The 87,544-nt window shown below is 63.1% G+C and carries 90 protein-coding genes and 3 pseudogenes; 49 read left to right on the plus strand and 44 right to left on the minus strand.

Annotated features, from left to right (window positions below):
- Positions 1 to 416: 416 nt before the first annotated feature.
- The gene (locus X756_RS141525; protein WP_023697559.1) at positions 417 to 914 is read right to left on the minus strand and encodes a GFA family protein; all 498 of its coding nucleotides are present in this window, start codon (positions 912 to 914) and stop codon (positions 417 to 419) included.
- Positions 915 to 997: 83 nt separating this feature from the next.
- Between X756_RS141525 and X756_RS141520 the strand changes: the two genes are divergently transcribed.
- Complete coding sequence (locus X756_RS141520) at positions 998 to 1,321, plus strand: TfoX/Sxy family protein (protein WP_023669120.1); 324 nt, start codon at positions 998 to 1,000, stop codon at positions 1,319 to 1,321.
- 203 nt (positions 1,322 to 1,524) lie between these two features.
- On the opposite strand, the gene X756_RS141515 is transcribed toward X756_RS141520, so the two are convergent.
- Positions 1,525 to 2,442: a pseudouridine-5'-phosphate glycosidase gene (locus tag X756_RS141515; protein ID WP_031239309.1), complete on the minus strand. Its 918-nt coding sequence runs from the start codon at positions 2,440 to 2,442 to the stop codon at positions 1,525 to 1,527.
- Between the two features lie 70 nt (positions 2,443 to 2,512).
- On the minus strand, positions 2,513 to 3,457 hold the full coding sequence (locus X756_RS141510; protein ID WP_023734523.1) for a carbohydrate kinase family protein: 945 nt from the start codon (positions 3,455 to 3,457) through the stop codon (positions 2,513 to 2,515).
- A 282-nt stretch (positions 3,458 to 3,739) separates the two neighbouring features.
- On the opposite strand from X756_RS141510, the gene recA reads away from it, so the two are divergent.
- The gene (gene recA / locus X756_RS141505; RefSeq protein ID WP_023669117.1) at positions 3,740 to 4,843 is read left to right on the plus strand and encodes a recombinase RecA; all 1,104 of its coding nucleotides are present in this window, start codon (positions 3,740 to 3,742) and stop codon (positions 4,841 to 4,843) included.
- Positions 4,844 to 7,876: 3,033 nt separating this feature from the next.
- On the opposite strand, the gene X756_RS141500 is transcribed toward recA, so the two are convergent.
- Genes X756_RS141500 through X756_RS141490 form a run of 3 tightly spaced genes read right to left on the minus strand, consistent with a single transcriptional unit; the run spans position 7,877 to position 10,330 of the window.
- Positions 7,877 to 8,479, minus strand: coding sequence for a demethoxyubiquinone hydroxylase family protein (locus tag X756_RS141500; RefSeq protein ID WP_023731153.1), 603 nt, complete (start codon positions 8,477 to 8,479; stop codon positions 7,877 to 7,879).
- 14 nt (positions 8,480 to 8,493) lie between these two features.
- Positions 8,494 to 9,108: a glutathione S-transferase family protein gene (locus X756_RS141495; protein WP_023669115.1), complete on the minus strand. Its 615-nt coding sequence runs from the start codon at positions 9,106 to 9,108 to the stop codon at positions 8,494 to 8,496.
- 10 nt (positions 9,109 to 9,118) lie between these two features.
- Entirely contained in the window at positions 9,119 to 10,330 is a 1,212-nt protein-coding gene (locus X756_RS141490) for an NADP-dependent isocitrate dehydrogenase (RefSeq protein WP_023731154.1), read from the minus strand.
- 217 nt (positions 10,331 to 10,547) lie between these two features.
- Between X756_RS141490 and X756_RS141485 the strand changes: the two genes are divergently transcribed.
- The 3 genes from X756_RS141485 to murI all read left to right on the plus strand — a co-directional run bounded on the left by X756_RS141485 (position 10,548) and on the right by murI (position 13,021).
- Entirely contained in the window at positions 10,548 to 11,396 is an 849-nt protein-coding gene (locus tag X756_RS141485) for an RNA methyltransferase (protein WP_031239313.1), read from the plus strand.
- A gap of 105 nt (positions 11,397 to 11,501) precedes the next feature.
- Positions 11,502 to 12,086, plus strand: a complete 585-nt coding sequence (locus X756_RS141480; protein WP_155923883.1) for a hypothetical protein — start codon at positions 11,502 to 11,504, stop codon at positions 12,084 to 12,086.
- Positions 12,087 to 12,232: 146 nt separating this feature from the next.
- A complete protein-coding gene (gene murI / locus X756_RS141475; protein WP_023684874.1) occupies positions 12,233 to 13,021 on the plus strand; it encodes a glutamate racemase in 789 nt (262 codons plus the stop codon).
- Between the two features lie 83 nt (positions 13,022 to 13,104).
- Here murI and X756_RS141470 read toward each other — a convergent pair whose 3' ends face one another.
- Positions 13,105 to 14,487, minus strand: coding sequence for an RNB domain-containing ribonuclease (locus tag X756_RS141470; protein ID WP_031239315.1), 1,383 nt, complete (start codon positions 14,485 to 14,487; stop codon positions 13,105 to 13,107).
- A 156-nt stretch (positions 14,488 to 14,643) separates the two neighbouring features.
- Between X756_RS141470 and X756_RS141465 the strand changes: the two genes are divergently transcribed.
- Entirely contained in the window at positions 14,644 to 14,832 is a 189-nt protein-coding gene (locus X756_RS141465) for a DUF3008 family protein (protein WP_023684876.1), read from the plus strand.
- A gap of 83 nt (positions 14,833 to 14,915) precedes the next feature.
- Here the strand turns inward: X756_RS141465 and X756_RS141460 are convergent, their stop codons facing one another.
- Positions 14,916 to 15,095 (minus strand): hypothetical protein, encoded by a 180-nt coding sequence (locus tag X756_RS141460; RefSeq protein ID WP_023731159.1) that lies wholly within the window; start codon positions 15,093 to 15,095, stop codon positions 14,916 to 14,918.
- A 405-nt stretch (positions 15,096 to 15,500) separates the two neighbouring features.
- On the opposite strand from X756_RS141460, the gene rpsD reads away from it, so the two are divergent.
- The 4 genes from rpsD (at position 15,501) to X756_RS141440 (ending at position 18,426) form a co-directional block, all read left to right on the plus strand.
- Positions 15,501 to 16,118, plus strand: a complete 618-nt coding sequence (gene rpsD, locus X756_RS141455; RefSeq protein ID WP_023669107.1) for a 30S ribosomal protein S4 — start codon at positions 15,501 to 15,503, stop codon at positions 16,116 to 16,118.
- A gap of 107 nt (positions 16,119 to 16,225) precedes the next feature.
- Positions 16,226 to 17,113 carry a tRNA 2-thiocytidine(32) synthetase TtcA gene (gene ttcA, locus X756_RS141450; protein ID WP_023731160.1) on the plus strand — a complete coding sequence of 296 codons (888 nt, stop codon included), beginning with the start codon at positions 16,226 to 16,228 and terminating at the stop codon, positions 17,111 to 17,113.
- Positions 17,103 to 17,930 carry an inositol monophosphatase family protein gene (locus X756_RS141445; RefSeq protein ID WP_023684879.1) on the plus strand — a complete coding sequence of 276 codons (828 nt, stop codon included), beginning with the start codon at positions 17,103 to 17,105 and terminating at the stop codon, positions 17,928 to 17,930. The genes ttcA and X756_RS141445 overlap by 11 nt, the downstream gene beginning before the upstream one ends.
- Positions 17,931 to 18,015: 85 nt before the next feature.
- Positions 18,016 to 18,426 carry a hypothetical protein gene (locus X756_RS141440; protein WP_023669104.1) on the plus strand — a complete coding sequence of 137 codons (411 nt, stop codon included), beginning with the start codon at positions 18,016 to 18,018 and terminating at the stop codon, positions 18,424 to 18,426.
- A 63-nt stretch (positions 18,427 to 18,489) separates the two neighbouring features.
- On the opposite strand, the gene X756_RS141435 is transcribed toward X756_RS141440, so the two are convergent.
- Both X756_RS141435 and grxD read right to left on the minus strand, forming a co-directional pair.
- Positions 18,490 to 19,758 carry a multidrug effflux MFS transporter gene (locus tag X756_RS141435; RefSeq protein WP_023684881.1) on the minus strand — a complete coding sequence of 423 codons (1,269 nt, stop codon included), beginning with the start codon at positions 19,756 to 19,758 and terminating at the stop codon, positions 18,490 to 18,492.
- Positions 19,759 to 19,876: 118 nt separating this feature from the next.
- On the minus strand, positions 19,877 to 20,212 hold the full coding sequence (gene grxD, locus X756_RS141430) for a Grx4 family monothiol glutaredoxin (RefSeq protein ID WP_023669102.1): 336 nt from the start codon (positions 20,210 to 20,212) through the stop codon (positions 19,877 to 19,879).
- A 160-nt stretch (positions 20,213 to 20,372) separates the two neighbouring features.
- Between grxD and X756_RS141425 the strand changes: the two genes are divergently transcribed.
- Complete coding sequence (locus tag X756_RS141425; protein ID WP_032999616.1) at positions 20,373 to 21,209, plus strand: phosphodiester glycosidase family protein; 837 nt, start codon at positions 20,373 to 20,375, stop codon at positions 21,207 to 21,209.
- 12 nt (positions 21,210 to 21,221) lie between these two features.
- Here the strand turns inward: X756_RS141425 and X756_RS141420 are convergent, their stop codons facing one another.
- The 3 genes from X756_RS141420 to purL form a co-directional block, all read right to left on the minus strand.
- Entirely contained in the window at positions 21,222 to 21,455 is a 234-nt protein-coding gene (locus X756_RS141420; RefSeq protein ID WP_010909092.1) for a BolA family transcriptional regulator, read from the minus strand.
- 99 nt (positions 21,456 to 21,554) lie between these two features.
- Positions 21,555 to 22,079, minus strand: a complete 525-nt coding sequence (locus X756_RS141415; RefSeq protein WP_023669100.1) for a hypothetical protein — start codon at positions 22,077 to 22,079, stop codon at positions 21,555 to 21,557.
- On the minus strand, positions 22,076 to 24,307 hold the full coding sequence (purL, locus tag X756_RS141410) for a phosphoribosylformylglycinamidine synthase subunit PurL (RefSeq protein ID WP_023731162.1): 2,232 nt from the start codon (positions 24,305 to 24,307) through the stop codon (positions 22,076 to 22,078). Before purL ends, X756_RS141415 begins: the two co-directional genes overlap by 4 nt.
- A 187-nt stretch (positions 24,308 to 24,494) precedes the next feature.
- Between purL and X756_RS1000000169505 the strand changes: the two genes are divergently transcribed.
- Positions 24,495 to 24,659, plus strand: a complete 165-nt coding sequence (locus X756_RS1000000169505) for a hypothetical protein (protein WP_023731163.1) — start codon at positions 24,495 to 24,497, stop codon at positions 24,657 to 24,659.
- 30 nt (positions 24,660 to 24,689) lie between these two features.
- Here X756_RS1000000169505 and X756_RS141405 read toward each other — a convergent pair whose 3' ends face one another.
- Positions 24,690 to 26,099, minus strand: coding sequence for a PLP-dependent aminotransferase family protein (locus X756_RS141405; protein WP_023697572.1), 1,410 nt, complete (start codon positions 26,097 to 26,099; stop codon positions 24,690 to 24,692).
- Positions 26,100 to 26,192: 93 nt separating this feature from the next.
- On the opposite strand from X756_RS141405, the gene X756_RS141400 reads away from it, so the two are divergent.
- Positions 26,193 to 26,438: a DUF1127 domain-containing protein gene (locus X756_RS141400; RefSeq protein WP_023700852.1), complete on the plus strand. Its 246-nt coding sequence runs from the start codon at positions 26,193 to 26,195 to the stop codon at positions 26,436 to 26,438.
- 12 nt (positions 26,439 to 26,450) lie between these two features.
- On the opposite strand, the gene X756_RS141395 is transcribed toward X756_RS141400, so the two are convergent.
- From X756_RS141395 to X756_RS1000000170445, 6 genes are all read right to left on the minus strand, one after another.
- Positions 26,451 to 27,095, minus strand: a complete 645-nt coding sequence (locus tag X756_RS141395; protein WP_023731164.1) for a Pr6Pr family membrane protein — start codon at positions 27,093 to 27,095, stop codon at positions 26,451 to 26,453.
- Between the two features lie 4 nt (positions 27,096 to 27,099).
- Positions 27,100 to 27,510, minus strand: coding sequence for a hypothetical protein (locus X756_RS141390; protein ID WP_023669094.1), 411 nt, complete (start codon positions 27,508 to 27,510; stop codon positions 27,100 to 27,102).
- Between the two features lie 40 nt (positions 27,511 to 27,550).
- On the minus strand, positions 27,551 to 28,219 hold the full coding sequence (purQ, locus tag X756_RS141385) for a phosphoribosylformylglycinamidine synthase subunit PurQ (RefSeq protein ID WP_023711489.1): 669 nt from the start codon (positions 28,217 to 28,219) through the stop codon (positions 27,551 to 27,553).
- Position 28,220: 1 nt separating this feature from the next.
- Positions 28,221 to 28,463, minus strand: a complete 243-nt coding sequence (purS, locus tag X756_RS141380; RefSeq protein WP_023669092.1) for a phosphoribosylformylglycinamidine synthase subunit PurS — start codon at positions 28,461 to 28,463, stop codon at positions 28,221 to 28,223.
- A gap of 88 nt (positions 28,464 to 28,551) precedes the next feature.
- Complete coding sequence (purC, locus tag X756_RS141375; RefSeq protein ID WP_023731165.1) at positions 28,552 to 29,346, minus strand: phosphoribosylaminoimidazolesuccinocarboxamide synthase; 795 nt, start codon at positions 29,344 to 29,346, stop codon at positions 28,552 to 28,554.
- A gap of 105 nt (positions 29,347 to 29,451) precedes the next feature.
- A complete protein-coding gene (locus X756_RS1000000170445) occupies positions 29,452 to 29,574 on the minus strand; it encodes a hypothetical protein (protein ID WP_280790911.1) in 123 nt (40 codons plus the stop codon).
- A gap of 47 nt (positions 29,575 to 29,621) precedes the next feature.
- On the opposite strand from X756_RS1000000170445, the gene X756_RS141370 reads away from it, so the two are divergent.
- Both X756_RS141370 and X756_RS141365 read left to right on the plus strand, forming a co-directional pair.
- Positions 29,622 to 29,942, plus strand: a complete 321-nt coding sequence (locus X756_RS141370) for a DUF1476 domain-containing protein (protein ID WP_023669091.1) — start codon at positions 29,622 to 29,624, stop codon at positions 29,940 to 29,942.
- A 184-nt stretch (positions 29,943 to 30,126) separates the two neighbouring features.
- Positions 30,127 to 30,900 carry an HpcH/HpaI aldolase/citrate lyase family protein gene (locus X756_RS141365; protein WP_023731166.1) on the plus strand — a complete coding sequence of 258 codons (774 nt, stop codon included), beginning with the start codon at positions 30,127 to 30,129 and terminating at the stop codon, positions 30,898 to 30,900.
- 19 nt (positions 30,901 to 30,919) lie between these two features.
- Here X756_RS141365 and X756_RS141360 read toward each other — a convergent pair whose 3' ends face one another.
- Positions 30,920 to 31,474, minus strand: a complete 555-nt coding sequence (locus tag X756_RS141360; RefSeq protein WP_023731167.1) for an alpha/beta hydrolase — start codon at positions 31,472 to 31,474, stop codon at positions 30,920 to 30,922.
- A gap of 194 nt (positions 31,475 to 31,668) precedes the next feature.
- On the opposite strand from X756_RS141360, the gene X756_RS141355 reads away from it, so the two are divergent.
- The gene (locus X756_RS141355; protein ID WP_023669088.1) at positions 31,669 to 32,484 is read left to right on the plus strand and encodes a VOC family protein; all 816 of its coding nucleotides are present in this window, start codon (positions 31,669 to 31,671) and stop codon (positions 32,482 to 32,484) included.
- Positions 32,485 to 32,499: 15 nt separating this feature from the next.
- Here X756_RS141355 and X756_RS141350 read toward each other — a convergent pair whose 3' ends face one another.
- From X756_RS141350 to X756_RS141340, 4 genes are all read right to left on the minus strand, one after another.
- Entirely contained in the window at positions 32,500 to 33,228 is a 729-nt protein-coding gene (locus tag X756_RS141350) for a metallophosphoesterase family protein (RefSeq protein ID WP_023731168.1), read from the minus strand.
- 8 nt (positions 33,229 to 33,236) lie between these two features.
- The gene (gene purB, locus X756_RS141345) at positions 33,237 to 34,538 is read right to left on the minus strand and encodes an adenylosuccinate lyase (protein WP_023731169.1); all 1,302 of its coding nucleotides are present in this window, start codon (positions 34,536 to 34,538) and stop codon (positions 33,237 to 33,239) included.
- Positions 34,539 to 34,597: 59 nt separating this feature from the next.
- Positions 34,598 to 35,017: a hypothetical protein gene (locus X756_RS01000000165955; RefSeq protein WP_245261354.1), complete on the minus strand. Its 420-nt coding sequence runs from the start codon at positions 35,015 to 35,017 to the stop codon at positions 34,598 to 34,600.
- A gap of 101 nt (positions 35,018 to 35,118) precedes the next feature.
- Complete coding sequence (locus X756_RS141340; protein ID WP_023731170.1) at positions 35,119 to 35,844, minus strand: DUF2259 domain-containing protein; 726 nt, start codon at positions 35,842 to 35,844, stop codon at positions 35,119 to 35,121.
- Between the two features lie 137 nt (positions 35,845 to 35,981).
- Here X756_RS141340 and X756_RS141335 point away from each other — a divergent pair, with 137 nt between their 5' ends.
- Positions 35,982 to 36,236: a DUF2171 domain-containing protein gene (locus X756_RS141335; protein WP_023669083.1), complete on the plus strand. Its 255-nt coding sequence runs from the start codon at positions 35,982 to 35,984 to the stop codon at positions 36,234 to 36,236.
- Between the two features lie 7 nt (positions 36,237 to 36,243).
- Here X756_RS141335 and X756_RS141330 read toward each other — a convergent pair whose 3' ends face one another.
- Together X756_RS141330 and X756_RS141325 are read right to left on the minus strand one after the other, a co-directional pair.
- Positions 36,244 to 37,263 carry a P1 family peptidase gene (locus X756_RS141330; RefSeq protein ID WP_023731171.1) on the minus strand — a complete coding sequence of 340 codons (1,020 nt, stop codon included), beginning with the start codon at positions 37,261 to 37,263 and terminating at the stop codon, positions 36,244 to 36,246.
- Entirely contained in the window at positions 37,263 to 38,333 is a 1,071-nt protein-coding gene (locus X756_RS141325) for a branched-chain amino acid ABC transporter substrate-binding protein (RefSeq protein WP_023731172.1), read from the minus strand. The genes X756_RS141330 and X756_RS141325 overlap by 1 nt, the downstream gene beginning before the upstream one ends.
- A 179-nt stretch (positions 38,334 to 38,512) precedes the next feature.
- Between X756_RS141325 and X756_RS141320 the strand changes: the two genes are divergently transcribed.
- The 8 genes and pseudogenes from X756_RS141320 (at position 38,513) to X756_RS141290 (ending at position 46,395) form a co-directional block, all read left to right on the plus strand.
- Positions 38,513 to 39,040: a flavin reductase gene (locus X756_RS141320; RefSeq protein ID WP_031239320.1), complete on the plus strand. Its 528-nt coding sequence runs from the start codon at positions 38,513 to 38,515 to the stop codon at positions 39,038 to 39,040.
- Positions 39,037 to 39,966, plus strand: a complete 930-nt coding sequence (locus tag X756_RS141315) for a MoxR family ATPase (protein ID WP_023731174.1) — start codon at positions 39,037 to 39,039, stop codon at positions 39,964 to 39,966. The genes X756_RS141320 and X756_RS141315 overlap by 4 nt, the downstream gene beginning before the upstream one ends.
- A gap of 4 nt (positions 39,967 to 39,970) precedes the next feature.
- Positions 39,971 to 41,312, plus strand: a pseudogene (locus tag X756_RS01000000165960) (VWA domain-containing protein).
- A 59-nt stretch (positions 41,313 to 41,371) separates the two neighbouring features.
- A complete protein-coding gene (locus tag X756_RS141310) occupies positions 41,372 to 41,710 on the plus strand; it encodes an XdhC family protein (protein WP_023669077.1) in 339 nt (112 codons plus the stop codon).
- Between the two features lie 2 nt (positions 41,711 to 41,712).
- Positions 41,713 to 42,417 (plus strand): XdhC family protein, encoded by a 705-nt coding sequence (locus X756_RS141305; protein ID WP_023731175.1) that lies wholly within the window; start codon positions 41,713 to 41,715, stop codon positions 42,415 to 42,417.
- Positions 42,414 to 44,018, plus strand: coding sequence for a molybdopterin-binding/glycosyltransferase family 2 protein (locus X756_RS141300; protein ID WP_023731176.1), 1,605 nt, complete (start codon positions 42,414 to 42,416; stop codon positions 44,016 to 44,018). Before X756_RS141305 ends, X756_RS141300 begins: the two co-directional genes overlap by 4 nt.
- A 185-nt stretch (positions 44,019 to 44,203) precedes the next feature.
- Positions 44,204 to 45,115 carry a phospholipase gene (locus X756_RS141295; protein ID WP_023731177.1) on the plus strand — a complete coding sequence of 304 codons (912 nt, stop codon included), beginning with the start codon at positions 44,204 to 44,206 and terminating at the stop codon, positions 45,113 to 45,115.
- A 101-nt stretch (positions 45,116 to 45,216) separates the two neighbouring features.
- The gene (locus X756_RS141290) at positions 45,217 to 46,395 is read left to right on the plus strand and encodes an epoxide hydrolase family protein (protein WP_023731178.1); all 1,179 of its coding nucleotides are present in this window, start codon (positions 45,217 to 45,219) and stop codon (positions 46,393 to 46,395) included.
- A 36-nt stretch (positions 46,396 to 46,431) separates the two neighbouring features.
- Here X756_RS141290 and X756_RS141285 read toward each other — a convergent pair whose 3' ends face one another.
- Positions 46,432 to 47,490 carry a DUF1176 domain-containing protein gene (locus tag X756_RS141285; protein WP_023731179.1) on the minus strand — a complete coding sequence of 353 codons (1,059 nt, stop codon included), beginning with the start codon at positions 47,488 to 47,490 and terminating at the stop codon, positions 46,432 to 46,434.
- A gap of 124 nt (positions 47,491 to 47,614) precedes the next feature.
- On the opposite strand from X756_RS141285, the gene X756_RS141280 reads away from it, so the two are divergent.
- Complete coding sequence (locus X756_RS141280) at positions 47,615 to 48,121, plus strand: DUF1993 family protein (RefSeq protein ID WP_023739373.1); 507 nt, start codon at positions 47,615 to 47,617, stop codon at positions 48,119 to 48,121.
- 75 nt (positions 48,122 to 48,196) lie between these two features.
- On the opposite strand, the gene X756_RS1000000168070 is transcribed toward X756_RS141280, so the two are convergent.
- Positions 48,197 to 48,361, minus strand: coding sequence for a hypothetical protein (locus tag X756_RS1000000168070; RefSeq protein ID WP_023731181.1), 165 nt, complete (start codon positions 48,359 to 48,361; stop codon positions 48,197 to 48,199).
- Between the two features lie 330 nt (positions 48,362 to 48,691).
- Between X756_RS1000000168070 and X756_RS141275 the strand changes: the two genes are divergently transcribed.
- From X756_RS141275 to X756_RS141265, 3 genes are all read left to right on the plus strand, one after another.
- Positions 48,692 to 49,234, plus strand: a complete 543-nt coding sequence (locus X756_RS141275; RefSeq protein WP_023731182.1) for a hypothetical protein — start codon at positions 48,692 to 48,694, stop codon at positions 49,232 to 49,234.
- 118 nt (positions 49,235 to 49,352) lie between these two features.
- A complete protein-coding gene (locus tag X756_RS141270) occupies positions 49,353 to 50,420 on the plus strand; it encodes an aldo/keto reductase (RefSeq protein WP_023731183.1) in 1,068 nt (355 codons plus the stop codon).
- A 52-nt stretch (positions 50,421 to 50,472) separates the two neighbouring features.
- Positions 50,473 to 51,768 carry a cysteine desulfurase-like protein gene (locus X756_RS141265; protein ID WP_023731184.1) on the plus strand — a complete coding sequence of 432 codons (1,296 nt, stop codon included), beginning with the start codon at positions 50,473 to 50,475 and terminating at the stop codon, positions 51,766 to 51,768.
- Here X756_RS141265 and X756_RS141260 read toward each other — a convergent pair.
- The 5 genes and pseudogenes from X756_RS141260 to X756_RS141245 all read right to left on the minus strand — a co-directional run bounded on the left by X756_RS141260 (position 51,740) and on the right by X756_RS141245 (position 57,438).
- A complete protein-coding gene (locus tag X756_RS141260) occupies positions 51,740 to 52,768 on the minus strand; it encodes a histone deacetylase family protein (protein ID WP_023731185.1) in 1,029 nt (342 codons plus the stop codon). The genes X756_RS141265 and X756_RS141260 overlap by 29 nt on opposite strands.
- Positions 52,765 to 53,268 (minus strand): GNAT family N-acetyltransferase, encoded by a 504-nt coding sequence (locus tag X756_RS141255; protein WP_027049504.1) that lies wholly within the window; start codon positions 53,266 to 53,268, stop codon positions 52,765 to 52,767. Before X756_RS141255 ends, X756_RS141260 begins: the two co-directional genes overlap by 4 nt.
- Before the next feature lie 209 nt (positions 53,269 to 53,477).
- Positions 53,478 to 54,415 (minus strand): annotated as a pseudogene (locus X756_RS01000000165965) (3-keto-5-aminohexanoate cleavage protein).
- 10 nt (positions 54,416 to 54,425) lie between these two features.
- Complete coding sequence (locus X756_RS141250) at positions 54,426 to 55,799, minus strand: aspartate aminotransferase family protein (RefSeq protein WP_023690163.1); 1,374 nt, start codon at positions 55,797 to 55,799, stop codon at positions 54,426 to 54,428.
- 1 nt (position 55,800) lies between these two features.
- On the minus strand, positions 55,801 to 57,438 hold the full coding sequence (locus X756_RS141245) for a N,N-dimethylformamidase beta subunit family domain-containing protein (RefSeq protein WP_023690162.1): 1,638 nt from the start codon (positions 57,436 to 57,438) through the stop codon (positions 55,801 to 55,803).
- Positions 57,439 to 57,607: 169 nt separating this feature from the next.
- On the opposite strand from X756_RS141245, the gene X756_RS1000000170620 reads away from it, so the two are divergent.
- The 6 genes and pseudogenes from X756_RS1000000170620 to X756_RS141225 all read left to right on the plus strand — a co-directional run bounded on the left by X756_RS1000000170620 (position 57,608) and on the right by X756_RS141225 (position 61,779).
- The gene (locus X756_RS1000000170620; RefSeq protein WP_023669061.1) at positions 57,608 to 57,856 is read left to right on the plus strand and encodes a ParB N-terminal domain-containing protein; all 249 of its coding nucleotides are present in this window, start codon (positions 57,608 to 57,610) and stop codon (positions 57,854 to 57,856) included.
- A gap of 115 nt (positions 57,857 to 57,971) precedes the next feature.
- Positions 57,972 to 59,004: pseudogene (locus X756_RS01000000165970) on the plus strand (alpha/beta hydrolase).
- A gap of 186 nt (positions 59,005 to 59,190) precedes the next feature.
- Positions 59,191 to 59,589, plus strand: a complete 399-nt coding sequence (locus X756_RS141240; protein ID WP_031239323.1) for a GFA family protein — start codon at positions 59,191 to 59,193, stop codon at positions 59,587 to 59,589.
- Between the two features lie 116 nt (positions 59,590 to 59,705).
- Positions 59,706 to 59,897, plus strand: a complete 192-nt coding sequence (locus X756_RS141235) for a hypothetical protein (RefSeq protein ID WP_023669058.1) — start codon at positions 59,706 to 59,708, stop codon at positions 59,895 to 59,897.
- 156 nt (positions 59,898 to 60,053) lie between these two features.
- Positions 60,054 to 61,118: a GH25 family lysozyme gene (locus X756_RS141230; RefSeq protein ID WP_023825095.1), complete on the plus strand. Its 1,065-nt coding sequence runs from the start codon at positions 60,054 to 60,056 to the stop codon at positions 61,116 to 61,118.
- A gap of 154 nt (positions 61,119 to 61,272) precedes the next feature.
- Positions 61,273 to 61,779: a DUF2314 domain-containing protein gene (locus tag X756_RS141225; protein WP_023700830.1), complete on the plus strand. Its 507-nt coding sequence runs from the start codon at positions 61,273 to 61,275 to the stop codon at positions 61,777 to 61,779.
- Positions 61,780 to 61,800: 21 nt separating this feature from the next.
- Here X756_RS141225 and X756_RS141220 read toward each other — a convergent pair whose 3' ends face one another.
- Positions 61,801 to 62,727: a LysR family transcriptional regulator gene (locus tag X756_RS141220; RefSeq protein WP_023731194.1), complete on the minus strand. Its 927-nt coding sequence runs from the start codon at positions 62,725 to 62,727 to the stop codon at positions 61,801 to 61,803.
- Positions 62,728 to 62,831: 104 nt separating this feature from the next.
- Between X756_RS141220 and X756_RS05045 the strand changes: the two genes are divergently transcribed.
- From X756_RS05045 to X756_RS141210, 3 genes are read left to right on the plus strand one after another with little or no spacing between them, the layout of a single operon-like run.
- Entirely contained in the window at positions 62,832 to 63,005 is a 174-nt protein-coding gene (locus X756_RS05045) for a hypothetical protein (protein ID WP_196813891.1), read from the plus strand.
- A 28-nt stretch (positions 63,006 to 63,033) separates the two neighbouring features.
- Positions 63,034 to 63,642, plus strand: a complete 609-nt coding sequence (locus tag X756_RS141215) for a class I SAM-dependent methyltransferase (protein WP_023694158.1) — start codon at positions 63,034 to 63,036, stop codon at positions 63,640 to 63,642.
- The gene (locus X756_RS141210; RefSeq protein ID WP_023697600.1) at positions 63,639 to 64,523 is read left to right on the plus strand and encodes a DMT family transporter; all 885 of its coding nucleotides are present in this window, start codon (positions 63,639 to 63,641) and stop codon (positions 64,521 to 64,523) included. Before X756_RS141215 ends, X756_RS141210 begins: the two co-directional genes overlap by 4 nt.
- 20 nt (positions 64,524 to 64,543) lie before the next feature.
- Here X756_RS141210 and X756_RS141205 read toward each other — a convergent pair whose 3' ends face one another.
- Positions 64,544 to 65,485 (minus strand): phosphoribosylaminoimidazolesuccinocarboxamide synthase, encoded by a 942-nt coding sequence (locus X756_RS141205; protein WP_031239324.1) that lies wholly within the window; start codon positions 65,483 to 65,485, stop codon positions 64,544 to 64,546.
- A 163-nt stretch (positions 65,486 to 65,648) separates the two neighbouring features.
- Between X756_RS141205 and X756_RS141200 the strand changes: the two genes are divergently transcribed.
- The 3 genes from X756_RS141200 to X756_RS141190 are packed head-to-tail and all read left to right on the plus strand — an operon-like array spanning position 65,649 to position 67,779.
- The gene (locus tag X756_RS141200) at positions 65,649 to 66,620 is read left to right on the plus strand and encodes a DUF3592 domain-containing protein (RefSeq protein ID WP_031239325.1); all 972 of its coding nucleotides are present in this window, start codon (positions 65,649 to 65,651) and stop codon (positions 66,618 to 66,620) included.
- Between the two features lie 12 nt (positions 66,621 to 66,632).
- On the plus strand, positions 66,633 to 67,169 hold the full coding sequence (locus X756_RS141195; protein ID WP_245264039.1) for a hypothetical protein: 537 nt from the start codon (positions 66,633 to 66,635) through the stop codon (positions 67,167 to 67,169).
- A 4-nt stretch (positions 67,170 to 67,173) separates the two neighbouring features.
- Complete coding sequence (locus X756_RS141190) at positions 67,174 to 67,779, plus strand: hypothetical protein (RefSeq protein ID WP_023731198.1); 606 nt, start codon at positions 67,174 to 67,176, stop codon at positions 67,777 to 67,779.
- A 24-nt stretch (positions 67,780 to 67,803) separates the two neighbouring features.
- On the opposite strand, the gene X756_RS141185 is transcribed toward X756_RS141190, so the two are convergent.
- The 3 genes from X756_RS141185 to X756_RS141175 are packed head-to-tail and all read right to left on the minus strand — an operon-like array spanning position 67,804 to position 71,986.
- Positions 67,804 to 68,010, minus strand: coding sequence for a type II toxin-antitoxin system HicB family antitoxin (locus X756_RS141185; protein WP_023669048.1), 207 nt, complete (start codon positions 68,008 to 68,010; stop codon positions 67,804 to 67,806).
- Positions 68,011 to 68,014: 4 nt separating this feature from the next.
- Complete coding sequence (locus X756_RS141180; RefSeq protein ID WP_023669047.1) at positions 68,015 to 68,215, minus strand: type II toxin-antitoxin system HicA family toxin; 201 nt, start codon at positions 68,213 to 68,215, stop codon at positions 68,015 to 68,017.
- Positions 68,216 to 68,221: 6 nt separating this feature from the next.
- Positions 68,222 to 71,986 carry a vitamin B12-dependent ribonucleotide reductase gene (locus X756_RS141175; protein WP_023731199.1) on the minus strand — a complete coding sequence of 1,255 codons (3,765 nt, stop codon included), beginning with the start codon at positions 71,984 to 71,986 and terminating at the stop codon, positions 68,222 to 68,224.
- A 732-nt stretch (positions 71,987 to 72,718) separates the two neighbouring features.
- On the opposite strand from X756_RS141175, the gene gltX reads away from it, so the two are divergent.
- Entirely contained in the window at positions 72,719 to 74,092 is a 1,374-nt protein-coding gene (gene gltX, locus X756_RS141170; protein WP_023731200.1) for a glutamate--tRNA ligase, read from the plus strand.
- Here the strand turns inward: gltX and X756_RS141165 are convergent.
- Complete coding sequence (locus X756_RS141165) at positions 74,010 to 75,206, minus strand: DUF2865 domain-containing protein (RefSeq protein WP_023731201.1); 1,197 nt, start codon at positions 75,204 to 75,206, stop codon at positions 74,010 to 74,012. The two genes, gltX and X756_RS141165, sit on opposite strands and share 83 nt — an antisense overlap.
- 203 nt (positions 75,207 to 75,409) lie before the next feature.
- Between X756_RS141165 and X756_RS141160 the strand changes: the two genes are divergently transcribed.
- Positions 75,410 to 76,030, plus strand: coding sequence for a DUF1287 domain-containing protein (locus X756_RS141160; protein WP_023711449.1), 621 nt, complete (start codon positions 75,410 to 75,412; stop codon positions 76,028 to 76,030).
- Positions 76,031 to 76,035: 5 nt separating this feature from the next.
- Here X756_RS141160 and X756_RS141155 read toward each other — a convergent pair whose 3' ends face one another.
- Together X756_RS141155 and X756_RS141150 are read right to left on the minus strand one after the other, a co-directional pair.
- Positions 76,036 to 78,360, minus strand: a complete 2,325-nt coding sequence (locus X756_RS141155; protein WP_023731202.1) for an NADP-dependent malic enzyme — start codon at positions 78,358 to 78,360, stop codon at positions 76,036 to 76,038.
- 159 nt (positions 78,361 to 78,519) lie between these two features.
- Positions 78,520 to 79,299, minus strand: coding sequence for an SDR family oxidoreductase (locus X756_RS141150; protein ID WP_023706506.1), 780 nt, complete (start codon positions 79,297 to 79,299; stop codon positions 78,520 to 78,522).
- Positions 79,300 to 79,419: 120 nt separating this feature from the next.
- Between X756_RS141150 and X756_RS141145 the strand changes: the two genes are divergently transcribed.
- Together X756_RS141145 and X756_RS141140 are read left to right on the plus strand one after the other, a co-directional pair.
- Positions 79,420 to 80,235 carry a UDP-2,3-diacylglucosamine diphosphatase gene (locus X756_RS141145; RefSeq protein WP_031239329.1) on the plus strand — a complete coding sequence of 272 codons (816 nt, stop codon included), beginning with the start codon at positions 79,420 to 79,422 and terminating at the stop codon, positions 80,233 to 80,235.
- 104 nt (positions 80,236 to 80,339) lie between these two features.
- Positions 80,340 to 81,554 (plus strand): MFS transporter, encoded by a 1,215-nt coding sequence (locus X756_RS141140; RefSeq protein WP_023694172.1) that lies wholly within the window; start codon positions 80,340 to 80,342, stop codon positions 81,552 to 81,554.
- Here X756_RS141140 and dgcA read toward each other — a convergent pair.
- Complete coding sequence (gene dgcA / locus X756_RS141135; protein ID WP_023731204.1) at positions 81,525 to 82,508, minus strand: N-acetyl-D-Glu racemase DgcA; 984 nt, start codon at positions 82,506 to 82,508, stop codon at positions 81,525 to 81,527. The genes X756_RS141140 and dgcA overlap by 30 nt on opposite strands.
- 78 nt (positions 82,509 to 82,586) lie before the next feature.
- Here dgcA and X756_RS141130 point away from each other — a divergent pair, with 78 nt between their 5' ends.
- Genes X756_RS141130 through X756_RS141115 form a run of 4 tightly spaced genes read left to right on the plus strand, consistent with a single transcriptional unit; the run spans position 82,587 to position 86,661 of the window.
- Positions 82,587 to 83,774: an ABC transporter permease gene (locus tag X756_RS141130; RefSeq protein WP_023731205.1), complete on the plus strand. Its 1,188-nt coding sequence runs from the start codon at positions 82,587 to 82,589 to the stop codon at positions 83,772 to 83,774.
- A 4-nt stretch (positions 83,775 to 83,778) separates the two neighbouring features.
- Positions 83,779 to 84,594 (plus strand): ABC transporter ATP-binding protein, encoded by an 816-nt coding sequence (locus X756_RS141125; RefSeq protein WP_196813641.1) that lies wholly within the window; start codon positions 83,779 to 83,781, stop codon positions 84,592 to 84,594.
- A gap of 14 nt (positions 84,595 to 84,608) precedes the next feature.
- A complete protein-coding gene (locus X756_RS141120; protein ID WP_023731207.1) occupies positions 84,609 to 85,982 on the plus strand; it encodes an MlaD family protein in 1,374 nt (457 codons plus the stop codon).
- Positions 85,963 to 86,661: an ABC-type transport auxiliary lipoprotein family protein gene (locus X756_RS141115; protein ID WP_023684946.1), complete on the plus strand. Its 699-nt coding sequence runs from the start codon at positions 85,963 to 85,965 to the stop codon at positions 86,659 to 86,661. The genes X756_RS141120 and X756_RS141115 overlap by 20 nt, the downstream gene beginning before the upstream one ends.
- A 309-nt stretch (positions 86,662 to 86,970) precedes the next feature.
- On the opposite strand, the gene X756_RS0135280 is transcribed toward X756_RS141115, so the two are convergent.
- On the minus strand, positions 86,971 to 87,544 hold a 574-nt coding region (locus X756_RS0135280; RefSeq protein ID WP_031239330.1), incomplete at its 5' end, for a hypothetical protein.

An 87,544-nucleotide genomic window follows, 5' to 3' on the forward strand; every position in this document is an offset into this window, starting at 1 on the left:
CGATCCGCTCGGCCTGCAGATAGGCGCGGTCACCGATGCGGATCTCGCCCGGCACCACCGGCACGCGGTCGATCAACTCGGCCTCGCTCTGGTCGGTGATCTCGAGGAAGTCGAACTGCTCGCGCTCAAGCTCGAAGGCGCAGTGCATGCGCCAAAGACCATTGTTCTTCTTCTCATACGCACCGGCCTTGGCAACCGCTGTCGCATCGAGGATGCGNTGTCATCGCAGTGTAGAATCACACCCGATTCCGCAGGGCAATACCTATCTTAGCGCCTATGCCGTTCACGGGGAGGTGTGGAATGGTCCGCGCAGCGGGCGAAAAGCCAATTGCTTGGCTTTTCGAATGACGAACGGCCCGAAGGGCCGGATGAGGGGCAGCGCTGACCATCGGAAGTCGCGCTCCGCGCCTCCCTGCTTACTTCACCCACATCTTCGTCCGCTTGTGCCAGTCGGCGATCGATTCCTCGGGATAGACGTCGAAGACCTTGTCCTTTTTGCCGATCACCGGCTCGACCCAACTCGCCTTGTATTTCAACATCAGATGCACCTTCTCCGGCGGTTTCGGCAACTCGCTGTCGATTGCCGAGGCGAAGGGGTGGACCAGGTCCGGCCATGTCGGATCGTAGAGCCAGAGCGCCGAACCGCACTTCTTGCAGAAATTGCGCTCGCCCGTCGAAATCTCACACTTTGGATGCTCGTCGTCCGCGATCTCGGCCTGGTAGACGCCGAGATTGCGCTTGCCCTTGATTTTCAGCGTCTTGTAATCGGCGCCGAGATTGATGGCGAAGCCGCCGCCGCCCTGCTGCTTGCGGCAGATCGAGCAGTAGCACAGCATGAACGGCACCGGCGTGTTGCTCTCCACCTCGAAATGGACGGCATCGCAGCGGCAGGATCCCTTGAGCAGCAGCGGCATGACAGAACTCCGACGGATGGCTCTCAACTTGCCAGCATGGTTTTTGGTTGCAGCCATGGCAAGCCCGGTGACATGATTGCGGCATGGACAATGAACGCATCGAAGAGCTGTTCGAAGGCCTCGGCCCGGTCAGTATCCGAAAACTGTTCGGCGGCAAGGGTATCTATTTCGACGGCGTCATCGTCGCTATCGTGCTGCGCGGCGAATTGCTGCTCAAGGCTGACGAGCAAAGCGCGCCCGACTTCGAAGCCGCCGGCTGCAAGCAATGGACCTATACCGGCACCCGCCACGGCAAGCTGGTCGCGATGCCGTACTGGAGCATTCCCGACGACGCGTTTGATGATCCTGACGAGATGAGGGTGTGGGCGCGCCGGGCGTATGAGGCGGGACGAAGGGCGGGGAAGTGAACCGGGACCGCCGCGTTTCTTCCCACCCCCCTCTGTCCTGCCGGACATCTCCCCCGCAAGGGGGGAGGTCAGTTGTCACATTGGCCTTCGCCAATCACCAACGTTGAAAATGGGAGCCTGCGGCTAAGCTGTTAATCTCCCTCCTTGCGGGGGAGATGGCCGGCAGGCCAGAGGGGGGTGCTGTCCCGCCGACGTAGGCGATCCTACAGCGCCGTCGCAATCCTCGCCGCCAACCGCGCATTGTTCTCGACCAGCGCGATGTTGGTCTTCAAGCTCCGGCCGCCGGTCAGTTCGAGGATTTTGCCCAACAGGAACGGCGTCACCGCCTTTCCGGTCACATTCTGCGCTTCCGCCGCCTTCTGCGCGGCCTCGATATAGCCGGCCATCTCGTCGGCCGGGATTTCATCGTCCTGCGGCACCGGGTTGGCGATCAGCATGCCGCCGACCAGGCCAAGTGCCGCCCTGGTCTTGTAGAAATGCGCGATCTCTTCCGGTCTGTGCAGGGTCAGCGGCGCGCGGAACGGCGAATGCCGCGACCAGAAGGCCGGCATCGTCTCGCAGCCATGGCCAATCACCGGCACGCCGCGCGTCTCCAGCACTTCCAGCGTCTTTTCGATGTCGAGGATCGCCTTGGCGCCGGCCGAGACGACGATGACCGGCGTACGCGCCAACTCGTCGAGATCGGCCGAGATGTCGAAGCTCTTTTCCGCGCCCTTGTGGACGCCGCCAATGCCGCCGGTGGCGAACACCTTTATCCCGACCATGTCAGCGGCGATCATGGTGGCGGCGACCGTGGTGCCGCCGGTGCGGCCTTGCGCCACCGCAAAGCCGAGATCGGCGCGCGACAGCTTCATGGCATCGCCGGTCATGGCCAGCGACTCGCGCTCGCCGTCGGACAGTCCGATCTTGATGCGGCCGGCGACCACGGCGATCGTCGCCGGCACCGCGCCATTGTCCAGGATTATCTTTTCGACATTGGCGGCCATGGCGCCATTGTCGGGGTAAGGCATGCCATGGGTGATGATGGTGCTCTCCAGCGCCACGACCGGGCGGCCAGCGGCGAGCGCCTCAGCCACGGGCGCGTGGATGTCGATCAAGGGGCGGGCGCTTTGCGGTGTCATGATGGTCTCCGATCCGGAGATCCGCGCGTCCGCTTGGACGTCGCGCTCCGGCAATGGCAATTGGCCGCCCTCATGCCATTTCCTGCGCGTCGGGCACAAGAGCCAGTGCCTCAGTGAAGGTCGCAATCGTGAAGGCCGGAACCGCGTCGGCGCTTTCAATGGCCAGCGTGGCGGCGGCAACGCCCTCGCGCAATGCCTGGCGCAGGGGCAGGCCGCGCAGCAGGGCAGCGATGGTGGCGCCGGCCAGCGCGTCGCCGGCGCCGGTGACGTCGGCGACTTTTCTCGGCGCCGGCGGCAGGATAGAGAAGGCGCCGGCTTCGTCGAATCCCAGCACCGGGCCATCGCCCGCCGTCACCACGCCACTGGTGAGGCCGCTGCAGCGCAGTCCGTCGATGGTCTCGCGCTCGGTGGCATTGGCATCGACGCCGGCCAGCACCATGGCCTCGCGCCGGTTCATGAAGACCTGCGCGAGCTCCTTCAGCACCGGTATCATCCGCACCACCTTGGCCGGCGAAATGGCAATGGCGAACACCGGCTTGCCGGCGGCGAGCCCCACCAGCCGCTCCAGCGCCGTTGATGGCAGATTGGCGTCGCAGAGCACCGCATCGGCCTCGGCGACCACCTCGCGCACCTTGGAGCGGCGGATCTGCTTGGGGAACGCCAAATCGTAGAGCGCCATGTCGGCAAAGCCGGTGATCAGCTCACCGTCGCGATCGATCAGCGCCGTGTAGCTCGGCGTCGTGCGGTCGAGGAAAACCGCCGACAGGTCGGCAATGCCGGAGTCGGCGATGGCGCGCGCAACCGTCTCGGCCGAGGCATCGCCGCCGCGCACCGACAAAAGCGAGGCCGAGACGCCGCGCCGCACCAGGCTGCGCAGCGCGTTGAATACGCCGCCGCCGACATCCTCGCGCATCGTGCCGGGGTTGGACGCCGCGGGCACGTACGTGCCCGACACCTGGCCGCGGCGATCGATATGGGCGCCGCCCACCGCCAGTATCTTTGCTGATTTCACCATGCCGGCGATATGACCTTTGTTATTCGAGCCGCACAAGCGCTACGCTGTGCGGCGGAGCTTCGCAGGCAAGCCGGCGATTCGGCCGATCGAAACAGCCGGCGCGTCTGGCCCAATGGTGGATACATCCGGAAACGAAACCATGAGACAAAAAAAGAACAAATCCGGATAAAGATTGCTTTTCAGATATTTGACCCCTCTTGCCAAACGAGAACAAAAGTAGTACAAAATGGGCAGGGATTACGGATTGTCCGGCCTTCATTGACGACCAAGGGGTGATGTATCATGGCTCAGAATTCTTTGCGGCTTGTAGAGGACAAAGCGGTGGACAAATCAAAGGCTCTGGACGCGGCGCTGTCGCAAATCGAGCGCGCCTTCGGCAAGGGCTCGATCATGCGGCTTGGCGCCAACGAGCAGGTCGTCGAGATCGAAACCGTGCCGACCGGATCGCTGGGCCTCGACATCGCGCTTGGCGTCGGCGGCCTGCCGCGCGGCCGCATCGTCGAGATCTACGGGCCGGAAAGCTCGGGCAAGACGACATTGGCGCTGCACACAGTTGCCGAAGCCCAGAAGAAAGGCGGTATCTGCGCCTTCGTCGATGCCGAGCACGCACTCGATCCGGTCTATGCCCGCAAGCTCGGCGTCGATCTGGAAAACCTCTTGATCTCGCAGCCGGACACCGGCGAGCAGGCGCTGGAAATATGCGACACGCTGGTGCGTTCAGGCGCCATCGACGTGCTGGTCGTCGATTCGGTGGCGGCGCTGACGCCGCGCGCCGAAATCGAAGGCGAGATGGGCGATTCTCTGCCCGGTCTCCAGGCGCGTCTGATGAGCCAGGCGCTGCGCAAGCTGACCGCCTCGATCTCGCGCTCCAACACCATGGTCATCTTCATCAACCAGATCCGCATGAAGATCGGCGTCATGTTCGGTTCGCCCGAAACCACGACCGGCGGCAACGCGCTGAAATTCTACGCTTCGGTGCGCCTCGACATCCGCCGCATCGGCTCGGTCAAGGACCGCGACGAGGTCGTCGGCAACCAGACCCGGGTCAAGGTGGTCAAGAACAAGCTGGCGCCGCCCTTCAAGGTGGTCGAGTTCGACATCATGTATGGCGAGGGCGTCTCCAAGACCGGCGAACTGGTCGACCTCGGCGTCAAGGCCGGCGTGGTCGAGAAGTCGGGCGCCTGGTTCTCCTACAATTCGCAGCGTCTCGGCCAAGGTCGCGAAAACGCCAAACTGTTCCTGCGCGACAATCCCGACACGGCGCGTGAGATCGAACTGGCACTCAGGCAGAATGCCGGGCTGATCGCCGAGAAGTTTCTCGAAAATGGCGGCCCCGAGCGCGGTGAAAGCGACGACGGCTTCGAGGAAGAATCCGGCGCCATGTAGGGTACGGCCAGAGTTCGGCCATAAATCCGGTCTATTATCCGATGCTTAAGTAACCGAGTTCTTTAGTATTGCGTTTCAAACCGCCGGCCTTCGCGCCGGCGGTTTTCGTTTTTGGGCAGCGTGAAGCCGGCTTGGCAGTTGCCGGATTGGCCCAATTCCGTGTTTCTGGACAGGGTGGGGCGTGCCCGCTAAAAGGCCAAGTCGATTTTCTAAAAAGCAGAGACCAGTGTCCGCCGGCCGTGCCGGCGGTTTTCGCGAAAAGGCAGCAGTCATGAGTGGCGTGAACGAGATCCGGTCGACATTCCTCGACTATTTCCGCAAGGAGGGCCACGAGGTCGTGGCCTCGAGCCCGCTGGTGCCGCGCAACGACCCGACGCTGATGTTCACCAATGCCGGCATGGTGCAGTTCAAGAACGTCTTCACCGGCCTGGAGAAGCGGTCCTATTCGCGCGCCACCACCGCGCAGAAAAGCGTGCGCGCCGGCGGCAAGCACAACGACCTCGACAATGTCGGCTACACCGCGCGCCATCTGACCTTCTTCGAAATGCTCGGCAATTTCTCCTTCGGCGACTATTTCAAGGAGCGCGCCATCGAACTGGCCTGGAACCTGATCACCAAGGAGTTCGGGCTGAACAAGGACAAGCTGCTGGTCACCGTCTATCACACCGATGACGAGGCGGCCGGCTTCTGGAAGAAGATCGCCGGTTTCTCCGATGACCGCATCATCCGCATCCCGACCTCCGACAATTTCTGGGCTATGGGCGACACCGGACCGTGCGGGCCGTGCTCGGAAATCTTCATCGACCGTGGCGAGCACATCTGGGGCGGCCCTCCCGGCAGCCCGGAGGAGGACGGCGACCGCTTCCTTGAATTCTGGAACCTGGTGTTCATGCAGTATGAGCAGGTCACCAAGGATGAGCGCATCGACCTGCCGCGGCCGTCGATCGACACCGGCATGGGCCTCGAGCGCATGGCCTCCATCCTGCAAGGGGTGGAGAGCGTCTTCGAGACCGACCTGTTCCGTCATCTGATCGATGCGGCCTCGTCAGCGCTCGGGCAGGCCCCGGACAAGGAGACGGTCGCCTCCTTCCGCGTCATTGCCGATCATCTGCGCTCGTCCTCCTTCCTGGTTGCCGACGGCGTGCTGCCGTCGAACGAAGGCCGCGGCTATGTGCTGCGCCGCATCATGCGCCGCGCCATGCGCCATGCGCAGTTGCTCGGCGCCAAGGAGCCGTTGATGTGGAAGCTGGTGCCGGCGCTAGTGCGTGAGATGGGCCAGGCCTATCCCGAACTGCTGCGCGGAGAACAGCTGATTACCGAGACGCTGAAGCTCGAGGAGACCAGGTTCCGCAAGACGCTGGTGCGCGGCCTCGGCCTGCTCTCGGAGGCGACGGATACGCTGCACGCCGGCGATATGCTGGATGGCGAGACGGCGTTCAAGCTCTATGACACGTACGGCTTCCCGCTCGATCTGACGCAGGACGCACTGCGCCAGCGCAACATCTCGGTCGACCTTGCCGGCTTCACCCATGCGATGGAGCAGCAGAAGGCCGAAGCGCGCAAGCATTGGGCTGGCTCCGGCGACGCGGCCACCGAGACCATCTGGTTTTCTGTACGCGAGAAGGCCGGCGCCACCNTTCCCTACACGACGCTCTTCCGATCTCATCCAGGCCCTGGTCAAGGACGGCAAGACAGTCGATAGCGCCGGCAAGGGCGACGCGGTGGCGGTGGTCGTCAACCAGACGCCGTTCTATGGCGAGTCGGGCGGCCAGATGGGCGACACCGGCATCATCTCCGGCGAAGGTTTCTCGATCGAGGTTTCCGACACGCAGAAAAAGGCCGACGGCCTGTTCGTGCATCTGGGCAAGGTGACGAACGGCACGGTCAAGCCAGGTGCAGCCGTCGAGCTGAAGGTTGACCATGCGCGCCGCACCCGGCTGCGTGCCAACCATTCGGCAACGCATCTGATCCATGAGGCGCTGCGCGAGGTGCTGGGCACCCATGTCGCGCAGAAAGGTTCGCTGGTCGCGCCCGAGCGCCTGCGCTTCGACATCTCGCACAACAAGCCGATCTCGGCCGAAGATCTCGAAGAGGTCGAGCGCATGGCCAACGAAATCGTCGTCCAGAACAGCCCGGTGACGACGCGCCTGATGTCGGTCGATGACGCCATTGCCGAGGGCGCCATGGCGCTGTTCGGCGAGAAATATGGTGACGAGGTGCGTGTCGTCTCGATGGGCACCGGCGTGCATGGCGCCAAGGCCAATAGACCCTATTCCGTCGAACTTTGTGGCGGCACCCATGTCCGGGCGACCGGCGATATCGGCCTGGTCCGTGTCGTCTCCGACAGCGCGGTCGCCGCCGGAGTGCGCCGCATCGAGGCGCTGACCGGCGAAGCCGCGCGCAAACATCTCGATGAGCAGGACAGGCGCCTGAAGGCAACTGCGGCCGTGCTGAAGATCTCGCCGGCCGACGTGCCGGCGCGTGTCGAGACGCTGCTCGAGGAGCGCAAGAAGCTCGAGAAGGAGCTGAGCGAAGCGCGCAAGAAACTCGCGCTGGGCGGTGGTGCCGCGGCCGATGCTCCGGCCACCACCGAAACCGTCGCCGGTANCCGGTATCGGCTTCCTCGGCAAAGCGGTTTCCGGCGTGTCGCCGAAGGATTTGAAGCCGCTGGCCGATGCCGGCAAGACTTCGCTCGGCTCAGGCGTCGTCGTCTTCGTCGGTGCGGGCGAAGACAACAAGGCAAGTGTCGTGGTCGCAGTGACGGACGATCTCGTCGGCCGCTTCAGCGCTGTCGATCTTGTGCGCGTTGCCTCGGCCGCATTGGGCGGGCAGGGCGGTGGCGGACGGCCCGACATGGCGCAAGCCGGCGGCCCGGACGCCTCGAAGGCCAATGATGCGATCGCCGCGGTGAGGGCGGCGCTGGAGGCAGCCTGAAAGCCACCCTATGTCGTATCTGGTTCGTGTGCGGCTTTCCGGCCTTCGCCGCCGTGCTTGCCATTCTGTGGCTGATAGTGGCAAGCCGGCAATCAGCTCTTAGACGGTCCGTCTAGCTAGTCTAGTTCTTTTCGCCGCCTTCAGGGCGCGCGTCATTCTGCTGGAATCGCCCCAGGTGGACAGCCAGATCAGCACGTCCGTGGCGATCGAAATCAGCGACCGTAAAAAGTTCAGCGCCGGGCCGGGCGATTTCAGCTGCTCTTCGGCGTGATGGAGATGGGCGAGCTCTTCCTCGCGGATCGCCAGGATGATGCCGTGCAAGTCGTGGTCGCGATTGGCGAGGAAAAACAGCTGATCGTCCAGATGGCGATGCACCGCCGCTTCAACCGCCGCCGTGCAGGCCCAGATGCCTTGCGGACCGAGCAGGGCGGTGACAAAACCCAGCAGCCAGCCACCCCAGCTCCAGAATTGCATCACCCGGCACGGTCGCGCCTTCCGCGCCGGCATGGCGGCACGGAAGGCGGCGCAATGCGTGCGCTCGTGCCCGAGCATCTCCGACAAGGATGGCACGCAATCCGGCCATAAGCGCCTGGCGACAAGAATCTGCGCCGAATAGATCCTGATCGCACCAAACTCACCGGCGTGGTTGACCCTGACAATTCTGGCGATGGTGAGCGCGTCCTGGCGAGATGGGTCAGCCATGGCCCGAACCCATATCAGCCCGCCGCCAGGCTCGGACGTTTTGCGATGCCCTCCCACCAGGCCTGGATGTCGGCGAACGCCGCAAGCAGCTTTTGCCCGTCGGCGACCTTGACGAAATAGGCGATGATGGATGCTGCATGCAGGTCGGCCAGCGTCAGCTGGTCCCCGAGCAGCCACGGCCCGGGAGGCTTGAGTGCGGTGAGCACCCGCAGCACCGTTTCCGCCTGGCGCAGCCCGTTAGCGACCAGTGCCTCGTCTGGCGCTTCCTTCTCAAGCCGCTCGACGGCGACGTCCCAGACCATCGATCTGTAGGCATAGGCGTCGAGCATGCCGATGATCTGGTTCATCGTTGCGCGGGTGCGGGCGTCTTTTGGCTGCAGTGCCGGGCCGTCGAACGCCTCGTCGACATAGCGGGCGATTGCGCTGGTTTCGAACAGGCGAAACCCGCCGTGCTCGAAGGCCGGAATGCGGCCGAAAGGGTGATGCTCGAAGTACCAGGCGGGAGTGCCCTCGGCGGCAAAGACATCGACCGGCACAAGGTCGTAGTCGATGCCTTTTTCCGCCAACACGAGGCGGACGATGCGCACATAGACGCTGTAGTCCGCCCCGTAGACGACCGGCTTGGCCATGGCTGCCGGCTTACGCCATCGCCTTCTGCAAATTCTCGTCGATCTTGTCGAGGAAGCCGGTGGTCGACAGCCATGGTTGGTCGGGACCGATCAAGAGCGACAGGTCCTTGGTCATGAAGCCGCTCTCAACCGTCTGGATGCAGACCTTCTCCAGCGTGTCGGCAAATCGCTTCAACTCGGCATTGTCGTCGAGCTTGGCGCGGTGGGCGAGGCCGCGCGTCCAGGCGAAGATCGAGGCGATCGAATTGGTCGAGGTTTCCTCGCCCTTCTGGTGCTGGCGATAGTGGCGCGTCACGGTGCCGTGCGCGGCCTCCGCTTCCACCGTCTTGCCGTCCGGCGTCATCAGCACGGAGGTCATCAGGCCAAGCGAGCCAAAACCTTGCGCCACCGTGTCGGACTGGACGTCGCCGTCATAATTCTTGCAGGCCCAGACGTAGCCGCCAGACCATTTCAGGGCGGAGGCCACCATGTCGTCGATCAGCCGGTGCTCGTACCACAGCTTCTTCGCCTTGAACTCGGCCTCGAATTCAGCCTCGTAGACCTCCTGGAAAATGTCCTTGAAGCGGCCATCATAGGCTTTGAGGATGGTGTTCTTGGTCGAGAGATAAACCGGATAGTTGCGCAGCAGGCCGTAATTCAGCGAGGCGCGGGCGAATTCCCGGATGGAGTCGTCGAGATTGTACATCGCCACGGCAACGCCGGCGCCGGGTGCGTCGTACACGTCATGCTCGATCACCTTGCCGTCCTCGCCGACGAACTTGATGGTCAGCTTGCCCTTGCCGGGGAAGCGGAAGTCGGTGGCGCGATACTGGTCGCCGAAAGCATGACGGCCGACGATGATGGGCTTGGTCCATCCCGGCACCAGACGCGGCACGTTCTTCATGATGATCGGTTCGCGGAAAATGGTGCCGCCGAGAATGTTACGGATGGTGCCGTTCGGCGACTTCCACATCTTCTTCAGCTTGAATTCCTCGACGCGCTGCTCGTCGGGCGTGATCGTCGCGCATTTCACGCCAACGCCCCATTTCTTGATGGCATTGGCCGAATCGATGGTCACCTGGTCGTTGGTGGCGTCGCGGTGCTCGACGCCGAGGTCGTAATATTCGAGCTTCAGGTCGAGATAAGGGTGGATCAGCTTGTCCTTGATGAACTGCCAGATGATGCGGGTCATCTCGTCGCCGTCGAGCTCGACGACCGGGTTCGCCACCTTGATCTTCGCCATGAAAAGAATGCCTCGCTTTTGGGGAACTAAACGGCCTTGCCCGCATGGCTTCGGCCGGGGATGCGGAGCGTATATCAAAGCCTATTTGGCCGCGCAAACGCCGATCCGTGCAGAATGGGTCGTCTGTGCCGCGACCGGTGTTTTGCAAAAGCTTCATTTTGCCGAGCGGATGTGGCAGGGAACGCTGAAATGCCGCAAACAGCAGTTCATTGAGATCATGTCCGCCGTCGATCATCCTGAAAACGCATCCGCCGCCGGGCCGGCGATCATCCTGGTCGAGCCGCAGCTCGGCGAGAATATCGGCATGGTTGCGCGCGCCATGGCCAATTTCGGCCTTGCCGAACTGAGACTGGTCAACCCGCGTGACGGCTGGCCGAGCGAGAAGGCGCGCGCCGCCGCCAGCCGCGCCGACCATGTCATCGATTCCGTAACAGTGTTCGGCGATCTGGCGTCCGCCGTCGCCGACCTCAACTTCGTCTTCGCCACCACGGCGCGGGAGCGCGACGGCTTCAAACCCGTGCGTGGTCCGGTCGAGGCGGGCAGGGCGCTGAGGGCGCGTCAGATGGCCGGCCTGCGCACCGGCATCTTGTTCGGCCGCGAGCGTTTTGGGCTCTACAATGACGAGGTCGGGCTGGCCGACGAGATCGTCACCTTTCCGGTCGATCCCGGCTTTTCGTCGCTCAACATCGCCCAGGCCGTGCTGTTGATGTCCTATGAATGGATGAAATCCGGCCTGGAGGACGAGACGGCGACTAATTTCTCCAGTCCTGAAATGAAGCCGGCGAGCAAGGAAGAGTTGCACGGCCTGTTTGCCTATCTCGAAGGCGCGCTCGAAGCGCGCGGTTATTTCCGCCCGGCGCCCAAGAAACCCAAGATGGTCGACAATCTGCGCGCCGTCTTGACGCGCGCCGGTTTCGCCGAGCCGGAACTGAAAGTGCTGCGCGGCATCATCTCGTCGCTCGACCGGTTTTCGCCGGCCATGCCGCGCGGTGACGGCTCGCCGGGAGACGATCCAAGGCGTTTGCCGGCCGCTGCGCGAAAACCCCAGGCAGATAAAGAAGATTAGAAATCGCTAAGCTTCGAACGGCTGAAGTAACCGAATTTTATTTGCTTATCATCCATTGTTGTCAAAACGGTGGGGTGGCAGATGTTCACGTCCAAAATCGGCCGTATGCGCTTCTTCTTCTATTCCCTCGGCGTAGCCCTGCTCGAGGCCGTTCTTGCCGTGCTGTGCATCGTTGGCACGATCGGCTTTGAGGGGCTGGTCAACTCGGCGCCCGGTCCATCGCGGCAAGGGATGGCAGGCGCGGTTCTGATCGTTTCCCTCCTGGCTGTGGTCATGCGTGCCAACATCGCCTGGCGACGCAGCCGCGACGCCAACGGCAAAGCCTGGATCCTGTGGTCCTACATCGTGTTCTGCGCCATCTACGCCTTTCTGCAGGCAGGCACGCTGCTGGTCATCGATTTCAACAATCCGGAAAGCACGTCCAGCGGTTTGAACCTGCTTGCGCTGTCGATCTTTGGCCTTTGGTGCACGATTCTGGTGGCTAAGCCGGTGGCGGGCATCAATATCGACGAACTGACATCGGTTTTCGATTTCGATGGCGATACGCCCATGCCTGCGGCATCCAGCCGGATGGCCAGCAGCGCGGCACAGTCTTCTATGCGCAACGCCACACCGGCCACGCGCTCGGTGCCGTCCGCCCAGCCTCTGGGCCGTCCGCGGCCCGCCGGCTTCGGCAAGCGCGGGCTCTAGAGCAGCCGAGGCAAGGTCGTCTTCGCCGGCTTTGCGTGGAAGTTGCTAACATTCGCCACTTCAAGGCCATGATGGTTGCAGATAGAACGGCATTGGCCAATGACCGCCAAGCCTTCTGATCCAGCCTCTTTCATGGTCCGATATCAATGAGCCACCGTCCGATACTGATGTTCGATTCCGGCGTTGGCGGATTGACCGTGCTGCGCGAAGCGCGCGTGCTGATGCCCGACCGGCGCTTCGTCTACGTCGCCGATGACAAGGCCTTTCCCTACGGCGCCTGGGAAGAGCCGGCGCTGCAGGCCCATATAGTCGAGCTCTTCGCCAAGCTGCTCGACCGTTTTGATCCGGAAATTTCGGTCGTCGCCTGCAATACCGCTTCGACGCTGGTGATCGATGCGTTGCGGGAAAAATTCCCTGGCCATCCCTTTGTCGGCACGGTGCCGGCAATCAAGCCGGCTGCCGAGCGCACCCGGTCCGGGCTGGTCTCGGTGCTGGCGACGCCGGGCACGGTGAAGCGCCAGTACACGCGCGACCTGATCGGCAAATGGGCGCAGAAATGCCATGTCCGGCTGGTCGGCAGCAACAATCTGGCCGGACTGGCCGAGGCCTACATGCGCGAGGGCTTTGTCGACGAGGAGGCCGTGCGTGCCGAGATCGCACCGTGTTTCGTCCAGCATGACGATTTGCGCACGGACATCGTCGTGCTCGCCTGCACGCACTATCCGTTCCTGGCCAATCGCATGCGCAAGACCGCGCCCTGGCCGGTCGACTGGATCGACCCGGCCGAGGCGATTGCGCGGCGTGCTCTGTCGCTGCTTCCGGCTGTCGACGGGCCATTGCCGCAAAGCGAGCCCGACATCGCCGTCTTTACCTCGGGAAAGGCGGATTTCGCCATCAGCCGGCTGATGCAGGGTTTTGGATTGAGCGCGCGCTAATGCATGTCGCCCAAAAGTGCGCAGCGGTTTTGGGACAACGACATGCAAAAAACAAAAAAGCCAAAGCGCGTCGCCGACGCGCTTTAGACAGGTTCGAAGACAATGACGCGCCGATCCGGATCGGCCGAAACAAGCCTTAGCGTCAGGCCATCGCCCTGCCTGAACCCTGAGGCCTTCACATTCGCAACGACAGGCATGTCCGAGAGCTGAACGCGCGCACGCTGATCACCGACGTCGGTGACGACGGCCTTGAATGTTTCACCCACGCGCCCCCTCAGCATCACCGCCTCGGCAAGGTCGATGGCCGCGTGGTTGATCTGCGAGGCGCGGGCGCCTGCGCGGCCCATCACCTTTGGCAGTCCGGAAAACGCCTCGGTAACGGCTTGCGGCACCGGCTGGCCGTTGACGATGGCCAGCACGCAGCGCACGACATAGCGATCGGCCAGCCGCCTCAGGGGTGCGGTGGCGTGGGCATAGGTCGCGGCCATCGCCTCGTGCCAGGGGACAACGCCTTCTTCATAGGGTTGGTAGGACGCACCGGAGCCGGCGCGGCGGATTTCCAGCATCAGCGCTGCCTGTTGCATGTTGGTCGGATCGAGGGTTCGCTGATAGTCGGACAGGCTGGTCGAAGGAGGCCAGGACAGGCCTAAGGCCCGTGCCGCGCTGCGCAGTCTTTGTACTTTGGAAGCATCGGGCGGCGCCATCACCCGGAACAACCCGGTCCGGTGTGCCAGCATGGCGTCGGCAATCGCCATGTTGGCGGCCAGCGAAAGTGCTGCGTTGTCTTGCTCGGATTGCAGCAGCGGTCTGAACGCAAGCTGGAATGTGCCATCGGCAAGCTGTTCCACCTCCTGCTCGGGCGGGTCGACGCGCGAAGCGCCGCGACGATCTTCGGCCGCCGCCATGCGCCGCGCGATTTCGGCGAAGCCGACTGGGACGTCGGCGGCCTGCACGCTGTCATAGGCGAGCTTGGCGCGGCTTTGAATGATTGCCCGCTCCGCGCCATCCAGCCTTACCGCTCCGTCGTCGGCGATCCGGACCGTGAAGATGACAGCCGGACGCGGACCGCCGGGCAGCAAGCTCGCGGCGCCCTCGGCAATGACCCGGGGATAGAGCCCGGCCTTCCCGTCCGGCAAATACAGGGTTTCGCCCCGCGCCCAGGCTTCGCGATCCACCGCGTCGCCGTCTGCGACGAACCAGGCTACGTCGGCAATGGCATAGTGCAACAGAAGGTCGCTACCGCTCGCTTCGATCGAAAACGCTTGGTCAAGATCGGTGGAAGCCGCGGGGTCGAGCGTCACGAAGGGCATCGCCGTGCGGTCGGCATGCTGGTCGGGCACGCGCCTGGCCGCCGTCTGTGCCATGGCCATTACATCAGGGGGAAATCCCTCCGGCACATGGAACTCGGTGCGGATTTTCGCGAGGCCGGTAGCGAGTGCCTGCGAGGGATCGTTCAACGATTTCATGGCGCCGTCCTACACCGGCGTTGCGGGCACGGGAAGGTGGTTTGCCGGCAGTGCCGGCCGACCATGGGCTGGCATGAGCGCGGAACGGAAGTGCCAGCGCTGGAACCGTAGCCGGAGCGCAACGTTTCTTCCCTTGGCAGCAAAGGAGGAGCCGATATGCCTGCAACCTCAAAAGCACAGCAAAAGGCCGCTGGCGCAGCCCTGTCGGCCAAGCGCGGCGAGACCAGGAAGAGCGAGCTTCAAGGCGCGTCGAAGTCGATGTACAATTCGATGAGCGAAAAACAGCTCGAGGAATTCGCAGAGACCAAGCGCAAAGGCCTGCCGGAGAAGAAATCGGCAGACTGAAACCTTGAACCGAGTTGATAAACAAAGCCCGTGGCCGAAACCACGGGCTTCTTCGATTCAGGCCAAGCCCGAAACTCCTGACGTCACCAGCAGCGCTTCACCTTGTAGCGGATGACCTTCTTGTGGCCATGCCGCCAGATGACCTTCTTCTTCACCACGACATGGCAGGTCTGACGATGCTTGTGGCCCTGCCAATGCTTGGCCATCGCTGGCTCGGGCACGGCGATCGACATCGTCCCGGCCAGGACGGCTGCACCGACCAACGAGAGGAAACTTCTTCATGCGACTTCGGGCTCCTTTGGCTCCAGTCCCTTCCTAAATGCCGTCGGCGCAACAACCTCCCGCCGCATCCGGCACGGCACTCAACGCCAAAGACGTGATATGGTTGCCGGGCCCAGCGCCAGCGACGCGCTTGACTCTGCTCAAATCTCCGTTTATCGAGCGCACCAACACCGGGCCGCAATGCCCGGTTGTTTCTTTTGCATGGCAAGCCCGGGAAAGCAGGTTTATCGTTTCCTGGGTTTTGTCTAGACTGACGTGTCCCGTGGGTTTTCCGCCGCGTTGCGTGGGAAAACCCTGTCAGGCCTCGAAAACGGAGGCCAGAGGAGGGCGCGTTTCCTTCACCCGGACCATGAGGTTCCGGGTGGTTTGTTTTGAAAGGGAATGCGATGAGCAAGCGCGAATCCGCGAAGTACAAGATCGACCGCCGTCTCGGCGAAAACATCTGGGGCCGCCCGAAGTCCCCGGTCAACAAGCGTGAATACGGCCCCGGCCAGCACGGCCAGCGCCGCAAGGGCAAGCTTTCCGATTTCGGCCTGCAGCTGCGCGCCAAGCAGAAGCTGAAGGGTCACTATGGTGATGTCTCCGAAAAGCAGTTCCGCAAAGTCTATGAAGAGGCTGATCGCCGCAAGGGCGACACCTCCGAGAACCTGATCGGCCTGCTCGAGTCGCGTCTCGACGCGGTCGTCTACCGCTCCAAGTTCGTGCCGACCATTTTCGCGGCTCGCCAGTTCGTCAACCACGGCCACGTCAACGTCAACGGCAAGCGCGTCAACATCGGCTCGTACCGTTGCAAGCCGGGCGACGTCGTCGAAGTGCGCGAAAAGTCGAAGCAGCTGGTCATCGTGCTGGAAGCGGTCGGCCTCGCCGAGCGCGACGTGCCGGACTATATCGAAGTCGATCACAACAAGATGGTCGCGACCTTCTCGCGCATCCCCGGCCTGGCCGACGTTCCGTTCGCCGTGCAGATGGAGCCGAACCTGGTCGTCGAATTCTATTCGCGCTGATCGATCGCTTTTCTGCGATACCGGAAAGGGCCGCCCGTCGAGGCGGCCTTTTCTTTGTCGGCCATGTCCGCTAATCCGGCACTCTCGGCTATGGAAAGCGACAATCCATGAATATGCTGGCAGACATCGAAAAAGTTGAACCGATTGCTGAAGGCGGCTTCCATCCGCTGTTTGCCGACGTGCCGTCATCGGTCGAGTTCAACAAACTGCGTAAGCGGCTGTTGCGGTTAACCCGTCAGGCGGTCGAGGATTTCGCCATGGCGAGGCCCGGCGACCGCTGGCTGGTGGCCTTGTCCGGCGGCAAAGATTCCTACGGCCTGCTCGCCGTGCTGCTCGATCTCAAATGGCGCGGCCTTTTGCCGGTCGAGCTGCTCGCCTGCAATCTCGACCAGGGCCAGCCGAACTTTCCGAAGCACATTTTGCCCGATTACCTCAATGCGCATGGCATCGCCCATCGCATCGAGTATCAGGACACCTATTCGGTGGTCACCGACAAGCTGCCTCAGGGCAGCACCTATTGTTCGCTGTGCTCGCGGCTGCGGCGCGGCCATCTCTATCGCATCGCGCGCGAGGAGGGCTGTTCGGCGCTGGTGCTCGGCCACCACCGCGAGGACATTCTCGAAACCTTCTTCATGAATCTAATCCATGGCGGCCGCCTTGCCGCCATGCCGCCAAAGCTGCTCAATGACGACGGTGACGTCATGGTGCTGCGGCCGCTGAGCTACTGCGCCGAGGTCGATCTGGAGAAATTCGCCGCCGCGATGAAATTCCCGATCATTCCCTGCGATCTCTGCGGCAGCCAGGAAGGCCTGCAGCGCAACGCCATGAAGGCGATGCTGGACGATATGGAAAAGCGCATACCGGGCCGCAAGGATACGATGCTGCGCGCGCTGTCCAACACCAGGCCCTCGCATCTGCTCGACAGAAAGCTGTTCGACTTTGCCGCCCTCAATGGCAGCCTCAGCACAGGACAAGACATTTCCGATGATATTTGACGACCAAGCGATCGACTGGCTGGCCGAGCTTCTCGCCGATGCAGCCAGGGCCGAAATCATGCCGCGCTTCCGCCGGCTGGGCGAGGGCGACATCAGACAGAAGACCTCGGCTGCCGACCTGGTGACCGAGGCCGACATCAACGCCGAGCGGCTGATCACGGCCAGGCTGCGCGAGCGCTATCCCACGGCGATGATCGTCGGCGAGGAAGCCTGTTCCGACAATCCGGCGCTGCTTCAGGGGCTCGGCGATGCCGACCTCGCCTTCGTCGTCGACCCGGTCGACGGCACCTTCAACTTCGCCTCCGGCGTGCCGCTCTTCGGCGTCATGCTGAGCGTCGTCGTCAAGGGCGAAACCGTCGCCGGTATCATCCATGACCCCGTAGGCCGGGACTGGCTGATCGGCGCCAAGGGCGCCGGCAGCCATATCCGCCATGCGCATGGCGCGCTGGAGACGGTGCACGTCGCCGATGCCGTGCCGATCTCGCAGATGACCGGCTCCGTCTCCTGGCAATATCTGGCGGAACCGCAACGCTCGCTCCTGGCGCGCAACCAGACCAAGACCCTGTCGCAGTTCGGCTATCGCTGCGCGGCACATGAATACCGTCTTCTGGCCAGCGGCCATGCCCATTTCGTCGTCTACAACAAACTGATGCCGTGGGACCATCTGGTCGGTGTGCTGATCCACGCCGAGGCCGGCGGCTACACCGCGCGGATCGACGGCAGCGCCTATCTGCCCTCGCATATCGACGGCGGCATTCTTGTCGCCCCGGACAAGGAAAGCTGGCAGGAGTTGCGCAGGGAACTCTGGGCGCAATAATCGGTCCAACTGCTGGTAGAGGCTTTCGTCAAGTATATTGGCTCTGTTATAGTGTCCAATCTCTCGCGAAGTCGGAAGCTGCGAAATGAAACATCGGTCCGCAATTGTTGCAACGGCGCTTGCACTTGCCTTGGCCGCCGCTGGCGCCACTGAGGCAAGATCGCAGGAACGCGCGTGCGGCAGTCGCGATCCCGTCGATACCATAGACGAGATGTTTTCCGCGATCTTTGCCTGTTGGCAGCCGCCGCCTGGAAGTGCTGGCATGACCCTGACGCTGAGTTTCTCAATTCGCAAAAACGGCACGCTGATGGGCAAACCGCGCGCCACTTTCTCCCATATGGGAGATGATGCCTCGCTCAACCGGGTCTTTGTGTCATCCGTGCTCGAAGCTCTCGACAAGGCTCTGCCGATGCCTCTTTCGGACAGCATGGGTGGCGCCATCGCAGGGCGCCCGCTGTTCCCTCGTTTCACGGCAGTGATTGGCGGCGCATCCTGAAACGCGTCGCTTGAAGGTGGCTGCGGTCTGAGACAAATAAAACTCGTAGCGCAGAACAGTTGCTCAATGCAGGTCGGTGACGTGCCCTGAAATGGGTGGGTTGTGCGGCTGGAACATCTTGCCGCGCTCGGCGATCAGGATCATCAGCAGGGCCGCGACCGAGACGCTGCAGAAGCCGGCGGCAAGCGGCGTCACCGTGCCGTTGAAGGCCTGGCCGATCAGCGTGCCGAGGATGCCGCCGAGAAAAGTCTGCATGAAGCCCAGGATGGACGACGCGGTGCCCGCCAGTTGGCCGAGCGGCTCCATCGCGAGCGCGTTGAAATTGGCGCCGAGCGCGCCGAACGGGAGCATCGCGCTGGCGAAGAAGGTGATGAACAGCCAGAGTGGCATCTTCATTTGAAGCGAAACGGTGAGCCAGGCAAGGCTGATCACCAGGAACAACAGCAGTGCGCTCTGCGACAGGCGGCGCATGCCGATGCGGCCGACCAGGCGCGAGTTGAGGTAGTTCGAAAAAGCGAGAACGCCGGCGACACCCGCGAAGATGACAGGAAACAATTCGCCGACATGAAAAATGTCGACATAGATCTGCTGTGCGGAGGCGATGAAGCCGAACATGGCGGCGAAAATGAAGGTGCTGGCAAAGGCGTAGCAAAGCGCCATGCGGTTGGTGAGCACGATGCGGAAACCACCGACGACGGATGAGACTGTCAGCGGCCGGCGGTACTCCGGATGCAGCGTCTCCGGCAGCCGCAGCAGCGACCACGCCGACACGATCAGCGCTCCGACGGCCATGGTGACGAAGATCCAGTGCCATGTTGCGAACAGCATGATGAACTGGCCGATCCCAGGCGCGATCACCGGGATGGCCATGAACACCATGAAGATCAGAGACATCACCTCGGCCATGCGCCGACCGTCGAACGTGTCGCGCACGATCGAGACGGCGATGACGCGGGTCGCCGCCGCACCGATGCCTTGCACCAGCCGGCACAGCAGTAGGACGGCGAATGACGGGGCGATGGCGGCTGCTGCCGCCGCCACGACATAAATCGCCAGCCCGGCAACGAGCGGCGCGCGGCGCCCGAACCGGTCCGAGATCGGTCCGAAGAAAAGCTGTCCGCCACCGAAGCCCAATATATAGGCGGTGATCACATACTGGCGGTGGTTTTCATTCTCAACGCCAAGCGTGGCGCCGATTTGCTGCAGTGCCGGCAGCATGATGTCGATGGCCAGCGAGTTCAACGCCATCAGTGCCGCGCACAGCGCGATGAATTCCCAGCGCGGAATAGGCAATTTGCGTGCCTGTTGCGGCGCTTTTGCTGGCTGGTCCACGGCGGGTCCGATCTTCAAAACGAATATGCGCCGGCATGCCGGCGCATAAGTTCGTCCTCACTCCGATAGGGGGAGGTAACATTTTGCCGGGGCGGGGCTGCCCCGTCTCAACTCAGAATCAGGCTGTCGCTTTGACGCTGACGCCCTTGTCGACGAGCAACGTCTGCAGCTCGCCCGCCTGGAACATTTCGCGGATGATGTCGCAGCCGCCGACGAATTCGCCCTTGACGTAAAGCTGCGGGATCGTCGGCCAGTTCGAATATTCCTTGATGCCCTGGCGCAGTTCGGCCGAGGTCAGCACGTCGACGCCCTTGTAGTCGGCGCCGATGTAATCGAGGATCTGGACGACCTGGCCGGAAAAGCCGCACTGCGGAAAACCGGGCGTGCCCTTCATGAAAAGGACGACGTCGTTGCCCTTCACTTCGCTGTCGATGTAGTCGTTGATGCCGCTCATGAGATATCCTTTCACGCCTGTGGGAGTCAGGCTCGAAGCATAGCCATCAAATAAACCCATAGATGGGCCGAAACAAGATGTTTGCGCCGCCGTCGCGGAAATGGCGCAAAGGATCGCCTGTCTTGGGCCAAGCATCCGACCCGATTGCAGCCTTCGGAACATGATGAAAAGACGATATGGCGCCGCCCTTCCGATCGCCATCCTGCTGGCGGCGATTGCCGTTGTCTGGTGGCCGAGACGCCCGGAGCCGCCGCCGCTGGTCATTGGCGGTGACCTGCCCGCGACTTGCCGGAATGTCGCCTTCGAGGCGGTGACCTATGTCGTTTGCGAGATCGATCTTCGCGCCGACAGCATCGGTGTTTTCCACGCCGGCGCCGATGGCAAGCCTTTTGGTTCGCTCGAAGCCTTCGAAAAGGCGGTTGCGGGCGAGGGGAGGCCGGTGCTGCTCGCCATGAATGGCGGCATGTATCACGAGGATTTGTCGCCGGTCGGGCTCCTGGTCGAGGACGGCAGCGAAAAGTCACGGCTCAATCTTGCCCACGGCGAAGGCAATTTCTTCCTGAAACCGAACGGCGTTTTTCTGGTGGGCAAGGACGGCAAGGCGGCTGTCATGGAAAGCAACGCCTATGCGGTCACCAAACGCGATGTTGCCTTCGCCACGCAGTCCGGCCCGATGCTGGTGATCGATGGCAAGATTCACCCACGCTTCGAGCCGAACGGAACCTCGCGCTACATCCGCAACGGCGTCGGCGTGCGCGATGAAAACACCGTTTTGCTGGTGATCTCGCGGTCTGAGGTCAGTTTCGGCAGCTTTGCGCGGCTGTTTCGCGACGCGCTACAATGCCGCAACGCGCTGTTCCTCGACGGCGCGGTCTCCGCGCTGTCGGATGGGAAAAGAATGATCGTCGGCGGAAAATACCCGGCGGGCCCGATCATCTCAGTGTCGGCGAAGCCGATCACGTCAGTGTCGGCGAAGCAGCCGCCGCAGAAACAGTAGGCCAGTCTGGCTTCAGTCCGGCACGCTGGTCTGCAGGGCCAGCGCGTGCAGCACGCCGCCCATATTGCCCTTCAGCGCATCATAGACCATTTGGTGCTGCTGGACGCGGCTCTTTCCGCGGAAGCTTTCGGCCACCACTTCGGCTGCATAGTGATCGCCGTCACCGGCGAGGTCGCGGATCGTCACCTTGGCGTCCGGAATGCCGTCCTTGATCAGTTTTTCGATGTCGTGGGCATCCATTGCCATGGCAAAATCCTGTTCTGGGCGGCTAGGCACGAGTGACTCGGACGGCAGCTTAAAGCCTTTCTGGTCCGGGTTGAAGCCGTTCTGTCGGCGACGCAGTGTCTAAGGGCCATCCTGCCGCGGGTGAACCACACCATCTTCGGTAATGTCGTCGCGGGTCGAGAACCCCCGGCCAAGGCTGAACACCAGGACATAGAGCGGGATGTTGAGCGCCAGGTTGATAATCGGGAGATAGCTGGTCATCTGCCACAAGGGCGAAAAGAATGGTTGGCCATAGCCGTCGCAGATCAGCGATGACCCGTATTCCCACAGCGCGCCGGTAATGACCGCAATGGCAAAGAGCTTGATGCAGGTGGCGACATGCCTTGCGCGCGCCGGGTTCGGCAAAAGGCGGCTCCACAGCACCAGGCAGACGATGGGGATCGCATAGATCAGACTTTGCAAGGCCAGCATCTGCAGTGTGCCATTGGCCGCCTCAATGAACTGGTCACGCCTTTCCAGCAGCGGACAGACCTCGCTCGAGGTCGTCGACAGCAGGAAAAAGACGAACGGCCCGAGGAACCAGAAGAAGAACAGCGACGGCCAGAAGACGACTGCGATCAGCGTCCGGGCTGCCAGGCTGGTCAAATGGACTTGTCCATGAAGTTCGGGAACCAGCCTTCGTGGGCGGCGGTCAATTCGCTGACCGGGATCGCCCTGGCATCGCCGAGCTTCAGTTCGTTTCCACCGGTCGAGCCGATCCATGGCGCAAAGATGCCGAGCTTGCTCTGTTCCTCGCGGATGGCGTCCCATTCCTTGCTCTGCGGATCGACGGACAGCGTCAGCAGGTAGCGGCCCTGGTCTTCGCCGAACCAGACCGGGATCGGGTCGGTGCCGGCGAGCCCCGGAATGGTGGCGCCGATGCCGGACGCCATCGCCATTTCGGCCAGGGCTATCGCCAAGCCGCCATCGGAAAGGTCATGCGCCGCGGTCACGACGCCCGACGCGATCAGCGCGCGCACATGGTCGCCGACGCGCTTTTCGTGCGCGAGGTCGACGTGTGGCGGCGGCCCGTCGGTCCGACCGTGAATGTCTCTGAAATAGGCGGACTGGCCAAGATGGCTGCCCCAGCTTGCGGGTGCGCCGACCAGCAGGATCATCTGGCCCTCGGTGGCGAAGCCGATACGGGTCATCTTCGACCAGTCGGCGATCAGCCCGACGCCGCCGATGGTCGGCGTCGGCAGGATGCCTTGGCCATTGGTTTCATTGTAGAGCGAGACATTGCCCGACACGATCGGGAACCCGAGCGCCCGGCAGGCATCGCCAATGCCTTTCACCGCGCCGACCAGTTGGCCCATGATCTCGGGCCGTTCCGGATTGCCGAAATTGAGGTTGTCGGTGGCCGCCAGCGGCAGCGCGCCGGTGGCGGTCAGGTTGCGCCAGCATTCGGCCACCGCCTGCTTGCCGCCTTCGTACGGGTCCGCCTCGCAATAGCGCGGCGTCACGTCGGAGGAGAAGGCGAGCGCCTTGGTCGGATGGCCTTCGACGCGCACCACGCCGGCGTCGCCGCCGGGAAGCTGCAGCGAATTGCCCTGGATCAGCGTGTCGTATTGCTCCCATACCCATCGCCGCGACGACAGGTCCGGCCCGCCGAGCAGTTTCAGCAGCGCGTCGGCGACATCGGCCTTCGGCGCATCGCCGGCGGCAAGCGCCGCAGGTTTCTTCGGCTCGACCCAGGGGCGGTCATATTCCGGCGCCTTGTCGCCAAGGTCCTTGATCGGCAGGTTGGCGACCTCGTCACCCTGGTGAATGACGCGGAAGCGCAGATCGTCGGTGGTCTTGCCGACAATGGCGAAGTCGAGCCCCCATTTGTGGAAGATCGCCTCGGCTTCCTTTTCCTTCTCGGGGCGCAGCACCATCAGCATGCGCTCCTGGCTCTCCGACAGCATCATCTCATAGGCGCTCATGCGCTCTTCGCGCACCGGCACCTGGTCGAGGTGAAGCTCGATGCCGAGGTCGCCCTTGGCACCCATCTCGACCGCCGAACAGGTGAGGCCGGCCGCACCCATGTCCTGGATGGCGATGACGGCGCCGGACGCCATCAGCTCAAGGCAGGCTTCGAGCAGGCATTTTTCGGTGAAGGGATCGCCGACCTGCACGGTCGGGCGCTTCTCGTCGATCTTGTCGTCGAACTCGGCCGAGGCCATCGTGGCGCCGCCGACACCGTCGCGGCCGGTCTTGGCGCCGAGATAGACGACCGGCAGGCCGACGCCCTTGGCTTCCGACAGGAAGATCGCATCGGTCTTGGCAAGGCCCGCGGCAAAGGCGTTGACCAGGATGTTGCCATTGTAGCGGGCGTCGAAATTGACCTCGCCGCCGACCGTCGGCACGCCGAACGCATTGCCGTAGCCGCCGACGCCGGAAACCACGCCGCTGACAAGGTGCCTGGTCTTGGGATGGTCGGGTGCGCCGAAGCGCAGCGCATTCATCGCCGCAATCGGCCGCGCGCCCATGGTGAAGACATCGCGCAATATGCCGCCGACGCCGGTCGCCGCACCCTGGTAGGGCTCGATGTAGGAGGGATGGTTGTGGCTCTCCATCTTGAAGACGACGCAGTCGCCATCGCCGATATCGACCACGCCGGCATTCTCGCCCGGACCCTGGATGACCTGCGGCCCGGTGGTCGGCAGCGTGCGCAGCCATTTCTTCGAGGATTTGTAGGAGCAGTGCTCATTCCACATCGCCGAGAAGATGCCGAGTTCGGTAAAGCTCGGTTCGCGCCCGACCAGATCGAGGATGCGCTGGTATTCGTCGGGCTTCAGCCCATGCGCGGCTATGAGTTCCGGGGTGATCGGCACGGAATTGGAAATGGTCATGGGCGGCGATTGGTGTCCATGGGAGAGGGGAATTTGAGTCCCCTCATATCGCAAGCTTTGGCGTGATACACCCCATCGGATGACGAAAAACGCCGGAAAACACAAGGCGACGATGGTAGCGGGGCGCCGTTGGGGAACGCTATGGCATCCCGGCCGTTAGGCCTCAAACCAATCAGGAGATTTCGACATGGCCACCAAGCAAGGCAAGAAAGACAATCGCCTCTCCGACAAAGAGGCCATGCATATTGCCGAGACCACCGACGTTTCGCCCAAGCAGGCCAAGGACCTGGCCGCGAAGCACGGCAAGGACAAGGGCGCAAAGGAAGCCAAAAACTTCAAGGCAGAGGGCTGAACCCGAAGATCGGGATACAGGAGGACCCAGTCAGGACGAACTGTCGTAGCCGGCGCGGCCTTCCTCCAGCAGCCGCCGGATCACCGCGACGCCGCCGGTGATGTCCTCGCGCCGCCTTGGCTGCGAGACGCCGAAACGCACGCCGTGAAAAACCTGCTCGGAACGCCCCGCCTTGAACTCGTCCTCGTCGTCGAGGAGCACGCCATTTTCGAGGCATGCGCTCCTGAACGTGCCGGACAGCCAGGGATCGGGCAGCGTCAGCCAGACGAAGGGCACGCTGCCGTGTGACTTGAAGGCGAAACCCGCCAGTGTCTCGCGCACGATGGCGATGCGGGCGGCAATTTCGGCAATGCTGCGTTTGCGGATATCGCCAGCCTGCCCAGACAGCACCAGCCGCGCATTCACCTCCGCCAGCAGGAACGGCATCCCGCCGGTCATCATCTTGTGGGCGACGCGGATGCGATGGCGATAGGCGGGCGGGCAGGAGAGCCAGCCGCCGCGAACACCTGCCGCGACCGATTTCGACAGACCGCCGGCGACAATGGTGCGCTCGGGCGCATATTCGGCAATGAGCGGCGTCGGATCTTCGGTCAGGCCGCCATAGAGATCGTCCTCGATGACGATGACATTGTACGCGCGCGCGACGCGGGCGATCGCCTCGCGGCGCGAAACCGACAGGATCGCCAGCGTCGGGTTCTGCACCGTCGGCATCAGGAAGATCATCTTCGGGTGCTTTTGCGCGCAGACGCGTTCGAAATCCTCGGGATCGAGGCCTTCTTCGTCCGATGCCACCAGTGCTATGCGCCGCCCTATCAGCCCGGCGCTGCGGGCGATCTGCGAATAGGTGAGGTGCTCGAAGACGACATAGTCGCCCGGCGTGGTCAGCGCCGCGATCGCCGCCATCACCGCGGCATGGGTGCCCAGCGTGGGAACGATGGTTTCAGCAGCCGGACGGAACGAATCGCGCGACAGCCAGCGGGCGCCGGCCTCGAACCAGCGCTCCGGAAAATCCCTGGTGTAGCTCGAAATCTCGTGCGGGTGATCCTGCACCGTGCGCGAGAGCATGTCGGCGACAATGGCGCCCTGGCCGATGTCGGGCGCGGCAGTGCTGTCGAAACGCAGCTTGCCGGGCGGCGCATCGACATAGCGCGTGCCTTGCACGGCAGGCTCGGCGAATTCGGGTGACGCTTCCGATTGCTGCGCCAGCACATAGGTCCCGCGTCCGACTTCGCCGCTCACCAGGCCGCGCTCGCGCAGCAGCTGATAGGCTCGGCCGATCGTGCCGACCGTCGTGCCGATATCATAGGCGAGATCGCGCTGCGGCGGCAATTTTGCCCCGGCATCGATGACGCCCTTGTCGATGTCCGACTCGATGCTGTCGGCAAGGCGCTGGTAAAGCGGGCCGGAACCGATGGTGAGGTCAGGGAGCCAATTTGTCATGGTGACAATTCTGTATATTGCACCAGATCGGGTGTCAATGCATATCAGAACCGTACCAAGATGGGTACAATTTGCAAGGTTGGCAGTAAGACAATGGATACAATCGAGACAATCCGCTGCGCGGGCATTGAATTGGTCGGGCCGCGCCCGTCCAGCCGGCGAGGCTTTGTCGGCCGGATCGTGCATGTGGTCAGATCGCTGGCGCGATGGATCGACGTGCTGATCGAGCGCCGTCGCGGCCGCCTGGCTTTGCTCGAAATGACCGACGAGCAGCTCAGGGACATCGGTGTGTCGCGTGACGACGCTCACCGCGAAGGCATCAGGCGATTCTGGGACTGACCCGGAGCCCGGTCAGCGGCGCGCGCCGGATGTTCTTATGCGTGAGACGCCCTTATCGGCAAGCACGGCGAGGATGCACAGCACCAGGAAAACACCGGTGACGGCCAGCGCCGCAAGGGCGACGTTGGCCGCGCCGTTTTTCGCAACGTCGAGGAACGGGTAGGGCACTTCGCCTGCGATCGGTGCGCGCGCCAGCGCATAGGCGAGATAGGCGATCGGATAGGCCATCCACCACGAAATGTCGCTCCAGCGTGTCCTGCCGTCAGCGCCTGCAACAAGCCACCACAGCACGAACAGCACCGGCGTCACATAGTGCAGCAGCACGTCACAGAGCAGGAACAGCCCCTGCGGCTGCCAGAGCTGCGCCAGAACTGTCGCGTAGACGATGAAGACCAGGGCGATGGAAGCCGCCACGCCCGCCCGCATCCGCGGCCCGGCAAAGGCCGGCAGCCAGGCGTAGCCCGAAGGCGACAGCAGCGAGACATGGACCAGCACCGCACCGATGTTGGTCAGGATGGTGAAGAAGCTGAACAGAAAGACGATGGAGCCGAGAAAACTGCGGCCGGCTTCCATCGATGCCGGGATGGTGATGCACGCTTGCAGGACAAGCCCGGCCAGACCGATGATCAATCCCGCAAACTGCAGGAAGCGGCCCATGGCGTCAGGCGGCCGCGTTGCAGGAGGGGTTGCCCGTTTGCCAGCGCGCAATGTCGGATCCGATGCGCGCGCCGAGCGGATCATCCATCAGCGGACCGAACACGTCGACGCGGCTGGAATTGCCTTGCGCCTGGACGACCAGCAGCGGCTTGCCGCCATAATGCTTGGCCGGCACCAGCAGGAAGCGGGGCGTGCCGCTGAACGAATTCAGCTCATTGGCCATCTGATAGGATTTGAAGGCGGGATCCTTGCTGGCGATCCAGCATTTGTGGGCCGATATCGCCACCTGCTCCATGGCCAGCAGCGAAGCGCTCTTGCCCGTGGGGACCGGCGCGCTCTTCGGGCTGGACTGGCAGGACGCCAACGCCAAGCCGGCAGCAGCCAGGGGACCTAGGCGAACAATCGTCAGTCTCATGGTCAACCGCCCCCGCGTTTTTGAAAGTAATTTTGAGATATCAGGCGGCGATGCCGAGCGCGCCTTCGAACAGAGCGCGGCCGTCGCTTCCGCCATGCGCTGCCTCGATCAGGTTTTCGGGATGCGGCATCAGGCCGAGCACATTGCCCTTCTCGCTGACGATACCGGCAATGTCGTTCATCGAGCCATTGGGATTGCTGCCTTCGGCATAGCGAAACACCACCTGTCCTTCGCCTTCGAGACGGGCAAGCGTGTCGGCGTCGGCGAAATAGTTGCCGTCGTGATGAGCCACCGGCGTGCGGATGATCTGACCCGGCTGGTAGCGGCGGGTGAACATGGTGTTGGCGTTCGCGATTTCGAGCTTCACCTCCCGGCAGACGAATTTCAGCGAGGCATTGCGCATCAGCGCGCCGGGCAAAAGGCCAGCCTCGACCAGAATCTGGAACCCGTTGCAGACGCCGATGACCATGACGCCCTTGGCCGCCTTTTCCGCCACCGCCCGCATGACCGGCATGCGCGCCGCAATGGCGCCGCAACGCAGATAGTCGCCGAACGAGAAGCCGCCGGGAATGGCGATCAGGTCCACATCAGGGATTTCGGTGTCGGTCTGCCAGACGGTCGCCGGCGCCTGCCCGGAGATCTTGGTCAGCGCCGCAATCATGTCGCGGTCGCGGTTGAGGCCGGGGAGAAGAACGACAGCTGATTTCATATCAAGCGATCTCCACCGCGTAATTCTCGATCACCGTATTCGCCAGCAGCTTGTCGCACATGGCTTTCAGATCGGCTTCAGCCTTGGCCTTGTCGGTCTCCGAGAGCTCGAGGTCGAAGACCTTGCCCTGCCGCACCTGGCCGACGCCGCCGAACCCCAGTCCGGACAGAGCGTGCTCTATGGCTTTTCCCTGCGGGTCGAGCACGCCGTTCTTGAGGGTGACGGTGATGCGGGCCTTGATCATGCTGGACAGGTTCCTGTTCGAAGACTTAGCAATTCCAGGAAAAGTCTGAAGCGGTTTTTCGTCCGGAATTGCGTCAAGAAATGAAGACTTAGTGCGGCTTGCCTTTGAGGCCATCGGTCGAGGCGACGAGCACCGGGCCGGTCGGGCGCGGCGGCTCGTTCTCGTTCATGATGCCAAGGCGGCGGGCAACTTCCTGATAGGCTTCGACGAGGCCGCCCATATCGCGGCGGAAACGGTCCTTGTCGAGCTTGTCCTGCGTTGCCACGTCCCACAGCCGGCACGAATCCGGCGATATCTCGTCGGCAACGACGATGCGCATCATGTCGCCCTCGAACAGGCGGCCGCATTCGATCTTGAAATCCACGAGTTGGATGCCGACACCCATGAACAGGCCGGAGAGGAAGTCGTTGACGCGGATGGCCAGCGCCATGACGTCGTCGATCTCCTGCGGGCTTGCCCAGCCGAAAGCGGTGATGTGCTCTTCCGACACCATCGGATCGTCGAGCGCATCGGCCTTATAATAGAATTCGATGATCGAGCGCGGCAGAACGGTGCCTTCCTCGATGCCGAGGCGCTTGGACAGCGAGCCGGCGGCGACATTGCGCACCACCACTTTGAGCGGAATGATCTCGACTTCCTTGATCAACTGCTCGCGCATGTTGAGCCGGCGGATGAAGTGGGTCGGAATGCCCATGCGGTTCAGATGGTTGAAGATGTACTCGGAAATGCGGTTGTTGAGCACACCCTTGCCGTCGATGACCTCATGTTTCTTCTTGTTGAATGCGGTCGCATCATCCTTGAAGAACTGGATAAGTGTGCCCGGTTCCGGTCCCTCATAGAGGATCTTGGCCTTGCCTTCATAAATGCGGCGGCGATTTTTCATCTGATTTTTCTCTGGATTTGCGGGCAGGCGGCAAGCGACCAGTTCCTGTCCGTCTGCCTAAATTGGTGCGGCGACGGGTGGGGTTCAATGCCGGGTCTATCCCAATCACAGCGTTTGCTCAATCGGCAAATCCTTTCCATCGACTGCTTTCAGGAATGAAATGCCGCAGCGCAGCAAGTGATGTAGCATATTGACCGGCCCGCGCCCTTTTGGTTTGTGCTGCGGCAACACACATATCCATCGCCAACGCGAATCGATTTCATCGGAGGGAAGCCATGAGCAGCATGAAAGACCGCGAAGAGGGTTTTGAGCGCAAATTCGCCTTCGACGAAGAACTTCGCTTCAAGGCTTCGGCACGCCGCAACAAGGCGCTTGGCCTGTGGGCAGCCGAAAAGCTGGGCAAGTCCGGCACTGACGCCGACGCCTATGCCAAGGAAGTTGTGGTTTCCGACATCGAGGAAGCCGGCGATCACGACGTATTCCGCAAGATCCGCAAGGATTTCGACGCCGCCGGCGTCGACCAGTCGGATCACCAGATCCGCCGCACCATGGACGAACTGATGGCGCAGGCGATCGAGCAGATCAAGAACACCTGATCGGACCGAAACAGGTTCCGCAAAAGCGTTCTGCGATTTGTGACAGAACCTGCGACAAACCTGGAATGACTGGACCAATCGACCGCCCGGCTCAGCCGGGCGGTTTTTCTTTGCCTTTCAGCCTTTTCCGGCTGAAACTGTGCGTAGGCCTGTTACAAGGCTCTACCCAACGAGGAAAGCACCCATGTCCCTGAAGTCACGCCTGGCGGCGGATGAAACGCTGTTCACCGCCTGGTCCGGCGTTCCGGACGGTTTGACGGTCGAAATCATCGCCAAGCAGGGTTTTGACGCCGTCACCCTCGATATGCAGCATGGCGGACACCACGAAGCCTCGGTCTTGCGCGGCCTGGTGCCGGTGCTGGCCGCCAACAAGCCGGCGCTGGTGCGCATTCCGGTCGGCCGCTTCGACATGGCCAGCCGCGCCCTCGATTTCGGTGCCGAGGCGGTGATTGCACCGATGGTGAATTCGGTGGCCGATGCAAAACTCTTTGCCGCGGCGATGAAATATCCGCCGATGGGCGAGCGCTCCTGGGGCCCGACCTATGCTTTTCCGCGCCATGGCAAAGGCGACCACGCCGAATGGCTGCGCGACACCAATCAACGCACCATGGCCTTTGCCATGGTCGAAACGCGCGCCGCACTCGATGCGCTGGACGGCATCCTCGACACGCCGGGCATTGACGGCATCTTCCTCGGCCCATCGGATTTCTCCATCGCCTGGTCGAATGGCGCCACCGTCAATTCGACGCTGGAAAGCATGATGGAAACCGTCGCCTCCATCGCCGAGCGGACGCGCAAGGCGGGCAAGCATGCGGCGATCTACGTCGTTGAGCCGGCGATTGCCGGCCGCGTCGTGGCGATGGGCTACCGGCTGCTGGCGATGGGCTCGGACCATACGCTGATTTCGCTCGGCGCAAAGACACTCATCAAAAGCATGAACGATTCGATCAAGGGCTGAGGCGTGGTGCCTTGCCCGGTCAGGCCTTGAGGTCGGTCAGGAACTTCGCGAAGGTCATCGACCCCTCCGGCCACGGGCCGAAGCCGGCATCCTCATTGAGGTGACCGGTTTCGCCGGCATCGATGAACAGCGAACCCCAGGCAGCGGCAATGTCCTCGGCAACCTCGAAGGCGCAGAACGGATCGTTGCGGCTGGCGATGACGATGGACGGGAAGGGCAGCGGTTCGCGTGCATAGGGGCCAAAGGTCATCAGGTGACGCGGCCTTATCTCCGGGTTGGCGACGTCGGGCGGCGCGACAAAGAACGCACCGGCGACCGGCTTCCTGAACTGCGGAATGGCCTGCACCGCGGCCGCCACACCGAGCGAATGGGCAACGATCACCACCGGCCGCTCGGCCTGGTTGACGGCGTTCGCCACGCTCGTCGTCCAGTCCTCGCGCACCGGCTTCGACCACTCCGCCTGCTCGACCCGACGCGCTGTCGACAGTTTCGACTGCCAGCGTGTCTGCCAGTGTTCAGGGCCGGAATTGGTGTAGCCCGGCACGATCAGAATATCTGCGTCTTTGACTTTCATGGCGCTGAGATAGCGAGCGGCCGTGTCTCGTGCAACCCGCGCTGACGCATGCGGTGCATCACAATTGTGAACAACCTGTTCGATTCTTTCCATCTTGTGTGAACGATCAGGATCGACGATTTGAGGCAGGAAGAGATGGACGACAGAATAGACTGGTGGCGCGGCCTGGGATAATGCGCTGAACGGAGAGTTTTATGAGCGAACTGCCTTTTGCCGCGACGACCCCCGTCAGCGTGTCACGCGTGGGCCTGAAGGCGCGCGACGCCGAAGGACTTGCCGATTACTACCGGGCTGTTGTCGGCCTGCAGGAATTGAGCCGCGCCGATGGCGCCATCACGCTGGGCGCTGCCGAGCGCCCGCTGCTGGTCATCGAGCCTGACGCAGCGGCCAAGCCCGACGATCCGCGCAGCGCCGGCCTTTTCCACACCGCTTTCCTTCTGCCCAGCCGCGCCGATCTCGGCCGTTGGATAAACCATGCCGCCGCCAACAAGATCCGCATCGAGGGCGCCTCCGACCATCTGGTCAGCGAGGCTTTGTACCTGACCGACCCCGAAGGCAACGGCATTGAAATCTATAGGGACCGTCTGCCGCAGGAGTGGAAGTGGAACGGCGACAAGATCGCCATGGCGACCGAGCGGCTGAATCTGGCCGCCGTGGTTGGCAGCGTGCCGGCCGGTGACGCCGGCTGGCAGGGCGCGCCGCAAAACAGCATTATCGGCCATGTCCATCTGCGCGTCGGCCGGCCGGAAGATGCCGAGGCCTGGTGGCACGACGAATTTGGCTTCGACACGGTCGCTAAGTATGGAGGGCAGGCGGTGTTCCTGTCGTCGGGAGGCTACCACCATCATATCGGTGGCAATTCGTGGCACAGCGCCGGCGCCGGGCGCCGCGATCCGTCCCGCTCAGGGCTGGCCTGGGTCGAGATGCGCTCGGACAAGACAACCGCTGAAACCACGCGGGAAGATCCGTGGGGCACGGTGATCCGCACCGTGCCGGGCGCCGCCGGCTGAGCGCCCGCTCGGTTCTTACAAGGAATTGGGGGCGTAGCCCGTCAGCAGCCCATGCGCCCAGTTGTCGAATCCGGTCGCCGTGGCGCGGCCGGATGCTTCGGTCCAGTCATAATTGACCACGTGATGGCTGAACGACCATTGTCCGTCCTTGCGCGTCGCGATGGCGTAGCGGGCATGCGGACTGCCGGTCACGGTCAGGCCGGGGAATGCCTGGACGCCGACGCTGCCCGGATTGAGGATTGTCCGGTTGTCCGACAAGCGCACAACGCGTGGCGTATGTGTATGGCCGCACAAGGTCAGCCCGGCGCCGGCGCTGCCGAGCTTGTGCCTGATCTGCTTTTCATTGGACGGGTGGAAGTGGCTGCCTCCATCTTCCTCGAGCAGGAACACGTTGTCGTCACTCGGGCTGCCGTGGCAAAGCAGGATGTCCGGGGCAGGCGACAGGGCGACCGGCAATGCCGAGAGCCAGGTCAATGACGCCTGGGACAGGCGTTGGTGAGTGAAAGCATCGACGTCTTCCAACCCGGAAGCAGGCAGCTCGACCAGCACACGGTCGTGATTGCCGCGCACGGTCGGCCAATTCTGCGCCATCAGATATTGCGCGGTTTCTTCCGGCCATAGCGGCCCGGAAAGACAATCGCCCAGATTGACGATTATGTCGGGAGAAGCGTCTTTGATCTGCGCATGAACCGCCTCAAGCGCGCGCAGATTCCCATGGATGTCGGAAAGGACAGCCAGCCGCATGGAAGATCCTATCCGAAAACCCGCTTGAAGATCGTATCGACATGCTTGGTGTGATAGCCCAGGTCGAATTTCTCGCGGATCTCGGCTTCGGGCAGCGCTGCGGTGACTTCCTTGTCGGCCAACAATTCGTCAAGGAAATCAGCGCCATGTTCCCATACCTTCATGGCGTTGCGCTGCACCAGGCGGTAGGCGTCCTCGCGGCTGACGCCGGCTTGCGTCAGCGCCAAAAGCACGCGCTGCGAATGCACAAGGCCACGGAACTTGTTCATGTTCTTCAGCATGTTGTCGGGATAGACCAGCAATTTGTCGATGACGCCGGTCAACCGCGACAGCGCGAAATCGAGTGTTATCGTGGCGTCCGGGCCGATCATGCGCTCGACCGAGGAATGCGAAATGTCGCGCTCGTGCCAGAGCGCGACATTCTCCATCGCCGGCAAGGCCATGGAGCGCACCATGCGGGCAAGGCCGGTGAGGTTTTCGGTCAGCACCGGGTTGCGCTTGTGCGGCATTGCCGACGAGCCCTTCTGGCCCGGCGAAAAATACTCTTCCGCTTCCAGCACCTCGGTGCGCTGCAGATGGCGGATCTCGGTCGCCAGCCGCTCGACCGACGAGGCGATGACGCCGAGCGTGGCAAAGAACATGGCATGGCGGTCGCGAGGGATGACCTGCGTCGACACCGGCTCCGGCTTCAGCCCAAGCTTTTTCGCCACATGTTCTTCGACATAGGGATCGATGTTGGCGAAGGTGCCGATCGCGCCCGATATGGCGCAGGTGGCAATATCCTCCCGTGCGTGCACCAGCCGCTCGCGGCAGCGTGAGAACTCGGCATAGGCCTGCGCCAGCTTGACGCCGAACGTGGTCGGCTCGGCATGAATGCCGTGGCTGCGGCCGATGGTGACGGTGTCCTTGTGCTCGAAGGCCCGGCGCTTCAGCGCGGCGAGCAGGCCGTCGAGGTCGGCCAGCAAAATATCGCTGGCGCGGCTGAGCTGCACCGCAAGGCAGGTGTCGAGAACATCCGATGAGGTCATGCCCTGGTGGATGAAACGCGCATCCGGCCCGACGAATTCGGCGAGATGGGTGAGGAAGGCGATGACGTCGTGCTTGGTGACGGCCTCGATCTCGTCGATCTTGCCGACGTCGAATTGGGCGGCGCCGCCTTTTTCCCAGATGGTCTTGGCGGCTTCTCTGGGGATGACGCCGAGCTCGGCCAGCGCATCGCAGGCATGGGCCTCGATCTCGAACCAGATGCGGAAGCGGGTTTCCGGCGACCAGATGGCGACCATTTCCGGCCGGGAATAGCGAGGGATCATCCGTCAGTCCTGATATGTCGGTGGTTAAGTGCGCCTCCTATCAGAGGCGGACCGAATGCTCAACGCTGCTGGCGTGCAAACCACACGCTGGCGGCGGCAAGCGCGATGAATCCGAGCGGAAAATAGAGCCTGATACCCAGCACCACGAACTGGTAGAGCGCCGTCAGCGAGGTGAAGACCAGTTCGAACGCCCACCGGGCGGTGAAGGCCTCCGCGTGCCATTCGGCATAATAGGAGCGGTATTGCAGCGCAAACAACCCGCCGGTGAAGGCGAGCGTCGTGGCAAGCAGGCAGACGAAGGCGGCGGCGAACGCCACCTCCCAATGCCGGTCGAGCGAGACCAGCCGCGCCGCGAACAACCCGACGGGAAAGGCCAATGCCGCGCCGGTCGCAAACAGCAGGGCGACGAAGCGGATCTTTTCCGGGGTCTCCCAATTGTCGAGCCAAAGACCGGTCAGCGCGCTGGCGCCCATGGCCATCGCCCACAGCAAGGCGCCGACAAGCGCCGTGCCCGTCGATGGTACGGCGCGGCTGACGCGATTTCCGGCGCGCTTGCGCCAACTGGATTGATCGAGCGATGTCACAGGCGTCCGGTCACGGCGATCCAGCGAAAATCCGGCCCTTCGAAGCCGTATTGGCGCACCGCGATCAGCACCGCATAGGCGCTGATGCCGTCCATCGAAAATGTCTGCACCGCGCCGATCCTGTAGCCGTTCGGGCAGCCACGGCTTTTCGGGATCGATTTATCCTCATGCAGCAGATGGGTCTGGCCGCCATCCCTGGCCTCGATCCGCAGCAGGCGAAAACCGTTGACCTCGCCCTGGCTCTGGCAGCTTTCGGTGTCATTCATGCCGATCTCGTCCAGCCGGAATTCCAGCGGCGGGTCGACCGGCGAAAAGATCGGCCGTGGGTTCACCACCATGCGGATCGGGTCGGCCGACAATTCGGTCACCGGGTTGAAGCCGGCGGTGATGCCGCGGTTTGCGGTGAGTTCGGCCTGCACAACGACGGCTTCCCCCTTCTGCCTGGTCTGCTGACGGGCCGCCTCGAGCGAGGCGGTCTCATCCTCAAGCCGGACCCGGATTGGCGTGCCCTTCAGGAACGTGTCGTCGGCGGTGTTGATGTAGTAGCGATTGGCATAGGGAAAGCCCGAACCGTCTGCCACACCATATTCCTCGAAGGCGAAGACGCTGCCATCCTTGCTGAAGCCGAGGATTTCAAGCTCGGCGACATCGCCCGCTCGGGCGGCCATGGCGGATGCCAGATGGACCAGCAGGCAAACGCCAATCAGGACGAGATTTCGCATCGGGGTTCCGCTCCGCCTGCCGTGGTTCGATCGTTCCCTATCACGAGACAGTCAAAACATCGTGCTATTCAAAAGGCGATGCATCCAATTTCGCCTCTGTTTGTTATCGTCGATCGTTTTCAAAAGGAGAACACCCCATGACTGAGGCCAGCAAGATTCGCGAGCATATGGAAGTGGTCGGCGCCGACGGCGTTCACATCGGCACCGTCGACAGGGTCGATGGCGAGCGGATCAAGTTGACCAAGGCCGACAGCGGCGAGGGCGCCCATCAGGGGCATCACCACTACATTCCCTTGAGCCTGCTTGCCGAGGTCGAGGGCCAGAAAGTCTGGCTGTCGGCGAATTCGGATGTCGCGGTCAGCTTCGAGGAAGAGGAGTCCGACCCGACCTGACTGAAAGTCAGCGCGACGACCACACCGGAAACAGATCGCCATCGGCCGGCGTCGCGGCATGGATGCCGCGGCTGATGGCGCGCGCCATGGTGGCGCCGGCGGCGGCAAAGAAATCGACGGCATCGTCGGCGCTGAGTTCTATGCCGCTCTTCCCCGTCGCCAGCGCGAACACCAGATCGCCGTCGGCCGGCGTGTGCACCGGCCAGATGGCGCGCACGAAGCCGTCATGCGCTGAAATGGCCAGCCGCTTGGCTGCCGCCTTGGTCAGCACAGCATCGGTGGCGATGACGGCGATGGTGGTGTTGCCACCGGCCTCGGCTTGTCCACCGACACGCTTGTCGCGGTGTTTCAATAGGATCCGCCTGGCGTCGTCCGGCATCGGCGAGGGATAGCCGAGGCCTCCGAATTCATCGCCGATCTCGAAGGGTGCTGCCCAGAAATAGCGGGTCCGCGCGATCGTTACCGAGCCGGTCGGGTTGGCGGCGGCGAGTGCGCCGATGGTGACGCCGCTGTCGAGCACAGTCGAGGCAGAGCCAAGGCCGCCCTTCAGCCCGGAACTCAGCGCCCCGGTGCCGGCGCCGATTGTGCCGAGCGGAATGTCGACTGTTGCCGCCTGAGCTGCTTCGTAGCCGAGGTCGCGGTAGGGAGGATAACGGCCCCAATCCTTGTCGCCGCCATTGCGCAGGTCAAACAGGATCGCCGCCGGCACGATCGGCACGCGAAAGCCGCCGACATCGATGCCAACGCCTTTTTCACGCAACGCCGCCTGCACGCCCGATGCGGCGTCGAGGCCGAAGGCCGAGCCGCCCGAAAGCACGACGGCGTGAACCGCCTCGATGGAATTGTGCGGTTCGAGCAAATCGGTCTCGCGCGTGCCCGGCGCGCCGCCGAGGATCTGCACGCCACCGACCGCCGGTTCGTCGCACAATACGGTGGTGACGCCCGATTTCAGCTTGGCGTCCGACGCGTTGCCGACGCGCAGGCCGGCGACATCGGTGATCAGATTGCGCGGCCCGGTGCGAAACATCAGTTCGTCTCCGCCGGCACGAAACGCGTCCCGTCGAAGCGGAAGGCGCGATAGACGTTTTGGCTCAGATCGCCTTTGTCGTCGAACCGCAGCGGGCCGATCGCGGTGGTGAAATCGTGCCCGGTTAGCGCCTCGGCCAGCCCCTTGCCGGAGCCCTCGGACACCGCCGAGGCCGTCTTGGCGATCTCCACCGCCGCATAGGCAGGCAAGGAATAGCCATCAGGCGCGATGTTTTTGGCCGTAAACGCCGCCAGCACCTTGGGATCGGCGACATCGGCCCATTCCGGCGGCGCGATCATCAGCGTGCCGACGGCGTAAGGCACATCGCCGGGTGGCGTGCGCAAATTCTCGCCGCCGGCAAAGACAATGCCGGCCTCGAGCTGGCCGGCGTCGCGGCCCATAATGGCGATGTCGTCGCCGTCGCCACCGGCAAAGACATGCGTGGCGCCCGCCTTCTTCAGCCGGCCGATCAGCCCGATCTGGTTGTCGAGCTGGGGCCGGAACGTGTCTGTGAAGACCGGCTTCAGCGCCGCCTGTTCGGCCGCGGCGCGCAGCGTCTCGGCGATTTCGCGGCCATAGATGGTGCCGTCATCGACGATGGCGAACAATTCGCTCTGCCACAGCCGGGTCAGGATGGCGGCCACCGCATTGCGCTCGTCATCGCCGCGCGGCCCCAGCCGATAGACCGGCCAGCCGGTTTTGGCGCGGCGATCGGTCAGGCTTTCGGTGCGCACGCCAACGGTGATGACCGGTATGTCAGCGTCCTTGAGGATCGGCAGCGCCGCCTGGATCGCCTCGGTGCAGAGGAAGCCGACGACGACCTTGACCTTCGCCGCCGCGAACTCCCTCGCGGCGGCGGCGCCGCCATCGGCTGTGCAGGCATCGTCGACCGTCCTGATCTCGGCGCCGTTGGCTTCTGCTGCCAGGGCAGCACCCGCCTCAATCTGCTTGCCCAGGATCGCCGACGGACCGGACAGGGGTGCGGCGACGCCGACAAGCAAAGTCTGCGCGCCGGCGCTTGCCGGCAGCAGCCAGAGCAGTGCCGCTATTACAGCTGTTAGGGGTCGCATTCTGACGACGAATTCCTCCGTGCCGGTCGCATGCTTCCAGCGTCTCTTCCGCAAGACCTAAAGGCTGCCCGCCCCAGGCGCAACACGGGAATTTGCGGATTGGCGTCAAGCACTTCGCTTGTGGCCTATTGTGTGCCGCCATATATAACGCTTGGATTCCCGCTTATGGAAAATCATCGGTGTTGAAGTTGAACGACATAGGGCCCCAGGCCTATCGCGACGCGATGGCGCATTTTGCCGGCCATGTCCATGTGGTGACCACCGAAGGGGCCGCCGGCAAACGCGGCACGACGGTGATTGCCGCCTGTTCGGTGTCGGACACGCCGCCGACGGTTCTCGTCTGTCTCAACCGCGAGAATGCCAAGAACGAGCTGTTCATGCAAAACGGCCGGTTTGCGCTGAACACGCTGGCTTCGCACCAGCAGCCCCTATCGGTGGCGTTTTCAGGCCTGACCGGGCTGTCGGCCGATGAGCGTTTCGCGCTTGGCGAGTGGGATGTCATATCGACGGGCGCGCCTACCCTGAAGGGCGCTCTTGCGGTTTTCGACTGCGAATTGATCGACACCAAGGATCTCGCCACCCATCGTGTGCTTTTTGGCAAGGTGACAGGCCTGCGCATGGGCGATAATTTGCGGCCGCTGATCTACCACGCCCGCGACTACCACGTGCTGCAGAGCGGAGCAGAGGCGGCAACGGAGAAAGAATGACCGAGCTGAAACCGCGCCCCGAGCCGCGGACGATCGACGAAACGCTCGATCTCCTGACCGGCGCGGACTACGTCGCGGACCGCTCGCTGGCAACGGTGCTGTTCCTGTCCCTGCGCATGCAGCGGCCGCTGTTCCTTGAAGGGGAGGCCGGCGTCGGCAAGACCGAGATCGCCAAGGTGCTGGCGCAGGCACTCGGCCGCCGGCTGATCCGCCTGCAATGCTATGAAGGGCTCGACGTCTCGTCCGCTGTCTATGAGTGGAATTACGCCGCGCAGATGATAGAGATCCGCATGGAGGAGGCGGCAGGCTCGGTCGACCGCTCCGACATGGAGCGCAATGTCTTTTCCGAAAAATACCTGATCCGCCGCCCGGTGCTCGATGCGCTGACCGGCAAGGCGGGTGCGGCCCCGGTGTTCCTGATCGATGAGCTCGACCGCACCGACGAGGCTTTCGAAGCATTCCTGCTCGAAATCCTGTCCGACTTCCAGGTGACGGTGCCTGAGCTCGGCACCATCAAGGCGGAGGAGCCGCCGATCGTCATCATCACCACCAACCGCACCCGCGAAATCCACGACGCGCTGAAGCGGCGCTGCCTCTATCACTGGGTCGACTATCCCAATGCCGAGCGCGAGCTGGAGATCGTGCGCCGCAAGGTGCCGCAGGCCAACAGCCGACTTTCCGCGGAAGTGGTGTCGTTCATCCAGAAGCTGCGCCGGGTCGAGCTGTTCAAGGCGCCGGGTGTCGCCGAAACCATCGACTGGGCCGGCGCGCTGACCGAACTCGACAAGGTGGCGCTCGATCCCGAAACCGTCTCCGACACGATCGGCGTTTTGTTGAAATACCAGGACGACATTGCCCGCATCGGCGCGGGCGAGGGCCGGCGCATCCTCGATGAGGTCAAGGCCGAACTGGCGGCGGCGGAGTAGGGCAGTGAAGGCGCCGGGTGCTTACCCCAAAGAGACCGACCCCAGAGAGGCGACGGAAGACGGGCGCATCGCCGACAACATCGTCTATTTCGCCCGCACCTTGCGCAAATCCGGCATGCGGGTCGGGCCGGCTTCGGTCAAGGATGGGATCGAGGCGGTGCTGGCAGCCGGCATCGGTTCGCGCGACGATTTCTACTGGACGCTGCATGCCGTGCTGGTGTCGCGGCACGAGGATCACCCTGTTTTCGACGAAGCCTTCCGGCTGTTCTGGAAATCGCGCGAGCTGATCGAGAAACTTCTGGCGATGTTCTCGCCTGTGGCGCCCGACACCAAGGAGAAGCAAAAGCCGCGCGCGGCAGAAAACCGCGTCAGCCAGGCCATGTTCGAAGGCCACGAGAAGAATCGGCCGGTCAGGGAAATCCCGGAGATCGAGGTCGACGCCCGGCTAACCTTCTCCGGGAATGAAGTGCTGCGCGGCAAGGACTTTGCCCAGATGAATGCCGACGAGATGGCAGACGCCAAGAAGGCGATTGCCCGGCTGCGGCTGCCGTTCGACATGGTCCGTACCCGACGCTTCAAGGCAGACCTGCATGGCCGCCGTATCGATCCACGCGCCATGATGCGCTCGGCCGCGCGCACCGGCGGCGAACTGANAGGCAGACCTGCATGGCCGCCGTATCGATCCACGCGCCATGATGCGCTCGGCCGCGCGCACCGGCGGCGAACTGATCCTGCCGAAATTCCGCTCAGCCCGCGAAGTGCATCCGCCGCTGGTGGTTCTCGCCGATATCTCCGGTTCGATGAGCCAGTACACGCGCATCTTCCTGCACTTTCTGCATGCGCTGACCGAAAAACGGCGGCGCGTGCACACCTTCGTCTTCGGCACGCGACTGACCAATCTCACGCGGCAGATGCGCCATCGCGACCCCGATGCCGCCCTTGCCGACTGCTCGGCGGCGGTGAAGGACTGGTCGGGCGGCACCCGCATCGGCGATACGCTGGCGGAGTTCAACAAGCACTGGTCACGCCGCGTGCTCGGGCAGGGCGCGGTGGTGCTGCTGATCACCGACGGGCTGGAGCGCGACGATGTCGCCGGCCTGTCGGAGGAGATGGATCGCCTGCACAAATCCTGCCGGCGGCTGATCTGGCTGAATCCCCTATTGCGCTTCGACGGTTTCGAGGCCCGCGCCCGCGGCGTCAGAGCGATGCTGCCTCATGTCGACGAGTTCCGCTCGGTACACAATCTCGATGCGCTGGCCGACCTCTGCGCCTCGCTGGACAAGAAATCGGCCGCTTCGGTCGATCCGCGTCGCTGGCTGGACGCTGGTGTCAGGCGCGCCGCATAGCCATATTGGATTCCGAAAAACAGGCTCCCAGAGAAAAACAGACTTTGAGGCAAGCGATCATGGACAACAGCATCTATCTCGATGAGGCCCGCGACCCCTTGATCATCGCGGAAGGCTGGATGAAGGACGGCAAGGATGTCGCCATCGCCACTGTGGTCGAGACCTGGGGTTCGGCGCCGAGGCCGGCCGGCAGTCATCTGGTCATTGACGCCGAAGGCAATTTTCACGGCTCGGTCTCGGGCGGCTGCGTTGAGGGTACCGTGGTGAGCGAGGCGATGGACGTCATCGACTCGGGGAAAGCGAAGATGCTGGAGTTCGGCGTTGCCGACGAAACCGCCTGGCAGGTCGGCCTGTCCTGCGGCGGCCGCATCAAAGTCTATGTGGAGCGGCTCGGTTAGGCATGGATCCCTACGCTCTCAAAGCCCTCAATGCCGAACGCCGTGCCCGCCGTGCGGCGATCCTGGTGACCGATCTCGGCGACGGCCGCGACCGCATCGTGCGAGAAGGCGACCAGGTTGCCGGCGATCTCGGGCAAGCGATCGCCAAGGCTTTCCGCACCGGCAATTCGGGTTCGGTCGAGGCTGAAGGGCGCACCTTCTTCCTCAACGCGCATTTGCCGCAGCCGCGCCTGGTGGTAGTCGGCGCCGTCCATATCAGTCAGGCGCTGGCGCCGATGGCCAGGATCGCCGGCTATCCCCTGGAGATCGTCGATCCGCGCACCGCCTTCGCCACCCCGGACCGTTTTCCCGATGTAGCCCTGCATGCCGAATGGCCGGAGGATGTGCTGAAACGCCAGCCGCTCGACAGCTATACGGCGCTCGCCGCCGTCACCCATGATCCGAAGATCGACGATTTCGCACTGAAGGCCGCGCTCGACGCCAACTGTTTCTATGTCGGCGCACTCGGCAGCCGCAAAACACACGCCAGGCGCGTCGAGCGCCTGCTGGCGCTCGGCGCCAGCGCCGACCAGATCGCCCGCATCCACGCACCGATCGGTATCGACATTGGCGCGGCGAGCCCGGCCGAGATCGCCGTCGCCATCATGGCGCAGACGATCCACGCCTTTCGCTCGCGCGGGCTGGAATCGAAAGGCGCTGCGGCGTGAGATTCGGTCCGGTTCCAATCGACCAGGCGCAAGGCGCGGTGCTGGCGCATGCCACGACGGCGGGCGAGCGGCGTTTCCGCAAGGCGCACAGGCTGAGCACGCAGGACGTGGCGGTGCTGACGGCGGCCGGCATTACCGAGATCGTCGTGGCGGTGCTTGCCGCCGATGACCTCAGCGAGGATGCGGCGGCCGAAAAGATTGCTGCCAGCATGGCCCACCGCAACATCGAGGCAAAACCTGCCGCGACCGGCCGCGTCAACCTCCATGCCAAGGCCGCCGGTCTCTTCACCGTCGATGCCGCCATGATCGACGCTATCAACACGGTCGACCCGACCATCACCATTGCCACGCTGGCGCAGCACGCACCTGTCGAGAAGGGACAGATGGTCGCGACGGTCAAGATCATCCCGTTCGCCGTTGCCTCGGCCCTTGTCGATGCGGTGACAAAGATATGCGCCGGCGGCGAGATCTTCGCCGTCAACGCTTATCGGCCGGTGCGCATCGGCGTGATTCAGACGATGCTGCCCGGCATCAAGGCCAGCGTGCTCGACAAGACGCTGCGCGTCACCGAGGCCCGGCTGGCACGCTCCGGCGGTCGGCTGACGACGGAGCGCCGCACGCCGCACGAGATCGCGCCTGTAGCCGAGGCCGCGGCCGCGCTGGCGCGCGACAACGACATGGTGGTGATCTTCGGCGCCTCGGCGATGAGCGACTTCAACGATGTCGTTCCGGCGGCGATCGAGGCAGCAGGTGGCACGGTGATCCGCGCGGGCATGCCCGTCGATCCCGGCAATCTGCTGGTGCTGGGCACGCTCGACGGCAAGCGCGTCATCGGCGCGCCCGGTTGCGCCCGCAGCCCCAAGGAGAACGGTTTCGATTGGGTGCTCGACAGGCTGATCGCCGGCCTCGACGTCACAGCCAAGGACATTGCCGGCATGGGAGTTGGCGGCCTCTTGATAGAAATCCCGACCAGGCCGCAGCCGCGCGAGCCGGTGCCTGCCGGGTTGAAGGTCGACCTTGTGCTTCTGGCCGCTGGGCGTTCCAGTCGCATGGGCGGACCAAACAAGCTGCTGGCGCTGTTCGACGGCAAACCGCTGGTGCGCCGGACAGTCGAGCGCGCACTGGCCTCGAAGGCAACCAGCACCGTTGTCGTCACCGGCCACCAGCGTGAGCGGGTGCACCAAGCCTTGACCGGCCTCGACGTGATCTTCGCCGACAATCCGGATTTTGCCGACGGCCTGTCCTCGTCTCTAAAAGCCGGCATTGCCCGCGTTGGAGCCGAGGCGGCCGGCGCCATGATCGTCCTCGGCGACATGCCGGGTATCTCATCGGCCGATCTCGACCGGTTGATCGAGGCCTTCCGTAGGGACGGCGGCCGCTCAGTGGTGCGTGCCGCCCATGACGGCCGCCGCGGCAATCCGGTGCTGCTGCCACGCGCGCTGTTTGGAGGCATCGCCCACCTCGAGGGCGACACCGGCGCCCGCCATCTGGTCGAGGCCGAGGGACTGGATGTCATCGACGTCGAGATCGGCGACGGCGCGTCGGTCGACGTCGACACCCGCGAGGCGCTCGAAGACGCCGGCGGCGTGCTGCAGGATTGACAAAGCGAAGCCGAAAAACGCATGCCTTTAGCATGGCTCTCTCTTTACTTGCCTCAGCGCTTCTACCCCCCTCTGGCCTGCCGGCCATCTCCCCCTCAAGGGGGGAGATCAGCAGCCTCGATGGCGGCGTCTATCCTGCAGCTTTGAAGATTGGCGGAAGGCGGCGTGATATCCAATCTCCCCCCTTGAGGGGGAGATGGCCGGCAGGCCAGAGGGGGGCGGCCGCGCTCCATAGCCTTCTGATTTCGCTCTTTTTCCTGTTCTCTGCCGCCCACGCCGACGCGCTCGAACTAAAACCCTACAAGGATGACCTCTTCGCCTATCCGGCGACGCTCTCGTCCACGGACAAAGGCGCCTACACCGTCATCGACTATCGCGAGACGCGCGACATCAACGACCGCGACGAGGTGCCGGAAAAGCGCGTGCAGGCTAAGTATACCGACACCGGCGTGCGCAAGGTGCAGCGGGATTTGATGCTGAAAACCGATGCCGGCGATGTCAGGCATGTCGCCGTCGGCAAGACCGAGGGCGCCGGCATCATCGTGCTTTACCTGCACGGGCAGGGCGGCAGCCGCAAGCAGGGCGTCGACGACTTCACCTTCGGCGGCAATTTCAACCGCATCAAGAACCTGATGGCCGGCAATGGCGGCCTCTATCTCTCACCCGATTTCACCGATTTCGGCGACAAGGGCGCGGCCCAGGTCGCGGCGCTGATCGTCCACTATGCCGAGGCCTCGCCGGACGCCAAGATTTTCGTCGCCTGCGGCTCGATGGGTGGTGCGCTGTGCTGGAAGCTGGCCGGCCGCAACGATACGGGACGGCGCATCAACGGGCTGCTGCTGCTCGGCTCGCTATGGGATGACAGTTTCCTGTCGAGCCCGGCCTACAGGCGCCATGTGCCGGTGTTCTTCGGCCAAGGCAGCAAGGATCCGGTCTTTCCCGTGGAGAAGCAGGAGGCCTTCTTCCGCTCCATCACTGCGAACTCGAAAGCCTATCCGACCCGGTTCGTCCGGTTCGAGACCGGCACCCATGGCACGCCGATCCGCATGGTCGACTGGCGCCAAACGCTGAACTGGATGCTGTCGAAGGCGCCCTGAGGCATATCGCCCAGGGGTGCCCGTTGGTTTTGGCGATCATGGTTCGGCCGATATCCTTATTGGGGTAGGCTGATATCATCCAACAGATCGGAAGCACAGCGATGGACGCTCACCCCTTCAAGATCCAAATTCCGAACGAACAACTTGAAGATCTGCAGCGCCGGCTTAGCGCAACACGATGGCCAATTCCGCTAAGCGAAGCGGGCTGGAACGATGGGGCCGACCTGCCATTCATCAAGCGCCTTGCGGATTACTGGCGAGACCGCTTCGACTGGAGAGTGCAAGAGGCGCGGCTGAACCGGCTGCCGCAATATCTGACGAGGCTGAACAACCTAGATGTCCACTTTGTCCACCAGCCAGGCAACGGACCGGCGCCGCTGCCGCTGATCATGACGCATGGCTGGCCCGGCTCGTTCATCGAAATGGAACACGTCATTCCATTGTTGGCAGACCCAGCTGCCCATGGTGGTGACCCGGCCGACGCTTTCCACGTGGTAGTTCCCTCCTTGCCCGGATACGGCTTTTCCCAGGCGCCGACGGAACCAGGCTTCCATTCCGGCCGCATCGCGGAGTTATGGGTACAGTTGATGCGCGGGCTCGGCTACGACCGCTTCGCTTCCCAAGGAGGCGACATCGGCGCGGGCGTTTCCGCCTGGATGGCACGGCTCCATTCCGAAAGCGTGCTTGGCGTCCACGTCAATTACATTCCCGGGAGCTATCGGCCACCTTTGGGTGCAGGTCTGCCACCTGTCACCGTTGAGGAGCAGGCCTTCCTGGACAAGGCCGCGGCCTGGACGGCAACGGAGGGCGCCTATGCCCATCTGCAGGGCACGAAGCCTCAGACGCTTGCTTATGCGCTGACAGACTCGCCGATCGGTCTCGCAGCCTGGATGATCGAGAAGTTCCGTAGCTGGAGCGATTGCGACGGTGACGTGGAGCGCACCTTCGGCATGGACACGCTCCTTACGGATGTTTCGCTCTATTGGTTCAGCAACGCGCTCACCTCGTCCTTGCGGCTCTACAAGGAGAATCGACTGTTCCCTCTTGCGTTCGAGACGCTGGAACGCGTTTCGCCGCCATTTGGGGTAGCGCTTTTCCCTCGCGAGTTGCCGATGCCGCCTCGATCCTGGGTGGCGCGGGTCTTTGACGTTCAGCGATGGACATCGATGCCGCGAGGCGGCCATTTCGCTGCGCTGGAGGAACCGAGTCTTCTGGTCGAGGACATTCGCGCCTTCTTCCGGCCGATGCGTTCCCGGCCTGAAACGAGAAGGCGAATGTGAAGGACTGCTTGAGCGCGGCGGTTCCTGATAAGATCCCTACGGCGCGGTGTTGTAGTCGACCACCGTCTGCGGGTTCTCCTCGCCATCGTAAGACGCGTCCACATCATATTGGACGAGGGAAAAATCGCCGTTACGGAACAGGTATATCCCTTTGTCCGAGGCGTCGCCGATGCCGCGCCATTTGTTGAACGTGGTCAGCGTCTTGGCGTCTTCGTCATATTCGGAATTGGCCGCCCAGCCGGTGGTGCGGAAGCCGATGATATCCATGCCCAGCAGTTTGCCGTCGCTGTCATTGTTCTCGTAACGGATATCCATTTCGGGCTCGGTGAACTGCAACTGCCGCACGCCCGATACTTCGTCGGTCATGTAGTAGACCGAACTTGCGTTATAGGCTACCGCTTGGCAGTAGAACTCGAAAAGCCGCGTTTCCTTGTCGGGATCGCTGGCAGCCGCGTCCTTTGCCTTGTATTTGATCGAAAAGATGTTCGGCTCCTCGCCGAGAAATTGCTTGTCACACTGATCGCCATAATCGGCGGCGAACAGTTTCTTCACGTGCTCGAGTGCGGTGTCCTTCTTCGGCGGCGGCGGCCCGTCACCACAGCTTGGCGGCAGCGCCTCCTCGAAATCGGCCTTGGACGGCTTCAGCGCGCCCTTGTCGATAAAGATCGGTCGGAACGGCGGGGCCTGGATCTGAGCGCTGACCTGGCGCAGCGTGTAGCAGCCGGCGAAGACCGCTTCATTGCCGTCCTTGTCGGTGGCGCGGATGGCGACAGGAACGCTGTAATAGATGCTGCCGGCCGCACCTTCATCGGAAATGGCGCCGGTTTCGACGTCGACCTTGTAGGTGCCGTCATAGCCCTTGACGAAGGTATCAAAATCCTTTGCCGGCTTGGTATCGCCGTAGTAAGCCCAGGCGCGGGCGAATTCGTGCCGGTTGATGGCGCTGTAGAGCGAGCGGATGACGGCTGCGGCGTCTGACCTGTCATCGACGTAAGGGGCCTGGTCATCGGCTGCCGGTTCATCGTCGGCGAACACAGCCTGGCCGGATGCGGCAAGGGAGCAAAAGGCGGCCGCTGCCAGAAAGACGCGTCTCATCGGAGAATCTCCACCACGGAGGAGTCTATCATAGCGATTGCGGCGACGTGGTGACGCTTGAAAAATCCTCCGGGAAGGCGCTACGTCCCGCCGTCGGCGCTTCAGCCGCAATGGAGATTTGAACGTGACACTATCGATGTATGAAGCCTCTGTGCCGGTGTTTTCGGCCAGGCTGAAGGCGCTGTCCGGCGTGCTGTCGGCGGCCGAACAGAATGCAACCGAGCGCAAGATCGACCCGCAGGTGTTTTTGACCGCGAGGTTGGCGCCCGACATGTACGCGCTGGCCAGGCAGGTGCAGGTCGCCACCGACCACGCCAAGGGCGCGCCATCACGGCTGGCCCGTCGCGAGGTGCCGAAATACGAAGACAATGAAGCGACCTTCGCCGAGCTTCAGGCGCGCCTGACCAAGACGCTCGATCTGCTGGCGTCATTCTCGGCCGCCGAATTCGATGGTTCGGATGAAAGGGTGGTCGAACTGAAGTTTGGCCAGCGCGAAGCCTCGATGCCCGGCATGCAGTATCTGCTGCATGTCGCCATGCCCAACTTCTATTTCCACGTGACCACCGCCTACGACATCCTGCGCCACAATGGCGTGCCGCTGACCAAGGGCGCCTATCTCGGTAATCGTTGACGAATTGCGCGTTGCGAGGTTTCCCGGCCGCTACCGGGAAACTTCGTATGACGCTGGTTCAGCGCCAAGGCTTACTCAACGCAGTGACATTTCGCGCGCGATGCGTGGGAAATCGGCCGGCTTGACGCCGATGTCGGCGCGGTCGGCATTGCTCATCGAGTGCAGCAGTGCCAGGGCGGAACGATAACGCTGATGCTCCTGCGGACGCGGACGGGCAAACGTTTCAGTGAAGAACCCCATGATTCGGCCCCTTGTTGATCCTCCACGGCGCCGAATATAGGAGAATTGTGAAGATTGTGCAGTGCAGCATTTGCATGGCAGCCATGCCAAGCGAATTTTTTTCGGCACAATTGCCGCGTGCGCTGAAACTTGTGGCGCATCCCCACCGTATGCATAGACGCTGGCACATGGCCGGCTTTTCCTCGCCACTCCTGGCGAATTTCCGGACTGCATGCAAATGCAGTCCGGCTTTTTGTTGGGTCTTGCACATCGCCAACCGGGCCCGCGCAAGCCTCGCAAACGCCTAAACTGGTTAAGATCAGCGGCATTCATTTTTAACGAGCCGGTTCTATGCTGCGACCGGCTCTGTTCGCACGCTTAAACGAGGGGGAGGCTGACATCGGCGCCAAGCGGGATTTCGCTTCCTTGCTCGACGATCTGTTCGTTGCCTCCGACAAGGACGAGGCGGGCGAGGAGACCGGCGCGCGGCCGTCGATCCCGTTCGACTATCTCTCCGTGGCCGACGAGCTTCATTCCGGCCGCATCAAGGTCTCGGGCGAAACATTCGCCGCCGAATACCGCGAGGCGGGAGCCGATCTGGCCGCAGAATTTGCCGCCCTTCTCGATCATGCCAAGCTGGCGCTCGCCGGCGAGGAGGCAAAGCCCGAGGAAAAGCTGCCGCCGATCGACCCTGACGCGATCGCCGTCGAGCTCGGCCTCGATCATCCAGTCAAGAACGCCGATCTCGGCCGCATGCGCCGCAGCTTCGCCTTCGCCAACCACCCCGACCGCGTCGCGCCGCATCTGCGCCAGCGCGCCATGATCCGCATGCAGGTGGCCAACATGCTGATCGACGAGGCCAAGCGGCGCGCGCTGGCCGGCGCAAGGCGCTAACTTTTCCTCCTTCACGCAAAAGTCGGTCCGCTGAGGGTTGGAGAGCGGCGCCGCTTTCCCTATAGATGCGACTTCCTTCCCGCGCTGTCGCGCCCAGCATTCCCGCCGGAGAAATTCCATGCACAAACGCCGTCTCGGTCGGACCGATCTTCTTGTTACCCAGATCTGCCTGGGGTCGATGACCTGGGGCGAGCAGAACACCGAAGCCGATGGCCACGCGCAGATGGATCTGGCTTTTGAGCGCGGCGTGAATTTCATCGACACCGCCGAGCTCTACCCGATCCCGCCCAAAGAGGAAACGCAGGGGCGGACGGAGAAGTTCATCGGCAGCTGGATGAAGGCCAAGGGCAACCGCGACAAGGTCATCCTGGCCTCGAAAGTGGTCGGCCGCACCGCCAACAGCTGGTTTCGTGGCGGCCGCCCGTCGAAGCTGGTGCGCGCCGACATCTTTGACGCCATCGACAAATCGCTGGCCAAGCTCGGCACCGACTATCTCGATCTCTATCAGATCCATTGGCCGGAGCGCGACATCCCCTGGGGCGCCAACCCGACCCGCGTGGGTGCTGTGCCGCGCCGTGCCGATGCCGTTGGCGCGCCGCCCGGCGAGACGCCGATCGCCGAGACGCTGGCTGTCTTCGATGAACTGGTGAAGGCAGGAAAGATCCGCCATCTCGGCCTGTCGAACGAAAGCTCCTGGGGCGTCATGCGCTTCATTGCCGAGGCCGACAAGGGCGTCGGCCCGCGCGTCGTTTCGCTGCAGAACGCCTACAATCTGGTCAACCGCACGTTCGAGGTGAACCTCGCCGAGGCCTGCGAACGCGAGGATGTCGGCTTTCTCGCCTATTCGCCGCTGGCGCAGGGCTATCTCACCGGCAAATACGATCATGGCGCGCGGCCGCAAGGTTCGCGCTCGCAGCTGTTCAACCGCGGCCAGCGCTATGAGACGCCGAATGCGGCGGAGGCGCAGCTCGAATACAACGAACTGGCGCGCTCCTTCGGCCTCGAACCGGCGCTGTTCGCCAACGCCTATGTCGCCAGCCGACCCTTTGTTACCTCCAGCATCATCGGCGCGACGACGATTGCCCAGCTCGAGATGGCGCTGTCCTCAGTCGACGTGACCTGGACCGACGAGATGCAGAAGGCCGTCGACGCAATCCATCAGCGCGTCGGCAATCCGTGCCCATAGGCAAGCCGTTCGAACGAAATTGCCGAGCAAACACAAGGGTAAGGGGACAGCAATGGATTTTCCGATCGAGACCGTCAGGGGGAAATTTCCGGCGCTGGACCTGACCGACAAAGGCCGCCGGCGCATCTATCTCGACAATCCGGCCGGCACGCAGGTGCCGCAAGCCGTTGCCGATGCGGTGGCGCGCTGTCTCTTGACCACCAACGCCAATCTCGGCGGCTATTTCGAAACGACCGTGGCGGCGCAAAAAGTGGTCGACGACGCGCATGCGGCGATGGCCGATTTCCTGGGTGCGGCAAGCGCTGAAGAAATCATCATCGGCGCCAACATGACGACGCTGACCTATCACATGTCGCGCACGCTCGGCCGCGGTTTCAAGCCGGGCGACGAGATCATCGTCACCCGCATGGACCATGAGGGCAATGTCTCGCCCTGGCTGCAACTGGCCGAAGACCTTGGCCTCGTCCTGCGCTTCCTGCCCTTCGACGAGAAGAGCTGGCAGGTCGAGGAGGCGGCGCTCAGCGCTCTGCTCACCGACAAGACGCGGCTTGTTGCGCTGAACTACGCCTCGAACCTCACCGGCTCGATCAACCGGGTCAAGGCGCTGACGGCGATCGCCAAACAGGCCGGCGCGCTGGTCTATGTCGATGCCGTGCAGTTCGCGCCGCATGGGCTGGTCGACGTGCAGGACCTCGGCTGCGACTTCCTGGTTTGCTCTGCCTACAAGTTCTTCGGCCCGCACATGGGCATTCTTTGGGGCCGCCGCGACATCATCGATGCGCTGAAACCCTACAAATGCCGTTGCTCGTCCAATGGCCTGCCGGAGCGCTTCGAACTCGGTACGCCGCAGATCGAACTGATGGCCGGACTTACCGCAGCGGTCGATTACTTCGCCGAACTCGGTGCTGCGGCCGGCGAGGGCGGTTCGCGAAGGCAAAAGATCGCAAAGGCATACGAAGTGTCGATCGCCTACGAAAACCCGCTGGCGCTGGGGCTGATCGATGGGCTGTCCGCCATTGAGGGCCTGACCATCCGCGGCATCACAGATCAGAAGCGTGTCATTGAGCGCGTGCCGACCGTGTCCTTCACCGTCGACGGCATCGTGCCAGAGACGATCGTGCGGCAGATGAATGCCGAGAACATTTTTCTATGGTCGGGTCACAACTACGCCTGGGAGATCGTCCACCATCTCGGCATTCCGGCCGAGCAGGGAGTCGTGCGCATCGGTATTGCGCACTACAACACGGCGGCAGAGATCGACGAGACGTTGGAAAGCGTGCACCGGGTGATCGCCATGCTGAGGCAGCAGCGCAAGTCAGCTATCGCTGTTTGCCGCCGAAACCGGTGAGGAACGCCGTGAGATTGTCGCCGAGCGCGTCGCAGAGATAGCCGCCTTCCTGGACGATAATCGTCGGCAGGCCAAGCTTGGCAATTGCCTCGCCGATCCGCGAGAAACCGGGCGTGGTCACCGAAAGCCCGCCGAACGGATCGCCCTCGAACGCATCGAGACCGAGCGCCACGACCAGCGCGTCCGGCGAAAAGGCGTGGATACGCTGGAACGCCACTTCGAGAGCCTCCAGAAACGCCGCGTCGGCTGATTTGCGCGGCAATGGCAGGTTGAAATTATAGCCGAGGCCCGGACCTTCGCCGCGCTCATCGGCATGGCCCCAGAAGAACGGATAGAAGCGCACCGGATCGGCATGCAGCGACACTGTCAGCACATCGGCCCGGGCATAGAAGATGCCTTGCGTGCCGTTGCCGTGATGCAGGTCGACATCGAGGATCACCACCCGCCCCGCCTGCTTGCGCAACACCTGGGCTGCGACCGCCGAATTGTTGATGAAGCAGAAGCCACCGGCGACATCGGCAAAGGCGTGGTGGCCGGGCGGCCGGCAGAGCGCATAAGCGGCAGGCGCGCCCGATATCACCGCTTCGGCTGCCTCGACTGCACTCCAGGCGCTCCACAGCGCGCTTTGCCAGGTTTCGGCGGAGATCGGGCAAGCGGTGTCGGCCATGTGGTAGCCGGCCTGGCCGACCGCCGAGGCCGGATAGGACCCTGTGCGGGCCAGTGGATGGATGTTGGGCATGACTTCCGCGGATGCGCCCTCGATGCGCTGCCAGCGCGCAAAAATGTGTTCGAGGAAGGCGAGATACTCCGGCGTATGCACGGCCGCCACCGGGCCTAGGCCATGTTCCCTGGGCCGCTCGATCATCAATCCGGCGGATTTTGCGCCGGCTAACAATCGCTCTACCCGCTCCGGCCGTTCGGGATTGGGCTGCGGCGCACCGCTGGACAGAAAGGCCTTCGGGTCGTGGCGTTTCTGCTCCTCGGCAAAGAAGGCTTTCATTCCGCGTCCCCATTCTGCGCTGCATCGGCAAAGGCGAAAAAGGCATCACCGACGATCTTCTGCGTCTGCTCGTAGCTCGACCAGGCGATACCCAGCCGCTCATAAAAAGCCTTGGCGCCGTCATTATCGGTATCGACGGACAGCCTGAGATAGGCGCCGCCATCCCGGCGGCAGTCGCGCGCGACCCGGCGCAGCAGTCTTTCGCCGATCTTGCGGCCGCGAAACCGGTCCTCGACATAGAGGTCCTGGATATAGACGCCGGGCCGCCCCATCCATGTCGAGAAGATCGGGAAATGCAGGCAGAGCCCCGCAAAATCGCCGCCGATCTGGGCGATCAGGGTGGAGAAGGCGGGTTTGTCGCCAAAGCCGTAGCGGCGGAGATCGTCGGCAGTGGACGTGATCTCCTGATGCGCGCCGATATGGGTGCCGAGCTTGAGCAGCGCGGCATGGATGGTGTCGACGTCGTCGATGGTGCCGGGGCGGAGGGTGACTGTACTCACGATAGGCAAGGCGCCCAGGCACCCCCCGCTGTCCTGCCGGACATCTCACCCTCAAGGGGGGAGATTGGCAGCTTTGGCGCTGCCATCCATTTTGCAACGATTGAGATTGGCGAAGGCCGCAGTGACATCCGATCTCCCCCCTTGAGGGGGAGATGGCCGGCAGGCCAGAGGGGGGTGTGCCAGAACGCCATCATCGCAGATCAATCATCTCAAAACGCCACCCTATCGCCACCCTTCAGCGCCAGCATCTCGCGCGCCTCGGTCGGCGTTGCGACTTCCAGCGACAACCCGTCGAGAATGGCGCGTATCCTGCGCACCTGATCGGCATTGGATTTCGCCAATTGCCGTCCATCGTAGAGACTGTCCTCCAGCCCGACGCGGACATTGCCGCCCATCGCCGCCGCGATCGAGATCAGGGGCATCTGATNATCTGATGGCGGCCGGCGGCGAGCACCGAGAACTGGTAGCTGTCGCCGAACAGCTTGTCGGCGATGCGCTTCATATGGATGAGATTGTCGGGATCGGCGCCGATGCCGCCGAGAATGCCGAGCACGAACTGGATGAACAGCGGCCCCGACACCAGCCCGCGGTCGCGAAAATGCGCCAGCGAATAGAGATGGCCGACATCGTAGCATTCGAACTCAAAGCGCGTGCCGCAGCCCTTGCCGAGCCTTTCGAGCACGCCTTCCATATCGGCAAAGGTGTTCTTGAAGATGGTGTCGCGCGTGGCTTCGAGCAGCTTTGGTTCCCACTCGTGCTGCCACTCCCTTGGCTTGTCGAGCATCGGGAACAGCGCGAAATTCATCGAGCCCATGTTGAGCGAGCACATTTCCGGCTCGGCCCGCAGTGGTGCCGCCAGCCGCTGGTCGAGCGTCATCAGCGACGAACCGCCGGTGGTGATGTTGATCACCGCATCGGTCGCTTGCTTGATGCGCGGCAGGAACTGCATGAACACCTCAGGATCGGCGGTCGGCCGGCCGTCTTTGGGATCGCGGGCGTGGAGATGCAGGATTGAGGCGCCAGCCTCGGCCGCCGCGATGGCGTCGGTCGCGATCTGGTCCGGCGTCACCGGCAGATAGGGCGACATGGACGGGGTGTGCACCGAGCCAGTGACCGCGCAGGTGATGATGACTTTCCTCGGCGCCATTCTTTAGCCCTCAGCCTTCGACCGGCAGGTCGAGTTCGGCGGCCAGAACTTCCAGCGAATCGCCGATGATGGAAATGATCTCGCCGACCTCTTCAGCCGTGACGATCATCGGCGGCGCCACCATGAAATTGTCGCCGTCGACACCGCCCTTGACCCTGCGGCCGTAGATGATCAGCCCGCGCTCGTAGGCGAGGTCGAGCAGGCGCTGCGTGGCTTTCTTGCCCTGTTCGATCGGCCGTAGAGTTTCGGGATCGGCAACCATCTCGGCGCCGGTGAGCAGGCCTTTGCCTCGGACATCGGCGATGAACGGAAAACGCTTCGCCAGCCCTTTCAGCCCGTCCATCAGCACGTCGCCCATCGCGGCGGCGTTGGCGATCAGGTCGAGGCGGTCCATCTCGCCGAGCACGGCGAGCCCGGCCGCGCAGGCGAGCGGATTGCCGGCATAGGTGTGGCCATGCTGGAAGCCGCCCGACGCCAGCAGCGGCTCGACCAGCCGCATCGGGGCGGCCAGCGCGCCGAGCGGCGCATAGCCGGAGCCAAGCCCCTTCGACAGCGCGACGATGTCGGGCTTGCAGTTCCAATGGTCGCCGCCAAGGAATTTTCCGGTGCGGCCGGCGCCGCTCATCACTTCATCATGGATGAGCAAGATGCCGTAGCGGTCGCAGATCTCGCGTATACGCGGATAATAGCTGTCCGGTGCGACGAGGGCCGAAGTCGCCGCACCGCCGATCGGCTCCATGATGAAGGCGAGCACGCTGTCCGGGCCCTCGGCCTGGATCTTCTCCTCCAGCATGTCGGCATAGCGGACGCCGCGCTGCTCCATCGAAAGATTGTCGCGGTCGCGCCATGCCGTCGGCGCCGGCACGGTCGGCATCACCCGCATCATCGGTGTGAACGTTTCGGCCAGCGCATCGTCGCCGGTTATCGAAAGCGAACCCAGCGTGCCGCCATGATAGGAGGGAAAACGCGTGATAACCTTCCAGCGCTTCGGCTGGCCGGTCGCGACCGCCCATTGCCGCGCCAGCTTGATGCAGGATTCCGTCGCCTCCGAACCGCCGGAGACGAAGAAGATTCGGTCCATGCCCTCCGGCAGTTTGCCGGCGAGCTCCCGCGCCAGTTCTTCCGCCGGTTCGTTCTCGAAATGCAGCCGGTAGGCGAAGGTGGCGCGGTCCATCTGCCGCTTCATGGCATCGAGCACGTTGCGGTTGGAGTGACCGATATTGGCGACCATCGGCCCGCTCGATCCGTCGATGAAGCGGCGGCCGTCCTGCGTCCACATATAGATGCCTTCGGCGCGGTCGATCAGCGGCCGGCGCAGGCTGGAGAGGTAGAACAGGTGCGATGGCGCGCGCGTTTCTGAACCAGTTGATGAGGGCTTCTGCATGTCAGGACTTTCCGAGGTAGCGATCGATTACATTCCTGGTCACGCGCTCGACCATCGGATCCTGCCTGAGCAGGCCGGCCACCCATTCGCAGCTTCCGGCGTGGAAAACCTCGCCCTTGCCGCGCGGGAAATTGACGATCATGCCGTTGCCGCGTTTGACTTTTTCCAGATTGGCGTCGGTCGCCTCGCCAAATAGCGTTTCGGCCGTAAAGCGGCCATCCTCGTCGGTGAGAAACTGGTCCTCGATCGGGATGTCGGCGCTTTCCTCGACCTGGCTCGCCATGCCGACGGCCAGCACCTGCAGCCCGTCAGGCGCACCGCTGTCCGGTGTCGGATAGGGCAGGCCGCCGCGGATCTCGAAATCGAGCCCGTCGACCTCATAGCCATAGACATGACTGTCGGCGCCAAGCAGGTCGCCATAGTACATGCCGGTGCCGGCAAAGGCCCAGTGCTCGGGCCGATAGACCGGAAAGCCGCGCATGCCGCGCGGTGCGCATCCGCCCCAGCCGGCATAGACGCCGCGCGTCGCGTTGAGGCCGAACGTCATTGCGCCGGGACGACCGATCTCAGGCGCTTCCCAGGAGTTGGTGGCGCGGGTGACGTCGCCGCCATAGGCCGGGTCTTCGGCGCGCGCCCGGTATTTGTAGCAGACCTGCCGCCGGCCTTCGTCCTCGAGCCTGGTCTGCCACATGAAATTGCCGGCAAAGCGCGCCGCATGACCGCCGCGCTCGACGTAGCTGTCGACGGCGTCTCGCATTTCCCAGGTCCAGTACTCGTCATGGCCGACGAAGACCACACAGTCGTAGCCGTCGAGAATCTCGGGCGAGAAGTGCAAATCGTGCTGGCTGGCGAGATCGACGCCATAGCCGGCCCGCTCGGCAAAGCGGAAGAAGTGGCTGTCATAGCTCGCCCAGCCGGAGGAGGTGTATTTCTTCGAATGTCCGGTGGCGTACGCCCATTCCATGTGCGGATAGCGCGGCACTGTTTTCGGCGGCACCGCAACCTCCAGCGGCACGCGCGGCGCATCCTTGGGCAGCACCACGAAGCCGCGGCACCAGGGCCGCTGCGTCGACACCATGCGCGCATATTGGTCGCGGCCCGGGCCGGTGATGCCCTGATAGGCGTTGGAGCCGCCCCAGGTGTTGTAGGACAGCCAGGTGCCCGTCGCCGCCACCTGCAGCACGCGACCGGGCTTTTTGCCGGGCAGGGGCGCGACGATGATGAGGTGGTGGCAGTGGATCGGCTTGCCGTCGCCGCCGTCCGCCGTCAGCGTCAGCCGGTAGGCGCCGGACGGCCAATCCTTGCCGATGCTGAATTGAAACGACGCCTCCCAGCCGCAGCCTTCGACCGAGCACTGGTCGGGCGTATCCTGCCAGCGCGCCGAAAGCCCCGTTTGCTCGAAGACTTTTGTCTCGCTGCCGCCGTCGCGGACAATGACAATGCTGAAGCGCGGCACTCTCGAACTGACATGCAGCGTCACGGTCTCGCCGGCGCGGTAGGAAAAGCGGTTGGAATAACACCAGATCTCGCCGCGCTCGCCGTCCATTCCCGGCCATTCATAGTAATGGCCGCGCACTGCCTCGCGGCGCTGCTCGGGCGTCAGTCCGAAATCGGGAAATTCGGTCGGCAGTTGGGTCATGAACACCGGAAAAGTGACAGGCCGCCATTTCGGCCATCTGCCGGCCAAGCGTCAAATGGAAACGATCGGGCCAGCAATTGCATACGACACAATTGCTTGGCCGCTCTTGGCCGCACCCGGCAAACCGACTATCTCAGGCGAGGCGGCATTTTCCGCCTCGGGAGCCGGTATGCTGAGAGTGCAGAAGGTCAAGGTCGACGAAATCTACGTGCCGACGGCGCGCAAGAAGACGCTGCATCCCGAAACGGTCCGGCATCTGGCCGAAGACATACTGGAAAACGGCATGAAGACGCCGATCCAGGTTCGCCATGACGGCAAGCGCCACATCCTGGTCGAGGGCCTGCACCGGCTGGAAGCCGCCAAATGGCTCGGCGAGACCGAGATCGACGCCTATCTGGTGCAAGCCAAGCGCCACTGAGGCGCGCGACCGATCGACAACAGCCAAACCGATCATTCTTCCGCGGATTTTTTCGCAGGGCATGTCGGCACGCGGCGTGCTCGCTCGTCCTTGGGGGGAACCTGAGGAGACCGACATGTCCAGACGAATCTATTTCGCCATTCTTGCCTCGGTCGCTGCCTTGTTTGCAGCGCCCGGCCCAGCCAATGCAGAGGAGACCAAGCCCGCCATGACCACCGAAGCAACAGCCATGCCAAAGCCGGAAAAGTCCGGCTTGCTGCCGATCGACGGCCTGAATTACTACTATGCCGTCTATGGCAAGGGAGAACCGCTNGCCGGAAAAGTCCGGCTTGCTGCCGATCGACGGCCTGAATTACTACTATGCCGTCTATGGCAAGGGAGAACCGCTGCTTCTGCTGCATGGCGGCCTTGGCACGTCGGACATGTTCGCGCCGCTGCTGCCGAAGCTGGCGGAAAACCGCACCATCATTGCCGTCGACCTGCAGGGCCATGGCCGCACCGCGCTCGGCGAGCGACCCTTCAGCCTGGAGGGGATGGGCGACGACATGGCTGGTATCGTCAAGGCGCTCGGCTATGACAAGGTCGACGTGCTTGGCTATTCGCTGGGCGGCGGCGTCGCCTTCCGTATGGCCGTTCAGCATCCCGAGACGGTGAGACGTCTGGTCCTGGTCTCGACCGGCTTCGCCGCCAATGGCTTCTATGACGAGATGCGCGGCCAGCAGGCGCAGGTGAGCGCGGCCGCCGCCGATTTCATGAAGGACACGCCGATGTACAAATCCTACGTCGCCGTCGCCCCACGTCCCGACGATTTCTCCAAACTGCTCGACGCGCTGGGCAATTTCATGCGCAAGGATTACGACTATTCCGCCGATGTGGCGAAGCTGAAGATGCCAGTTATGCTGGCCTATGGCGACAGCGACATGTACAAGCCCGAGCACGAGATCAGGTTCTACCAGATGATCGGCGGCGGGCTGAAGGATGCCGGCTGGATGCGTGAGAACCTGTCGCAGAACCGACTGGCCATCATTCCCAATCGCACCCACTACGACGTCTTCTTCGCACCGGAGCTGACGGCCGCGGCACTGCCCTTCCTCAATGGCGAAACCAAGGTGAAGACCTGGGACGAAGTCCTCAGCGAAACGAAATAGCTTGCCTGAGATACATGCCGGCCGTCTCGAGGAGGCGGCCGGCTTTTTTGTGCCTGCGAAACCACGAAGCCCTGGCGCAGCCATTAGTCCTATCGGCGCAATCGATGGCGCCATCAGGGCTTTTCAATTGACCGAAAGGTACCTGTCGATATCATCAAGAGACCTTCAGTGTGATGGGTTCGAATGATGACGAAATACCAGGGCGGATGCCATTGCGGGGCAGTGCGCTACGGCACCGAGGCGGCGCCGCTCAATCAGCGCGTCTGCCATTGCCGGCACTGCCAGAAGGTGATCGGCGCGGCCTTCAACGCCCGCCTTTTGTTTCGCATCGACGATGTCACCGTCGAGGGAGAGGTGGCGACGGTCAACACCTCTCCGGACCTCAAGCGCGGCTTTTGCGCCGCTTGCGGCACCACGCTGTTTTCCCGACGCGACTCCGCCGGCATCGTCGGCATCACCACCGGCTCGCTCGACGATCCCTCGCTGTTCAAGCCGGAGATGCATATGTGGACCGCCTCGAAGCAGCCCTGGCTGCAGCTCGATGACGGCCTGCCGCACCATGAAGGCGCGCCGCCTCCGAACTGACGCCGGCCTTACCGGAAATTAATCCCGAAACCACGACATAGCCGGCAAAGCGTCATTGGCGGGCCATGATTGGCTGCCTATCTATCGTCTGCGGGCCGGTATCGAGGAGACGACCGATGAGCGACAGAATCAGCACCCTGGACGAGCTTTTGAGCGATCCGATGGTCCTCCTCGTCATGGAGCGTGACCGCGTGCGCCCCGAACAGGTTCGCCTGCTGCTCGAACGTGCCCGCCGCCCGGCGGCCGACGCCGTGCCACCGGCGCATGTGGTGGCGAAAAGCTGCATGCAGCAATGGCTGGGAAGGTAAGGGCTTCCCCTTCTCCCCTTGTGGGAGAAGACAAGAGGGCCAATTCCTAACAACTTGATTCAAACTTTGTTGGTAATTTCTCGTTAGTAATCGAGGCCGGTTTGTCCGGCGGCGTCTGTTTGCCTTCGGTCTGTTGTGTTTTGCGTACAGGTCCAGATGCGGATTTCAGCCGTCGTCAGTTTCATGTTGGCATCGCTGTGGCTTGCCGGCTGTTCGTCCACAGCGGGCGTCGATGGCTTGCAACCGTCGAACGAGACGACCAGTTCGGTCGTGCGTCCGAGCGCGCCGGTCGCAGCGGCTCCGGCGGAGACCGCCGACCTCGCGCCGATGCGGTCCGACATGGTGGCCGACAACGCTGTGGCCGACAATGCGCCGCCCTTTTCCATGGTCGAGGAAGAAGAGGCCATCGTCGCGGGCACGCCGCAGGGGAGCACCAGACCACAGCTCGAGCCCGCCGCTCTGATGTCTGCGCCGAAGCGGTTGACGCGCGCGGCGCCGGCCATGCTGGCCTCGCCGGTCACCCGCTACGGTTTCCGCGACGCCAAGCCGATCAATTTCGGCAAGGCTTCGCCACGCTACCTTGCCGTCCACGGCGTCGACGTCTCGCGCTGGCAGGGCAATGTCAACTGGGGCAAGCTGCGTACCCAGGGCGCCAACTTCGCCTATATCAAGGCGACCGATGGCGGCGACCATCTCGACCCGATGTTCATGAAGAACTGGCGCAATGCCGACGCCGCCGGGCTGAAGCGCGGCGCCTATCATTTCTTCTACTGGTGCCGCACTGCGGGCGAGCAGGCCGACTGGTTCATCCGCAATGTGCCGAGGGTCGAAGGCGCGCTGCCACCGGTAATCGATGTCGAGTGGAACGGCGAATCTTCCTGCAAGCGGCGGCCGTCGCGGGCCACCGTGCTGGAAAAGATGAAGGTGTTCATGGACAAGCTGGAGCGCCATTACGGCCAGCGGCCCATCATCTACACCGCACCGGATTTCTATCGCGACAATCTCAAGGGTGCGTTTCTCGATTATCCGTTCTGGCTGCGCGCCGTGGCGCGGCATCCCTCAAAAGTCTATCCCGGCCGCAAATGGCTATTCTGGCAGTACTCCGGCTCCGGCCTGTCGCACGGCGTGACCGGCCGCATCGACCTCAACGTCTTCCATGGCGACGAGCGCGCCTGGCGGGCATGGGCAGGCGGGCAGACGACCGTCGCCGACGCCGATTGAACGTCAGGCCCGGTGCCGGTGCGCCTGCGCTGCCTGCCGCTGCGCCTTGGGTTGAATTTTCAGCGTCTCGCTAACGATCCGCTCACTGTGTCCTTTAGCGGTATCGCAACAGCCTTCCGGTAACGTGCCCGTGATCGGGTTTTCGGAGGGATCCATGCGCAATCCAGTTGTGGCTGTCGCACTTGCCGCCGCCGTCGGCTACGGGTTTTTCAGTTCGCTCGGCCACATGCCGGGCGGAAGTGGCGCTTCGCTGGCGGAGTCGAAGCAGAACGTCGTGTCCTATTCCACCGAGGACAAGGCGATGCAGGCCGCCAAGGACAGCGGCCGCTCGACCCTCAAGCGCTTCCACGAACTGATGGACGCCGGCACGCCGGGCACCTACACGGTAAAATTCCCGCTGACCCAGAACGGCGCCACCGAGCATATTTGGCTGCAGCTGGTGGGCTACAGCGAAGGCTCCTATATCGGCCTGCTTGCTGACGTGCCGGTCAATGGCAACAAGTACAAGATGGGCGACAGGATGACGGTAACCGAGGCCGACGTCGAGGACTGGATGATCAAGAACGGCAAGGTGATCTACGGCGGCTACACCACGCGCCAGGCGCTTGCGGATATGCCGAAGGAGCAGGTTGCAAAGTACGGGTTGACCTTCAAGGACTGAGGGTTGAGGCGCGGGCGAGTTTTATCGCGGGCCTAGAGGGCTGTCGCGCTTTTCGCGTTCGCGTATCTCTGCCGTCTGCGCCAGCACCCAGTCGCGAAACACCTTGATTTTGGGCGCGTTGCGGCGGCTCTCCAGATGCACCAGCCAATAGCCGTCGCCGTCCGATCCAAGCACGCCGAATGGCTGTATCAACTGGCCCTTTTCCAACAGGGCGCTGTAAAGGTTTTTGGTCAGGATCGCGGCGCCCTTGTCGGTTAGCGCCGCCATCGCATCATAGGCCTGCGTACCCAGTTTCGGGCCAGCGATGACGCGATCGGGCTCGAACGGCACGCCGGCAGCCTTGAACCAGATTTCCCACCAGGGATCGTCGGCACAGCATAGCGGCAGTTGGTAGAGATCCTCGGGGCGGTGGATGCCGCCGACGCTTTCGGCGAGTCTCGGGCTGAGCATCGGCGTATAGTCCGCCTTGAACAGATAGTGAGCCGTCAGTCCCGGCCAATTTCCACTGCCGGTGCGAATGCCGACATCCATGTCGCCGCGCGTGAAATCGACCAGCCCGTGCGATGTATTCACCTTCACGGCAAGGTCGGGATGCATCAGCTGGAATGTTCCAAGCCATACGGCCAGCCAGTTCGATGCGAAGGTTTCCATCGTCGTCACCGACAGCACGCCGGTCGCTCCACCCTTGGTGGCGACCCATGCGTCGGCCAGGGTCGAGAACGCGCCTGTTGCGTGCGGCGCCAGCTGCTGTCCGGCCTCGGTCAGCGCGATCTGCCTTGTTTTTCTTACGAAAAGCGGCGTTCCGGCACGTTCTTCCAGCACCTTTATCTGATAGCTGGCAGCTGATTGGGTCATGCCGAGTTCTTCGGCTGCCTTGGTGAAACTGCCCAGCCGGGCCGCGGCTTCAAAGACCCTGATGGCTCCTAATGGTGGCAGTTCCCAGCTCATGACGCATCAATCCTGCTGATGCATACTACGCGACGTTCGATTGGAAACCAAGCCCGGAAAACGGCATGCTGCATTCATCGGATCAAACCCTGGAGGATACGGCAATGACCACCACCATCGCTCTCTACAACACGCTTCGCCGGCCGATGCTCGACCTCTTCACCGCGCCGTTCAGACCTCGCAAGCACGGCCTGCTCGACCGCCGCTCGCTGTCGGATCATTTCCTCAGGGATATCGGCATGCTTGACGGACGCGTGCCTCCCGGCACCATTGGCTAAGCAAGCTCTTTGACCAGGGGAGGGAAAGATGACTGTGTTATCCGAGGATCTGGCGAAGAGCCGACAAACGATCAACGCCTATGAGGACTATGCCGAACGCTACGACGCTCTGGTGCGGCACGTTCCGAACCAAAGAGAACAGAAATGGCTGAAGCGCCTGGTGAAGATCGCCGGCAAAGGTGGCCGGATTCTTGAAGTCGGTTCGGGACCCGGATACGATGCGGACTTCGTCGAAGGGCTCGGTGTCCAGGTTCGGCGCACAGACGCAACGAAGCGGTTTCTCGAGTTGCAGGCCGCACGCGGCAAGCATGGTGAGTTTCTCGATCTCATCACCGACGATCTCGGCGGCCCCTACGACGCGGTGCTCGCATTGTGCGTCCTGATCCACGTGCCGCGCGAGCAGGCCGACCAGGTGCTTGCCAAGATTGCCGGGTCGCTGCGGCCGGGCGGCGCCTTCCTCGTCTCGATGCGCATTGGCGACGGCGAGAAGAGCGGCGAATATCATACGGTCTACTGGCGCAGGGACGACTTCGCGGCCCGCCTCGAAAACGCCGGGCTGGTTCTTGTCGGAGACGAATTCAACGTCGGCCGCGATCGCGAAGAGTGGACCACCTTTCTGGCTGTGAGGCCGTCATGACGCGCCGCGGACTGTTTTTGTTCGTGCTGCTCAGCCTCCTGTGGGGCATTCCCTATTTGTTGATCAAGCTGGCGGTTGCCGAGGTGTCGGTGCCCTTCCTGGTCTTTGCCCGAACAGCCGTCGGCGCCCTGGCGCTGCTGCCCTTCGTCCTTGTCCAGCGCAGTTTCGGATGGCTGAAGACACATTGGCGGGCGGTCGCCGCATTCTGTCTGGTCGAGATGATCCTGCCATGGGGGCTGATCACCCATGGCGAAGTCAGCATCGACAGTTCCACCGCCGGACTGCTGATTGCCATGACGCCGGCCGTAACCGTCGCGCTCTCCAAGCTGATGGGCTCGGATGAGCGGCTGGGGATACGCCGCTGGACCGGCCTTTTCCTCGGTTTTGCCGGTGTTTTCGTGCTGGCGCTGCCGACCTTGGGTGGCGGATTTCTCGCGGTCGTCGAGATTCTCATGGCCGCGGCCTGCTATGCCTCGGGTTCGATCATCGCGTCGCGCTGGCTGAACGATGTGCCGGCAACCTCGCTGACGGCAGTCTGTCTGGCAGGGGCCGCGCTGATCTACGCTGTGCCGGCGGCGTTGGCCTGGCCGGCGGCCATGCCGTCGACAACGGTGGTTGGCGCAATCCTCGGTCTTGGCGTGTTTTGCACGGCGATTGCCTTCGCCACCTACTTCTTGCTGGTGCGGGAGATCGGCCCCGAACGGGCGGTCGTCATAACCTATGTGGCGCCCGCCGTCTCCGTGGCAGCCGGCGTGCTCGTGCTTTCGGAGCCGCTCGATATCGGCATTGTCGCGGCCTTCGCGCTCATCCTGTGCGGATCATATCTCGGCACGTGGCGCGCTCCGCCAGAACCGTCCGTGTCCGCGACCTCGGCAAGTTGACCGGCGGCCGCCAGCCGCCGTCAGAAATAAGGTCGCAGGTTCTCGCGAATGCGGTCCAGCACCGTCTTTCCCGAGATATCGGCGGTGAAGGTCTTGCCTGTGATGGTCTCAAAGGCCTGCGTATAGACACGCGACGTCTGCTCGATGAGTTCGGCGGGGATTTTCGGAATACGGTCCTTGTAGGGATCGCAGCGCGCGGTTACCCATGCGCGAATAAAGTCCTTGTCGAAACTTTGCGGCCGCTCGCCTGCCTTGAAACGCTCTTCATAGCTTGCCGCAAGCCAGTAGCGGCTTGAGTCGGGCGTATGGATTTCATCGGCAAGGATGATGGCGCCATCCTTGTCCGTGCCGAACTCGTATTTGGTGTCGACCAGGATCAGGCCGCGCTTGGCGGCCAACGCTTTGCCGCGCGCAAACAGCGCCAGCGCATAGCGCGAGACGGTGTCCCATTGCTCTTCCGACAACAGGCCGCGCGTCAGGATCTCGTCACGCGTCAAGGGCTCGTCATGGCCGCCATCGAGCGCCTTGCTGGTCGGCGTGATGATGGCCTGCGGCAGCTTCTCATTGTCGCGCAGTCCGTCCGGCAGGCGGATGCCGTACATATCGCGTTCGCCGTTCTTGTATTTCGTCAGCACCGAAGTGCTGGTGGTGCCGGCGAGGTAGTCGCGAACAACGATTTCCACCGGCAGAATGTCGAGCCTGGTGCCGACGACGACATTGGGGTCGGGATAATCGAGCACATGGTTGGGGCAGATGTCCGCCGTTTCCTCGAACCAGTAGCGCGCCGTCTGGGTCAGCAGTTCGCCCTTGAGCGGGACAGCGGTCAGGATCACATCGAAGGCGCTCAGCCGGTCGGTGGCGATGATGATGCGGCGGCCATCCGGCAGATCGTAATTCTCGCGGACCTTGCCTTTGTAGTGGTTCGGGAGTTCCGGAATGAAGGCATCCGAGAGAACGCGCAGTGCTGTCATCCTGGTCTCATGGCTCCTAACAGTTTGGGCGACTCTTAACAAAGTTGGCGGGGCTTCGATACCCGAGGAAGGGCGGTTCGTCCTTTGCGAATAATCAAGACATTGCCTTCGCCGTGCTATCTATTTGCAGCTTCCGGCACTCCTGGGGGACGCGGTGGACGTAGAGCTCAAATTTCTGATTGTCGGATTTGCCTGCGCGATCGCGGGCGGTCTGTCGTTCATCACCTTCGTCAAATGGCGCGAGGTGCAGGCGATGAGCCACTGGCTGCCGGCGCCGGGCAAGATCATCTCGTCGCGCGTCGAGGCGCGTGAAGTCAGAAGGTCGGGCGTCGGCTCGGACAGCAGCGACACCACCGAGATGCGCAATTTTCCGGCGATCACCTTCGAATACAAGGTCGGTAAAAAGAAATTTCAAAGCTCGCGCTACAGCGTGAAGGAGAATCTGGGGAATTTCGAAGTCACCGAAACCCTGGCGCAGTTTCCCACCGGCGCTGAAGTGACCGTCTTCTACAATCCGGCCGATCCGGGCAAGGCCGTGATCGAACGCACCCTGCCGGACGGCGCCTTCAAGTTCATGGTCAAGCTCTCGGCCGGGCTGGTGATCGGCACGGTGGTGCTGGTGTTTTCGCTCGGTGGCGTGCTGGAGGCGATCCGGCCGCACCTGCCCAAGCCGCAGAACCTCGGCGCCGGAGCGCTGCTGCTGTTCATGGGCCTGATGATCCTGCGCATGGCCTTCGTCCAGAAGTCGCTTGCCGAGCAGGCGGCAAAATGGCGGGTCGCGCCCGGCCGCATCGATTCCTCCGGTCTGCAGGCGCTACGAAACTACAGCGGCCATCGACGCTGGAGCACCGTCTTCAAATCCCGCATCGTTTACAGCTACGGCGTCGCCGGCCAGCGCTACACCTCCGATCGCGTAACCTTCGGCGCCACGGTCACCGCTTCAATGCCCGGCCTCGTCAGCGGCCAAGGGCGCAGCTATGCCGAGGGCAGCAAGGTCGACGTGCATTATGACCCGGCCAACCCGGCCTCGGCAGTGCTGGAATGCCGGGTGCGTGGGCTCTGGCTGCTGTGGGTCTGTTCGGCCGCGTTTCTGGGCGGCGCGGCGTGGCTGGTCGGTTTTATCTGAGGCGCCACTTTCATGACGAGACATCCAATGATCGTCCGCAGGCTGGCCGTCGTTTGCCTGGCTCTGCTCGACGCTGTGCAGGCAGCGAGCGCAAAGGAATGTCTGCTCAGCCATGCCACCTACCGCGAGCCGCGTTCGGGCGCGGTGATGCAATTCCGGCCGCTCGACAATGAACCGGCGGCACTGACGGCCGAAGCGTTTTCGGTGACCGTGCCCAACACCGACACGCGCTTGCCGGCCGACATCGCCTGGACCAATGGCAAAAATTCGTTTCCGCTCGGCACCATCCGCCATGCCTGCACCGACGACGACCGCGAAGCGGGGCTGGAGGACGGCAGCGGGATGTGCCGGATATGGATGAGCCAGGTCTATGCCTTGACCGGAGGCGGCGCCGAGCAGCTGAATTCGCGCGAAGCGACACCGGCGCCGAAAGGGCTGTTGCTGCCCGATTTCGGCGCGGGCTTCACCGAATTTGCCGATTTCGCCAATGCCAATCCGGACGGCTCGGCGTGGGACGCCTTCACATTGACAGGATGCAGCGATGAATAGCGCCATGAGACCGATTGTCTGGATTTGCCTGCTGTTTGCCGCCGCGGCGATATCAGCCGCTGCATATGCGGACGAGCCGTCGCCGTCGCGCCCGCCGATCGACAAATGCGTCTGGGAAAAACTGGCCGACAAGACGGTTGGGCTGGCCGCTTGGGCGCAGCGCTGCGATTTCGGCTTCCGCCAGATCCATTTCGAGTTCGCCGGCAATGCGCTCGCCATCAAATACAGCGATGGCGGCACGCCCGATCCGCTGGTCGAGGTGTTCGACATTCAATCCGGCGAAACCGCAGAGGCCGCAGTGCTGCGACTGTTGCTGGAAAAGACCGACAAATCAGTCAGCGCCCGCTGCGTGCTGACGCCCTACACCGAGGGCACCGTGCCCACCGGCGTCAAACGCTACACATTCAGCCCCGACGCCGCCTATTCCAAAGAGCTGAAAGCGCTTGCCAATGACGAAGTTCCCGAACCGCCCTGCGGCGACTGGGGCGAAATGCCGGATGGTATTCAGTATTTCGAGGCGCCGGCGGGTGAGGGGCGGAGGGTGCTGTTCGTTCGGGCGGGGCAGGACGAGCCGCTGTTCGACGATCAAACGCTGCGGGTGCCGGGATAGGATGTTGTCCTGAAGGGCTACCGCTTATGCCTCTACGTATTCCGCGAGACTGATTCCTTTGGGCACCTCCAGCCCATCGGCACGCAAGCCCTCGATGTGAAAGCGTATAGCGTCGCGAATTTCGATTTCTACTTCTGGCACGGTAGCACCAGTTGCGATGCAGCCGGGTAGGTCCGGCACATAGGCAGAGAAATTGTTGCCTGCTTTTTCAATCACCACCGCGTAACGCATATAGTCACTCCTTCAAACCGGACTGCTTGAGGATGCTGTTCAGTGTTCCTGGCGCAACCTCTTCAGACGGTTTGCCGGCCACGGTGACGCGGCCGGCTTTGGTTTTGTGCTTATATTGGCGATGGCTGCCCTTGGTTGCAACCAGATACCAACCGTCGGTCTCCAGCAGGCGAATGACTTCGCGGACTGTAAGCCGAGGCGGCATGAGTTCTCAGCTGCACCCGCTCGTCGATCCACAAGTATCGCACTTCTCGCAGGTGCCGTTCCGCACCATGGTGAAGTTGTGGCATTCCGAGCATTCGTTGCCGGTGTAGCCTTGCATCAAGGATTGCTGACGCCGCGTAGAGGCAAGCGCCTTTGCCTCGGCCGCTTCTTTCGCTGCTTCGTCGGTGAACAACCCGGTGGGATCGGCTGCCTCCTCGGAAACAATATCTTCGACCAATTCCTTGGCTCGCTCCTCATAGTCGCGCTTGTAGGCGATGGCTTCGTCGCTTGCTGGTTTAAGCGCCAGCACATTGGAGCCTGAGAACGCAGTTGGGGTGACCCGGGCAGGGGCCGCGGCAGGTGATCCGGCAAAACCCTTGGGTTCGCCACCTAGGCCAGACACCAACTTGACCGGCGAGGCGCCGCGGGTAAGGCCCTTCGAGAACGGCGTCGCCTTGCCTTCGTTGATGCCGCGTCCGAGCGCCGTCTTGTCGAAATCCGACTGGTCGACATGGGCGAGGTCGTGGCGGCCGAGATAGGACACGGCGAGTTCGCGGAACACGTAGTCGAGGATCGACGTCGCATTCTTGATCGCGTCGTTGCCCTGCACCATGCCGGCCGGCTCGAATTTGGTGAAGGTGAAGGCCTCGACAAATTCCTCGAGCGGCACGCCATATTGCAAGCCAAGCGAGATGGCGATGGCGAAGTTGTTCATCATCGCTCGGAAAGCGGCGCCTTCCTTGTGCATGTCGATGAAGATCTCGCCGATGCGGCCGTCGTCGAATTCGCCCGTGCGCAGGTAGACCTTGTGGCCGCCGACGACTGCCTTCTGGGTGTAGCCCTTGCGGCGATTCGGCAGTTTTTCACGATCGCGGTAGAGGCGTTCGATGACGCGCTCGACGATCTTCTCGGTGACCTGCACGGCACGCTGTGAAGCGGGCGCCGCGATCAACTGCTCGACCGCGTCGTCCTCGTCGTCCTCGCTGTCGGCGAGCAGCGACGAATTGAGCGGCTGCGACAGCTTCGAGCCGTCGCGATAGAGCGCGTTGGCCTTCAGCGCCAGCTTCCACGACAGCATGTAGGCGCCCTTGGCGTCTTCCACCGTCGCATCGTTGGGCATGTTGATGGTCTTGGAGATGGCGCCGGAGATGAAAGGCTGTGCCGCCGCCATCATCTGGATGTGGCTGTTGATGGACAGCGAGCGCTTGCCGATCTTGCCGCACGGGCTGGCGCAGTCGAACACCGCGAGATGCTCGGCCTTGAGGAAGGGCGCGCCTTCCAGCGTCATCGCACCGCAGACATGGATGTTGGCGGCTTCGATGTCCTTCCTGGAGAAGCCGAGCGCCGGCAGCATCTCGAACGAGAAGTCGTTGAGCTGCTCGTCGGTGAAGCCGAACGTCTCCTTCACCCAGTCGGCGCCGAGCGTCCACTGGTTGAAGACGAACTTGATGTCGAAGGCCGACTTCAGTGCTGCATTGAGCGCCGCGATCTTGTCGTCGGTGAAGCCCTTCGCCTTGAGCGAGCCGGGGTTGACCGCCGGCGCCTGGTTCATGTTGCCGTGACCGACCGCATAGGCCTCGATCTCGGCGATCTGGCTTTCTGAGTAACCCAGTGTGCGCAGCGCTTCCGGCACGGCGCGGTTGATGATCTTGAAATAGCCGCCGCCGGCAAGCTTCTTGAACTTCACCAGCGCGAAGTCGGGCTCGATGCCGGTGGTATCGCAATCCATGACCAGGCCGATCGTGCCGGTCGGCGCAATCACGGTCGCCTGCGCATTGCGGTAGCCATGCTCTTCGCCGAGTTCGATGGCGCGGTCCCAGGCAGCCTTGGCGTGCGTGGCCAATTCCTGCTGCTTCAGGTCGGACGCGACCAGCGGCACCGGATTGACGGCGAGTTTCTCGTAGCCCTGCTTTTCGCCATAGGCGGCACGGCGATGGTTGCGCATGACGCGCAGCATGTTCTGCGCGTTACGGTCGTAGTCGGCGAAGGCGCCGAGCTCGCCGGCCATCTCGGCCGAGGTGGCATAGGCAATGCCGGTCATGATGGCGGTGAGCGCTGCGCAGATGGCGCGGCCCTCGTCGGAATCATAGGGGATGCCCGACGTCATCAGCAGGCCGCCAATGTTGGCATAGCCGAGGCCGAGCGTGCGGTATTCGTAGGACTGCTTGGCGATCTCCTTCGACGGGAACTGCGCCATCATCACCGAGATTTCGAGGACGACGGTCCACAGCCGCACCGTGTGCTCGTAGGCGGCGATGTCGATCGTGCCGTCGGCGTTGCGGTAGGGGAGCAGGTTGATCGAGGCCAGGTTGCAGGCCGTGTCGTCGAGGAACATGTATTCCGAGCACGGATTGGAGGCCCGGATCGCACCGGCCGAAGCGCAGGTGTGCCAGTCGTTCATCGTCGTGTTGAAATGCAGGCCCGGATCGGCCGAAGCCCAGGCGGCGTAGCCGATCTTTTCCCAGAGGTCGCGTGCCTTCAGCGTCTTCAGCACCTTGCCGTCCTTGCGGGCGGTCAGATGCCAGTCGGCGTCGTCCTCGACGGCGCGCAGGAAGTTGTCCTTCAGCGACACCGAATTGTTGGAGTTCTGGCCGGAAACGGTGAGGTAGGCGTCGGAATCCCAGTCGGTGTCGTAGGTCTTGAACGACATCGCGGTGTAGCCCTGCTTGGCGAACTGGATGACGCGGTAGATGTAGTTCTCCGGCACGGCCGACTTCTTGGCCGCCTTGATCTCGCGCTTCAGCGCGGTGTTCATCGACGGGTCGAAGCAATCGTCATCATGGCCTTCGCAATTGATGCAGGCCTTCATGATCGCTTCGAGATGTTTTTTCACGATCTTGGAGCCGGTGACCAGCGACGCCACCTTCTGCTCTTCATTGACCTTCCAGTCGATGAATTCCTCGATATCGGGATGGTCGGCGTCGACAATGACCATCTTGGCCGCACGACGCGTGGTGCCGCCCGACTTGATGGCGCCCGCCGCGCGGTCGCCGATCTTGAGGAAGCTCATCAGGCCGGACGAACGGCCGCCGCCCGACAGCTTTTCGCCTTCGCCGCGCAGCATCGAGAAATTGGAGCCGGTGCCCGAGCCATATTTGAACAGACGCGCTTCACGCACCCACAGGTCCATGATGCCGCCTTCGTTGACGAGATCGTCCTGCACGCCCTGGATGAAGCAGGCATGCGGCTGCGGATGCTCGTAGGAGGACTTCGACTTGGTCAGCTTGCCGGTGAACGGGTCGACATAATAGTGGCCCTGGCTCGGGCCATCGATGCCGTAGGCCCAGTGCAGGCCGGTATTGAACCATTGCGGCGAGTTCGGCGCAACGCGCTGGGTGGCGAGCATATAGGCGAGTTCGTCGCGGAAGGCGCTGGCGTCTTCTTCCGACTTGAAGTAGCCGCCCTTGTAGCCCCAATAGGTCCAGGTGCCGGCCAGCCGGTCGAAGACCTGGCGGGCGTCGATTTCGGAACCGTAGCGCTCGGCTTCCGGCAGCTTGGCAAGCTCGGCCTCGTCGGCGACGGAGCGCCACAGGAAGGAGGGGACGTCGTTCTCCTCGACCTTCTTCAGGCGCGCGGGCACGCCGGCCTTGCGGAAATACTTCTGCGCCAGGATGTCGGCGGCAACCTGCGAGAACTGCGCCGGCACATCGATATTGTCCAAGCGGAACACCACCGAGCCGTCCGGATTCTTGATCTCCGAAAGCGCCTTGCGGAATTCGATCTCCGCGTAAGCTGATTGGCCTGGCTTGGTGAAACGACGCTCGATGCGCATTGGTCCGGTCCCTTTTGTCTATATATAGCGCTTTTCCCCGGGGATTTCTGCCCCCAATGCGAAACGCGCATGTCCGCCGTCTGCCGGCGTTCGAAAACACCGGCTCTCCTTGTGGCAGTCTTCGTCGCCTTGCCGGTCGAGCTTCTTACGAAGCCGCTGTTCCAACTCTGCGCCGAACCCTGCGGGTCCCTCAAAACTGAATTTTTCCTCGATTCCCTCGACCGAGGGAAATTCACACTATCTAGCGTCGAACCTGCCTGCAAACACTAAATATAGTGTTAACAGACAATTTATTCCAGTCCGACAAATCTCCCTTTTCGCTCCCGAAGCCCCCACGATCCAACGCTTCCGCCAGCCTCGTAAACAGGCGGAAATCATGGCCGAAACGCACAAAATCCGGGAAAAATGACCGGGCTCGAAACTCTCCGGTCGCGCCCTCAACAAGAGCACATGGCACATAAAAGGCGACTCGGTTTGCGTCGTCAAGGATTCGTTTGCGTAGCTTTTGTGACCCCAACATCTTGTGTGTCACATATGTGGATAACGGGGACAAAAAGCGGCTGAGGAAAGCCCGATTCTGCCGGCGTGGACCGCTGGTGAGCGGTTCACCCGAGACAGGCCCGGCCGGATTCTGGCTCACAGCCTTTTCATTTTAGCTGGCGTGCATTATGTCTTTGGCGTCGCGCGGGGGCGCGTCTTGTCAATTCCAAGAGCATCCGTTACGCCCCGCCCATGACAGTTACCGTCCGTTTTGCCCCCTCACCAACCGGCCGCATTCATATCGGCAATGCCCGCACCGCCTTGTTCAACTGGCTGTTTGCCATGAACAACAAGGGCCGTTTCATCCAGCGCTTCGACGACACAGACATTGCCCGCTCGAGGCAGGAATTTTCCGACGCCATCCTCTACGACCTGCACTGGCTGGGGATTTTCCCCGATGCCACCGAATACCAGTCGCGGCGCTTCGAAATTTACGACGCGGCAGTGGAGCGGCTGCAAAGGGCCGGCGTTGTCTATCCCTGCTACGAAACCCCCGAAGAACTCGACCTGCGCCGCAAGGTGCGCCGCACGCGCGGCCTGCCGCCGGTCTATGGCCGCGAGGCGCTGGCGCTTTCGCAGCAGCAGATCGCCGAATACCGCTCCGATGGCCGCCGGCCGCACTGGCGCTTTCTGCTGCCGAATTTCACCAGCGATCCGCTGCAGCCCGAACGCACCGAAATCCACTGGAACGATCTGGTGCGCGGCGAGGAAACCGTCGATCTGGCCTCACTGTCCGATCCGGTGCTGCGGCGCGAGGACGGCACTTATCTCTACACGCTGCCTTCGGTCGTCGACGACATCGAGATGGGCGTCAGCCATGTCATCCGCGGCGACGACCACGTCACCAACACCGGCGTGCAGATCGCGTTGTTCAAGGCGCTAGGCGCCGAGCCGCCTGTCTTCGGCCACCACAATCTCTTGACCACGGCCTCGGGCGAGGGCCTGTCGAAGCGCAGCGGTGCGCTGTCGATCGAGAGCTTGCGCGAGGAGGGCATCGAGCCAATGGCGGTTGCCTCGCTGGCCGTCCTTGTCGGCACCTCGGAAAATGTCGCGGCGGTGCATGACATGCCGGCACTGGCCGCGCGCTTCGATCCCGCCGCCACGTCGAAATCGGCGGCCAAATTCGACCCGGACGAGCTGTTCGTGCTCAATCGTGCGCTCATGCACCACATGCCTTTTCCCGAGGCGCGGGACCGGCTGATCGTGCTCGGCATCTCCGGCGACAAGGCCGAGCCGTTCTGGCTGGCGGTGCGCGGCAATCTCGACCGGCTGAGCGACGCGGTCGGCTGGTGGCGTATCCTTGCCGACGGCCCGCAGCCGGCGCCGGAATTTTCCGACGAGGATCGCGACTTCCTGCAGCAGGCCTTCGACCTGCTGCCGGAAGAGCCGTGGACCGGCACGGTCTGGAAAGACTGGACGGCCAGGATCAGGGAAGCCAGCGGCCGCAAGGGCAAGGCGCTGTTCATGCCGCTCAGGTTGGCCCTTACCGGACTTGCTTCCGGGCCGGAGCTTGCAGATCTATTGCCGCTGCTGGGTCGGGAAGGAACGCTGGCCCGACGACCCTGACCTTGCGCTGGTCCGGCGGGATCAGCGACACCGGCGACACCACCGGCTTGACGGCAAGGCGCTTGATGGCGGCGCGGTCGAGCCCGCCTTGTACGTTCGCCAGCGTCTCCGGATCCGCGCCCGGATCGGGTTTGGCCGCCGGCACCGGAATGAATGGCGTTGTCTCGGTATCAGGCTGCGATTGCTCGGGCGGTGGCGGGTTGCCGCCGATGATCTCGAAATTTCCGGCCTGCGCATTGCAGCCACAAGCCAGCGGCCGCGACATGTTGGGCTGTTTGTAGAGATAGGCGGTCGGCAACTCGCTGTAGGGCCTGCCGGTCACCGACGACGTCATGTTGGCCGAATCGTCTTCCATGCCGCGCGAATAGAACACCTGCATTTCGGTGCCGGGGCAGCTCGATTCGCAATTCTTCTGGTCGCGCTCGAAATCGCCGAGCGAAGCCGAGTTCGATATCGGGAAGAAATAGCCGTCGCAGGTGCGCACGCAGCTCGTATGGAACTCGCCGCCAACCGTCGGGAAATCCGGCACGCCGGGCTGGTTGAGGACGCGGCGCACATTGTGCTCCTCGCCGGGATCATCGGGCTGATCGAGCGTGTCGATCTGCCGGTTGCCGCCGAAAAGCTGGTCGAACAGATTGCCGTCGTCGGGTTCGCGGCTGGCTTCCTGCAGCGGCTCCCGGCGCGGCGCGGGCTCGTCACGGCAGCCATTGGCGTCGAGCGCGGCCAGGATGCGGCCGCGGTCGCGCCGCGAGCCGCCGCCGGCAAGCTGCGCGCGCTTGGCTTGCAACGCATCGAGATTGGCGTTCATGCGATCGATGCTGCTGTTCAGCGCAGCACATTGGCTGACATTGCGCGAAAACAGCGAAAACCCGCAATTCGCATCGCTCGCACGACCGCGCACCTTTGATAGCTGTTCGAACTGGCGGGAGATGGCCTTGTCATACTTCCGCACCATGCTGGAATTGCCGCCGCCATTCGATGAAGAAGCAAGCTCGGCTTCCAGTTGACGGCAAACGCGGGAGGCGGCCTGCGGTTCAGTGGTGGCGACGGCCGAAAGCACAAGCGCTCCGAGCAGCGCAGCCAGGTGCTTCAGCCTCCATCGTCCGCCCGTCATTGCCCGAACCCCGCTTGCCTGCCTGTCTACCGGATTCGCCGTTAACCGTTCCCTCAATCTACAACCAAAGATGGTCTTAGCCCATAGACGCGTTGCAGGAGGCGTTTGGATAGGGCGGCAACTGTGCGATCTCACCGCTGCATGAAAAAGGCGCAATCGCCCCGGAATTATCCCACGATCCAGCAATGCCCCGGGGAGCTGGCATGATCGCGATTACCCGTCGAACCGCGCTGCAGTTCGGTCTGTTGTGCCTGGCGGCGCCCGCCGTCCGGGCGCAGGAAAATCCAGCCGCTCCGGACTGGCGCAGCAAATTGGTCGAAGCCGGGCGTGAGCAGATCGGCGTCACCACCTTCTACGACCCGGCCTATGTCCGCCTCGGCTATCCCGGCGGCGACGTCGCGCCGGATAGGGGCGTGTGCACGGATGTCATCGTGCGCGCCTATCGCCGCGCCTTCAATCTCGACCTGCAGAAACTGGTGCATGAGGATATGGCCGCCAATTTCGCCGCCTATCCCAAGACCTGGGGTCTGAAAGCGACCGACCGCAACATCGATCACCGACGGGTCGGCAACCTTGCCGCCTTTTTCGGGCGCAAGGGTGCTTCCTTGGCCGTAAGCGAGGATCCTGCCGACTTTCAGCCGGGCGATCTTGTCACCCAGATGCTGCCCGGCAACCTGCCGCACATCGTCATCGTCTCATCCGAACGCTCGGCGGACGTGCCGGGAAGGCCGCTGGTCATCCACAATATCGGGTCGGGCGCCCGCGAGGAGGACACGCTGTTCGCCTTCAAGCAGACCGGGCATTACCGTTTCGTGCCTGCCTGACGGCGTCAGTTGAAATGAACCACCGCCTGTGCCTTGTGCGCCGCCTCGACCACCGCAAGCGCCGTCATGTTGACGACGCCGCGCGAGGTCACCGACGGCGTCAAAATATGCGCCGGCTTGTCGGTGCCAAGCAGGATCGGCCCGACATGCAGCGCGTCCATCATCGTGCGCAGCGCGGTCAGCGTGATGTTGGCGGAGTCGAGGTTGGGGAACACCAGGAGATTGGCTTCGCCCTTCAGCCGCGAATGCGGATAGACGCGCTGGCGCAGATGCTCCGACAGGGCTGAATCGGCATGCATCTCGCCGTCGCATTGCAGGTCGGGCGCAACGCGCGCCAGGATCGCCGCCGCCTGCCGCATCTTCAGCGCGCTGGGGGAATCGCGCGAGCCGAAATCCGAATGCGACAGCAGCGCTGCCTTCGGCTCGATGCCGAACCGCTGGATTTCCTCCGCCGCCAGAATGGTCATTTCGGCGATCTCCTCGGCCGTCGGGTCGACCGAGACATGGGTGTCGGTGAGGAAGATGATGCCGCGTTGCGAGATCAGCATCGACAGCGTCGACAGGTCGCGGTCCTTGACGCCTGCGCGTGGTCCGATGACCAGCGTCACATTGCGCAGATGCCGCTCGAAACGGCCCTCGAGGCCGCAGATCATGGCGTCGGCATCGCCGCGCTTCAGCGCCAGCGCGGCAATCACCGTATTGTCGGTGCGCACCATCGTGCGCGCGGCCTCCGTCGTCACGCCGCGCCGGCCGGCAAGCTCGATCAACAGGTCGACATAATGGCGGTAGCGCGGATCGTCTTCCGGGTTGATCAGGCCGAAATCGACGCCCGGCTTGATACGCAGGCCGTAGCGCTTCAGCCTGACCTCGATGACATGCGGGCGGCCGATCAGGATCGGCTCGGCAATGCCTTCCTCCAGCACCACCTGGGCTGCGCGCAGCACGCGCTCGTCCTCGCCGTCGGCATAGATGACGCGCTTGGCGGTCGACGCCTTGGCCGACGAAAACACCGGCTTCATCACCAGGCCGGAGCGGAAGACGAAGCGGTTGAGCTGGTCGATATAGGCGGCGAAGTCGGTGATCGGCCGGGTCGCGACGCCGGTGTCGCAGGCAGCCTTGGCCACCGCCGGCGCGATGCGCAGGATCAGGCGGGGATCGAAGGGCGAGGGGATAAGGAAGTCGGGTCCGAAGATCGGCGTCTCGCCGGAATAGGCGCGGGCCGCGACGTCGGATGGTTCTTCGCGGGCAAGCGCGGCGATCGCCCGGACCGCGGCCATCTTCATCTCCTCGTTGATGGCGCTGGCGCCGCAATCCAGCGCACCGCGGAAGATGTAAGGAAAACAAAGCACGTTGTTGACCTGATTGGGGAAATCGGAACGGCCGGTGCAGATCATCGCGTCGGGACGAGCGGCGCGCGCGACCTCCGGCATGATCTCGGGATTGGGGTTGGCCAGCGCCAGGATCAACGGCTTAGGCGCCATATGATCAAGCAATTCCGGCTTCAGCACGCCGGCGGCCGACAGGCCGAGAAAAACGTCGGCGCCAAGGATCACATCGGCCAGCGTGCGCGCCTCGGTGTCCTTCACATATGGGTCTTTCCAGCGATCCATCTCGTCGGTGCGGCCCTTGTAGGCGACGCCGAAGCGGTCGGTGACCCAGATATTCTCTACCTTGGCGCCAAGCGAGACCAACAGGTTGAGGCAGGCGAGCGCTGCCGCACCGGCGCCTGAGGTGACGATCTTGATGTCGGAAATGGTCTTGCCGGCGAATTCCAGCCCGTTGAGCACCGCGGCGGCGACGATGATGGCGGTGCCATGCTGGTCGTCATGGAAGACGGGAATGCCCATGCGGGCCTTCAACTGCGCCTCGACCTCGAAGCATTCGGGCGCCTTGATGTCCTCGAGATTGATGCCGCCGAATGTCGGTTCCAGCGCCGAGATCGTCTCGACCATGCGCTCTATGCCCGGCGCGTCGATCTCGATGTCGAAGACGTCGATGCCGGCGAATTTCTTGAACAGCACCGCCTTGCCTTCCATCACCGGCTTGGAGGCGAGCGGGCCGATATTGCCGAGCCCGAGCACGGCCGAGCCGTTGGAGACGACGCCGACCAGATTGGCGCGCGCTGTATAATCGGCCGCGGTTGCCGGATTGTCGCGGATTTCGAGGCAGGGCGCGGCAACACCCGGCGAATAGGCCAACGCCAGGTCGCGCTGGTTGCCGAGCGGCTTGGTCGCCTGGATCTCGAGCTTTCCCGGCCTTGGATGCTTATGGAAGTAGAGGGCGGCTTCGTCGAGGTCCGAACGTGCCGTTTTCTTGTTCTCGCCTTCCATGCGGCCGCTCCCTCAAACCTGCTTTGCAGCCTTTTAGCACGCAAAAATGGTTTTTCGCGACGCCAAATAACGCAAGGGCGGCTAAAACAACCGGGGCCGGAAATATCGACCTATTTCAAATAATTGCGCTGAAATCCTGCCGATTATCCATCGAGCCTTTTAGAACGCGCTGACATAGAGGCCGCCATCGACCGGGATGTTCTGACCGGTGAGATAGCCGGCATGGACCGAGCACAGAAAGGCGCAGATCTGGCCGAACTCTTCCGGCGTGCCGAGCCGCTTGGCCGGAACGTCGGCGCTGATGCGGGTCTTGCGCGCTGCGGCCGCTGCCGGGTCTTCCATCGTGCCGGCCTCATGCGGGCCGCGCAGCCGGTCGGTGTCGAGCTTGCCCGGCAGCAGGCTGTTGATGGTGACGTTGCGGTCGATCACCGTGCGCGCCACGCCGGCCAGGAACGAAGTCAGCCCGGCGCGCGCGCCGGACGACAGATCGAGGCCGGGGATCGGGACGTAGACCGACAGCGAGGTGATGTTGACGATGCGGCCGAAGCCGCGCTTGGCCATGCCGTCGATCACGGCCTGCACCAGTTCGATCGGCGTCACCATGTTCTGCGTCACGCCTTCGAGGATCTTTGCGCGGTCGAGTTCGCGGAAATCGCGCAAGGGCGGGCCGCCATTGTTGTTGACCAGGATATCCGGGTCGGGGCAGGCGGCAAGGAGCGCGTGCTGCACGTCGGGTTTCGAGACGTCGCCGACGATCTCGGTCACCTTCACGCCGTAGCGTTCGCGCAGTTCGGCTGCGGTTTTTGCCAGCAGCTCGGCATTGCGGCCGTTGACGACGAGATCGCAGCCGGCCTCGGCCAGCGCCATGGCGCAGCCGCGGCCCAGCCCTTTGCTCGATGCGCAGACGATGGCCTTCTTGCCCTTGATGCCCAGATCCATGACGATTTTCTCCTGTGAATGGCGCGGCACGCTAGCCCTTTGGCTGGCCCAATCGCAACCGTCATACGGTTGTTGCATGAATCGGGGCATAGCCTGCGCGAAAGCAACGGTGACGATCTGATGTCCGGTACAGAAACCCGCACTTTCCGCAGCATGTTCATATCCGACCTGCATCTCGGATCGAAGGCGGCCAAGGCCGAGTTCCTGATCGATTTCCTGCGGTATCACGACGCCGATATCATCTATCTCGTCGGTGATATCGTCGACGGCTGGCGGCTGCGGCGCAGCTGGCATTGGCCGCAGAGCCACAATGACGTCGTCCAGAAACTGCTGCGCAAGGCGCGCAAGGGCACCTCGATCACCTATATCGCCGGCAATCACGACGAATTCGCGCGCCAGTTCCAAGGCGTGCATTTCGGCGGCATCGTCGTTGCCGACCGCGCCATCCACGAAACCGCCGATGGCAAGCGCCTGCTGGTCATCCATGGCGACCAGTTCGACACCGTCGTCCACAATGCACGCTGGCTGGCCTATCTCGGCGACTACGCCTATGACGCCGCGATGGTGGTCAACCGCGTGGTGACGAGGCTCCGCCATTTGCTGGGTCTCCCTTACTGGTCGTTCTCGTCCTGGGCCAAGGTCAAGGTCAAGAAGGCGGTGAACTTCATCGGCTCGTTCCAGACGGTGCTGGCCGAGGAGGCCCGCCGCTCGCATGTCGACGGCGTCATCTGCGGCCATATCCATCACGCCGCGATCGAGACTTATGAGAATGTGCAGTACATCAACACCGGCGACTGGGTGGAGAGCTGCACGGCGGTGGTCGAACATTTCGACGGCAAGATGGAGATCATCCACTGGGCGCTGGTGCTGCCCGAAGCACCGGACGAGCCGTTCATCCCCTTGCTGATCGAAGACAGGGTCGTCGAAGCGGCATAACCCTCCTGTTAATCGACTGGTCCAGGCAGTTTCGGACCGCTTTCGCGCATGTTAAGGGATCGATCTGCGTTGCAGCCCTTTGTGCAGCGTAATTGGATCGATTCATGTCGCTGCCGCCGCTCTCGCCCGAACAACTCGTCAAGCCGCGCCATTTCGAACTGCGCATGAGTCTGATCTTCGCGACATTATTCGTGTCGCTGGGAACGCATGTGCCTTATTTCCCGCTGTGGCTGCATGCCCAGGGTTTCCACGCCGAGCAGATCGCCATCATCCTGGCGGCGCCGATGTTCCTGCGCGTGGTGACAACACCCCTGCTGACCGCGCTGGCCGACCGGGCGAAGGACAGGGCGGATGTCTATATCGCGCTGGTGGCCGCGACGATGGTGCTTTCCGCCGGCTATTTCCTCAACCCGACCTACGCCATGGTGCTTGCCGTATCGCTGGCGCTGACGGTGGTGTGGACGCCGCATTCGCCGATCGCCGATTCGCTCGCGCTGTCGGGTGTGCGCCGCTTTGGCTCGAACTACACCGCGATGCGCAAATGGGGCTCGATATCCTATCTCTGCGCCAATGTCGCAGGCGGCTTTATCCTCGCCTGGACGAGCCCGCAGGCCGTGCCGGTAATCATCTTTGCGGCATTGTCTGCCGCGCTCGTCGCCGGATTGCTGGCGCCGCGGCTTGGCCGCCCGCGCCGGGCTTCGCCGCTATCTGCCGCCGACATCCAGCATCAGGCGCCGAGCCTTCTCAATCCGTATTTCCTGTATTTCACCCTCGGCGTCGGCATCATCACCGCCAGCCATGCCTTCCTCTACGGCTTTGTCTCAATCTACTGGAAATCGGTCGGCATCAGCGATTCCGTCGTTGGCCTGCTGTGGGCCTGGGGCGTGGTGGCCGAGGTCTGCATGTTCGTGTTTTTCAACCGTATTTTTGCCTCCGTCTCAGTCGTCAAGGTGATGCTGATCGCCGGCGTCGGCTCCATCGTGCGCTGGATCGCCTTTCCGTTGATCTGGCCACTCGGGCTTGGCGTTGCCGGTTTCTTCGGCGTCCAGACCCTGCATTCGGTGTCGGTGGCGATGGTGTTGATCGGCCTGCAGAAGATGATCGGCGAAACGGTTTCGGAAGAACGCACGGGTGCGGCGCAAGGCATTGCCTATTTCTTCAACGGCTTCTTCATGGCGGCGGTGACGCTGGCGTCCGGCCCGCTTTATGAGCGCTACGGCGTCGACGGCTTCCTGGCGATGATCCCGATCGCCATCATCGGCCTGGCGCTGATCGGGCTCGCCGCGCGTTCAGCCCCACAGCATCCTGTCAGGCGGTGACACCAGCGACCCCTGGTACACGAGGCCGGGCTGGCGGTCGCGGGCAAGCAGCAGCGGACCGTCGAGGTCGACGAAGTCGGCGCCTTGCGCCAAAAGCACTGCCGGCGCCATCGCCAGCGACGTGCCGACCATGCAGCCGACCATCACGCCGAATCCCAGCTCCCGGGCGCGGTCGCGAAGGGTAAGGGCGGCGGTCAGGCCGCCGGATTTGTCGAGCTTGATGTTGACGGCGTCATAGAGGCCGACAAGCGCTTCGAGGTCCTTCGCCTCGTGGAGGCTTTCGTCTGCGCAGATCGGCACCGGATGCGCGATGTGGCGCAGGATGGCATCATGGCCAGCGGGAAGCGGCTGTTCGATCAGGGCTATCCCATGTTCGGCGGCGAAAGCGAGATTCTCGATGATGTTGGCATCGGTCCAGCCTTCATTGGCGTCGAGGATGATGCGGCTGTCGGGCGCCGCTTCGGTCACGGCGCGGATGCGGGCCAAGTCGTTGTCGCCGCCGATCTTGACCTTGAGCAGCGGCCGTCCGGCATTGGCGCGGGCTTGCGCCGCCATCGCCTCCGGCTCGCCCAGCGACAGCGTGTAGGCCGTCACCAGCGCCGACAAGGGCACAGCGTGGATGGCGTCTGCGACCGCAACGCCGCTGATCTTCGCCTCCAGGTCCCACAAGGCGCAATCGATGGCGTTGCGGGCAGCACCCGCCGGCATCGCATCGAGCAGGTCCTTGCGGCTGATGCCGCCTTCTATCTGCCGGCGCATGGCCTCGGTGGCGTCGCGCACCCCCTCCATGGTCTCGCCATAGCGCTTGTAGGGGACGCATTCGCCCCATCCGCGATTGTCCCCATCGCTGATCGTGCAGGTAATGACTTCGGCTTCGGTCTTCGACCCGCGCGAGATGGTGAAGGTGCCGGCAATGGGAAAACGCTCGGCCTCAACCGAAATGACACGCGCCATAATTTTCTGCTCCGGCTATGCGACAACGCGTCGTCGGCAAATCGACAGGTACGACCCGTCAGGCTAAACAGGACGCCCATGTTGACCATCGGCAAACGCGACGCAAGCGGCAACGCCGCCAAGGAGGCCGACCACCAGCCCCGCGTTGCGGTCGGCGAGGAGGGCGGCGTCCTCGGCTGCGCTTTCTCCGGCATCTGGACGACGACGACAGTGGCGCTGATCGACGCCGAGATGCGCAAGATCGAGCAGCGCAAAGGCTACCAGACGCTCGCTTTGGATCTTTCCCACATCGAGAAGATGGACACCGCCGGCGCCTGGCTGATCGATCGCCTGGTCAGTGTCTTCGAAAAGAAGGGTGTCGAGATCAAGATGCAGGGGCAAACCGATGTCGCCTCGATCCTGCTCGGCGCCGTTGGCGAAGCTGTCCGGCGCGAGCCCGAATCGCGCGGCGTCCGGCGCCCCAACATCATCCTCCGCGGGCTGGAGGCGGTCGGCCGCCGCATCTATGAGATGCGCGACGATTTCCTCGCCTCGATGAACATCCTCGGCGCCACCATCGGCGGCGCCCAGATGAAGCTCGGGCGCGGCCATGCCATCAATCCGGCGGCGATCTTCAACCAGATCGATCGCATGGGGGTCGGCGCCATCCCCGTGGTGGTGCTGATGTCGGCGATCGTCGGCGCCATCGTCGCCCAGCAGGGCGCCTACCAGCTCAATTATTTCGGCGCCAACATTTTCGTTGTCGATCTGGTCGGCGTGCTGATCCTGCGCGAACTCGGCGTGCTGATGACCGCCATCATGATCGCCGGCCGCTCCGGCAGCGCCATCACCGCCGAGATCGGCTCGATGAAGATGCGCGAGGAGGTCGACGCGCTGAAGGTCATCGGCCTCAACCCGATCGGCGTGCTGGTGTTTCCGCGCCTGGTGGCGCTGGTGATCGCGCTGCCCTGTCTCACCATCGTCGCCAATTTTGCCGCTCTTGGCGGCGGCATCCTAGCCGCCTGGCTTTATTCCGGTATTGCGCCGACGGCCTTCATCGACCGGCTGCGCGGCGCGATCGATATCAGCACCATCTTCGCCGGGCTGATCAAGGCGCCGTTCATGGCCATGATCATCGGCACCATTGCTTCCGTAGAAGGCATGAAGGTCGGCGGCAGCGCCGAATCGCTGGGTCTGCACGTCACCGCCTCGGTTGTGAAATCGATCTTCGTTGTCATCATCCTCGATGGCCTTTTTGCCATCTTCTACGCATCGATCGAGTTCTGACATGATGCGCAGAAACTCAAAGGCGACCAAGGCTATGCAGGGAACGGGCGAAAGCGATATCGTGCTGTCGGTGCGCGACATCACCGTTGCCCTGGACGACAAGCTGATCCTCGACAAACTGGCGCTCGACATCAAGCGCGGCGAAATCCTCGGTTTCGTCGGCGCCTCGGGCGCCGGCAAATCGGTGCTGCTGCGCACGATTCTCGGCCTGCTGCACAAGCAGTCCGGCACGATCAAGCTGTTTGGCCTCGACCTCGAAAAGGCCAGCGACATCGAACGGTTGCGCATCGACATGCGCCTTGGCGTGCTTTTCCAGCACGGCGCCCTGTTTTCGGCGTTGACCGTGCAGGAAAACGTGCAGGTGCCGATGCGCGAATATCTCGATCTGCCGAAGAAACTGATGGACGAACTGGCCTTGCTCAAGATCGAACTGGTCGGCCTGCCGCCGGACGCCGCGCAAAAATTTCCCTCGGAGCTTTCGGGCGGCATGATCAAGCGCGCCGCCCTGGCGCGGGCGCTGGCGCTCGACCCCGACATCGTCTTCCTCGACGAGCCGACTTCCGGCCTCGACCCGATCAGCGCGTCCGAATTCGACGAACTGGTGGTCAAGCTGCGCGATACAATGGATCTGACGGTCTATATGGTGACGCACGATCTCGACACGCTGTTTACCGCTTGCGACCGCGTGGCGGTGCTCGGCAACAAGAAAATCCTGGTCGAAGGCACGATCGACGACATGCTGAAAAGCGAAGAACCGTGGGTCAAATCCTATTTCCGCGGAAAACGCGCTCGGCAACTTGATCTTGCCGCGCGCGCATAGACATAAGTGGGGCAATGGAAACCAGAGCCAACTACGTAATTGTCGGCATTTTCACCCTGGCTGCAATCCTGGCGGCGTTCGGGTTCGTCTATTGGACCGCCCAGATCGGTGATCGCGGCGAGACGGCGGAGCTGCGCGTGCGCATTCAGGGTTCGGCCTCCGGCCTCGGCCCCGGCAGTCTGGTGCTGTTCAACGGCGTCAAGGTCGGGGTGGTCAAGCGCGTCTATTTCGACCGCAATGACCCCAATGCCGCCATTGCTACGACCGAGATCGACCAGACAACGCCGCTCACCAAATCGACGCAGGCCGATATCGGCATCGCCAGCCTTGCCGGCCAGGTCAACATCGAATTGAAGGGCGCCGATCCAAAGGAACCAAATCTGCTGGAAGAGGCGGCAAAGGAAGGCAGGACCGCCGAGATCGTCGCCAATCCATCGGCGGTCACCAACCTGCTGCAGACGGCGCAGAATATCTTCACCCGTGCCGACAAGGTGCTTTCCGAACTCGAAGGTTTCACCAGGGATGTGCGCGGGCCGCTGACCCAGACCGTCAAGAACGCCCAGACATTTTCCGATGCGCTGGCCAGGAATGCCGATGGCATCGACAAGTTCCTGACCGCCGTCAGCGCGCTGTCGGACGAGTTGAAGGGTGTTTCCGGCAAGCTCGACGGCACACTGAAGGCTGCCGAAGGCCTGCTCAATGCCGTCGACAAGGACAAGATCAAGAGCATCGTCGCCAATGTGGACGCCGTCACCGCCAATCTGAAGGAGACCAGCGGACAGCTCGACGGCGTGATCAAGAACGTCGATACCGCGGTCGGCTCGGTCAACGATTTCGCCAAGCGCACGCAAGGCACGCTGGCAAAGGTCGACAATGTGCTCGACGGCATCGATCCGGCACAAGTGCGCGTGGCGCTCGCCAACATTCAGAAGGCCAGCGAAAATGCCAACAAGGCCGCCGCCGACATCGCCCAGGTGACCGACAAGTTCGCCGACCGGGCCGACGACATCGACGAGACGATCAAGGACGCCAAACAGCTTGCGTCGCGCCTCAACGATGCCTCGGTGCGCGTCGACGGCATCCTGAAAAGGGTCGATACTCTGCTCGGTTCGGGCCAGGCCGACGGCGTCATGGCCGATGCCAGGGACACGCTGAAGTCGTTCAAGCAGGTCGCCGACACGCTGAACGCCCGGCTTGGCACGATCACCGACAATATTGCGCGCTTCTCGGGCCAGGGCCTGTCGAATGTCGAGGCGCTGGTCCAGGACAGCCGGCGTTCGATCAGCCGCATCGAAGAGGCGGTGACCGATCTCAGCCGCAACCCGCAGCGCATCCTGTCGGGCGGCGACGGCGAGGTCCGGCAGTTCGATGGCAGGGCACGGCGTTGACTTCCGTGCCCGCCCGCAGCAATTACATGGACCGCGGATGCGGATTCATCATACGATCCGGGGACAGTGGGGATCACGCGTGACGTTCGGGTTGGGTGGGTATAGATCGGCAGTCGTTTTGCTTGGCTTGACGCTGGCTGGTTGCGCGGCATTGGGAGGCAAGCCGGCGCCGCTCGATACGTTCGAGCTGTCCGCCCCGTCGATCGACGCCCGTGGCCACAGCCGCCGCCAGATCCTGATCGCCCAGCCCTCCGCGCTCAAGGCGCTGGACAGCCAGAACATCGTCATCAAGCCGTCAGATCGCTCGATCCAGTATCTCAAGGGCGCGCAATGGGCCGACCGGCTGCCGCTGATCGTGCAGGCGAGGCTCGCCGAAACCTTCCAGCGCTCCGGCAGCTTTGCCGGCGTCGGCAAGCCGGGCGAGGGGCTGGCGATCGACTACCAGGTGATCGTCGAGATCCGCTCCTTCGAAGTCCGCGTCAATGGTGGCGAGCATGCCGAGGTCAATCTCTTCGTGCGCATCCTGAATGACCGCAACGGCGAGGTGCGCGCCTCGAAGAGCTTCACCGCATCCGCTCCCGTTTCGGGCAGCGGCAATCCGGCCTATGTCAACGCGCTCGACAGCGCCTTCGGCGAGGCGGCGAAGGATATTGTGGGCTGGACGGATTCGGTGATCTGAGCCGGTCGAGGCTTCGAACGATCGTTCGTCGCGTTAGCCATCACTCGACCAAATATCGCAGGTTCGCGCTAACCCTCATTGCGCTGCCGGGCATTTCTCCCCGTATAGTGACGGGAGAAAGAACGCCGCCGCCAATGATTTCGCCAATTGTCACCGTTCCAGTATGGGCGGCGAGGCTGATGCCATCTCCCTTCTCCCCGTCGCTATACGGGAGAAGGTGCCGGCCGGCGGATGAGGGGCAGCGCAGACCGACGATTTTGCACAAAGAAAAGGCGGGAACTTCCCGCCTTGTCTGTGGTGTCGCCTCAATCAGTGCAAACGGCCGCTCGCATGGGCCAGCATGGTGTAGACCTTGCCGGTGTCCGACGTCAGGTAGGTCTGCGCCATGATGTTGTCGCGGTCGTTGCGCGAGACGTCCTTGAGCAGCTTCTCGAAATCGTCGCAGTAGCGGTCGACAGCGGTGCGGAACTCCGCCTCTGCCTGATATTTGCGGCGGATTTCGTCGAAGGTCTGCTGGCCCTTGAGCGTGTAGAGGCGGCGCGTGAACACGTCACGCTCGCCGCGCCGGTAGCGGTTCCACAGCTCGATCGAGGCGTCGTGGTCGATCGCCCGGGCAATATCGACCGAGAGCGAGTTGAGCGACTCCATGACATGCAGCGGCGAGCGCTGGGCGGGAGTTGCGCGCGGTGCTTCCGCGGGCGCTGCCGGCCTGGCGACTTCCTCCTCGCGCGATGCTCCGGTCAGGAGATCGCGCACCCAGCCGCCTTGCGGCGTGCGGGCGTTGGCGTCGCGCTGGCGCGGTGCTTCGGCAGGGCGTTCGATATCGAGCGTGCCACGCAGGCCGCCGAGCGGCGCCTGCGGAGCAGGGCGCTCCGGCTGTGGC

Origin of the sequence: Mesorhizobium sp. LNJC405B00 (genome assembly GCF_000502615.1) — a bacterium.
Lineage (GTDB): Bacteria > Pseudomonadota > Alphaproteobacteria > Rhizobiales > Rhizobiaceae > Mesorhizobium.

What these genes read in the sequence shown, in the direction of transcription:
- X756_RS141525 (WP_023697559.1), bottom strand. Translation starts at nt 914, where the DNA reads ATGCCGCTGCTGCTCAAGGGATCCTGCCGCTGCGATGCCGTCCATTTC.
- X756_RS141520 (WP_023669120.1), top strand. Translation starts at nt 998, where the DNA reads ATGGACAATGAACGCATCGAAGAGCTGTTCGAAGGCCTCGGCCCGGTC.
- X756_RS141515 (WP_031239309.1), bottom strand. Translation starts at nt 2,442, where the DNA reads ATGACACCGCAAAGCGCCCGCCCCTTGATCGACATCCACGCGCCCGTG.
- X756_RS141510 (WP_023734523.1), bottom strand. Translation starts at nt 3,457, where the DNA reads ATGGTGAAATCAGCAAAGATACTGGCGGTGGGCGGCGCCCATATCGAT.
- recA (WP_023669117.1), top strand. Translation starts at nt 3,740, where the DNA reads ATGGCTCAGAATTCTTTGCGGCTTGTAGAGGACAAAGCGGTGGACAAA.
- X756_RS141500 (WP_023731153.1), bottom strand. Translation starts at nt 8,479, where the DNA reads ATGGCTGACCCATCTCGCCAGGACGCGCTCACCATCGCCAGAATTGTC.
- X756_RS141495 (WP_023669115.1), bottom strand. Translation starts at nt 9,108, where the DNA reads ATGGCCAAGCCGGTCGTCTACGGGGCGGACTACAGCGTCTATGTGCGC.
- X756_RS141490 (WP_023731154.1), bottom strand. Translation starts at nt 10,330, where the DNA reads ATGGCGAAGATCAAGGTGGCGAACCCGGTCGTCGAGCTCGACGGCGAC.
- X756_RS141485 (WP_031239313.1), top strand. Translation starts at nt 10,548, where the DNA reads ATGTCCGCCGTCGATCATCCTGAAAACGCATCCGCCGCCGGGCCGGCG.
- X756_RS141480 (WP_155923883.1), top strand. Translation starts at nt 11,502, where the DNA reads ATGCGCTTCTTCTTCTATTCCCTCGGCGTAGCCCTGCTCGAGGCCGTT.
- murI (WP_023684874.1), top strand. Translation starts at nt 12,233, where the DNA reads ATGAGCCACCGTCCGATACTGATGTTCGATTCCGGCGTTGGCGGATTG.
- X756_RS141470 (WP_031239315.1), bottom strand. Translation starts at nt 14,487, where the DNA reads ATGAAATCGTTGAACGATCCCTCGCAGGCACTCGCTACCGGCCTCGCG.
- X756_RS141465 (WP_023684876.1), top strand. Translation starts at nt 14,644, where the DNA reads ATGCCTGCAACCTCAAAAGCACAGCAAAAGGCCGCTGGCGCAGCCCTG.
- rpsD (WP_023669107.1), top strand. Translation starts at nt 15,501, where the DNA reads ATGAGCAAGCGCGAATCCGCGAAGTACAAGATCGACCGCCGTCTCGGC.
- ttcA (WP_023731160.1), top strand. Translation starts at nt 16,226, where the DNA reads ATGAATATGCTGGCAGACATCGAAAAAGTTGAACCGATTGCTGAAGGC.
- X756_RS141445 (WP_023684879.1), top strand. Translation starts at nt 17,103, where the DNA reads ATGATATTTGACGACCAAGCGATCGACTGGCTGGCCGAGCTTCTCGCC.
- X756_RS141440 (WP_023669104.1), top strand. Translation starts at nt 18,016, where the DNA reads ATGAAACATCGGTCCGCAATTGTTGCAACGGCGCTTGCACTTGCCTTG.
- grxD (WP_023669102.1), bottom strand. Translation starts at nt 20,212, where the DNA reads ATGAGCGGCATCAACGACTACATCGACAGCGAAGTGAAGGGCAACGAC.
- X756_RS141425 (WP_032999616.1), top strand. Translation starts at nt 20,373, where the DNA reads ATGATGAAAAGACGATATGGCGCCGCCCTTCCGATCGCCATCCTGCTG.
- X756_RS141420 (WP_010909092.1), bottom strand. Translation starts at nt 21,455, where the DNA reads ATGGCAATGGATGCCCACGACATCGAAAAACTGATCAAGGACGGCATT.
- purL (WP_023731162.1), bottom strand. Translation starts at nt 24,307, where the DNA reads ATGACCATTTCCAATTCCGTGCCGATCACCCCGGAACTCATAGCCGCG.
- X756_RS1000000169505 (WP_023731163.1), top strand. Translation starts at nt 24,495, where the DNA reads ATGGCCACCAAGCAAGGCAAGAAAGACAATCGCCTCTCCGACAAAGAG.
- X756_RS141405 (WP_023697572.1), bottom strand. Translation starts at nt 26,099, where the DNA reads ATGACAAATTGGCTCCCTGACCTCACCATCGGTTCCGGCCCGCTTTAC.
- X756_RS141400 (WP_023700852.1), top strand. Translation starts at nt 26,193, where the DNA reads ATGGATACAATCGAGACAATCCGCTGCGCGGGCATTGAATTGGTCGGG.
- X756_RS141395 (WP_023731164.1), bottom strand. Translation starts at nt 27,095, where the DNA reads ATGGGCCGCTTCCTGCAGTTTGCGGGATTGATCATCGGTCTGGCCGGG.
- X756_RS141390 (WP_023669094.1), bottom strand. Translation starts at nt 27,510, where the DNA reads ATGAGACTGACGATTGTTCGCCTAGGTCCCCTGGCTGCTGCCGGCTTG.
- purQ (WP_023711489.1), bottom strand. Translation starts at nt 28,219, where the DNA reads ATGAAATCAGCTGTCGTTCTTCTCCCCGGCCTCAACCGCGACCGCGAC.
- purS (WP_023669092.1), bottom strand. Translation starts at nt 28,463, where the DNA reads ATGATCAAGGCCCGCATCACCGTCACCCTCAAGAACGGCGTGCTCGAC.
- purC (WP_023731165.1), bottom strand. Translation starts at nt 29,346, where the DNA reads ATGAAAAATCGCCGCCGCATTTATGAAGGCAAGGCCAAGATCCTCTAT.
- X756_RS141370 (WP_023669091.1), top strand. Translation starts at nt 29,622, where the DNA reads ATGAGCAGCATGAAAGACCGCGAAGAGGGTTTTGAGCGCAAATTCGCC.
- X756_RS141365 (WP_023731166.1), top strand. Translation starts at nt 30,127, where the DNA reads ATGTCCCTGAAGTCACGCCTGGCGGCGGATGAAACGCTGTTCACCGCC.
- X756_RS141360 (WP_023731167.1), bottom strand. Translation starts at nt 31,474, where the DNA reads ATGAAAGTCAAAGACGCAGATATTCTGATCGTGCCGGGCTACACCAAT.
- X756_RS141355 (WP_023669088.1), top strand. Translation starts at nt 31,669, where the DNA reads ATGAGCGAACTGCCTTTTGCCGCGACGACCCCCGTCAGCGTGTCACGC.
- X756_RS141350 (WP_023731168.1), bottom strand. Translation starts at nt 33,228, where the DNA reads ATGCGGCTGGCTGTCCTTTCCGACATCCATGGGAATCTGCGCGCGCTT.
- purB (WP_023731169.1), bottom strand. Translation starts at nt 34,538, where the DNA reads ATGATCCCTCGCTATTCCCGGCCGGAAATGGTCGCCATCTGGTCGCCG.
- X756_RS01000000165955 (WP_245261354.1), bottom strand. Translation starts at nt 35,017, where the DNA reads ATGGCCATGGGCGCCAGCGCGCTGACCGGTCTTTGGCTCGACAATTGG.
- X756_RS141340 (WP_023731170.1), bottom strand. Translation starts at nt 35,844, where the DNA reads ATGCGAAATCTCGTCCTGATTGGCGTTTGCCTGCTGGTCCATCTGGCA.
- X756_RS141335 (WP_023669083.1), top strand. Translation starts at nt 35,982, where the DNA reads ATGACTGAGGCCAGCAAGATTCGCGAGCATATGGAAGTGGTCGGCGCC.
- X756_RS141330 (WP_023731171.1), bottom strand. Translation starts at nt 37,263, where the DNA reads ATGTTTCGCACCGGGCCGCGCAATCTGATCACCGATGTCGCCGGCCTG.
- X756_RS141325 (WP_023731172.1), bottom strand. Translation starts at nt 38,333, where the DNA reads ATGCGACCCCTAACAGCTGTAATAGCGGCACTGCTCTGGCTGCTGCCG.
- X756_RS141315 (WP_023731174.1), top strand. Translation starts at nt 39,037, where the DNA reads ATGACCGAGCTGAAACCGCGCCCCGAGCCGCGGACGATCGACGAAACG.
- X756_RS141310 (WP_023669077.1), top strand. Translation starts at nt 41,372, where the DNA reads ATGGACAACAGCATCTATCTCGATGAGGCCCGCGACCCCTTGATCATC.
- X756_RS141305 (WP_023731175.1), top strand. Translation starts at nt 41,713, where the DNA reads ATGGATCCCTACGCTCTCAAAGCCCTCAATGCCGAACGCCGTGCCCGC.
- X756_RS141290 (WP_023731178.1), top strand. Translation starts at nt 45,217, where the DNA reads ATGGACGCTCACCCCTTCAAGATCCAAATTCCGAACGAACAACTTGAA.
- X756_RS141285 (WP_023731179.1), bottom strand. Translation starts at nt 47,490, where the DNA reads ATGAGACGCGTCTTTCTGGCAGCGGCCGCCTTTTGCTCCCTTGCCGCA.
- X756_RS1000000168070 (WP_023731181.1), bottom strand. Translation starts at nt 48,361, where the DNA reads ATGGGGTTCTTCACTGAAACGTTTGCCCGTCCGCGTCCGCAGGAGCAT.
- X756_RS141275 (WP_023731182.1), top strand. Translation starts at nt 48,692, where the DNA reads ATGCTGCGACCGGCTCTGTTCGCACGCTTAAACGAGGGGGAGGCTGAC.
- X756_RS141270 (WP_023731183.1), top strand. Translation starts at nt 49,353, where the DNA reads ATGCACAAACGCCGTCTCGGTCGGACCGATCTTCTTGTTACCCAGATC.
- X756_RS141265 (WP_023731184.1), top strand. Translation starts at nt 50,473, where the DNA reads ATGGATTTTCCGATCGAGACCGTCAGGGGGAAATTTCCGGCGCTGGAC.
- X756_RS141260 (WP_023731185.1), bottom strand. Translation starts at nt 52,768, where the DNA reads ATGAAAGCCTTCTTTGCCGAGGAGCAGAAACGCCACGACCCGAAGGCC.
- X756_RS141250 (WP_023690163.1), bottom strand. Translation starts at nt 55,799, where the DNA reads ATGCAGAAGCCCTCATCAACTGGTTCAGAAACGCGCGCGCCATCGCAC.
- X756_RS141245 (WP_023690162.1), bottom strand. Translation starts at nt 57,438, where the DNA reads ATGACCCAACTGCCGACCGAATTTCCCGATTTCGGACTGACGCCCGAG.
- X756_RS1000000170620 (WP_023669061.1), top strand. Translation starts at nt 57,608, where the DNA reads ATGCTGAGAGTGCAGAAGGTCAAGGTCGACGAAATCTACGTGCCGACG.
- X756_RS141240 (WP_031239323.1), top strand. Translation starts at nt 59,191, where the DNA reads ATGACGAAATACCAGGGCGGATGCCATTGCGGGGCAGTGCGCTACGGC.
- X756_RS141235 (WP_023669058.1), top strand. Translation starts at nt 59,706, where the DNA reads ATGAGCGACAGAATCAGCACCCTGGACGAGCTTTTGAGCGATCCGATG.
- X756_RS141230 (WP_023825095.1), top strand. Translation starts at nt 60,054, where the DNA reads ATGCGGATTTCAGCCGTCGTCAGTTTCATGTTGGCATCGCTGTGGCTT.
- X756_RS141225 (WP_023700830.1), top strand. Translation starts at nt 61,273, where the DNA reads ATGCGCAATCCAGTTGTGGCTGTCGCACTTGCCGCCGCCGTCGGCTAC.
- X756_RS141220 (WP_023731194.1), bottom strand. Translation starts at nt 62,727, where the DNA reads ATGAGCTGGGAACTGCCACCATTAGGAGCCATCAGGGTCTTTGAAGCC.
- X756_RS05045 (WP_196813891.1), top strand. Translation starts at nt 62,832, where the DNA reads ATGACCACCACCATCGCTCTCTACAACACGCTTCGCCGGCCGATGCTC.
- X756_RS141215 (WP_023694158.1), top strand. Translation starts at nt 63,034, where the DNA reads ATGACTGTGTTATCCGAGGATCTGGCGAAGAGCCGACAAACGATCAAC.
- X756_RS141210 (WP_023697600.1), top strand. Translation starts at nt 63,639, where the DNA reads ATGACGCGCCGCGGACTGTTTTTGTTCGTGCTGCTCAGCCTCCTGTGG.
- X756_RS141195 (WP_245264039.1), top strand. Translation starts at nt 66,633, where the DNA reads ATGACGAGACATCCAATGATCGTCCGCAGGCTGGCCGTCGTTTGCCTG.
- X756_RS141190 (WP_023731198.1), top strand. Translation starts at nt 67,174, where the DNA reads ATGAGACCGATTGTCTGGATTTGCCTGCTGTTTGCCGCCGCGGCGATA.
- X756_RS141185 (WP_023669048.1), bottom strand. Translation starts at nt 68,010, where the DNA reads ATGCGTTACGCGGTGGTGATTGAAAAAGCAGGCAACAATTTCTCTGCC.
- X756_RS141180 (WP_023669047.1), bottom strand. Translation starts at nt 68,215, where the DNA reads ATGCCGCCTCGGCTTACAGTCCGCGAAGTCATTCGCCTGCTGGAGACC.
- X756_RS141175 (WP_023731199.1), bottom strand. Translation starts at nt 71,986, where the DNA reads ATGCGCATCGAGCGTCGTTTCACCAAGCCAGGCCAATCAGCTTACGCG.
- gltX (WP_023731200.1), top strand. Translation starts at nt 72,719, where the DNA reads ATGACAGTTACCGTCCGTTTTGCCCCCTCACCAACCGGCCGCATTCAT.
- X756_RS141165 (WP_023731201.1), bottom strand. Translation starts at nt 75,206, where the DNA reads ATGACGGGCGGACGATGGAGGCTGAAGCACCTGGCTGCGCTGCTCGGA.
- X756_RS141160 (WP_023711449.1), top strand. Translation starts at nt 75,410, where the DNA reads ATGATCGCGATTACCCGTCGAACCGCGCTGCAGTTCGGTCTGTTGTGC.
- X756_RS141155 (WP_023731202.1), bottom strand. Translation starts at nt 78,360, where the DNA reads ATGGAAGGCGAGAACAAGAAAACGGCACGTTCGGACCTCGACGAAGCC.
- X756_RS141150 (WP_023706506.1), bottom strand. Translation starts at nt 79,299, where the DNA reads ATGGATCTGGGCATCAAGGGCAAGAAGGCCATCGTCTGCGCATCGAGC.
- X756_RS141145 (WP_031239329.1), top strand. Translation starts at nt 79,420, where the DNA reads ATGTCCGGTACAGAAACCCGCACTTTCCGCAGCATGTTCATATCCGAC.
- X756_RS141140 (WP_023694172.1), top strand. Translation starts at nt 80,340, where the DNA reads ATGTCGCTGCCGCCGCTCTCGCCCGAACAACTCGTCAAGCCGCGCCAT.
- dgcA (WP_023731204.1), bottom strand. Translation starts at nt 82,508, where the DNA reads ATGGCGCGTGTCATTTCGGTTGAGGCCGAGCGTTTTCCCATTGCCGGC.
- X756_RS141130 (WP_023731205.1), top strand. Translation starts at nt 82,587, where the DNA reads ATGTTGACCATCGGCAAACGCGACGCAAGCGGCAACGCCGCCAAGGAG.
- X756_RS141125 (WP_196813641.1), top strand. Translation starts at nt 83,779, where the DNA reads ATGCGCAGAAACTCAAAGGCGACCAAGGCTATGCAGGGAACGGGCGAA.
- X756_RS141120 (WP_023731207.1), top strand. Translation starts at nt 84,609, where the DNA reads ATGGAAACCAGAGCCAACTACGTAATTGTCGGCATTTTCACCCTGGCT.
- X756_RS141115 (WP_023684946.1), top strand. Translation starts at nt 85,963, where the DNA reads ATGGCAGGGCACGGCGTTGACTTCCGTGCCCGCCCGCAGCAATTACAT.